The sequence below is a fragment of the Psychromonas sp. SA13A genome (genome assembly GCF_011378715.1).
Classification (GTDB): domain Bacteria; phylum Pseudomonadota; class Gammaproteobacteria; order Enterobacterales; family Psychromonadaceae; genus Psychromonas.
The window spans coordinates 1-95,744 of the sequence record NZ_WTKU01000016.1; the positions used below are offsets into that span (position 1 = coordinate 1).

Below are 95,744 nucleotides of genomic sequence, written 5' to 3' on the forward strand. Positions count from 1 at the left end.
TGCGTGTTGATGACAAATCGGCTAAATCAGTGACTGCTGCTACGATTGCTTTATTGCAACCATACAAAGGTGCGATATTTACGATCACTGCTGATAATGGTAAAGAATTTGCCTATCATGAAGTGATGACCGAATATTTAAATTGTGGTGTTTATTTTGCAGATCCTTATTGTTCGTGGCAAAGAGGTTTGAATGAAAATACGAATGGTTTGTTACGACAATATTGGCCGAAATCAACGGACTTTAAAAAAGTATCGCAATCAGAAGTTGAAGATGTAATCGTTAAATTGAATGATAGGCCAAGAAAGAAACTAAATTACAAAACGCCAGCCAAATTAATGGCTGAACATATGGTAGTTATAGCTGCTTAGTCGTTATGCACTTCAATGTTGAATCCGCCTCTGCTGTTAAATTTGTACTAACTAACTATTTATTTTAATATTTTTTTTCTATAGTTTTTGGGATCTTTCTCTTAAGCCCCAAGTGATTAGTTGTCTCTGTCTCCGTGCGTTTGTTGTTATTCCTTTGATGGTTTGTTCTATTATTTGCATTTGCAGTCAATAAATTAGTATTTTGCTATAAAAAATTTTACAATAAACCTTAAATTGACATTTTTGTTGAGATAATCAGCGCAATGTTTTTATCGTCTTATACTATTTCGCAATTTCACTCTCATTCATCGCTAATAATTAAAGGCGAGCTAGTTTATGCCCAAATAGGCATTTATATCTATTTTAAGGCATTCATTTTTATGAATGTCTTTTTTTGTAGGAATTATTAAAATATGAAAATTGCCATCGCGGGTACGGGTTATGTAGGTCTTTCAAATGCAATGCTTTTAGCACAACACAACGAAGTGATTGCAGTTGATATTGTTGCAGAAAAGATAGCCCTCTTAAACAATAAGCAGTCGCCTATTGCTGATGTTGAGATAGAAGATTTTTTACAAAATAAATCACTTAACTTTACAGCGACACTTGATAAGCAAGCCGCTTATGAACACGCTGAGTTCGTTATCATTGCTACGCCAACCGATTACGATGTTGCAACTAACTATTTTAATACCTCTTCTGTAGAAGCGGTGATTAAAGATGTAATGAGCATTAATCCTAACGCTATCATGATTATTAAGTCGACGGTTCCAGTTGGTTACACGCAAGGAATTAAACAAACAATGGGGTGTGATAATATATTATTCTCTCCTGAGTTTTTACGTGAAGGGCGCGCTTTATACGATAATTTACATCCATCTCGTATCATAGTCGGTGAACAAAGTGAGCGTGCAAAGGTATTTGCAAACTTATTAGTACAAGGTGCGATAAAAGAAAATATCGATGTATTATTTACTGACTCAACCGAAGCGGAAGCGGTAAAACTATTTTCTAATACTTACCTTGCTTTGCGTGTTGCCTACTTTAATGAATTGGATACTTATGCGGAATCGCATGGGTTAAACTCTCGCCAGATTATTGAGGGAGTAAGTTTAGATCCGCGTATTGGTAATCACTATAATAATCCTTCTTTTGGTTATGGTGGATACTGTTTACCAAAAGATACCAAACAACTACGTGCTAACTTTGCCGCTGTACCGAATAACTTGATCGGCGCAATTGTTGATGCCAATACCACCCGTAAAGATTTTGTTGCGGATTCGATTATCGCTAAAAACCCTAAAGTAGTCGGTATTTATAGACTGATCATGAAATCTGGATCTGATAACTTCCGTGCATCTTCAATTCAAGGGATCATGAAACGCATTAAAGCGAAAGGGATTGAGGTGGTCATTTATGAACCAGTTTTTGAGGAAGATGCTTTTTTCAATTCCACGGTCTATAAAGATTTAGCCGAATTTAAAAATATCGCGGATGTAATTGTCTCTAATCGCATGAGTGATGAGTTAGATGATGTGGCCGATAAAGTTTATACGCGAGATTTATTTGGGTCTGATTAAAGGTTGCTGACTTTTTACACCTAATTTATTTGAACCTAACTTATTTAAACCAACTTATTAATAAACCGAATAATGGATTATAACAATGACTAGAAAATATTTTGGCACTGATGGTGTCCGTGGCAAGGTAGGAGAGTATCCAATTACTCCTGATTTTGCGTTAAAACTTGGCTGGGCTGCGGGGAGAGTATTATCTCGCCTTGGTACAAAAAAAGTAATTATTGGTAAAGATACGCGTATTTCTGGCTATATGCTTGAGTCTGCTTTAGAAGCTGGTTTGTCTGCTGCGGGTATTAGTGCGGTATTAACAGGCCCGTTGCCAACACCTGCTGTCGCTTACTTAACTAAAACATTCCGCGCAGAAGCTGGCGTAGTGATCAGTGCATCACATAATCCCTATTATGATAATGGGATCAAATTCTTTTCAGCATCTGGTGAAAAATTGTCAGATGAAGTTGAATTAGCGATTGAAGCTGAACTGGATAAGCCAATGGGCTGTGTCAGTTCTGAATTACTTGGAAAAGCATCAAGAATGGATGGTGCAGCGGATCGTTATATTGAGTTTTGTAAAGGCACATTTCCTTATGCATTATCATTAACTGGCCTTAAATTAGTTGTTGATTGTGCAAATGGGGCTGCTTACCATATAGCACCTTCTGTTTTTGGTGAATTAGGTGCCGAAGTTATTGCTATCGGTAACAAACCTGATGGTTTTAATATCAATGATAAGTGTGGTGCGACATCTCTTGGGCTATTACAAAAAACGGTACTTGAAAACAAGGCTGATTTAGGTATCGCGCTTGATGGTGATAGTGACCGAATCATGATGGTTGATAGCCGAGGTAATATTGCAGATGGTGATCAGTTGCTTTATATCCTAGCAAAGCAGGCACTTATTAATGGCCAACTTAAAGGTGGCGTAGTAGGTACATTGATGTCAAATATGGGGCTTGAAGTGGCGCTTGCTAAACTAGGCATTCCATTTGTACGCGCTGGTGTTGGTGATCGTTACGTGATGGAGCAATTACTAAAACGTGAATGGTGGTTAGGTGGAGAAAACTCTGGGCACGTTATTTGTCGTCATTTAGTGACCACCGGTGATGCTATTGTTGCCGCATTACAAGTATTAGCTGTGATCAAGCAAAGTGAAAAAACACTTGAACAATTACTTGATGATATGACGATGATGCCGCAAATCTTAATTAACGTGCGCTTTGCGGGCGATAATCAACCTTTAGAAAGTGATTTAGTGAAAACGGCTGTTATCGAAGCTGAAAAAGCTTTATTAGTGGGCAGTAGCACACCTAAAGGGCGTATTTTACTGCGTAAATCAGGTACTGAGCCTTTAATTCGTGTAATGGTTGAAGCTGAGTCGCAAACGTTAGCTGAAACATGGGCGAACCATATTGCTGATGCCGTTAAAGCGGTATAAAAAGTGTTATTGATTATTTAATAAATTTTACTCTATTCAACAATGAATTTATTTTGAAGTAATTTAGTTTTAATTAGTTACTTGTCTATAATGAATTTTAGAGATTTAAGTTGTCAGTATTAGGCTCACATTATTTTTCCTTTTTAAGTTGGTTTTTATGATAAATATATCAATTGATTTAGCATTTATATTTGTTTTTTCAATGACAACGCTATTTGCTTTGCGGAAGTTTGCCAAGTATATAAGTTTAGTTGATAAACCGAATGAAAGAAAGTTCCATAAAGGCACTATTCCTCTGGTTGGAGGTTTATCTATTTGCCTCTCCATATTATACTTTTTATACAACAACCCAGAAATGCTTCCTTATTCGCACATCTATGCACTTTGTATGAGTATTTTAGTTACTGTTGGGGTCGCAGACGATCGATGGGATATCAGTTTTAGATTACGTTTAATAGTACAGGCTGGTTTAGCCTTATTGATGATTCACTTTGCTGGGGAGTTGCTTACAAACCTTGGCAATATGTTTGGATTTGGAGAGATATTATTACCAAGTGCAATCGCGCAGATAATTACCATATTCGCTGTGATTGGTGCTATTAATGCTTTTAATATGGTTGATGGAATTGATGGTTTATTAGGTGGGCTTGCATCGGTAACCTTTGCTGCCTTAGGAGTTGTTTTCTATCTGCACGGAGAGGCAAATTTAGCTTATTTATGTGCAGTATTTATTGTTGCAATGTTGCCATATGTTTTATTTAATCTTGGTGCGTTTGGGCGTACTCGTAAAGTGTTTATGGGTGATGCGGGCAGTATGTTAATTGGATTTACTGTTATTTGGTTATTATTATTAGCCTCACAGTCGGCTGCTGGTGATACTTCAGAGCAAACTGCAATGCGCGCAGTAACTGCGTTATGGATTATTGGTTTACCTTTAAATGATATGGCCGCTATTATGATTCGCCGTATACGACGTGGTGATAGCCCGTTTAAACCTGATAGAGAACATTTACATCACATCTGTCAGCGCTTAGGTTTAAATCCAACACAAACTTTACTATCTATCTGTTTTATTGCTAGCTTATTTGCTCTTATTGGCATTTATGGCGAACTAGCAGAAATACCTGCACCAGTCATGTTTTACGGGTTTATTTTAACCTTTATTATTTATACGTTATTACTTTCAAATATTTGGAAGATAACGACTAAAATCCGTAGTCATTCTAAATTTAAACGTATTAAAAAAATTCGTTTCAAAAAGTTAAATAATCTTTTATAACTTATGTTTCTATTTACTTGATTATTATATTACGCGGCTTATTAGCCGCGTTTTTTTTGCCTTAAAAAGGGAGACGCTATTCCCGATCTAGGTTTGCTGCATGAGGGGATACTTTTTAGTTTTGAGTAGGTGATGAAATACATTGATTAACCTAAGAACTCAAAATTCGTTTGGGTAGTGCATAACTTTTAAAAAAATTTACTTTAGCTCTTGAAATCAGTCTAAGTGTCTCCATCTCTTAAATATCTAAGTAAGACCAATAACCACTTGTTTAAGAGAGAAATAGAAATATGGAACATCAACAAAATCATGCGTTCAGTGCTGATACTGGTAAACTTCTTAAATTAATGATCCACTCTTTATATTCAAATAAAGAAATTTTCCTACGTGAACTTGTTTCAAATGCAGCTGATGCCGCGGACAAACTACGTTTCAAAGCATTATCCGATGGTAGCTTGTTTGAAAACGATGCTGATTTACGTGTTCGTTTAAGCTTTGATGAAGAAGCAAAAACCATCACTATTAGCGATAATGGTATTGGTATGACGCGTGATGAAGTCATTGAGCATTTAGGCACCATTGCTAAGTCTGGTACTAGTGACTTTTTTGAGCAATTATCTGGTGACCAAGCTAAAGACTCACAACTAATCGGTCAATTTGGTGTTGGTTTTTATTCTGCATTTATTGTTGCAGATAAAGTAACCGTTAATACACGTAAAGCGGGTGATGATGCTTCTCAAGGTACATGTTGGGAATCTGCTGGTGAAGCTGATTACACGGTTGCTGATATTGAAAAAGCAGATCGTGGTACTGAAATAATTCTACATTTACGTGATGATGAAACTGAATTCTTGAATGACTATAAATTACGTACAGTCGTGTCTAAATATTCAGATCATATCAGTATTCCTGTGCAAATGTTTAAAGATGCAGTGCCTGAATCTGAAGGTCCTGATGGCGAGAAAGTGCCTGCTGTTGAAGCCGCTTGGGAATCAATTAATAAAGCAACGGCTTTATGGAATTGTTCAAAAAGTGATTTAAAAGACGAAGAATACAAAGAGTTCTACAAGCACATCGCTAATGACTTCGAAGATCCACTAACGTGGTCTCATAATAAAGTTGAAGGTGAGCAAGAATATACTAGCTTATTGTACATTCCTAAACGTGCTCCTTATGATTTATGGAACCGTGAAAAAGCGCATGGCTTAAAATTATACGTGCAACGTGTTTTCATTATGGATGATGCTGAGCAGTTCATGCCAACTTACTTACGTTTTGTTAAAGGTGTGTTGGATTCAAATGATTTACCATTAAACGTATCTCGTGAAATTCTACAAGATACACGCGTTACGACTAAGCTACGTAGTGCTTGTACTAAACGTGCACTTTCTATGCTAACTAAGTTTGCTAAGAAAAATGAAACTGAGTACAACGCATTTTGGGCTGAGTTTGGTCAAGTATTAAAAGAAGGTCCTGCTGAAGATCCAAGTAATAAAGAGCAAATTGCTAAGTTATTCCGTTTTGCGTCAACTGAAGCTGATGTAGCTGAGCAAACCGTTTCTTTAGATGCGTATATTGAGCGCATGAACGAAGAGCAAGATAAAATTTACTACATTACTGCTGATAGCTTTAATGCTGCTAAAAATAGTCCTCATCTAGAGATCTTACGTAAGAAAGGTATCGAAGTACTATTACTATCAGACCGTGTTGATGAGTGGTTATTAAGCCATTTACCAGAGTACGATGGTAAAACATTTGTTAGTGTAACTCAGGGCGATTTAGATCTAGGTAAACTTGACTCTGAAGAAGAGAAACAAGAGCAAGAAAAACAAAACACTGAATTTGCTAGCTTCATTGAACGTACTAAAAAAGTACTTGGTGATAAAGTCAAAGATGTGCGCTTAACACAGCGCCTAACTTCTACACCATCTTGTATTGTTGCTGATAACGATGATATGAGTACGCAAATGGCTAAGTTGATGGCGCAAATGGGACAACCCGTTCCAGAAAGCAAGCCAATTTTTGAGCTTAACCCTGAACATGTCATGATCACTAAATTAGCAGATATGACTGATGAGGTATTATTTGCAGAGTGGGCTGAGTTGTTATTACAACAAGCAGTACTTTCTGAAAAGGGGAGTCTAGATGACCCATCAGAATTTGTAGCTCGAATTAATAAACTTTTATTAGGATAATCTTCTCATAAATGTGTCGAAGGCCTGCTTATGCAGGCCTTTTTTGTTGATATTCTTGAGAAAATTGTCACAAACGTGTAAATTTCGGTCTGGAATTTATTAATTACATAGGAAGCTATAAATGCGCATTATCTTATTAGGTGCACCTGGTGCTGGTAAAGGTACACAAGCTCAGTTCATGATGGAAAAATATGGAATCCCACAAATATCTACGGGTGACATGTTACGTGCTGCTGCGAAAGCGGGCACAGAGCTTGGATTAAAAGCAAAAGAATTAATGGATGCAGGTCAATTAGTCTCTGATGAGCTAATTATTGGCTTGGTTAAAGAACGTATTGCACAAGAAGACTGTGCAAAAGGTTTTTTACTAGATGGTTTCCCTCGCACTATTCCGCAAGCTGATGCAATGAAAGAAGCGGGTGTGATCGTTGATTTCGTACTTGAATTTGATGTGCCTGACGAAGAAATTGTTAAGCGTATGGCTGGTCGTCGTGTTCATTCTGGCTCTGGCCGTACTTATCACGTTATTTATAATCCACCAAAAGTGGAAGGTAAAGATGATGTGACAGGTGATGATCTATCTATTCGTCCTGATGATGAAGAAGCGACAGTACGTAAACGTTTAGATATTTACCATACACAAACAGCGCCTCTTATTGCTTACTACAAGCAAGAAGCAGCACAAGGTAACGGTGCTCATCATAAGTTTGATGGTACTAAAGCTGTTGATGTGATCAGCGCAGAACTTGCCGAAATTTTAGGTTAAGCTTTCAAAGCTTAAAATAGATACTAAACTTTGGGGCGTAAGCCCCATTTTTATTTTTGATAAAAATAACGGTGATGAGTCTATTAGAATGTGAGTTAAACGAGTGGAGTAGGTGTATGTTTTGGGTGTTAAAACGTCATAATGTTCAATTAAGGTCTGATTTCAAATCTGAGCTAATTTCTAAACTAAACCATAAACTAAACCATAAATTAGGCCATAAACTAAGCTGCAAGTTAAATTATAAGTTAAGTTTATTACCTTTATTGTGCCTTTTAGCTGCCTGTTCATCAAAACCTGAGCATCAAGATAATACTTCAATTAGTACTAATACCTCTTCAATAACAAACAGTGCCTCTTCTGCTATTACTTCAAGCTCAAATAAAACCTCTTCAGCTAATATGCACACGGGTGATTTATTATATTTATTGTTACTCAATGAGCATGAATATTGGGAAGGCAGCCCCTATCGATACGGCGGTAATAGCCTACATGGCATTGATTGCTCAAGCTTAGTGCAAAAAGTCTTTAAGAATAGCTTTAACATCCAATTACCGCGTACCACTGAGTATCAAGTCAGAAAAGGTTTCTCAATTAAAAAGAACCAATTAAAAGTGGGTGATTTGGTGTTCTTTAAAACTGGCCGTTCTAGTCGGCATGTAGGTATTTATATGGGAGAAGGAGAGTTCTTTCATGTTTCGACTAGTAAAGGTGTGAAAATATCAAAACTTTCAAATCCGTATTGGCGAAAGCATTATTGGCAATCTCGTCGCGTTATTCATTAAAGACGAAGAGATGATTAGGGTAGTTATTGATACAGAAAAATTTAACGGTGGAGTTGTTGTAACCTCTTAAAGTATCAAGCGTCTACGCTCGTTGCTGCAACTTGGTATTGATTCAAACTGGTTTTGCCTTGTCGGTGACCCTACATCCTTTTATCAGAAAAGAAGCTATGCCCAAAAAATCAAAGACACTGATCCGGTTAATTTTCTGCTTCAGTAATAAAAAAGTTAGTTAATCTGGTCGTTTAAAGCTAAATGGGGCAGTAATTGATGCATATTCACCTCCACCAAGCCGTGCTAGTGGTTTCACTTTATCTGCTGAAATATTAATTCGGTCTGGATTTTCAGTATTTAATACCTGGTCATTAATATATAAATACTTAATTTCAACAAAGATCAATGTTTGTGGCAAATCACCTATCTCTTTAATTTCATAAAGTTCACATCCATAAGCAATATGACATTGTTCTAAACGTGGTAGTGGAAAGTCATCAAAGGCTGTTGTTGTTAAGTCTGTGGCAAACAGTTCTGATTCTCCATGTGCTAGTGTTGCCGCGGTTTGCGTGACGATCCCTGCTTGATCATCAGAGGCAATATGGATCACCATTTTTTTGTTTTTTAATACATTGGTTAAAGTGTCTTTATTATCGCCATTAGGTTTTTTACCGAGTGAAATCATCAGTATCGCAGGATCGCTTGATACGGCTGTAAAGTATGAGAAGGGGGCTAAATTATAGACTTTATTTGGGCTGTTATTATCCGATTGAGTTAATACCCAAGCGATTGGACGAGGCACAATAGTTTGCGTCATTAAGTGATAACGTTGTGCAGAAGTGTAATCTGAAAAATTTAGTAACATATTATATATATACCTTCAGTGTGAATGGTGATGACGATAACTAAATGAGTTAATAAATTTAATTATCGTCGTCGACATATATCCGTTAGCAATCAATATGGATTATTTAGTCGTCTATTAAAACTGTTTTACCAAGTGCCGGTGTTTTCCATTGAAGCCCAAGGCTCTGATGCTGCTAACTTTTTGTCTTTCTGTAATAACTCAATAGAAATATTGTCAGGTGATCTTACAAAGGCCATATGACCATCTCTTGGTGGACGGTTAATAATAACGCCTGCTGCTTGTAGCCTTTCACAAAGTGCGTAAATATCATCGACCTCAAACGCTAAGTGACCAAAATTTCTACCTTCGGTGTAACTTTCTGGTTCCCAATTATAGGTGAGCTCAATAAGTGGACTATCTAAGTCTTTTAACTCAGTACCATCTATAATATTTTCGGGAGCAGTCAGATAAATTAATGAAAACTGACCTTTTTCGTAATCATTTTTTTTAACTAGAACCAGCCCAAGAAGATCACAATAAAAGTGCATAGACTTTTCTAAATCTTTGACCCTAACCATGGTATGTAAAAAACGCATATTGTTTCCTTTTTATAAAGTGAGTTGGTATTCCTATATTGGGTTTAAGCCTGATCAAGTTGAATAAGGTTTAAACACACTAAAAAGTAATACTACAAAGCATATCATAGGGGGTGGTTTAGTTTCGATAAACTATTGTAATTCAGTCTGTAAGTATTGTTGAAGAGTTAATGTTACTTGAGTGTGAAGGCTGTTAGAAAAGGGGCTAATCACAGAAGTTGATTGTCATCATCTGATTGAGAGGAGTTTGTTCCGACTCAAATAAGCAGCTTATAAGGGTAAGCTGCTTATCTATCTATTTAATTATATTAAAACTATTCTGCGTACCAATAACCGAGGTTTACTAGTTTGGTAAATAGCGTTAATGCTTCCGGCTCATCTTTAAATAATACTATCAACTCACTGGCTGCTTCATCTTGATCGCATAAATAATGGGCAAGTTCAACAAAACCTGAAACGTCATAAACACCTCCGTTGATAAAGACTTGTTTAGGTGTTTGCTCGAAATACACCGCGCGTAATCCACCTAAGCGTGTAAATATCGCACCGTCTTCTAAAAATTCGATAATATCTTCATTTTCAAGCGGATATTCTGGGATTGCGATATCTAATTCATGTTTTGCTTCACTAATCATGCGTCCAAACCACGGGATTAAATGCTCGGGTGTTTGGCAATTTTCTAACATCACTTGATGTAGTTTTTCTAACTCTGCTTGTTCGATACAACCTGGATTTTCACGTACTTGCATTGGAATATCAGTATAACGTAATGCATTTTCGTAGTTATCAATATTGTAATCAGTAAAGCTACTGAGTAAGTCATTTTGATCTGGTGCACGGAAACCAACACTGTAATTAAGTGAAGGTTCAATAGCATAACCTTCATGTGGGCAGCCACTTGGAATATAAAGAATATCGCCTGGTTCCATTTCAACATCAATAGCCGCTTCAAAAGGGCCGCAATGTTTCAACGCGCCGTGTGCTGCGAACTCAGGTAATGGTTGACGTGCACCAACACGCCAATGACGCTTTCCTTGGCCTTGGATAATAAACACATCGTAGTTGTCGATATGGGGGCCGACGCCACCTTTAGGCGTTGAATAGCTGATCATTAAATCATCGATTCGCCAGTTTGGTAAAAAGCGAAATGGTCGTACTAACTGCTGTGCATCTGGGTGCCAATGATCCACGGCTTGTACTAATAAAGTTGCACCTTCTTCTTCTAAACGTTCAAAGGTTTTAAAAGGTCCGCACTCTGCTTGCCACTGATCGCTTTCAAGATAAACCAAGCGGCTTTCTAAATCTTCTTCCATGGCCAAACCAGCTAATTCATCAGGTGCAATAGGATCTTGAAAATCCACAAAACCTTGTTTGATAAAGGTTGGTTTTTGTTGCCAGTAGTCATCTAAAAACTGGTTAATTTCAAAATTAAGTTCAAACATAGGGTACTGCCTTTGTGGTTCAAATAATCTGAAGTGTAACAGGTCACCTGTATGCACGATAGTGATACAAATTATACTTTGTAAGAGGATTTAAATTAGATTGCTTTAAGGCTAATAGCTTAGTAATGTGATCGGCCGATTTAAGATGGTTCGCCTCTCCTCATAAATCATTAACAGCGTCTTTTTTAGTTAAAGTACATTCTCTTAGTTAAATCTAGCAAGGAAGTAGCATGGATAGCACGGTTAAGTTTGATAAAGTCACTGGATTACTTGCTGGCTTGATGATGGTGATGATTTGGTATGGTTGGATCATTATTTCAAAATGGGGACTTTCCCGTGCATTAACAGTTTGGGATGTGACTGGGGTACGTTTCGTTACTGCTGGCATGATTGTATTGGTTTACGCCTTACTCAGTAAAACATCGATTAAAGCCCTGTTTACAGCACCTATCATCATTTGTAGTTTATGTTGTGGAACGTTTTATGTCTGTGCTAGTTTGATTGGGTTGCTGATGTCTGATGCTGCTAATACCGGGGTAATTATCAATGGCTCGTTACCTATTATGTGCGCGGCGATTGTTTTTGTATGGAAAAAAGTCCGTTTAAATAATGCGCAATATGTTGGCGTTTTTCTTATTTTAGTAGCCAATGTACTTTTATTCACCAGTACCGGAGGTGCAACAATCAGTGCATTGTTATGGCTGTTGATAGCGGCTTTTGCGATTGCCTTTTATTCTGTTTCTATGAGGGTATGGGGCTTGAACTTGAAGACCGTTATGATTTCCGTGCCATTGATTAATGCTTTGTTCTTTACGCCTATTTGGTATTTTTTACCCAGTAATATCAGCAGTGCACCACTTGATGAGATCGTACTTCAAGGTATTTATCAAGGCATAGTGGTGAGTATCATTGCATTATTTTGCATGACTTACTCTATTAATAAATTAGGAGCGGTATCCGCTGCAACGATCATGGCTTTGGTTCCGATTGTGTCAGTTATATTAGCCATGATTTTCTTAGAGCAGGTGATGACATTACAAATGTTTATCTCTATCCTCGTGTGTTCCTTTGGTATTGCTTGTTATAGTGGATTACAGCCATTTTTAATTTGGTTAAAAAGCAATAAAAAAGGCAACCCGAAGGTTGCCTCAAAGCAAAGTAATCGTTAAGTCATTTATCTTTAATGCAAGGTGAGAAGCGTCGTTTATGTTTTAAATGAGCACTTTTCAACAATCAAGTAAGCTTAAATGACAATACGATTTATGCCATTTTATCTACTAATTCAATTGCTTGACCAATGTAAGACGCGGGTGTCATTGCTTTAAGCTCTATTTTCACTGCTTCTGGTAATTCAAGTGTATCGATAAACTCTGACATACCAGGTCCATCCACACGTTTACCGCGCGTTAGCTCTTTTAGTTTCTCGTATGGTTTTTCGATAGCGTAACGACGCATCACAGTTTGGATCGGCTCTGCTAATACTTCCCAGTTTGAATCCAAATCTTTTAGCATGTTTGCTTCGTTTGCTTCAAGCTTACTAATACCTTTTAAGCTTGCTTCATAAGCGATAACAGAATAACCGATAGCAACACCTAAGTTACGTAATACCGTTGAGTCTGTTAGGTCACGCTGCCAGCGAGAAACAGGTAGTTTCGCTGCTAGGTGATCAAAGATCGCATTCGCTAGGCCTAAGTTACCTTCAGAGTTTTCAAAATCAATTGGGTTTACTTTATGCGGCATGGTTGAAGAACCAATTTCGCCTGCAATTGTTTTTTGTTTGAAGTGACCAAGGCAGATATAACCCCATACGTCACGGTCAAAGTCTAAAAGAATTGTATTGAAACGAGCGATTGCGTCAAACAACTCTGCAATGTAATCATGCGGTTCAATTTGTGTTGTGAACGGGTTAAATGTCACCCCCAAGCTAGTCACAAATTCTTCCGCAAAACCCTGCCAGTTAATTTCTGGGTAAGCACTAAGGTGAGCATTGTAGTTACCAACAGCACCGTTTGTTTTACCTAGTTGCTCAGTTGCTTCGATTTGTTTAACTTGACGTTGTAGACGTGCAACAACGTTAGCAAATTCTTTACCTAGTGTAGTCGGTGATGCAGGCTGACCATGTGTACGAGACATCATTGGTATTGCTTTGTATTCAATCGCTTTTGCTTTAATAGCATCAACAATACGATTACAGTAAGGCAGGATAACGTCTGTTTTAGCAGTACCCAGCATTAATGCGTGAGATAGATTGTTAATGTCTTCAGAAGTACAGGCAAAGTGAATAAATTCAGAGACTGCATTTAACTCTGCATTATCTGCTACTTTTTCTTTAAGGAAGTATTCAACTGCCTTTACATCATGATTGGTAGTTGCTTCGATGTCTTTTACACGTTGTGCATCTGCTTCACAGAAGTTTGCAACAATCGCATCAAGGTGAGCATTTGCTTCAGCAGAGAAAGCTGGAACTTCAGCGATACCATCTGTTTGTGCTAGTTTTTGTAACCAACGCACTTCAACTTGTACGCGGAATTTGATTAAACCAAATTCACTAAAGATATCGCGTAAAATTGCAGTTTTGCTACCGTAACGGCCGTCAACTGGTGATACAGCTGTTAGTCCTGAAAGTTCCATTTGTTGCTCCTAATGATATGTAGGTTGTTTAAATAGTTGCTTTGTTCCCCGGTTAGGAAACGTCAATTCGTGTTTTAAGTTCGTAGTAAATTTTGTTTTGTTTGGTGCACTAACGCTTTACGCGATAATAATAATTGACGACGTTTGCCGCCAATTTGACGCCACAATACAGTCGCGCGAACACCGGCTAATAATAAAGCGCGAATTTTATGCTGTGTATGTTCTTGTTGCAAGTAAGCAGGATTACCGTTTACTTGAATTTTAGGACCCAAATTACTTATCAGGTCTTTATAGATAGAATCTAAGTTGCTTAATACGCTGCTGTCATCAATTTCAAAGTGAGCTAATTGGCGATTAACTTGATTAATACGTTCACCGAGCAAGTTTAAAGCTCCTGAATTTGCAGAGAGTTTTCGTTCTAACGCCATTAAGCCTGCTACGTATTTGGTGATTTGCATGTTACGGCTACCATCAGCATTATCGAGTTGTGCAATCACTGTTTTATAACCTAATTTTAGTGCGTCATGCCCACCAAAAATATCTAAAGGTGCTGCGCTATCGGTACGCATAATCGAGCGTAAAGAAGCATTAAATGCGACAGCATCAGGACACATACCTTTGTTCGCTATTTTATCAACTAAGTAGGCAGCTTGGCACATTGCTGCAAAAGCAATGCTTCGAGATTCTAACGTATGGAATGACATAATGAATACACTTCTAATTTGAATAACTGTTGAACAAAATACTATCGACCTTTAGTACGTTATTGTTGAATACTCCGTTGCTTCTCTTTTTAAAAAGTTGCATTACCCGAGAAAATATTAATCGCTTAATGCTTACAACTGAGTTAACGTTACTTCTGTAAATGTTGGTCGATAATCGCACCACCTAAACACACTTCATCAAGATAAAATACGGCTGATTGCCCAGGGGTCACAGCAGCTTGAGGCTGATCGAAAATAACCTCTAGGGTATCATCATCTATCGGATTGACTGTGCATGGAATATCAGTTTGGCGGTAACGCGTTTTTACTGTACATCTGAAACTTTCTTTTTTAGGCGTTCTATCAACCCAATCACATTTTTTAGCAATCAAACCATAGGAAAACAGAGCTGGATGATCAGCACCTTGTGCCACCAATAAGCGATTATTTTCCATATCTTTACCCACTACATACCATGGGTTTTCATTAGAATTTTGTAAACCGCCAATACCAAGACCTTTACGTTGCCCTAAAGTGTGGTACATCAGTCCTTGATGTTGACCAATGACTTCATTATCTGGCGTTACAATATCGCCAGGCTGTGCAGGTAAATAAGTTTGCAAAAAGTCAGTGAATTTACGCTCACCAATAAAACAAATACCAGTACTGTCTTTTTTGTTATGGGTGACTAAATCTTGTTCTTCTGCAATACGACGCACTTCTGGTTTTTCTAATTCACCAACTGGGAATAAGGTTTTTGCGATTTGCTCGCCACCGACTGCGTATAAAAAGTAGCTTTGATCTTTATTATTATCGACACCACGTAGCAGTTGTGCTTGCCCATCTACATCTCGACGTCGACAATAATGGCCTGTAGCAATAAAATCAGCGCCTAAATCTTCAGCTGCAAATTCTAAAAAGGCTTTAAATTTAATTTCTTTATTACACATGATGTCTGGATTTGGGGTACGTCCGGCTTTGTACTCTTCTAAGAAATGCTCAAATACATTATCCCAATATTCAGCTGCAAAGTTGATGGTATGTAACTTAATACCTAACTTATCACAGACAGCTTGTGCATCTTGTAGATCCTGAGCAGCTGAACAATACTCATCGGTATCATCCTCTTCCCAGTTCTTCATGAATAAGCCTTCTACTTGATAGCCTTGCTGCTGTAATAAATAAGCAGATACTGAGGAATCAACACCACCGGAAATACCGACGATCACTTTAGTTTGGCTATTGTCTTTCATAAATTATTCTCCAACGAATTCAGCGCCAGATTTTAGCAGAATTCAGGCGCAATTAAACTAATAATGTGAGCGAGATAACGTAGCTTAATTAAACGCTCGGTATTGTTTGATTTTCAGCTGTTTTATTTGGCTATTAAAAAATAAAGCTGCTTATAAAAAAGGAAATAATAATAGGGTGGTACGATATAAATTTAAGGAAGTGAGTAAGGTTGGTATCGAGTGTTAAATCATTTAACTATTTAATGTTTCTCTCCCTAACTTCAGCACAGAATAATGAATGCGTTGAAGTTAGGTTGTTGAGGTGAAATCATCGTCATTGTCGATAAAGCTTATGCAGCGCGTTTAGATACCTCAAAACGTTCAACTAATTTGTTGAGGCGTAATACGGCATTTTGAACCAATGTGGTTTGATGGATTAATTGTTGTGAGGACGTTTCCATTTCTGTGGTTGTGGTGTGAGCTTGTTGTGCTGTTGCACCATGTCGCTCACTATTACTGGCAATTTGATTCATGGTATTGAACATTGACTCGACTGCGCTTTGTAATTTGAGGCTTCTTTCTCCTGAATCTAAGGCTAAGCTGTTTTGATCAACATTGGTTACCCCTTGCTGCATATACTTAACAGCCATTTCAGATTCGCTACTTAATTTCGACATAATATTGCCGATATGCTTGGCTGCTTCTGATGTTCTAGTGGCAAGGTTACGAACTTCATCGGCAACGACGGAGAAGCCACGGCCATGTTCACCAGCTCTAGCGGCTTCAATGGCTGCATTTAATGCCAACAGGTTGGTTTGTTCGGTTATCCCCGTAATTAAAGTCACTATCGCTTCTATCTCTTTCATCTGACCATTAACGTCATTCACGCTTTTAGCTGAGGCTAATACGATATCTTTAATTTGAGCGGTATTATTCACTGCTTGTGTATATTCCTGTTGCGTTTTACTAACAACATCTAACATCAATTCATTCATTGCTTGTGCGGAAGCGGTGGCACTGGCTATTTCACCTTGCTGCTCGTGCGATAGTTGCAACATAGAGTCAATGGAGCCCGTGGTAGTTTTACTTGCTCCATCGACATTAATACTGTGCCGTAACATCGATTCACTGACAGTATTGACTTCACTAGATGCATGGATCATTTCACCTAACATATTATCTAACCGATCGATAAAACTGTTTATCCAACGGCCCATATCTCCGGATTCATCTGCACTAAACTTAGTGGTGTCAAAGCGTTGATTTAGGTTTGCATCACCTTCTGCAAGCATTTGTAAAACGTCGACCATATGCTTTAAACGCGACGTGATTGGCTTTAAACCAAAACTACAAAAACCAATTACCCCTATTATTAATGCAACTGCAATTAAAACACTATTCTGTAAGGCACTTAAGGACATTACATAGGAGAATGCGACGGCACTAAAAAAGGGTAGGGCAATACTTAATAATAGCTTTTTACCCAAAGTATAAGTGAGTGAACGGTGACGATAAACTTCTTCTAAGTCTGCTTCACACATCATGCCCCATATATCTGGTGATCCGGGTAGTTGGAAGGTCACCCCTTTTCCAATCACTGGAATATGTCGGTAGTCAGAATAACCGGGATAATCAACATACAAATTTTCTCCGTGTTTAATTGTTTCTCTGACTCCTGGGTGTAATTGTTGCGTAGCAGGATCGGTAAAACGTATTTCAAACTCCGTATGCTGTTGTATTTTTACTGTTCCCCATTGTGTGTGCACACCCGATTTAAGGTTTTCACCATGAGAAAAAGCATTGTCTTCAAATCGCGATCGAGAAAGCGCAGTACCGCTGCTAATGGTAGGATCTTGGTTCGATTTAACCATAAAAATATAATTATCACCGGACTCACTGTAAATGTGTCCCGCTTCGCGTTGAATCAGATCCCCCATTACATCATTAGGGACTCGTCCGCACAAACAGCCTATGACTTGATTGTCCTTTATAATAGGTTGGTAAAACATTAATGTAACGGCATCATGAAAGTTAGAACTTGATGGCCCAATTAATTGCGTTTGCGAGTCTAAATAAGGGCCGTGCAAAAAAGGAGCCTGTAACCCTTTTGTAAGTATTGCTTGGTCTATTTTATGTTGTATAGGATTGTGATAACTAGAGGCTACAATTTGTCCATCTTCCATTACGATAAATAATTCTGAAAAATCATTGTTTCTTGTTAATAAGCTTTGTAACGACGTTTCCCATTGTGCTTGAGGTTGGGAGGAGATGTATAAAGCGCCATCATGAAGAAAATTCCATTGTGTACTAACCCATGATGTTAAAATGTGTACTCGCGTTTCAGCAGTGCTAGTAAAGGTTTGTTCGAGTATTTTTTTACGATCTTTATTCAACCAACAAGCTTTTCCTAATGCAAGTTTGCCAGTTGCGCCAAGCCATGGTAACCAATGTTTTTCTTTAGCGGTTAGATCCATTTTATATCCCTTAATACTATTTTATTAACAGGATAAGCAAATTAAATACCAAGTACTCACCATGAGGTATTTAATTTTTTTTGCCATTTAAAACATAGAGTTATATTTTTGCTATTCGAGATCTTTTATGTTGCAGCTATTTTTATTTAGTTTTATTGTATGACTTAATTGATTTTTGCTCTAATTTGGGGCGATTGGCTTATTTTGGTGCACTTAAATGACGGGAGGCAGTTGTCTTATAACCCATCCCTTTTACTTGCCGTTTCTCATTCAGATGTTTTTTTGAGTGTAAAATCATTATGTTGTGTACTGAAATGACTGTTTATAATAACTATTTTTAGATATTGATGAGGCTCGTAAAACAAGACGTTTACTTACCTATTTATTGAAACTTAATAACAGGTTTATCGAAACTTATTGAAAAATAAAAGCTGCAAAATTTGTTATTTAACCTCGATTCAGGCTCTCAATTCTGATTAATGAAAGAGGAATTATATTTAAAATCATAAAATTATATTTTTGGGCTATACAGAGCCGTTAGTTTTACGTAATTCAAGGCGAGTTATTGAGAGATAGTTTAACGAAGAAATCCGCGGAAAGAACGGTGTTCTATCGCTTTGCTTATCCAGGGCTTAGGTTATTAAGAGACTAACTCTGGACCCAAACGAAGACGTGCTTCATCGGCGTCAAAATAGTCTTTGTCAGTTAATAGGTGCGTTAACTGTTGCATTGAAATTTCTTTATTGGCGATTAAATTCAGAATACGTTGTTTACAGTGATTAATAGTTGTGTCTTCATCTAACGCTAAGTATTCACGGCAAAAGTACAGTTGTGGTAAACCTAAAGAGAAAGCCGTTAATTGTGCGAATTGCATGGCATTTAGTGTGAGGGTTATTTTTTCGAATTCTACTTGTGTGCTTTTAATATCATCTGACATTTAATTGTGCTCATTTAAGGAAATCTTTACAAACTCTACATGAAAAACATTAACTTGTCGTTCACAGCGCAGAATTACCCTATCAGGGAAGCACTCATTAGTTAATGTTCTATCCCATACTCACCCCAATAATTTCACTCAGGTCACATTGTTTAATAATTAATACATTCGGTATTGCAATTTAATCATAACTTTATCGACGCTCAGAAAACTGCTCTTAATATCAATGCTTATGTTTTAAAAGTAATTGCGATGATTACTTGAACGTTATCGACTTAAATGAGGATAAATGATGTCTGCTAGCCATTTGCAAAAATTTCAACAGTTGAAAGAGACCTTACTTGCTTGTATAGAACCTGCTCGAATTTATAGTGATCCCGCTCAGCGACTTGCTTATGGAACTGATGCTAGTTTTTACCGTTTAATTCCGAAAATGGTGCTGCGCTTAAATAATGTTAATGAAGTCATTCATACGCTTAAAAGTTGTCAGGCATTGAATATTGCTTGTACTTTTAGAGCGGCAGGGACCAGTTTATCTGGGCAGGCGGTTTCAGATTCGGTCCTTATTACCTTAAGCGACGATTGGCGAGGGCATGAAATAATTGATAATGGCCAGCAAATAAAATTACAGCCCGGTGTAATTGGTGCTGATGCGAATAAATACTTACAACCTTTTGGGCGTAAAATAGGGCCTGATCCTGCTTCTATTAATACCTGTAAAATAGGTGGGATTGCAGCTAATAATGCCAGTGGTATGTGCTGTGGTGTGGCACAAAACTCTTATCGTACAGTGGAAAGCATGAAATTAATTTTTGCTGATGCGGCTCAACTTGATACTGCAGATAACGATAGTGTTATTGCATTTAAAGCACAGCATAAAGCGCTGATTGAAGGAATAGAGCAACTTTCACAGCAAGTTGCCAATGACGCAACCTTAAGCGCACTGATTAAACATAAATATCGCCTTAAAAATACTACTGGATACTCTTTAAATGCACTGGTGGATTATCAAGATCCGATTGAAATCATCAAACATTTAATGATTGGCTCTGAAGGTACACTTGGTTTCATTAGTGAAATTACCTATAACACTGTGATAGAGCATAAACATAAAGCATCTGCATTAATTGTTTTTAATGATATTGAAACAGCCTGTAAAGTGGTTTCAGAACTGGCTCATTTGCCTGTGTCTGCAGTTGAAATGATGGACGGTAGAGCGATGCGCTCAATTGCTAATAAACCGGGCATGCCAGACTTTATTAAAAGCTTAGACCTTGAGGCTGGAACCCTATTAATTGAGTCTAGAGCTAGTGATCTAGAGACCTTAGATCAGCAATGCAACACAGTAATGAAAACAATACACAAATATAGTGTGAGTGAGTCTATTGCTTTCACAAGCGATACAGTGGTGGTAGAAACATTATGGGCTATCCGTAAAGGTTTATTTCCAGCAGTGGGTGCAGTGAGAGAGGTGGGGACTACCGTCATCATTGAAGATGTTGCTTTTCCAGTTGAACATTTAGCGGCTGGCGTACGAGATTTACAACAACTTTTTGACCGATTTAATTACACTGAAGCGATTATTTTTGGTCACGCATTAGATGGTAATTTACATTTTGTGTTTACTCAGGGATTTGAATCTCCTGATGAAGTTAAGCGTTACAGTGACTTCATGGATGAATTGACTCAGCTAGTAGCGGTGAAACATTCGGGCTCTTTAAAAGCGGAACATGGAACGGGAAGAAATATGGCACCCTACGTCGAGCTTGAGTGGGGTAAAGCAGGTTATGCGTTAATGCAGCAGATTAAACGTATATTTGATCCTACTGGATTATTGAATCCGGGCGTGATCATTAATGAAGATAAAAAAGCACATATTCATAATCTGAAACCAATGCCGCAAGCGGATGAGTTAGTTGACCGTTGTATTGAATGTGGCTTTTGTGAGCCAGTTTGTCCATCACGTACCTTGACCTTATCACCTCGTCAAAGGATCGTGCTTTATCGAGAAATTAAACGCAGCGAAAGAGCAGGCGAGACGGCATATTCAAAATCCTTAACTAAAACATTTCAGTATCAGGGAATAGACACCTGTGCAGCGACGGGATTATGTGCTGATCGCTGCCCTGTTGGCATTAATACAGGCGATTTAGTTAAAAAGTTGCGAACAGCCAAATATCAGCAATTCACTCCTATTGCACGTTGGACTGCTAATCATTTTACGACAACCAATAAACTGCTTAATCTAGGGTTAAAAGTGAACCAAATAGCGCAAAAAGCGTTAGGTGCTGAGCGGATCAATAAAGTGAGTAAAGGGGTTGCTCAATTATCCACCCATAAAGCGCAACGATGGTCACCACAAGTCCCAACTGCAAATCGCTACCAGCTTAAAACAACGAATGTTGAAAGCTCACTCAAAAGTGAGTCGACTATTGCACCGGTAAGTGAATCAACAAGTGAGTCGACAAGAAAGGCCTCTTTTAATCCAAACCTAGCTAAGAAAGTGGTTTACCTTGCTTCATGTGCGAGCCGTTCCATGGGCCAGCAAGCAGATAATAAAGATCAGCGTTCATTAACGGAAGTCACCACCTCTTTACTTATTAAAGCTGGTTTTGACATTATCGTTCCTGACGCGATTAATGAATTATGTTGTGGTCAGCCGCACGATAGTAAGGGATTCAAAGAAGTTGCTAAGTTAAAATCTCAACAGTTAGAGGCTGCCTTATGGAAAGCCAGTGAGCAAGGAAAGTGGCCTGTGCTGATCGATACCAGTCCCTGTGCTAAACGCAGTGTTGAACAATTTTCGCAGCAAATGGAAATACTAGAGCCAAGCCAATTTGTGCTTAACTATTTACTAGATTATTTAACTATTTCACCGTTGCAAGAAACGATTATGTTGCATATCACCTGCAGTACTCGACGTCAGGCATTAGATAAACAAATGTTACAACTTGCACAACGTTGTGCAAGCGAGGTGATAGTGCCTGAGCATATTGAATGTTGCGGGTGGGCTGGTGATAAAGGGTTTACCACACCAGAGCTTAATGCGGCGGCATTATTGCCATTGAAGTCACAAGTTCCAGCGCATTGTACGCGTGGTTATAGTAATAGCCGTACCTGTGAGATTGGCTTGTCAAAACACAGTGGCATTGCTTATCAGTCCATTTTGTATTTAGTTGATGAGGTCAGTGCTTAAAGTGGAATTGGATAAAATATTTCCTCTGCATTAACCCCTCTCAAGGGAAAATAGTTGTGCTTACTAGAGTGATACGTAAACAACCATAGGGTGACATAAGATCAGAATACTTATAGTGCAGTGTATCGCTCCTATTATTTATGCAGTTACTGATACCCGCCCCCTTAATAAACCATTATTGTCGTTCCTTAAGGGGGTGGGTAGCGCTTGCTGAATTCGCTGAATTTCTGTTGTAAAAAGTCAATCACCATGCGTAATTGCTTTCTAGGGTAATCAGTTTGTAAGTAGACTAATTGCAAAGGAATATCTTCTGTTAAATAGTCGGTTAACAAAACTTTCAAACGACCTTGTTCGACGTCTTCTGCAATATCGATCCAACTTTTATAAGCAATACCATGCCCTGCAATAGCCCACTCTCTTAATAATGCACCATCATTGGTTGTTTTAATGGGTGAAATTGGCACTTGTATGCGTTGGTTATCTTTATTAAAGGTCCATTGTTGATGATTTTTATTACCTAAATTCCAATTTAATAATTTATGTTGTTGCAGTTCGGCAGGGCTATTAGGTTGACCAAATGCGTTAATATAATCAGGAGAAGCAACCACATAACGTGGTGATGATGTTAAGTAACGACGTTTAAGTGCTGAATCTGCTAAATGTCCATAACGTAATGCCAGTTGAATTTTATGATCCATTAAATCACTCATGTGATCGCTTAAATGTAAGGTTAACGTTAAAGAAGGCGCAGCAGCTAAAAATTCATCCAGCCAAGCACTCACAATATTCCTGCCTAAATCAGAGGGCATACTTAACCCTAAGTCGCCACTTAATTGGTCATTATTATTGTTTAAGGTGTTACTCGCTAACTCTAATATTTTTATTGCTTCACGACTACTTTCAATAAACAATTGACCTTCTTCGGTTAACTGCATATTTCGTGTTGAGCGAACGAATAGTTGGCAGTTCAATCTTTGCTCTAGGCGCTTGAGTGCAGCACTTGCTGCGGCAGGTGTTAGGTTTAGTTCGCGACTGGCTGCGGAAATGTTTTGTAAGTCTGCAATTCGGATTGCTAATTTAAGATCGTTTAAGTGATACATATTCAAAAATAATTATCAAGTTATTCAAATTTATGATGGATTATCAAATAAAAGAATCAAGTGTACAATGTATTTATTCGTAATCGAGCCTATAGGCTCTATCGCTCATATCGACAAGAATAAATAGATCGCTTTAAAGTGTTCGCTACCAACAACAAACAAATGAGAGTCAGACCATGACAACACATGAACAGATTATTACAGATTTAGAAAAACGTTATACGGCAAAAAAATATGATTCAAGCAAAAAAGTTTCACAGCAAGACTTAGATGTTTTATACCAAGCATTACGTCTTTCACCTTCATCAATCAACTCACAACCTTGGAAATTTATTGTGATTGAAAGTGATGCCGCTAAACAAAGAATGTTTGATACTTTTGCTAATAAATTTCAATTTAATCAACCGCATGTTTTTGCTTGTTCACATATTATCTTATTTGCACATAACCCAGCTTACACGCGTGCTGATTATGAAAAAGTAGTCGACCAAGGTATCGTTGATAATCGCACTAAATTAGAAGATAAAGAAAAAGCATTCGGCGGTTACGCTTTTGCTGATATGAATACTGATGAGCAAGGTCGTAATGCAAGCTGGACTAAATCTCAAACTTATATTGCATTAGGTAATGCAATGCATACGTTAGCGCGTTTAAAAGTAGATTCAACTCCGATGGAAGGTGTCGATAGCCAACTAATAGGTGAAATTTTTGCTGATGAGCTAGGTGGATATGAATGTGACGTTGCATTAGCAATTGGTTACCATCATCCATCTGAGGATTATAATGCGAAATTGGCTAAATCAAGACTGACAATGGAAAAAGTATTAACTGTTATTTAATATTGAATTATTTACAGGGTATTATTTTTTCTTTTAAAACAAGCAACTACACAGAAATATTTACAGGGATACTTGTGAGACTGTAATAAAAACGTTGTAGTTGCTTGTTTTTTTTAGTTTAAGGTTTTGGTTTATATTCGATACGATGAATAAATGTTTAAATTTTTGTGCCGATTAAATGATCTAATACAGGCACTAATACTAATGGTTGAGCAGAGCTAATGATTGCAGTTAGCATTTTAACTCGCGCACCTTCATGTTTATCTTCCAACCCTTGTGCTTTCAAATAATGCTCTTCACTTATCCACTGACTGTAAGAAACCCATTGATTATCCTTAGTTTTATGTAAACGAGAGCCTAGAGCACCGTATTTTTCAATATTTCGTTGTACTAACTCTGTCCAACCTTCTTTAAATACTTTTTCATGTGCTGGATTTATTTCCCAACGAAATAATACAGTAACCATAAACTACTACTCCTAATGACTTGTTTTGTTCGTGTTGTCGATAAAGATAATTGTTTCTATTATAGCCATGCCTGAATCTTACTTACTGTGAGTTAATTTGATTTTTGCGATAAATTATTTTTATTTTCATGCTTTTTAAGCATTTAGCGTATTTATTTTCTCTCTTTTTTAGCATATCTCCACATTTTCTTCACAATCTTTGCCTTTTTTTACTTTATGATAGAAGCAATAGTTGAATGCTATTGTCTTTTTCTTGTTACTCGAACCATATCTACTAGAAGATCAAATAATGAATAAATCAAAGAAGGTTTTTATTTTTGCGGGGCTATTATTGAGTGTCGTTAGCAGTTTAGCTTCTGCTCGTGGTCCAGCACCCGCTGTACCTGTTCATAGTGATGTGGTTGCGATGCATGAAGTTGCTCAATCCTTAACCCTGATCGGTAAGTTACAAGCCGAACAATTTGTTAGCATTGCCTCAGAAGTGACAGCCAAAGTCACACGGATAGCGGTAGAAGCAAACCAAACAGTAAAAAAAGGGCAACTACTTATTCAATTAGATGATGCTAAAGCAAAAGCTTTATTGGCTGAAGCTAGGGCTTATTTACGAGATGAACAAAGGAAGCTAAAAGATTTTCAGCGTTTAATAAAAAAGCAGGCCGTCACACAAACAGAATTTGATGGACAAGCCTCGGTAGTTGCAATTGCTAAAGCGCGTTTACTTGCAGCACAAGTTTTTGTTGATAATCACCGTCTTGTTGCCCCTTTCGCTGGCACCATCGGTTTACTGGACTTTAGTGAAGGTAAAACCGTAGCCATAGGTGAAACGTTACTGACCTTAGATGACCTCTCTGAAATGACTTTAGATTTACCTGTCCCTGAGCGTTATTTATCTATGGTCGAAATTGGTATGGATGTTTCAGCTATTAGCCGTGCGTGGTCCGATACTTCGTTTATAGGTAAAGTAGCCGCTGTTGATTCGCGTATCAATCCTGACACCTTGAACCTACGTGTTCGTTTGCTTTTCGATAATAAAAGTCAACAATTAAAGCCCGGTATGATGATGAAGTCTCAGCTGGTGTTTGCCGCTGTTAATGAGCCTATTATTGAAGTGCAATCGCTGGAGTACTCAGGTACTAAACGCTTTGTGTATGTGATTGGTGATGATAATAAAGTACAACGTAGAGAGGTGACCCTCGGTGCGCGTATCGGTGACCAAGCTTTAATTGAATCAGGTTTGGAAATTGGAGAGCGTATTGTCGTGCAAGGTTTGGTGAATATGCGTGATGGTCTAGTCATCAATGATTTAGGTAAAGAAGGTTCAGCAGCAGATGTTAATGCGAAAGCAAATACTGACAAGGACCGTAAATAATGTGGCTATCAGATGTGTCGGTAAAACGGCCGGTAATGGCAATAGTATTAAGCTTATTGCTGTGTGTATTTGGTGCAGTTTCTTTTAGTAAGCTCTCTGTTCGTGAAATGCCGGATATAGAAAGCCCGGTTGTATCGGTCATGACTCGTTATGAAGGAGCAAGTGCAACCATCATGGAGAGTCAGGTTACTGCTGTTATTGAAGATCAAATTACAGGTATTAGCGGTATTGATGACATTGAGTCAGTTACTCGAAATGGTATGTCACGTATCACGGTGACATTTGATTTAGGTTGGGACTTAACCGAAGGCGTTAGCGATATTCGTGATGCAGTAGCTAAAGCAGAACGAAGTTTACCCGATGAAGCCGATGAGCCTATTGTTTCTAAAAATAACGGTTCAGGTGAGCCTTCCCTTTATATTAATCTTAACTCGACAACCATGGATAGGACTCAACTTACCGATTATGCAGATCGTATTTTGGTAGACCGATTTAGTTTGATCAGCGGTGTGAGTTCAGTGGATTTATCGGGTGGCTTATACAAGGTCATGTATGTGAAGTTATATCCAGACATGATGGCTGGCCGATCTGTGACCACAAATGACATTGTTAATGCATTACAAACCGAAAATGTTGAAAATCCTGGAGGTGAAGTACGCAATGACACCACGGTGATGTCAGTTAGAACAGCACGCTTATATGCGGAACCTCAAGATTTTGATTATTTAGTGGTTCGGACTGCCAATGATGGGACTCCTATTTATTTAAAAGATGTCGCAAAAGTCTATGTAGGAGCTGAAAATGAAAACTCTGCCTTCAAAAGTAATGGAGTGGTTAATCTAAGCTTAGGTATTGTTGCCCAATCCGATGCTAACCCATTACAAGTTGCTGCTGCTGTGCGCAAAGAAGTGGATAATATTCAACAGTTTTTACCTGAAAATACGACCTTGTTAGTGGATTATGATTCGACTGTATTTATCGAGCGTTCTATTGAAGAGGTTTATAACACCTTAATGATCACTGGTGGGCTGGTGATCTTGGTCTTGTATATTTTTATTGGTCAAGCAAGGGCCACCATCATTCCTGCCATTACAGTACCTGTATCGTTAATTTCCGCTTTTATTGCAGCCTATTATTTCGGATTCTCCATCAATTTAATTACCTTAATGGCGCTAATTTTATCGATAGGGCTGGTGGTTGATGATGCGATCGTGGTGGTTGAGAATATTTTCCACCACCTTGAAAAAGGGGAAAAACCCTTGATGGCTGCTTATAAGGGCGCCAGAGAAGTTGGTTTTGCTGTTATCGCGACCACTATGGTGTTGGTGATGGTTTTTTTACCTATCTCCTTTATGGACGGCATGGTAGGACTATTATTTACTGAGTTTTCAGTATTACTCGCCATGTCGGTTATTTTCTCATCCTTTATTGCCTTAACATTAACGCCCGTATTAGCGAGTAAAATGTTAAAAGAGCATCAACAACAAAACCGTTTTAACCGTTGGGTGGATAAACAGTTTTCACGCTTAGAAAGTGTTTATCGTGGTGGTTTAGTCTATGCAATGAAATTACGTTTAACGGCCCCCTTAGTTATTTTGGCTTGTATTGCGGGGAGTTACTTTTTAATGCAACAAATTCCTTCACAATTAGCGCCTAAGGAAGATAGAGGGGTGATCTTCGCTTTTGTGAAAGGAGCCGAAGGCACTAGTTTTAACCGTATGTCGGCTAATATGGATTTAGTACAAGCGCGTTTGATGCCTCTATTAGGTCAAGGTGTGATCAAGTCTTTTAGTACTCAAGCGCCCGCATTTGGTGGTAACGCGGGTGACCAAACCGGTTTCGTTATTATGATTTTAGAAGACTGGAATGAGCGAAGTGTATCGGCCAATCAAGCGCTTGGTTTGGTTAATAAAGCATTAAAAAATCTACCTGATATTAAAGTGCGTCCATTATTACCAGGTTTCAGAGGAGGATCTGGTGACCAAGTTGAGTTTGTACTTGGTGGTTCCGATTACCCTGAGCTAGCCAAGTATGCCGAGCTATTAAGGCAACATGCTGAAGCAGATGGCATACTCATTAATGGTGATTTAGATTATTCAGAAAAAACACCGGAATTAGTGGTGACCTTAGACAAACAGAGAGCGGCGGAATTAGGAGTGAGTTTGGATGAACTATCTCAAACCTTAGAAGTGATGCTCGGAGGTCGTAGTGAAACCACTTATATCGATCGCGGTGAAGAGTATGATGTTTATTTACGCGGTGATGAAAACAGCTTCAATAATGTCAGTGATTTAAGTCAGATTTATATGCGCACCAATCGTGGTGAATTGATCACTTTAGATACTATTGCTGATATCGAAGAGGTGGCTTCCGCCAACCGTTTGTCTCATTACAATAAACAAAAATCAATTACCTTAGGCGGAAGTGCCGCAGAAGGGAAATCTTTGGGGCAAGTATTAGATTACCTGGACGCAAAAGCAATAGAGTTACTGCCAAGTGACATTTCAGTCTCGTATAATGGTGAGTCGAAAGAATACAAAGAAAACCGTAGTAGCGTGTTAATTGTATTTGGACTTGCTTTATTAGTGGCCTATTTAGTGCTAGCTGCTCAATTTGAAAGCTTTATCAACCCTTTAGTGGTCATGTTAACCGTACCGATGGGGGTGTTGGGTGGCTTTATTGGTATGGTTGTGATGAGTCAGGGATTAAATATCTACAGTCAAATTGGCATGATCATGTTGATTGGTATGGTAACAAAAAATGGTATTTTGATTGTTGAATTTGCTAATCAATTACGTGATAGAGGCGCTGCGCTAGAAGTTGCGATCATTGATGCCTCTGCACGTCGTTTACGACCTATTTTGATGACTGCGTTCACTACGCTGGCGGGTTCAATTCCACTCATTATATCTTCAGGTGCAGGCTCTGAGAGTCGAATCGCAGTGGGAACGGTGGTGTTTTTTGGAATGGCGTTTGCGACCATGGTGACCTTGTTTGTTATTCCTGCTATGTACCGTTTAATCTCCGGTAATACACATTCACCGGGTTACGTAGAAAAACAACTTAATGAAGAGCTAAGATTGAATGCAATGGAAACAACAAAGAGCAGAAATTAAACGTATTATTTCGATTCTCCATTAAGTTAAATGCTTGATGGGTTGAAAACTTAACGTAATAAAGCAGTGAGAAAATTAGTTTTCTCACTGCTTTCCGATATTCATGACTGTTTAGGGCTTATTCATTCTCTATCTATTATCCACTGTCTGTTTATTTTCAGCGGTCCTTTTCCCTTTTATGTCTCATTACTGAACTGCCGCATAATAAGCTTTCAGCTAAGCTCCATGCCCTGTTTTTTATGATTGCTATGATTAGAGCGGTATCTGTGACCGGTATTGTGCGTGTATCTTAAATTAGAGTTAAATAAACCAGTAAAATTTAGTACAGTCAGCACTTCATTTTATGTTTTACAAATTCAGGAAGTTAGTATGATTAAATTTATTCTTATTGCGTTAATTCTAGTCGTCGCATTTTTTATTTTTCAATCTATGAACGCAGGTAAAAATGCGCCAGAAAATATTGCTAAAGGAGAGGTGTTTTTAACTGAAAATGCAACTAAAGAAGGGGTGATGATGACGGATTCCGGTCTGCAATATGAGATATTAGAAAAAGGCGAAGGGACAGTACACCCAACCGCAAAAAGTAACGTACAAGTTCATTATCATGGCACATTGCTTGACGGTACGGTTTTTGACAGCTCAGTAGACCGTGGTGAGCCTATTTCTTTTGGTTTGCATCAAGTTATTCCAGGTTGGACGGAAGGTGTTCAATTGATGGTGGAAGGGGATAAATTCCGTTTCTTCATTCCGAGTAAACTTGCTTATGGCAATCGAAGTGCAGGTAAAATTACCCCCGGGTCATTATTGATTTTTGATGTTGAGTTATTAAAAATAAACTAATATAGCGATGTATTGAATAAAGCCATTTATTAAATACAACACGTATAAAGTAAAAAGTGTGTTGATTGGCTTATAACGATTTCTAGATAATAACAACCTCTTAATTGTAAGAGGTTGTTATTCATTAGTTAGTGCCGGTTAACAGAAAAGAAATCAGTCTCAGTTAGTAGATAATAACTTATTCGCAAGGCGGCGCTAGGTGAATCACAGCCAATCCACCCTGTGATGTTTCACGGTATTTTTTATTCATATCTTTACCAGTTTGAAACATAGTAGCGATCACTTTATCTAACGAAATGAGTGATTTACTATTACGTTTTAAGGCCATTCTAGAGGCATTAATCGCTTTCATTGCACCCATTGCATTACGCTCTATACAGGGGATTTGTACTAATCCACCGATCGGGTCACAGGTCATACCTAGTGAATGCTCCATTGCTATTTCAGCGGCGATACAAATTTGCTCATTACTACCGCCTCGAATTGCTGTTAAACCTGCTGCTGCCATTGATGATGAAACGCCAATTTCACCTTGGCAACCTACTTCTGCCCCTGAAATAGAAGCATTCATTTTATATAGCATTCCAATCGCTGCTGATACGGCTAAAAAGTCCTTTAATTTCGCTGTATCAATTTCACGTATGTATTTGTTGTAATACATTAAGACTGAAGGGATAACTCCTGCTGCACCATTGGTCGGGGATGTGACCACTTGCCCGCCAGCTGCATTTTCTTCACTAACCGCAAAGGCATACAGGTTAACCCAATCTAAAATACTCATTGGGTCGTTATCAATCCCTTCACTAGATTGTAGTGTTTTTAATAAAGCGGGTGCTCGGCGCACAACCTGTAAACCACCTTCTAGGATGCCTTCTGTTTTCAGGCCTCGCTCCAGACATAGTGAGATCACTTTCCATATCTTCTCAGCCGTTTCATCGAGTTGTTGCTCACTGCAAAAACTAAGCTCATTCTTTAATACCAAGCCACCAATGCTTAATCCATTTCGGTCTGCTTGGTTGAGTAAGCTTTCTGCTGAATTAAAAGGGTAAGGTACGCTATTTTTAGGTGTTTTAACGGGGTTTAATAATTGCTCTTCTGTGCTGATAAACCCGCCACCGGTTGAGTAATAAGTGTGAGAGTCGATTTGTTTATCTTGCTCATAAGCCATCAAACGCATTCCATTTTCATGCAATGGCAAGCTTTCACGTTTAAACTCAATATCAATCTCTGGATTAAATGCAATGCTCTGTGTATTTAAAAACGGCAGCATGTTTGTTTCTGCAATTTCCTTTAATAATTTATTGGCAGTATTGGTTTTTACTGTATCTGGTTTAAAGCCCATTAAACCTAACATGATAGCTCTATCTGTATGGTGCCCCTTGCCCGTTAACGACAAAGATCCATACAGTTCAATTTTAATACTGGTAATACGTTCTATATTTTCTTGGTTAGCAGTGGCAAACAGATAAGCGGCTAGCATAGGGCCACTGGTATGTGAGCTCGACGGCCCAATACCTATTTTATAAATATCAAAAATTGAAAGCATAGTTACTTCCTAATGGTAGAAAAATCTGTAAATGGGAGAGAAGGGGGATTTGCTACCCCTCCATATATTCATTAGTCGCAGTGTAACTGGAACTGCTGAGAAAAGAGTTGTCCGAGTGCATTATTGGGCGCTACGTCATCTGCTAAGGATAAAGTATAAGCACGTTGCGCATCTGAGGCTGTAGGTTCAAGTAATTTATATTTACAGTGTTTACTAATGTCTTCGGTGAGTTGAATATCCTGTGCCTCAAGCCATGACATATCAACAAAATAAGTTGAATCGTAAATAAACAGTTTAAAGTCTTTATTATTAAACGCGATAGGCTCAGATAAGGGAATATCAAAGGTTAGCACTAACTTGTCTTGATATTGTATTAGCTGAGGATAACGTGCTGTCTTAAACTTAATCGGCGTATTACCAACATAGAAATAGGTAAAATAATGTTCGTTATACATGTTATTGGTTACGCTGGTAGCTAATAACTGTAACGTATTATCGATATGTTCAGGGCTAATCTCTTCACCCTGTAACATATAATCTGATGTTTCTGCATCAAAGGTCCAAGTCATGTGTAAGGTGGTAATATGTGTTTTGTCACTTCCAATCGCTGTGTTTGTATCTACCCATGCGTGCGGGTGTGCAGACAAACTAGAAGAGAATGAGAAGCAAGCTAATAGTAACCATTTAATGGGTAGTAAATGTTTTAAGGTGTTTATTGTTCGGTTCATCTTGCTCTCATTCGACTTATCATTTATGCCTGCTTTAACCATATTTTCTATAAAGCATAGTAACGGGTATCAGTTTTCTTCAGTGTACTTTTGATAAAGCGCAATTGAAACTGTCATCAACTCATCAACTCATCAACTCATCAACACATTAACAATTAGTAAACTTGTTTATTGTTTATTGTTTATTGTTTATTTTTAAGGTTAAGTTCATGTTCAAATTCATCAGGGAAGAAAATTAACCCTTTTAGATCTTTGTCTGGGAAAACAACAATCGATAGTTCATCATCTTCTAAGCCTGGTGTCCAACGTTCACGCCACTTATTCAAGCTAATCGCTTCAGCCTTACAATGAGACCATTCTTCTGTCGCCCAGTCCTCAGCAAACTCCTTATTTGGCCATACCGGAACACAGTCTTCATCTTCTGTGTTGAGCATAACGCAACCATGTTCATCTATTAATAACCAAATTTGTTGTTGCTTGTTTACTTCTTTACATAAATATTGAAAGCGTTGTTGCTGGTCGAGTTTTAATATTTCAGTAATACGTGATGGAGGTAAATCACTCATGTGTTGTCCTATCTATTGCTTATTTAATTAACGATTAGCTTAAAGTAAATATTCTGATTTACTAGGGGAGTTTTACTATTACTTGAATTCAATAATAGAAAAAGATATTTGAGTGAGTATGTTTAGCTTTAACGCTGACGGTATTACTTACTGAATTAGTTTTAGGATTGATTATAAAATTACTGGTATCAATTCGATAGAATATTGGGCTCTAAAAAAGAGTGGAATGTTTTACTTTAAATGTAAATTTTTTATAAAATTTATTGACTTAATCTAATTATATTTACATAAAATGCTAATATAATACTTATTGTTGCAAGTATGTAAATTGTGCGTTACAACATTTAAAAAAGTGAATTGTAAGGTTTTAATACAAAGTATTAATCATATGTGATAAAAATTCATATTATTACTACTTTATCACTTTAATATTTATCATAATAAATGTTGAGTTCGTATATTATTAGTTTTTAGATTGAAATAGTTATCTGCTTTTTCTTTGTATAGTATTACAAATGATAATTGTTACCCATCTTTAAAGTTGATGTTTTTATCACCTTTAATAACCTCACCTAAGGTGATTATGTTTTATAGTATAAAAGCCAAAATGATTACTCTGTTTTCATTAGTGATGATTTGTTTCACTGCGTTATTGTTAGTGACTATTTTTATCAATCAACGAGAAAATGTGCTGAATTTAGAATTAAAAAAATCCAGTGAAATTTCAAATATGCACGCCAATATATTGAGCCAAGAATTTGCTCAATATATTGCGATGTTAAAAATGCAAAGTGACGACTCGCAACTTAAAAAAAATGACCCAGATAAAATCAAGAAAATACTGCAACGTCTGATGAAAGTAGGTAATCGTAACTTTGTTAATGCTATTTACGTGGATCAAAATTTAAACTTAGTTGATGCTTCAGGCAATAAAAATAAAGTGACAAACCCTTTGTTTTTGAAAGGTGAAGAGTGGAAAAATAAACCCTATAACATCACAGTGCCAGTGAACACGTTATTTGAAAAAAAACCAGTGATAATCGTTGCCGTACCAGTGTTAAATGACCAGGATAAATGGCAAGGAACACTCGCCGTGGCTGTGCCACTAAAAACCATTATTGATAAATTATCATCAATCAAATTAGCAAATGGTAGTTATGCGTGGTTAGCAGATTCTAATGATTTGGTGGTTGCTCATCCCGCTCCTAGTGTAGTAATGAACGCTCGTCTTTCAACCGATGATAGCGTTGATTTTCCAGGGTTTTATAAAATAACAAGGCAAACCAAATTACAAAATAATGGTTATGGGCGTTATTACGACACACAATTACAAGAGTCTAAAATAGTTACTTTTTCTAAGATTCAGAATTTACCCGGGTGGAATTTGTTTGTAACCACTCAAGAAGTTGAAATTTTTCGAGGTATATACAGCATTGTATACAGTGCATTAACTATTTCAATTATCCTAATGATTGTTTTTTTGTTTATCATAAGCCAATTATCAAATAAGGTTACAGGCCCTATAGTGAGGCTAACTAAAGATGTAAAAGCGTCGGTAACCGCTAAAAGTAATTTTATACGTATTATTCATTCTAAAGATGAAATTGGCGCACTTTCTAAAGCGTTTCATCGCAGCCTTCAAAAAATTCATCATCATACCACTCAGCTGGAAGAGATTGTTAGAGAACGAACTAAAGAGATTTCATCTAAAAATAGCTTGCTCAATGAACAGAATGATAAACTTGAAGTGCAAGTTTCTAAAGACTCATTGACTAATTTATATAATCGTCGTGCTTTTAATGCGTTAGTTGAAAAAGAGCTCTCGCGCGCTAAAAGACATCATGTAAGTATCGCATTAGCGGTCCTCGATCTTGACCACTTTAAAAATGTTAACGACAAATATGGACATGACACCGGAGACAAGGTCCTGTGTCGCTTTGCGAATGAATTGACTACAAGTATGCGTAAAGAGGATATTATCTGTCGATGGGGCGGCGAAGAGTTTGTAGTGTTATTATCTGCCTCTACTTCAGATAAGGTCTATGAGCATATGGAAGAGATGCGTGAAAGGGTCGCTACGATGGATTTTAGTCCTGCTCCTCAAGTTACTTTCAGTGCTGGCATGTCAACCTATAGGGAAGGTGAAAGCTTTACAGAGTGGTTTAAACGCGCAGATAATGCGCTTTATAAAGCCAAAGACAATGGAAGAAATCAAATTGTAAAAGTTTAGCTTTTAACTCCCATTAATTACAGTGATAGCAACAGTGATAGAAGAAGTGTGCTACTGGTTATATTGTGGGAGATAAGTTGGTTTTCCTTAATGCTAACATCATTCAATATCAGTCCTTTTTAACCCCTTAGTGCTTCTGAAAATATTATCTTCGTGGCATATCGAATAGTTCTAACTTAAATACTTTGAAGCATGAATTTTAAGTGTTCTAACATTTTCTATAAGTAGATAAGTAGATAAGTAGATAAGTAGATAAGTAGATAAGTAAACTTTACAACTACCGAGAATTATTTTCTTGTTTGAAATCTTCAAGTATTTCCCTTTATCATTATTTCATTCTAAAAAATAATTTAAATTATTTAAAATCAATGCTTTATGCTTGTGTTTTGTTTGGCTTAAATAATGGCGTGATGTTTGCTCAATAATTATTGAACAAGCTCAGTATTTGAATGAAATTTATCTAACCAATATTTGAATACTTACGCATTTTATTGGATTAAATAATTTTAAGGATTAAATCATGGATATTATTCGTATTATTTTCGCTATTTTACTACCGCCAGTAGGTGTATTTTTACAAGTCGGATTTTCATGGACTCTTGTCCTTAACATATTACTGACAATACTTGGCTACATTCCCGGTATTGTCCATGCTATATGGGTTATCGCGAAAAAATAGCCTAATTAAACAATATAAATAGAACAATATAAATAGAACAATATAAATAGATAAAGCAGTAGGCCGTTAGATATGAATGGTAACAAGTAAAAATGTACTTTTATCTAATGCCAGTCAGTTAATCATTGACTGGCATTTTTTTGCTGCTTTTATTTACATACCTTTTATGGTGCGTTTCCCAAGCGAAAATCAATCGTTGTTGGAAGCTAATTTCATTTTTTCGAGCTTTTTAAGCGAATAATTTGATCTCGAGCGATCACCTTGCGAGTGACCTCAAACTACTTTCTTTTTTCAGAGGCGCTGTTAATGACGCTCGATCCATTGCTTTGTTATTAATTCAATAACCGAAGTGAATAAAACCCTTTATAAAGTAGCGTAAGAGGATTGTTTGGTGTTGTGTCGATTAAATCAGCAAGTGAACCCATTCCATTCGTTGCCACTTTATCAAATGACGAGCTTGAGTTCTTATGCTGCAGATATTTTCATAGTGACTAACTCCTTCAGAGTGAATATCAAAGAGTTAATCTATACCTGAAGTGATTTTTGTTACTGGACCGTTGAGACAGGCACAAAAAAGCCGTAAAAGAAATTAATCTATTACGGCTTTTAAAATGTGGTGGCCCTTCCCCGACTCGAACGGGGGACCTGACGATTATGAGTCGTATGCTCTAACCAACTGAGCTAAAGGGCCTAAATTTGTGGGCTGATTATATAAGCTAGATTTTTACGTGTCTAGTCTATTACGTTTGATTGCTTATTTTATCAGCGTTAAAGGTCAGATTTATATAAGAAAACAGAACTATCTGACCTTTACCTAGTATTTACTCGTCTAAGAAGCTACGAAGTTGTTCACTTCGGCTAGGGTGACGAAGCTTACGAAGTGCTTTAGCTTCAATCTGACGAATACGTTCACGTGTTACATCAAACTGTTTACCTACTTCTTCTAACGTGTGGTCTGTATTCATATCAATACCAAAACGCATACGCAGTACTTTAGCTTCACGAGCGGTTAACCCTTCTAATACATCGTTAGTTGCATTTTTAAGGCTTTCGCTAGTTGCGCTATCAACAGGTAGTGCAATCGTTGTATCTTCAATGAAGTCACCTAGGTGTGAATCTTCATCATCACCAATTGGGGTTTCCATTGAGATTGGCTCTTTAGCAATTTTTAATACCTTACGAATTTTATCTTCAGGCATCATCATGCGTTCAGCTAGCTCTTCTGGCTGTGGTTCACGGCCCATCTCTTGTAACATTTGACGCGAAATACGGTTAAGTTTGTTAATCGTTTCAATCATGTGTACAGGAATACGGATCGTACGTGCTTGGTCAGCAATAGAACGAGTGATTGCTTGGCGGATCCACCATGTAGCATAAGTTGAGAACTTGTAACCACGACGGTATTCAAATTTATCAACGGCTTTCATTAGACCGATATTACCTTCTTGGATTAAATCTAAGAACTGTAAACCACGGTTGGTGTATTTTTTAGCAATCGAGATAACTAGACGTAAGTTAGCTTCGACCATTTCTTTCTTAGCACGACGCGCTTTAGTTTCACCAATGCTCATTGCACGAGAAATTTCTTTCAAGTTAGCGATTGTTAGTGCACTTTCTACTTCGATTGCTAGCATTTTACGGATGCAACGCTCTAAATCTTCTACCGACTCTTTAATACCTTGAACATAAGGTTGATTGCCAGCGAGTACTTTCTCTAACCACGCACTGTTAGTTTCATTACCTTTGAAGATTTTAATGAATTCAGCTTTTGGCATTTTGCACTGTTCAACACAGATTTTTAATATTAAACGTTCTTGAACACGTGCAGCACTCATGTTGCCACGTATCAGTTTTACCATACGGTCAAACTGTTTTGGAATGAGTTTAAATTGTTGGAAATATTCAGCTTGTTCTTCAATCGCACTTAAGGTGTCCGCATGTTTACGGCCATTCTTTGTAATTGATTTTTCAACGATGTTGTTTAAACGACGTAGTTCAGTGAATTTTTCTGCCGCTTCTTCTGGGCAAGGGCCTTTAGGACCTTCTTCCTCTTCTTCGTCATCTTCTTTGTCATCAGCATCGTCATCTAATTCAGCTTCCGATAATTCAGAGCCGATATTAGTTGCACTAACCGCTTGTGTCATATCATCATTTGGATCAATAAAACCACTGATTAAATCAGTTAGTTTCATTTCTTCTGCTTCATAGCTATCGTAGTTATCTAATAGGTTACGAATGGTTGCTGGATATTCAGAAACAGAGTTCTGTACTTCTTTAATGCCTTCTTCGATACGTTTAGCGATAACAATCTCGCCTTCACGTGTCAGTAGTTCTACTGTACCCATTTCGCGCATGTACATACGAACAGGGTCGGTAGTACGGCCAATTTCTGACTCAACCGTTGCTAATACTTGTGCTGCGGCTTCTACCGCATCTTCATCCGGTTCATCGTTATCAGTGCCAGAAAGAATAAGATCATCAGCATCAGGAGCAGTTTCAACAACTCGGATACCCATGTCGTTGATCATCTGAATGATATCTTCAATTTGCTCTGACTCAACGATATCTTGCGGAAGGTGATCATTCACTTCTGCGAAGGTTAAGAAACCATTCTCTTTACCTTTAATGATCAGCTCTTTAAGCTGTGATTGAGGTGTTTGCGCCATAGGTACCATCCAAAATTAGTCGTGAAATGTGGTGTAAATGGGAAAAAATATAAGCGCTCGAGTATACGCTTAAAATGAATTTTATGCCAATCCCATTAATGTTGTTTTTGTTCTTTTAGAAGTTGAGCCAGCTGGACTGTTTCTTCTGTTGTTAAAACCTCACCTTGCCTTGATTTTTGTTTTAAAAACTCAATTCGTTGGGTCAGGTGTAATGATAAAAAATTATCTAATATGTCGAAAAATACTTGTTCGTATTTATCTTCTTGTACTTGATTATTCCAAGTTGCTAAAGCAATTAGTTGCTTTTCTTGTGGCTGTTCGCGCCAATGTTCTAATAGTAGACCAGTAGAGAGATGGGGTGTGTCCCTACAAATTTCAAGTAGTGAATTTAAAAGAGTTAAGCCGGGTATTTGCATTTCTTTAAATTCAGGTATTTCATCTAACTGATAGGCCATTTGCGGGTTCTGTAGTAGTAATGAAATAGCTAAACGCATTGGCGTTATTTTTTTTGATGTTGGTCTTTTTTCAAGCTTTGTTGGCGCGGGTAAAAGCTTTTTTAAGCCTTCTTTTTCAATGCCTAATAAGCTAATTAAACGCGTTTCCATCATCTGTCTAAATACAGAGTCAGGCAGTTTTGTTAATAATGGAATCGCTAGTTGTGCTAATTTAGATTTACTATCGGCACTACGCATATCAACTTGTGTTAGTAGATGTTGGTATAAAAAATCTGATAATGGCATTGCTTGGTCAACCAGCTTTTCAAAAAATGCTTTGCCTTCTTTTTGTACTAGGCTATCTGGATCTTCACCGTCAGGCAAGAACATAAAGCGTAATGTTCGACCATCTTGAATAGAGGGTAGAGCATTTTCAAGAGCACGCCATGCAGCGGTTCGTCCCGCGCTATCACCATCAAAACAACAAATAACTTCGCTAGTTTGTCTAAACAATAATTGAATATGATCTGGTGTGGTCGCCGTCCCTAAAGAAGCAACTGCATAGTGAATATCAAATTGTCCTAGCGCAACAACATCCATATAACCTTCAACGACTAAAATGCGTTTTACGTCTTTTTCATGTTGTTTAACTTGATACAAACCATAAAGTTCTTTACCTTTATGGAAAATAGGGGTTTCCGGCGAATTTAAATATTTTGGTGTTGTATCATCAAAAACACGCCCACCAAAGCCGATTACTCGGCCACGCCTATCTACAATAGGGAACATTAAGCGATCGCGGAAACGGTCGTAGCTACCACCGCTATCTTTACTGATCAGCATGCCTGCATCAATTAACTGTTGCTCTAATTGCTTGTTAATAGCGAATTTTTTACGTACTTCATCCCAACCATCGGGGGCATAACCGATTTGAAAATGTTTAGTTGTTTCACCCGACAAGCCTCTACTTTTTAAGTAGTTAATGACTTTTTCACTGTGTTTATGTGTACGTAATTGTTGTTGATAAAAGCGGGTTATGTCAGCCATCAGTTGATAAAGATCTTTTCTATCGACATAAGTGGTTGCTGGTTGAGTGTGCCCTGATTCTTCACGGGGTACTTCAATGGACAATTGCTCTGCGAGTACTTCTACTGCATCGACAAATTCAATTCCGTCATAATCCATAAGGAAGGAAACGACATTACCGCTAACCCCACAATTAAAACAATGGTAAAACTGTTGATCTGGACTTACAGAAAAAGTTGAGTCGTTATTACCATTATGAAAGGGGCAGCGTGCGCGGTAGCTTTTACCTTTTTTCTTCAATTTAAGACGGCTATCAATTACATCAACGATATCGGTGCGAGAAATCAGATCGTCAATGAAATTTTTGGGAATGCGGCCGGCCATTGTGAGTCCTATTGATAAAAGAGGCTAGTATACTCGTTGTGGTTAAAAGTACACAATAGTTGTTAATACTCATTACAATTAATAGATGAATAAATAATAGGGGGAATTAATATTTAATACAGGTTAAAACAAAAAAACCTCAGACTTAAATATTAAGCTGAGGTTTTTTTAATCAAAAAAGATGAATAGGGTTTATTTCAAGTGTGCTCTTACAAGACCACTGACTGAACCCATATCCGCTCTTCCTTGTATCTCTTTTTGGAGTATCCCCATCACTTTACCCATATCTTGCATGCCTTGTGCATCAACTGCTGCAATAGCTTGCTTAATATGTGCTTCAACTTCTTCCGAAGTGAGTGCTTGAGGTAAAAACTCTTCTAAAATAACAAGTTCCATTTTCTCAATATCAACAAGATCAGTACGGTCAGCTTTTTCAAACTGCGAGATTGAGTCTTTACGCTGTTTTACTGATTTAACAACCACCGCAGTTACAGCGTCGTTATCCAATTCAACTTTGTCATCGAGTTCAATCTGTTTCACAGCAGCAATTAATGAGCGGATAGTCTTTAAACGGACCTTATCCTTAGCGCGCATTGCAAGCTTTTGTTCTTCTTGTAATCTTGTTTTTATAGACATCGGAAACCTTTATCTATTCTAGTATAGACGAACGCGACGAGCGTTATCACGAGAAAGTTTTTTCAAGTGACGTTTAACAGCTGCTGCTTTAGCACGTTTGCGAACTGTAGTAGGTTTTTCAAAGAATTCACGCTTACGTGTTTCTGCTAAGATACCTGCTTTTTCACAAGAACGTTTAAAACGACGTAGTGCTACGTCAAATGGTTCGTTTTCACGAAGTTTAATTACTGGCATATGCCTATTACCTTTATGGTTACGGTCGTAAATTGACCAGTGCATTTAAATTGGTGCGAGATTTTAATCCTATTTGGGGGATAATGTAAAGAAATTCCGCACTAATTTTAATTAATAAAGTATAAAGATCCCAAAGATCCTCAGATCTGCATTTTATAATCAAGATCGACAAAAAAAGCAATCTTAAATGTACTTTTCCGTTAGAATGCGTCTAATTTTTTATTATATCCTCTATTTTATTTAATTAGCTTAATTAATGAGCTAATTGTTTTAGCTATAAGGTTGTTTATTATGCGCATTTTAGGCATTGAAACGTCATGTGATGAAACAGGTATTGCTGTTTATGACGATCAACAAGGTTTGTTATCTCACCAATTATATAGTCAGGTGAAATTACACGCTGATTATGGTGGTGTTGTTCCTGAGTTAGCGTCACGCGACCATGTTCGTAAAACAATTCCACTGATCAAAGATGCTTTGAAACTCGCTAATTGTACAAAAGATGATATTGATGCCATTGCTTATACCGCGGGGCCTGGATTAGTAGGCGCATTATTAGTCGGATCTTGTATTGGCCGCAGCTTAGCCTACGCATGGGGGAAACCTGCGATAGCAGTGCATCACATGGAAGGTCACTTACTCGCGCCTATGTTAGAAGAACATAAACCAGATTTTCCCTTTGTCGCATTACTCGTATCAGGTGGCCATACCTTATTAGTGCAAGTGGATGCGATTGGTGAATACACCTTATTAGGTGAAAGTATTGATGATGCTGCGGGTGAAGCATTTGATAAAACCGCTAAATTGTTAGGGTTGGATTATCCTGGTGGACCTCGTTTAGCTAAAATGGCCGAACAAGGCGTAGCGGGGCGGTTTAAGTTTCCTCGTCCTATGACTGATAGACCAGGGTTAGATTTTAGCTTTAGTGGTTTAAAAACTTCTGCTGCGGTGACGATTGCACGAGAAGGCAAAGATGATCAGACTCAAGCTGATATTGCCTATGCTTTCCAAGAAGCTGTAATTGATACCATTGCGATTAAATGTAAACGTGCGTTAAAGCAAACGGGTTTAAAGCGTTTAGTGGTTGCAGGTGGAGTAAGCGCGAATACTGAATTAAGAGCGCAACTAGAAGTCACAATGAAAAAGTTAGGTGGTGAAGTGTTTTACCCTCGCAGTGAATTTTGTACTGATAATGGTGCGATGATTGCTTATGCAGGTATGCAGCGTTTAAAAGCAGGGCATACTCAAGGTTTGGAAATAAAAGCAAAACCACGCTGGCCGTTACAAGATTTGCAGAGTGTTAATGTTTAATCTAGCTCAATTAATCGTCAATTTTTAATTATATTTTATTTAATTTTTATAAAGAGAGTAGTTATGAAGTCTCAAAACAATAATGCCACCTTTAATGAAGGGAAATTTAATGTACCAGTTTATCAACAAGTGCCTCAAAATGATGAGATTGATTTACTTGAATTAGTTAAAGTAATTTGGGCTTATAAATGGGTAACTGTATTAATGTGTACAGTAGCGATAGTTGGTTCTGTTATCTACGCTTTAACTGCACAGCAGTGGTGGGTTGCTCAGGGTAAAATTATTGAACCTCAATTAAATAATGTTGGTGTTTTATATGCCCATTCTGAAAAAGTAAAAACACTGATAAAATTTGCCAGTGAAGGAAATGATAAGAACGATAAGAATGATAAAACGAGTTATATTTCTCCTTTAGAAGATTTATTTATTCCTGAAACTTTATTTCTTAATTTTATTAATGAATTCAACTCATCAATTAATAAAAAACAATTTTTAGAAACTAACGAAGTATTTTTAACATTCTTAAAAAAAAATGAAATTCAAATTCCAACTAATGCCAAAACACTTGAAAATAGATTAATTAATCAAGCATATAAAGGAACGTTAAAAGTTTGGCGAGATGGTATCAGTGCCTCTCTAGACAACAAAACTCAAGAAGCCACTTTATCTTTTCGTACTGATGGACAAGACAGCTCTGCTGAATTATTAAATCAATACATCAACTTTGTTGGTAATAAAGTAAAAGTTAGTCAGTTGGCTAAGTTATCTTTATTTATTGGTTCATCGATCAATGAATTGGAAGTTAGTGTAAATATGGCAGAGTGGAATGCAAAACAAGACCTTGATCTTTTGTCTAAAAAGGTTGAATACGCTTATCAAATTGCTTCAACATCGGATTTAACTAATTATACAGCTAGCATATCAAGTGAAAATAGTTTATTTGAAGTTAATTTAGGAGCGAAAGCATTAAAAGCAAAACTAGAAGTACTTAAGTCACTAAAAGATCTAAATATGTTAAATCCTAATATTGCTAAAATGAAAAGGACTTTAATAGAGTTGCATTCATTAGATAATGTTGATGAAGATGACTTTGCACCTTATCGTTACCTGGAAAGTGTGGAAGCGCCACTTGCTCGAGCTAAACCTAAGCGAGCATTAATTGTTGTATTAGCAACTTTATTAGCGGGTATGTTATCTATCGCTATTGCCTTGCTACACCACTCTTTAACTAAAAAAGAAGATTAAAATCTGAGGGATCCCCACAAAAATCACAAGCTACCTAACCGTATTACTAGGTTGGGTAGCTCATGTAGAACCCAAATAATAAACTCATCATCTACAGTATAACGCTCATCGTTAACAACCTCTCGACCGAGATAAATGTGCGATAAAACACGCCTACTTTTCTCAGTGTTAGCTTGCAATGAATGATGTAAGTTTAATTGCTCTGCTGCAAATCCAATACACCATAAAATATATAAAACGAGTGCCCCAATGAGAAGTAGTATATCAAATCGCTCAGGGCTACGAGAGTTAGCGAACTCAAGACTCATGCCTAGTTTAGCATTCTTTGTATCTCTGAATGCTTCTTCGATTTGCATTCTAGTCGCGTATAATTTCATGACCTTCTTTGGGTTTTTATCCCATCTTTTGGGAAGGCAAATAATCAACAACCAAGGCTCTTTTGCTTTCTTTTCCTGGTATTTGTCGGTACTGCATTGAGATTTTCCTCCTCGTAATTTTTTCTTTATTCGTCCTTTTTTTCTTCCTTTATAGAGCGTTCCAATACAGGGGTGCTGAGTTGTTTTACTAAAATAAATATCGCCTAAATTGACAGCTTTGCTGTTCGCTGATACAAACCACTCTCTACTTTGTTGCCAATTTTTACCATCCTTTGATAATTGAACGTTTCCTCTGACCCTGCATACCCAATACCATCCCATATTTTCAATCGCTTTAAACCAAGGCGTTTTAAAAATAGCATCAGCTAAAATAATTGGCCGGCAACCTTCTGGTAGACAATATTTAATATTATCTAATAATGCTTGATGGGCTGCGGGTGTATTAAGTTCACTTTCTTCATAGGTTTTTTCATAGATGGTTAAAGCACGTCCTCCATCGGAACACTGACACGTAACAATTGAAAAATACTACTTCCATTTATCGGAGACCAATCAACAATCAACAATGGATGACGCTCCTTAACAACGAGGGAGTTCGCCATATATCTATAAAAATCAATGCGTTCAGCGTGAAGGTTAATATTTACACACAATCTATCTGCACGTTTAATATCATGCTTTTGCTCTGTATTTGAAAGCGATTTTAATCCTCTTCCAAGGTAAGTAACGGTGAGCCTTTGGTCTTTTAGGCCAGAATGAACAAAAGTAAATAAGGTATTTAACCTAGTTTTATGCATTTCAGGGTGGGCAAGTGATAGGCGGATTCAACATTGAAGTGCATAACGACTAAGCGTCTCTTGGTAACCCTTTTTTTACCGCATTAATTAAACGTTTATTTAAACGGTCAATATTGATTGGCATGTTTTGCTGTTGCTCGGTTAATGCCCATTGAATATGTTCATTAACTATCTCATCATCACTTAATTCAAGTTTATTTTGTAAAGCGGTAATAGTCTCGATACTGCTTGGCGCATTACCTAAAGCAACTGCGATATTTCTTAACCAGCGCTGGTGTCCAATTCTTCGAATTGGCGACCCTTCCGTGTTTTTTAAGAAAGTAGTCTCGGACCAATTAAATAAGGTTATTAGTGATTGGTTTTGTAAAAAGTCTTTTGCTTGATAATCCGATTCTTGGGTTGTTTCTGCAAAGCGATTCCAAGGACAAATCAACTGACAGTCATCACAGCCGTAAATACGATTCCCGATCGCTTTACGAAACTCTACTGGGATTACACCATATAATTCAATGGTTAGATAAGAGATACAACGTCTGCCATCAACGACGTAAGGGGCTACAATTGCTTGAGTCGGGCAGATTGTCATGCAGGCGACACATTGCCCGCATTCTGCTGTTTGTGCTTGGTCCGTAGGTAAAGGTAAATCAATTAATAGCTCGCCAATAAAAAACCATGAACCTGCATCTTTATCAAGTAATAGTGAGTGCTTACCTGTCCAGCCTAGCCCCGCTTTTTCTGCCAATGGCCTTTCTAATATCGGTGCGCTATCAACAAAAGGGCGAAAGCCTAAGCCGCTAAATTCACTTTGTATTTTATCGCCGAGTTGTTTTAATTTTTTACGTAGCACCTTATGGTAATCTCTGCCTAGAGCGTAACGGCTGATATAAGCGAGATCTTTATTCTCTAAGTTTGAGGCAAATTGGGCTTCTTCTGGCAAGTAATCCATGCGTACTGAAATAACGCGTAAAGTGCCTGGCAATAATTGATCGGGACGGGCACGCATCATGCCATGTTTGGCCATGTAATCCATTTCGCCGTGGTATTGGTTATCTAACCAAGTTTGTAAATTAGCTTCTTGATCTTTTAAGTCAATATCACTAATGCCTACTTTTTGAAAACCCAAATCCTTCCCCCATGATTTAATTTTTTTAGTAAGCGCCCTAAGTTCTGTTTCAGAAAGTTTGGGGTTTTTAGTCGCGGAAACGTCATCTGAAGGAGTCGATGAAATAGCATTTGAGAGTGGCTGCGATGAAGAAGCGCTTGGTTGAGTATTTTTCATGGTTAGCTTTAATCAAAAGGTGAAAAGGATGGGCTAAAATCTTTGTATAAAGGTGAGTTTAACACATTCTGGTAAGTATTTTGATAGCGCACTTAGGTTACTTTGAAATCGTCTAATTATTATTTTATAGTCTTGTTTTATAATGTCTTTATCTGAATAAGCAAGATTGCATTAATATTAATGATGTGGCGCTTAATTGTGTCTATCAGTTTTTATGTATGGGTCCTGCCCTGTTATCGAGTTTAAATGCCTTATTCTGATTATTGTTAAAGCTCTTAGCAATATCGTTAAAGAATATGCAATTAAGGCGGATGCGGTGAAGAAAATGTAGTTAAAAATAGACATGTTAGTTAGCTTTGTTTAGCACCAAGTGAACTTAAATAGTCTATGATAATAATGTTTTTTAGCTTGTGGTGGCTAGAGGTGGTATGCGGGATATGCTTTCTGGTACTATTGGAAACGGTAGCTTTATGCCATTTATTTATTAAGTGACTCTTTTTAGAGAGATCGTTAATAATGAGAACTATCAACTATATTGGAAGTCAGTAAAAAGAAATGTCTACTTTATTAAAAGAAAAACTACAGGATGCAGAGCAAACGGTTTTGTTTGGTAAGCGTTTAAGTAAAGCCTGTGAACTCGCTACCTGTATTTATTTACATGGAGATTTAGGCGCTGGCAAAACAACATTAACGCGTGGTTTTATTCAAGGCCTAGGTCATCAAGGTAATGTTAAAAGCCCTACCTATACTTTAGTTGAGCCTTATGAGTTGGCAGATTGGCAAGTTTATCATTTTGACTTGTATCGTTTATCGGACCCTGAAGAGTTAGAGTTTATGGGGATTCGAGATTATTTTGGTGATTCAAGTCATTGTCTAGTTGAATGGCCTGAGCGTGGCATTGGTTTTTTGCCGCCTCCAGATTTAGATTTAACATTGACCTATATTGATGATCAACGTGAAGTCACTTTACAAGCGAATACTGAAATTGGATTAAGAGTATTGAAAAATTTATGATAGTGCAGGAAAAAAAGCCCGGTTCAGTTAAGACTTTCTCGTCTTCAATCAGATTAACACGGTTAACATCAGTGTTATGTTTTTTGTGCTTTGTATTTATATTACAAAGCATTAGTTTTAATGCCTTCGCTGCTCAAAAAAATGAGCTCAAAGGGGTACGAACTTGGCCATCTCCTGATAATACGCGTATTGTATTAGATCTTGCTCAAAAACCCGACTATGAAACTCATTATCTGACGCACCCAGACCGTCTAGTGGTGGACTTAAAAACTACTAATAACAAAGCGAACTTAAAAAAGATTAGCAATAAAGGTGTTTTGATCAAGAATATTCGTGAAAGTGCGAGTGGTGAAAGTGGTACATTCCGTCTAGTTGTTGATTTAAAAAAAGCCAGTAAAGCGAAAATTTTTAGTTTACGACCAGCAAAACCCTATGGCCATCGTTTAGTCATCGACCTGCCCACTCTTGTTACTAAGGTACCCAAAAGTATTGCTGCAGTGCCAAATGGTCGCGATATTATTATTGCTGTTGATGCAGGGCATGGTGGTGATGACCCTGGTGCATTGGGTAAATATACCTACGAAAAGAAAGTCACTCTACAAATTGCTAAACGTTTAAAAACCAAAATTGATGCACAAAAAGGGATGCAGTCTTTTTTAATTAGGACGGGTGATTATTTTGTTAATTTGAATAAAAGGTCTGAAATTGCACGCAAAGGAAAAGCCGACTTCCTCGTTTCTATTCATGCCGATGGTTTTACTTCAAGCCAACCTAGAGGGGCATCCGTATGGGTATTATCAAACCGCAGAGCAACCACTGAGTTAGGCCGTTGGATGGAAAAACACGAAGCACATTCTGAATTGTTAGGTGGTGCTGGTGATATTATTCAAGACTCCGATAGTGTGCCATTTTTGAATAAAATGTTATTGGATATGTCGATGGGTAATACCATGGGCGTCGGTTATACGATTGGTGACTTAGTGACGACGGAGCTTTCTAAAGTCACTCAAATGCATAAGAAAAAACCAGTACATGCAAGTTTAGCCGTGCTTAAATCGCCAGACATTCCTTCTATTTTAGTAGAAGCCGGTTTTATTACTAACCGCACTGAAGAACGTTTATTAAACCAAGCTGAGTTTCAAAATAAAATTGCGAGTGCGGTTTATAAAGGAATTTATAAGCATTTTAATGATAAACCACCCCAAGGTAGCCTATTCGCTCAGAAAAAACGCGCGATTAAACATACCGTAAGAAGCGGAGAGTCTTTATCTGTTTTAGCAAGACGCTATAGCGTAACGAGTAATGAACTTAAATCGTTTAATCATTTAAAATCTAATTCATTACGAATTGGCCAAGTGTTAAGTATTCCACCTAATTATCAAGTTGCTGCAAATGAACCAACGAGTCAACAGAATGCAGCGCCGGTCAGAAGAAAAGCACAAACTCATGTTGTAAAACGTGGTGAATCATTATCTGTGATTGCAGCCAAATACCAACAAAGCACAAAAACACTAGCCGAATACAATCAATTGCGTTCGACAACCTTAGCGATTGGGCAAAAGATTAACATTCCCGGAGATGTTCAAACTAGTGTTGCATCAACCACCGTAGTGAATGCGTCTAAACCTATGACTCAACGAGTGCTACAAAAAGAGCAACTTCATCAAGTTAAACGGGGCGAGTCTTTGTCTGTGATTGCTAGTCAATATGATAAAAGCATTGCTCAGTTAATGTCTTATAACAAGTTACAACGTTCATCTTTACAAGTAGGACAAAAAATTAAGATACCCGGTGTCTATATTGAAGTCGCAGCGACTGCAACACCTAGTGTACAAGCACCCATTGTTAATACTCCCGAGATACATAAAGTACAGCGTGGTGAGTCGTTGTCTGTGATTGCTAACCAGTACAATAAAAGTATTGCTGAAATTAAAGATTATAACGACTTAAAAACGACCACCTTGTTTGTTGGCCAGCAGCTAAAACTTTCTAAACAACAGAAACCTGTATTAGCTGTCGCTGAACGAAAACAGTCACAACAAAAAAATAAAGTTATAAAAGCGCAAACACACAAAGTGAAACGTGGTGAGTCTTTATCTGCAATCGCACAAAAATATGCATCCACAACGGCGCAACTAAAACAATATAACAACCTTAAAAGTACGTCTTTATTGATTGGTCAAAAAATAAAAATTCCTGGTAATCAACAACAAATTACTCAACGACCGGATCTTATTTACCGTGTTAAAAGTGGTGACTCGCTATCGGTGATTGCAAGTCAATATGATATGAGCACAAAAGCATTAAAAGATTATAATCAATTAAGATCTAGTAGTTTACGTGTGGGACAAAAAATTAAGGTACCCGGAACGATGACGACGGCTGCTGTTAAAAAAGTTGTAGTGCCTACTCAGCATAAGGTCAGTAGTGGTGAATCATTGTCTGTGATTGCTGAAAAATATGATCGTACTTCAAAGCAATTTGAAGTCTATAACAATTTAAGTTCTTCACGTTTATTAGTCGGGCAGGTGTTAAAAATTCCAGGTGCGAATTATGTTGCTCCATCTGTACCTGAATCGCATAAGGTGAAAAGTGGTGAATCGCTGTCTGTCATCGCTTATCAATATGGAACAACGTCAGAGCAACTGAAACTGCATAATAAGTTACGCTCAAGTACCTTATTTGTTGGTCAAGTATTAAAAATTCCGACACAAAAAGTACAACAAACAGAGCACAAAGTGCGAAGTGGAGAATCTTTATCGGTTATTGCTCAACGCTATGGCACCACGACGACTGCCATTAAATCAACCAATAATCTACGTTCGAATTCACTGGCCGTTGGGCAAGTGCTTACTATCCCTATCAGCTAGTACTGCGAGTGTAAAAGCATGTCTATTCAAATATTACCGGCACGTTTAGCTAACCAAATAGCAGCTGGAGAAGTGGTCGAGCGACCAGCTTCAGTGGTTAAAGAGTTAGTCGAAAATAGTTTAGATGCCGGAGCAACGCGGATTGAAATCGAGATTGAGCAAGGCGGTGCTAAATGTATTCGTATTAAAGATAATGGTAATGGGGTTAGTAAAGACCAACTTACTCTTGCTTTGAGTCGACATGCAACCAGTAAAATAAGCCACCTTGACGACCTAGAAGCGATTGTTAGTTTAGGTTTTAGAGGAGAGGCGTTAGCCAGTGTCAGTTCAGTGGCTCGTTTAACGTTTACTTCAAAACCCGCGGATCAAGATCAAGCTTGGCAAGCCATTGCGGAAGGTCGAGATATGCAAGTAAATGTGCAGCCTGCGGCTCATCCTCAAGGTACTACTGTCGAAGTATTAGATCTGTTTTTTAACACTCCTGCTCGTCGCCGCTTCTTAAAAACTGAAAAGACAGAATTTCAACATATTGATGAATTAATAAAACGTATTGCGCTTAGTCGTTTTGATATTGCAATTAGTTTGAAACACAACAATAAAATGGTACGACAATATCGTGCCGCTCCGCAACAAAGTCAGCAAGAAAAACGCATTGCAGCTGTTTGTAGTGAACAATTTATTCAACATGCTGTTTTTTTTGAACATGCAGATCAAGCATTAAAAATTTCAGGTTGGGTATCGGATCGTTTATCGCCAAGACCTTTAGCCGACGTGCAATATTGTTATATTAATGGGCGCATGATCCGCGACAAATTAGTTAACCATGCAATCAAACAAGTTTATGCTCACTTCTTACCGCCGGGTATGTTTCCTGGGTATATTATTTATATTAAATGTGATGCAAAAGAGGTCGATGTTAATGTCCATCCTGCTAAGCATGAGGTCAGGTTCCATCAAGCGCGTTGGGTGCATGATTTTATTAGTAGTACGCTGAATAGCACACTAAATGATAGCTCGTTATTAAGCCATCAGAATGACTTAACTACATCAGCTGCCGGACATGACTATCAAGTACCTACTAGTATCAGTGATACTCAACCCACAGGTGCAACCAGTAACGCTGCTAGTGTAAGTAATAGCGGTAATAGTCATAACAATTATCACAATCAAAATAACCCTCATTATTTAGATACGGGTACGAATAACCGTGTTGGGCAGGGCAACCAAGGGGCATCAACTGGAGCTGCCAATCCTCATTACTCACCTGCAGTGCAGAGGCCTGGACTCGATCACCAACAAGTAGAGGCCTACTGTGATTTTGTTGCTGAAGCTTACCAACAAAATATCGTTTCTCCTGCAACGCATAACTCGTCGTTGAATAAAAACGTAGATGTAAAAGTCGCCAATGTAGTGTCCTCGATCGGTGCAGATTATTTATTGTTACAACCGTTACAACCCGAGTTGATGGCCTTATCTAACAATGGTTTGCTATTAATGTCATTAAAGCAGGCCAATGAGATCGTAGTTAGCGAGCATTTAGTGACTGCTTGGCAAAATGGTGAAGTTATCTCTCAACCTTTATTATTGCCAGTGCGATTTAAATTAGATGAAACAATGCAACAAGTGGCACAACAAGCTGAAACCTTATTAAATCGACTTGGTTTTAGTTATAAATTTCAATCTCAATTTTTGATTGTTAGTCAGGTGCCAGCGCCTTTCAGGCATTCACCTATTGCGGTTATTCTGCCTGCTTTATTTGATTTATTAAAACAAAGCCATACAGCAGCGATAGATGACAATGATCAACAACAAGTTGAATTAATTTGCCAACAATTAGGGGCATTATTAGTAGCCAATGAAATGGCAATCACTCCTTCATTAACGCAAATAGAAACATTGCTAACGTCGTTAATGCCATTATCCGCAACACATTTACAACGCTGTTTCAAACAACCCGATTTGTCGTTGTTATTACAAGGTATTCAGTAGCATGTCCGATACAAGCATTTCTCCTTTTCCGCTCGCTATTTTTTTAATGGGGCCAACTGCATCTGGCAAAACTGATTTAGCTATTAAGCTCGCACAACAATGCCAATGTGAAATTATCAGTGTAGATTCTGCACTAATTTACAAAGGGATGGATATTGGGACAGCAAAACCAAGTGCCCAGGAGCAGGCGCTCGCACCGCACCTATTAGTTGATATCATTGACCCTAAAGACAGTTATTCCGCCGGTAATTTTCGTGATGACGCGTTACGTTTGATGGGAGAGATTGTCGCGCGTGGTAATACGCCTTTATTAGTCGGTGGAACCATGCTTTATTATAAAGCCTTAGTTGAAGGATTATCTCCTTTGCCTAGTGCAGATATTGAAATTCGAGCGGGTATAGAGCAGCAAGTCAAAGAAACAAGCTGGCAAGCATTACATGATGAATTGCGTACCATCGACCCGGTATCAGCTGAAAGGATCCACGTTAATGACCCACAGCGTTTAGCGAGGGCTATTGAAGTTTATCGTATTAGTGGCAAGAGTATGACTGAGCTGACGGCCATTAAAAGTGATCCTATCCCCTTTAATATTAAACAGTTTGCAATTGCACCTCTAGACAAGTCAGTACTACATCAGCGAATTGAAAAGCGTTTTGATTTAATGCTCGCAGCGGGCTTTGAACAAGAAGTACAAAGCTTATATCAGCGTGGAGATTTGCATTTAGATTTACCTTCAATGCGTTGCGTTGGTTATCGTCAAATGTGGGAGTATATTGAAGGTAAAATGGATTATGAAGAGATGCGTTTTCGTGGAGTAGTAGCGACGCGACAATTAGCGAAAAGACAAATGACTTGGTTGCGAGGTTGGAAGCAAGATATTACTTGGTTAGAAAGTGCTGATGAGAATAACTTTGAAAAAATAAAGTCGGTTTTATTAAAACTTAGATTCAAATAAGAAAAGCATGATTAAAACGTTAGTTATTGAAATAACAAAGAGATAGAAAGAGGTACGGATCAAAATTTTAGGTTTTCAGTCGGTTTTTTTTGATCCCTTCGTTATACTGCAGTTCAGTGATAATAAAAAGAATAATAAGGACTATACATGGCAAAAGGACAATCTCTTCAAGACCCATTCTTGAACACTCTGCGTAAAGAGCGTATTCCGGTCGCTATTTATTTAGTCAACGGCATTAAATTACAAGGTCAAATAGAGTCTTTTGATCAATTTGTTATTCTATTAAAGAACACAGTGAGTCAAATGGTTTATAAGCATGCAATTTCAACTGTCGTTCCTTCTCGCGCCGTTCCTACCATTGCGCACGAAGAATAATTTATCAATTTTGGTAACATTTATGATAATGGCTTGCCTGCAGGCAGGCCATTTTTTTATCTAATCATTTTATAGCTGTGGTAGGATGAAGATCTATTTATAATTCTTACTTAATCTATTGGAGAGTTAATTGTTTGAACGTTACGAAGCCGGTGAACAGGCTGTTTTAGTCCATGTTTCTTTTTCAGATGAAAATAATAAAGAAGATCTTGATGAGTTAAAACTGCTCGTCAGTTCTGCCGGAGTTAATTCAGTTGCAACCGTAACTGGCCCACGTAAGTCACCCCATGCACGTTTTTTTGTTGGTACAGGTAAAGCACAAGAAATAGCTGATACTGTACGCACAATGGAAGCTGATATTGTTATCTTCAATCATGCTTTAACACCAGCACAATTACGTAATATGGAAAAGATTTGCGAATGTTTAGTGCTCGATAGAACGGCACTTATTCTTGATATTTTTGCACAACGAGCAAGAACCTATGAAGGTAAGTTACAGGTTGAGCTTGCACAGCTACATTATATGTCGAGTCGCCTGATTCGAGGTTGGTCGCACCTTGATAAACAAAAAGGTGGTGTCGGAATGCGCGGTCCAGGTGAAACACAGCTGGAAAGTGATAGACGTTTATTAAGCGCGCGTATTACCACTATCAAGTCACGTTTAGAAAAAGTATCTAAACAACGCGAGCAGGGACGTCGTTCTCGCTTACGCAATGAAGTGCCAACGGTTTCATTAGTGGGTTATACCAATGCGGGTAAATCTACATTATTTAATCAAATTACCGCTGCAAAAGTGTATGCCGCTGACCAACTTTTTGCTACCTTAGACCCGACATTGAGAAAGATCTCTGTTGATGATGTAGGGACTTGTATTTTAGCGGATACGGTAGGGTTTATTCGTCACTTACCGCATGATTTAGTTGCTGCTTTTAAAGCCACTTTGCAAGAAACTCGTGAAGCGACGTTACTATTACATGTTGTGGATTGCTCAGATGAAAACTATTTAGCGAATATTGATGCCGTTGAACATGTTTTAAATGAAATTGATGCCGGTGAAGTACCGTACTTAATGGTGATGAATAAAATCGATGCATTAGAGCAAGCCGAACCAAGAATTGATTACGACGAAACAGGTCAACCTATTCGAGTTTGGTTATCAGCTCAAAAAGATATTGGCGTTGATCTGTTATTCGATGCATTATCAATGTTGTTATCTGGAAAAATTCGTTCTTTACAGTTATCTATACCGCCTGCACAGGGGAAATTACGCGCTCTATTTTATCAATTAGAGTGTATTGAAAATGAAGAATATGCAGAAAATGGAAATAGTGTTATTAATATCCGTCTTAATAATACCGACTGGCAACGTTTGATCAAACAGGAAGGTAGTTATATCGAAGAGTTTGTAGTGGATAGCAATTACCAAACTGTTGCAGAATTAGATAAGGAAGAGTGGACCTAATATGTCATAAACTCTTTATTATTAGCGTGAACATTGTTACATTGCAGTAACAGTTTGAGTGTTTGGTAAATTCTTTTAAATGATTCATAGTTAAACAGATTTTATTAATTCAATTTATGAGTAAATCAGGAGCTAACATGGCTTGGAATGAACCGGGAAAAGATGATAAAAAAGATCAGGACCCGTGGAACAAAAACGGCAAAAAAAATGAACAAGGTCCTCCCGACCTAGATGTTGTTTTTCAAAAGATATCTGGTGTTTTAGGCGGTTTGTTTGGTAATAAATCAACACAAGGTCCTAGTGGCAGTGGTAATGGCGGAAAATTTATCGCTATTGCTATCTTAAGCATTATCGCTATTGTTTGGTTTGCAAGCGGTTGGTATACGGTTAAGGAATCTGATCGAGGTGTCGTGTTACGTTTTGGTGCTTACCACTCTCAAGTTGATCCTGGTTTACATTGGAATCCAAAATTTGTTGATCAAATTATTCCGATTAACGTTGAGGCTTTCCGTACCATGCCTACAACAGGTTTCATGTTAACTGAAGATGAAAACATCGTACAAGTTTCAATGGAAATTCAGTACCGAATTGTTGCACCTGAAAAGTATCTGTTTAGTGTGACTAATGCTGATAATAGTTTATTACAAGCGTTAGATAGCTCTTTACGTTTCGTTATTGGTCATTCAACCATGGATGATGCATTAACAACGGGTCGTGAAGTGGTTCGTCAAGAAACATGGGAAATGTTGGATAAAATCATCGCTCCTTATGATCTAGGTATCCAAATTGTTGATGTTAACTTACAACAAACGCGTCCACCTGAACAAGTTAAAGATGCCTTTGATGATGCAATTGCAGCACAAGAAGATGAAGAGCGTTTTGTCCGTGAAGCCGAAGCTTATGAGCGTGAGAAAGAACCGATTGCACGTGGTCAAGTGAAACGTATCGAACAACAAGCTCGTTCATATGAAGAAGGTATTATATTACAAGCGCAAGGTGCGGTAGCAAAATTCAATCAATTATTACCAGAATATCAAGCTAACCCTGATGTTACTCGTCAGCGTTTATACATTGAAACGATGGAAAGAGTTCTTAGTAATAGCTCTAAAGTCTTAATTGATAACCAAGCTGGCGGCAATTTAACTTTCTTACCTCTTGATAAGTTAATGAGTAATCCTGACAACGGCTCATCTCGTTTACCGGTTGAAACCGAAATTGAAACTCGTTCTCGTGCCGATGAACAAGCAGATCTCGATGAACGCGCAACAAGTAGCGAACGTGCTACGCGTGGCACTCGAACTACTGGGAGAGACTAATCATGAAAAAATTCTTAATACTGCCAGCCATTCTATTTTTGGTTTTTGTAAGCAGTGCATTTGTTGTGACTGAAGGTCAAAACGGTATTGTTTTACAATTTAGTAAAGTGAAGCGTGATAGTGAAGATAAACCGGTTGTATATGGCCCTGGTTTACATTTTAAAGTCCCGTTTATTGATGCTGTTCGTGTGATGGATACGCGTATTCAAACACTTGATGACCAACCTGACCGTTTTGTAACCTCAGAGAAGAAAGATTTAATTATCGATTCTTATGTGAAGTGGCAAATAGACGATTTGGCTGTTTATTACCTAGCAACAGGAGGTAATAAATTACAAGCTGAAGCGTTACTAAAACGTAAAATTAATAATGGTCTACGTAACGAGATTGGTTCACATACGATTAAAGATATTGTATCTGGTAAACGTGGTGAAGTGATGGAAACAGCACTGAAACGTATGGCGCGTTCATCTGAGTTAGGTATTAAAGTTGTTGATGTTCGCATCAAGAAAATTAACTTACCTGATGGTGTAAGTAACAGTATTTACAAACGTATGCGTGCTGAGCGACAAGCTGTTGCAAGAGAGCATCGTTCAGAAGGTCAAGAGAAGTCTGAAGTGATCCGCGCAAACATCGACCGTAAAGTATCAATTATGTTGGCTCAAGCGAATAAAGAGTCTGCGGAGATACGTGGTCGAGGTGATGCTCATTCATCAAAGATTTACTCTGAAGCTTTCTCTCAAGATCCTGAGTTTTATGCCTTTATGCGTAGTATGCAAGCTTACCAAAAAAGCTTTGCAGACAAACAAGACGTGATGGTTTTAAGCCCTGATTCAGATTTCTTTAAATACATGGGCTCTCAAAAATAAATTTTGATGTGATTCATTTATTAAGAGATATTTGATTTAATAAACTTATTGAGATAGTAATAACTCATTGTAAAAAGGCCGATTTATCGGCCTTTTTTTATTTTTAAATATATAAATGCGTATTAACTAACAAAGATATTGATTCAACTGTTTAAACTTTGCTAAAATCCCCGTTCAATTCGCTAGAGATATGTGATTCTGATGGGAAAAAATGTAGTAATTCTTGGCACTCAATGGGGTGATGAAGGTAAAGGTAAAGTAGTAGATCTACTTACAGACAAAGCGCAATGGGTTGTTCGCTATCAAGGTGGGCACAATGCGGGTCATACACTAGTAATCGATGGAGAGAAAACAGTACTTCATCTGATTCCATCAGGCATTTTGCGTGAAAACGTAAAATGTGTCATCGGTAATGGTGTGGTATTAGCACCAGATGCATTGTTCAAAGAAATGAACATGCTTATCGAAAGAGGCATTCCTGCTAAAGAACGTCTTTCAATCAGTGAAGGCTGTCCTTTAATCCTTCCTTACCATGTAGCATTAGATGTAGCACGTGAAAAAGCGCGCGGCAATAAAGCAATTGGTACAACTGGTCGTGGTATCGGTCCTGCTTATGAAGATAAAGTTGCTCGTCGTGGTTTACGCGTCGATGACTTATTCGACATGGAAAAATTCGCTGTTAAATTAAAAGAAGTTGTTGAATATCATAACTTCCAATTAGTTAACTACTACAAAGTAGAAGCAGTGAGCTATGAAGATGTATTAGCACAAATGACTGAAATAGCACCGCTATTAATTAGTATGGTTATTGATGTGACAGACGAACTAGATAAAGCTCGCTTACGTGGTGAGAATATCTTATTTGAAGGTGCTCAAGGTACATTACTTGATATTGACCATGGTACTTACCCGTACGTAACTTCTTCAAACACGACTGCAGGTGGTGTTGCTACTGGTAGTGGTTTTGGCCCAACACATCTTGATTATGTGTTAGGTATTGTTAAGGCTTATACCACTCGTGTTGGTTCTGGCCCTTTCCCTACAGAGCTTTACGATGGGATTGACAAGTTAGATCCTGCTGGTCACCACATGGGTACAATTGGCCATGAGTTTGGTGCAACGACAGGGCGTTTACGTCGTACAGGATGGTTTGACGCCGTTGCTATTAAACGTGCTGTGCAATTAAACAGTATTACTGGTTTTTGTTTAACTAAACTAGATGTTCTAGATGGCTTAGAAGAAATTAAAATTTGTACTGGTTACACTATGCCTAGTGGTAAAGTAGTTGATGTACCGCCTATGTGTGCAGACGGTTATGAGCAAGCAGTACCTATTTATGAAACAATGCCTGGTTGGTCTGAAGTTTCATTCGGTGTGACAACTTATGATGCATTACCAGCGAATGCTAAAGCTTACATCAAGCGCTTAGAAGAAATTACTGGCGTGCCAATGGATCTTATTTCTACTGGTCCAGATCGTAACGAAACAATTATTCAAGTTAATCCATTTAACTAATTGATTTAGTCAATACAATATTTGTTTTAAAAAGCCCTCTATATTGTAAAATATAGAGGGCTTTTTTGTATTAAGGGAAATAGCAGTCATGGTTAAAAAGTTAACTATCATGGATATTGCTAAACTAGCGGGTGTTGGAAAATCAACGGTATCACGTGTTTTAACAAACGATCCTAAAGTAAAAGTAAGTACACGTGAAAAAGTACAGCGTGTTATTCAAGAGTCTGGGTTTATTCCTTCTAAATCCGCACAAATGATGGGAGGAGGCACTAGTAAGGTGATTGGGATCATTGTCTCTCGATTATCATCTGTCTCTGAAAATCAGGTAGTAAGTGGGTTATTAGACATTATTTATGCGAATGGGTACGACGCTTTAATCATGGAAGGGCAATTCAGTGCAAGTAAAACAGATGAGCACTTACTTGTTCTTCAGAAACGCCATGTTGACGGGATTATTTTATTTGGCTTTAGTGATTATGATTTAACAGCATTAGAGTTATTAGGTCAGAAAGCGATTGTCATTGCTGTTAATAGTGATGTTATTTCATCGGTTGGTTACGATAATGATGGCATGATCCAGCAAGCAATGATTCACCTTCAGCAATTAGGAAAGCAACACATTAGCTATCTTGGAGTGAACCCTGAAGATAAAACAACAGGTTTAATGCGACTTAATGCTTACTTGGATTATTGCCAAGCGCATCAGTTAGTTAGTCGTTATGAGACCGGTGAGCTGAGCCATCATAGTGCTTATGATTTGACTGATGCAGTGTTAACTGCTGAAACCCAAGCCATTGTATGCGCTAGTGATACCTTAGCGATTGGTGTTGCAAAACGATTACAAGAACTTCAGCGTTATGACGTGATTGTTTCCGGAATAGGTGCATCAGATATGTTACCGTTTATTTTCGAGAATACATTCAGCATTGACCCAGGTTATTTTCAAGCAGGAAAAAGTGCAGCTGAATTATTATTCAAACAGTTATCTGGGGAACAGAAGGTAACGCACCTTGTTCAAGCTGCGACAATACATATGGGCCTAAAGGCTGAATAATTAACGCTCATAAATAGTATAAACTGATATCACTCGCACATATTGGGAGTGTTCCCATTTATTTCGTGATCATAACCACATTCTAAGTTGGCTCTTATTTTATTTACCTTCTTCATTGGTTATCATTTGACCAGTTAATGGGAGCGCTCCCATTTTGCATGGTTAATTACTAAAATGGACATCATTATGAGTAAAATTAAAGAACAAGATATCGCCTCCTTGATTGAGTATATAGGTGGAAAAGAAAATATCGCTAGTGTTAGTCACTGTCTTACAAGGCTTCGTTTTGTTTTAAATAACAATGATGCTGCGGATATTAAAAAAATTGAAAGCTTAAAAATGGTAAAAGGTTGTTTTACTAATGCAGGGCAATTTCAGGTTGTGATCGGGACAGAAGTTGATGATGTTTATAAAGTTTTAAATAAACTCATTGGCCACAGTGGTGATACTAAAGAGCAGAGCAAAGTCGCTGCTCGTCAAAATATGAGCCTGTTAGAGCGAAGTATCTCGCATATGGCTGAGATTTTTGTTCCTTTATTACCCGCTATTATTACCGGTGGTTTAATTTTAGGTTTCAGGAATATCATCGGTGATATTCGTATGTTTGATGGGAAAACCTTAGTAGAAATAAGCACTTTCTGGGCTGCAGTACATTCTTTTTTATGGATAATAGGCGAAGCTATTTTCCACTTTCTACCGGTTGCTGTGTGTTGGGCAACGGTTAAAAAGCTAGGTGGAACACCGGTTTTAGGAATCGTTTTAGGTATTACACTGGTCTCTCCGCAATTAATGAATGCTTACAATATTGGGGCTCAAGTCCCAGATGTATGGGACTTTGGTTTCTTTGTAATAGAAAAAGTGGGTTATCAAGCGCAAGTCATACCCGCTATATTTGCAGGGATGGCATTAGCTTATATTGAAGTTAACCTTAAACGTATTATTCCAGCGTATTTATATCTTGTGGTGGTGCCTTTTATCTCTTTGTTGGTCGCGGTTATTCTTGCGCATTCAATCATAGGCCCTATCGGCCGTGAAATTGGTAATTATGTTGGTTATGCAGCCAAAATAGCGATGACTGGCGACTTTGCGGTAATAGGTTCAATGATTTTTGCTTTCTTCTATGCGCCTTTAGTGATCACTGGTATCCATCACACCACTAATGCGGTGGACTTGCAGTTAATGCAAGACATGGGTGGTACGCCAATTTGGCCGCTTATTGCACTATCTAACATTGCTCAAGCTTCAGCCGTTGTTGGCATTATTTGGGTGAGTAAAAAGGCTAATGAACGTGAGATTTCAGTACCTGCTGCTATTTCTGCTTTTCTTGGAGTAACTGAGCCTGCGATGTACGGGATTAATATTAAATATAAATTCCCAATGTTGAGCGCGATGATCGGTGCTGCGGTTGCTGCTGGAATATGTGGTAGTGCGGGTGTGATGGCTAACGGTATCGGTGTGGGCGGTTTACCGGGCATTTTGTCTATACAACCACAGTTCTGGATGGTGTTCTTTGTCGCTATGTTAGCGGCCATTATTGTGCCAATTATATTAACCATCGTGCTTTATAAAAGAGCTGAGAAAAACCATAAGCTTGAAGGGCAAGAAGAAGCGGCGGCGGTGTCTTAATAGTTCCTCTTTAGGTTGATTTGATCTTCAACTTTAGCTTTTTTCTTTAAATAATTAGCAATTTCAAATAATAGTGGATGATTTTTTCATTCACTTAACGAGTACTCTATGAAAAATTTACACAACGAGTGGTGGCGTAAAGCGACTATTTATCAAATCTATCCTAAAAGTTTTTGCGATAGTGGCGGCAAAGGAACAGGCGATATTCAAGGTATCATTAGTAAATTAGATTATTTACAGACTTTAGGCGTTGATGCTATTTGGTTAACACCTATTTATTGTTCTCCAATGATTGATAATGGGTACGATATTTCCGATTATTACAATATTAATCCTGATTTTGGTGATATGGCAGATTTTGATATGCTGCTGTCTACTGCTCACCAAAAAGGGATACGTATTATTCTTGATATAGTGGTCAATCATACCTCTACTGAGCATCAATGGTTTCAGTCTGCACTCGCAGATAAAAACAGTCCTTACCGTGATTACTATATTTGGCAAGATCCAAAAATGGGTGCCGAGCCTAATAATTGGCAATCTAAGTTTGGCGGTAATGCGTGGAAGTTTGATCAAAAAAGTGGTCAATATTATTTGCATCTATTTGCTGAACAGCAAGCAGACTTGAATTGGGAAAATCCAAAAGTACGTGCAGAAGTTGAGAATATTATTAGCTTTTGGGCTGAAAAAGGTGTCGATGGATTTCGTTTAGATGTGATTAATTTAATTTCTAAGCAACCCTCTTTTCCCGAGGATGAAAGCGATGGCAGAAAATTTTATACCGATGGGCCGCGTGCGCATGAATATCTGCAGCGATTAAGTGAGTCTGTCTTTAATAAGTATGGTTCGGTTACCGTGGGAGAAATGTCTTCAACTAGCCTTGCGCATTGCCAACAATATTCTGCAACCGATGCAACTGAACTGTCCATGGTATTTAACTTTCATCATCTTAAAACAGATTATAAGGATGGTGATAAGTGGACCAATGCACCGTTAGACTTGTTGCAATTAAAACAAATATTTAATTACTGGCAACAGGGAATGCATAATAAGGGGTGGTCTGCTCTTTTTTGGTGTAATCACGATCAGCCGCGTATTGTTAGTCGATTTGGTGATGATAAACAATATCGTGTGCAATCGGCTAAAATGCTCGCCAGTGCCTTACATATGCTGCAGGGAACACCTTATATCTACCAAGGTGAAGAGATTGCGATGACCAACCCTGGGTATCAATCAATTAGCCAGTATCGTGACCTTGAGAGCATTAATATGCATCGAATCATGCTTGAACAGGGGAAAACTGAACAACAAGTGATGGCTATTTTAGCTAATAAATCACGTGACAACTCACGCACACCTATGCAATGGAATAAAAAAGAGCAAGCTGGATTTAGTGATGTGCAGCCGTGGTTAGAAGTGGCGAGTAATTATCTTGAAATTAATGTTGAAGCTGCTCTGTTAGATCAAAATTCGGTCTTTTATCATTACCAAAAATTATTGATATTACGTAAACAGTTAGATGTTATTTGTTGGGGGGATTATCAGGATCTTTGTCCGGAGCATGAACTGCTATTCTGTTATCAGCGCACAACCCCTGAACAAAAACTATTATGCATTAATAATTTCTCCTCAGAGCAAGTGTCTTATGCTTTGCCCGATTCACTTTGTTTGGAAAATACAAAGGTTATTATTGCTAACTATAGCGAATCCGAACAAGTGGACAGTAATGGACGAGTAATAAATAGTTTGTTAAGTAAAGATATCACGTTACGTCCTTTCGAAAGTTTAGTGTTGTTGGAGGAAGTATAAGAGAAGTTTAGATCAAGTTTATAAGAGGTTGCTACGGGAGATGTCTCTCGTAGCAATTTTTTTACTGCGGTTGGGGTGATAATTACAGTACTTATCTTATTATTGCATTGTGGATGAAGTTAACTTAAATATTATCTACACACTATTTATGTTAATCAGTATCAACTAACTCGGTTTGCCGCGATATGAGCAAGGCTGATCAATGCTTGTTTGTATTCGCTTTCAGGTAAGATAGTAATCGCATTAATGGCTTTATCCGCTTCTTGCATGGCACGTTTTTTGGTATATTCAAGTGCCTTTGTTTCATTCAGCGCTTGCATGATTAAATCAAAGTGTTGCATACCATTGGCTTTTTCAATTGCTTCTCTAATCAAAGCACTTTGAGCCCCTGTACCGTGTTGCATTGCGTACAGTAGTGGTAGAGTTGGTTTGCCTTCTGCTAGGTCATCACCTGTATTTTTACCCATCTCCTGCGCATCAGACGCATAATCCATGACATCATCAGTTAATTGGAAAGCTGTGCCTAAGTAAGTCCCGTAATTAAGTAACGCATCTTCTATCGCTTGAGGTTGTTGGCCTAATACGGCAACTAATTGCGTAGCCGCTTCGAATAGTTTTGCAGTTTTAAAGTAGATCACATCCATGTAGGTTTTTTCAGTGGTATCGGGATTATTGCAATTCATTAATTGCAATACTTCTCCTTCAGCAATGACATTGGTCGCGCTGGCTAAAACATTCATGACTTTAAAATTCTCAAGCTCTGTCATCATTTCAAAAGAACGGCTATATAGAAAGTCCCCGACGAGTACGCTTGCTGCATTACCAAATAAAGCGTTGGCTGTTTTCTCGCCGCGGCGAAGGTCTGACTCATCAACAACATCATCGTGTAATAACGTCGCAGTATGGATGAATTCAATAATAGCCGCTAACTTTGTAATGTTAGGAGAATAGACATTAATCGCTTGTGCCGCTAATACAGTAATAAGTGGGCGAATACGTTTACCACCACTATTAATGATATAGAAGCCGAGTTGATTAATTAACGCAACATCAGAGCTTAACTGTTCAGTAATCAATTGATTCACCTGAGTCATACTTGTTGAAGAAAGCTGCTGAATTTGTTTAATATCCATGCGTAAAAAGTCCCATTGGATGTCTTGAAAATAGTGCGTGTATTATTGCCGTTTATTGAACATATCTCAACACCCGATGGCGATTAACAAAGGCTTAAGCGTAATTTATTAGTGTTCGACATGCTTAACGACTATTTAATTGATTTTTAATGTTTTATTTTGCTGATTTTTGATGGTTTTTTGGGCTTTTTTTGAGCGTGTAAATTTAGCAATAAACTAATTGTAATTTTTTAGCCAAAACTGATTGCCAAAGGGCGAATGTCTCTGTAGAATCCGCGTCCATTGTGATTAATTAGTGCGCTCTCGATGTTATGTTTGAAATAAAACAACACGAGATGCCTGAACGGAGTAAGAAACATGTACGCTGTTATCCAGAGTGGTGGCAAGCAACACCGTGTTGCTGTTGAACAAACTCTTCGTTTGGAAAAACTTGATGTTGAAGCTGGTGCAACTGTAGAATTTGATAAAGTTCTATTAGTAGCAAGTGCTGAAGACGTTAAAGTTGGTGTTCCATACGTTGAAGGAAGTAAAGTTACTGCAGAAGTAGTAGCTCACGGTCGTGGTAAAAAAGTTAAAATCGTTAAATTCCGCCGTCGTAAACATTCGCGTAAACAAGCTGGCCATCGTCAGTGGTTTACTGAAATTAAAATTACTGCGATTAACGCTTAATTAGGAGTTATTAAAAATGGCACATAAAAAAGCTGGTGGTAGTACTAATAACGGTCGCGACTCAGAAAGTAAACGTCTAGGCGTTAAACGTTTTGGTGGCGAATCTGTTTTAGCTGGTAACATTTTAGTTCGTCAACGTGGTACTAAATTCCACGCTGGTCTAAATGTTGGCCTAGGTAAAGACCACACACTATTCGCTAAAGCGACTGGTACTGTTAAATTCGAAAAGAAAGGCATGCCTTTACGTTCATTCGTGAGCATTGTTGCTGAATAGTTTTTTCGAAGCAAATTTTAAAAAGCCTCGCAAATGCGAGGTTTTTTTTTGTCTATCTATTTCTATTGAAAATAAAAAATGTGATCTATGATCAATAGAAATGGGTATAATCATCGTTACTTAAGTAGCGAATATGTTTTTTGGAGGTTGTAATGAAGTTTGTTGATGAAGCAAGAATAAAAGTTGATGCTGGAGACGGTGGCAACGGTGTAGTCGGCTTTCGTACTGAAAAATATATTCCTCGTGGCGGCCCTAATGGCGGCGACGGTGGTGACGGTGGTGATGTTTACCTTGAAGCTGATGAAAACCTAAATACTTTAATTGATTTCCGTTTTGTTCGTTTTTATAACGCAGAACGTGGTGAAAATGGTCAAGTTTCTGACTGTACGGGTTCTCGTGGTAAAGATAAAATCATCAAAGTACCGGTCGGTACTCGTTGTCGTGATGATGATACTGGTGAGATTGTTGGTGACTTAACTAAAAATGGTCAAAAGCTAATGGTCGCTAAAGGCGGTTTCCATGGCTTAGGTAATGCTCGTTTTAAAACGTCGACTAACCGTGCGCCTCGTCAAAAGACAGAAGGGACAGCTGGTGAAGTACGTAACTTATTATTAGAGTTATTATTACTTGCCGATGTAGGCATGCTAGGTCTACCTAATGCCGGTAAATCGACATTTATTCGAAGTGTTTCTGCTGCAAAACCTAAAGTAGCTGATTATCCATTTACTACGTTAATACCTAACCTAGGTGTGGTGAGTATGGGACATGGTAATAGTTTTGTTATTGCTGATATTCCTGGATTAATTGAAGGTGCTTCTGACGGTGCAGGTTTAGGTACACGTTTCTTACGTCATCTAGAGCGCTGTCGTGTGTTGTTACACATGATTGACTTGTTACCGGCTGATGCAAGTGATCCGGCTGAGAATGCCTTAGTTATCTTAGAAGAGCTAAAAAAACACAGCCCTAAACTAGCAGAAAAGCCACGTTGGTTAATCTTTAATAAAACTGATTTGTTATTAGAAGATGAAGCCGAAGAAGTGATGCAACGTGTTAAAGACGCGTTACAGTGGGATGGACCTGTTTATAAAGTAGCTGCTATCTCTAAGACAGGTACTCATGACGTGTGTAAAGAGTTGGTTGCTTACCTTGAAGAGTTACCTACAGAATTCACACCAGAAGAAGAGCGTCAGCAAGTTGAATTCCAATGGGATGATTACCATAAAGCGGCCATTGACGCTGTTGAAGGTGCTGTGCATATTGACGACGATGATGATGACGAGTGGGATGATCATCCAAACATCGTGTATGTCAACGAATAATAATTAATCACATAATTAACTGATTAATTGAATGAATGACCAATAGTCTGCTATTAAAGCTAGGTTATTGGTCATTTTTGTTTTTGTAACAATAAACCTACCTTATTTACCTTATCCATAACATTACCTTCGGTTTTCATTTATAGCTTTGATCGCATTCATTTTTGTTGAGTATCTATTTGAAAAAAGTCATTCGGCTGTTGTTTCTAATATAGTTATCAGTATTAATGAAGTAAGTGTTTACTGGATTATTAAATGACATTTTAGGAGTTATCATGTCACTACAAGAACAACCAATGATAGGCTCGTTAAAATCAGAAACTAGCTTTATTGAACAAAGTATTAACTGGTTTAGCGAGCACCATCAATTGTTTATAAGTTATATTTCTAATATTGTCATCGCAATATTAATTATTATTGTGGGGGTGAAAATAGCGCGAGGGTTGTCAGTTTTTTTAGCAAAAAGGTTAAAAAGCAAAGCAATAGACATGACCATCGTAGATTTTCTGTCCGCAATTACCTATTACGCATTAATTATTCTTACATGGATTGCTGCCTTAGGACATTTAGGTGTTCAAACTGCATCTTTGGTCGCGATCATTGGTGCCGCTAGTTTAGCAATCGGCTTAGCACTTAAAGGTTCATTATCTAATTTTGCTGCTGGGGTGCTGTTAGTGGTGCTTAGGCCTTTCACTGCAGGAAATTTTATTGAAGCTGCTGGTACTGCAGGTACAGTTGAATCTATTCAGCTTTTTAATTGTGTATTAAGAACTGGGGATAATAAACTTATTTTTGTACCAAACTCAGCTATTTTGAAAGGTAATATCGTCAATGTTTCGCGCAAACCTGAACGTCGTATTGATTTAATCATACGTGTTAGTTATCAGGCCGATTTGAAACAGGTGAAACAGTTACTGGAAACAACAGTACTAGCAAATGAGAAGGTATTAAAAGAGCCTGGCTTACAAGTTGCGGTCTCTGACCTTGCCAGTTCAAGTGTTAACTTAGTGGTGCGTCCTTGGGTGAAATCTGCTGACTATTGGTCTGTTCGTTTTGCTTTAACTGAAAGCATTAAAAATGCATTATATAGTGCCGAAATTGATATTCCTTATGCGCAGCTATATTTACATAAAAAGTAATCTGAACTGTTCTTGAGACAAGCAGACTAATATGCTCATCGCTCGTAGATGTTATCCTATTGAGGTATTAATATCTGGCTATTTAATATCTGGTTAATTAATATCTAGACAGAATTGAGTCTCAAGGTGAGTTTTCTTTTGTTAACTGTGCATTGCAACGCATCAAGGGTCGTATCAGGGCTTATTTTTTATCCCCTTATCACCACCATTTATAATAATGTTTTTTCTTTTAAGGAGTCATATGATTGAACAGGCTGAAGTCTATGTAAGTACTTGGTTACTTTCATTAAATATTGGTAACTGGGTTGCTAACTTTGCTTTTATGTTATGTCTTACAATGATATTGCAACTAATTTGGCGTTACTTTGCAAAAAGAACTGAAAATGTAATTTCTAAAACTTCAAATAATTGGGACGATATTGTTTTTTATGGGGTGAATAAACCCATTAATTGGGTGATTTTGTTAATGGGCACCTCTATGTCATTAAGGGTCGTTGCCGAAAGTGAAGAATTGGTTATCTCTGACTACCTACCTGTGGTGCAAAAGGTGGCAATTCTCTTTATAGTGGGGTGGATATTCTGGCGCTTAGTCTATAAAGCAGAACATACCTACGTTGCTGATGATGCAAAAGATACAACCACAGTGACTGCATTGGCTAAATTAGCAAAACTTTCCATTATTACTATTATCACATTATCTATTATTCAAACCTTAGGGGTGAGTATTTCTGGTGTGCTCGCATTTGGTGGAATGGGTGGACTAATAGTTGGTATGGCAGCCAAAGATTTATTATCAAACCTATTTGGTGCGACCATGGTTTATATGGATAAACCCTTTAAAGTTGGTGATTGGATACGTAGCCCAGATAAATCTATTGAAGGGACAGTAGAGGAAATCGGTTGGCGTGTAACGCGTATTCGCACTTTTGATAAACGTCCTATTTATGTGCCAAATAGTCTATTCACTACGATCGTTGTAGAGAACCCATCACGTATGACTAATCGACGCATTAAAGAGAACTTTGGCCTACGTTATAAAGATATTAAACAAATCGAAGATATCATTAAATCGGTTAGAGAAATGTTGGAAAATCATCCTGATATAGATCAATCTCAAACATTGATTGTTAACTTTGATTTATTTAATAACTCGTCTCTAGACTTCTTTATCTATACGTTTACTAAAACAACGAATTGGGTTTTATTCCATGAGGTTAAGCAGGATGTATTATTAAAGGTTGCAGATATTGTGATACAGCATGATGCTGAGTTTGCTTTCCCTACTCGTCAACTACATCTTAATAAAGACGATCATAAAATGCTTTTTAATGATAACCATAGGCACGAAAGTAGTCAGTACGATAAATATGAGAAGCCTGAAACGGCGAAATAAGGCTGTTAATTAATAGTTTTGCTTGATAGCCAATAGAGGAGCTTAGACTTCTCGCTTTTGCTATAAATCTAGCGATAGTGAGTGGTTTACCGATACGCTAACACTATGTGGTAAAGCTAAACTATGTTAATAGGGCAAAGGTGTAATAAAGAAAAATGACCGTTTAGATTTAAACGGTCATTTTCTTAACTTACGAGGCTGTAACAAAAACGCTGCAAGCTGCCTTTATCAATGAAATACTATGCACTCTATGCACTCTATGCACTCTATGCACTCTATGCACTCTATGCACTCTATGCACTCTATTCACTCTATTCACACTATACTCACAAATAACAGATGTGATTGTTTATCTATTATGTTGATCTTATTTTAAATAGGCCTGCGCTTCTTTTTCAACGTTATCAAGTTCGTCTAGTAGCTCTAATAATTCAGGTTCTAAATGATGTGCTTTAACCCCTTGCTTAAGCTCTTTTTCGATTAACCCTGCAATATTCTTTAATTTGGGTACGCCACTATAGCTACAACCGCCATGAAATTTATGAATGATGGTAACAAACTGCTCATGGTCGCCTTCTTCTTCAATAATTAGGTTTGCGGCGTTTCTGATGTCTGCAAACTCATTCAATAACATACTTAACATCTCTTTGGCTAAATCAGTTTTTCCTGCTGATTGCTGTAATGCAAGTGTCCAATCAAATGATTTTTTTTCTATAATAGGCAATGTTGGAGGAGGTGTTGGTGATGTTTCTTGATCCGATAAAGGATCAATAACTTTAGCATTCGGCGCCCACTTATTAATAATTACCTGTAAAGCCAATTCATCAATTGGTTTAGCTAAACAATCATCCATACCTTTTTGTAGCAGCTGTTCTTTTTCACCTGGTAAAACATGTGCTGTGACGGCAATAATCGGACTTTCTTGATTTAAAGAGTTCTTTTTGATTTCTGCACAGGCACTAACACCATCTAAAACTGGCATCTGGATATCCATGAAGATAATGTCAAAAGGTATTTTCTGTGCTTGTTCTACGGCTTCTCGTCCATTATGACAGGTAGTGACTCGATTAACGCGATCGCTTAGCATCGCTGAAATGAGTTTTAAATTGGCTCGGTTGTCATCAACGGCCATCACGTTGATGTCTTTACGCTGCAATGGCGCTGAAACTTGCAATGTGGTGGGCGTCGTTTCATTAGACACTAAAGCATTGGCAAAGTTTTTATGATTAATCGGTTTACTTAAGCAATGGGTGATACCGGTATTCATTAATTGTTCATATACACTGGGATCACTGGAATTGAGTAACACTATAATATTGTCAGTATATTGCTTCGCTTGTTCTATATGATTTAATAATGGACGTATATCTTGGTTATTGCTGTGCCCGATGACAACGCTGTCATAGCATTTATTGAGTGCTTTTTTCCATTGCAGATCGGTCTCAGTAAGGGTGGCGTTTGTTTTCCATTGCGTTAGTAACTGTGTACAAGCCCTTGCCGCATATTCATTCGATTCATAGGCTAATACACTGCGGTTTGATAATCTAGTCAATGGTAAAGATTCCAATGAGGCTCTTGTATTCTTTTCTATTTCAATAACAAACCAGAAAACTGACCCTTGATCAGGTGCGGACGTAAGATCGATATGGCCTTTCATTTGGCGAACTAGCTTTTGTGTGATCACTAATCCTAAACCGGTACCACCATATTGACGAGTGATACTACTATCTGCCTGTCCAAAGGCTTTAAAGAGTTGTACTTGTTGCTCCTTAGAAATACCGATCCCCGTATCAGAGATAACAAATTTTAGCTTGATGTTGTTCTCTTTACTGCAGTCTTCCTCAATACGTTGAATATTAACGTCAATATTACCTTGTTCAGTAAACTTGACGGCATTACCTATTAAATTGGTTAACACTTGTTGTAAACGCATTGCGTCGCCAATTAACTCTTGCGGTACATTGCTATCAATATACATACTTAGTTCAATATTTTTTTCATGTGCACTTTGTGCCAAGAGATGCATCGTTTCGTTAATGCAATCACGAATATCAAAGGGAATGTTTTCGAGGTCTAACTTGCCTGCTTCTAGTTTAGAAAAGTCTAAAATGTCATTAATGATATTAAGTAAATTACCTGCGGAGCGTTCAATCGTTTGTAAGTAATCAACTTGGTTATTAGTAAGTTGTGTTTTCAGTAATTGCCTTGCAAATCCAATCACTCCATTAAGTGGAGTACGTAATTCATGGCTCATATTGGCCAAGAATTCAGATTTTACTGACGCTGCTTGCTGCGCTTCTTTACGGGTAATATCTAGTTCAATATTTTGTACTTCCATTTGATCTAGCGTTTCTCGCAACTCACTGGTGGCTAAATCAATACTTTCTTGCATCTCTTCGTGATGTTTAGACATGGCCACGGCCATTTCATTGATACCGTGTTGCAATAGACTAATTTCACCAGTGTACTCACCTTCTACACGTGAGTTTAAACGCCCAAGACTGATTTTTTCAACGACGGAGGCCATTTCTGAAATAGGGGCGGTAATGCGCTTTGCTTGTCTGAAGGCTAAATAAACACTGCCTAATATGCCCATTAATACTACCAGCAAGGAGATTGCAGCATCGCGGTATAGTAATAATTCAACTTGGTCTCGATTTATCTCTAATGCCACATACCCGACCACTTTGCGGGGTTGATCAAAGGTTAATTGGTACTCTAAAAAGTTGGTTTCATCAATAATGGGACTATGAATAATAATATTGTTACCGATAGTGCTGATCTGCGGTAAATCTGGAATAGGTTCATCGACGGCTAACCTCAATTGTTTATAATCTCGGTGATAATTACTGATCACAAACAATTCATTGTCAGCGGTAAATATCGCAATGCTCTTGATCATGGGGCTATTTTTACGGTGTGTTGCACCAATTAAACGGCGTAAAATAGTTCTTGTTTCATCTTGCATTCCATATTCACTGGCAATCGATAATGCATCTGCAATATTAAGAGCGCGATTAATTAAGAACTCATCGGCTTGTTGAAAGCGATGAAATGAAAAGTAACCGGCTAATAACCCTCCAATCAATACAGTAGGAAGGATGGTATAAGCAATAACTTGTGCGCGTAGGCCGTATTTAGTCATAGGATAAAGTCTAATTTCAATGGAGTAATGAATGCTTGCATGTTTTATGTGACAATAGTGTACCGATAAACGTAATCGCTATCATGGCATAGCTTACTTCACCTGTGAAATATTTATGGCCCAGTTCTTCAAAGCATCGCGCACAAACAAGCAAAATAACAAAGTAATTAAACATTGTCAGATTGATAAACTCGATCATCAAGGTCGAGGCATGTTATTTCATCAAAACAAACCTCTGTTTGTAGCAGGTGGATTGATCGGGGAAGTATTAGATGTTTCCATTGAGGAAGATAAAAAGCGTTATAAAAAAGCGACTATTCTCAACATACATAAAGCCAGTGAACTGCGTATAAACCCGCATTGTGAACACTATCAAGAATGTGGCGGTTGTCACTTACAACATATTGAGCAAAATGCTCAGATAGAGATAAAACAGCAAGGTGTATTAAGCTTATTTGAACGTTTTGCTAAATATAAACCAGAACAATTAGAAGAAACTTTGCAATCGGATGCCTGGGCCTATCGCCGTTGTGCGCGTTTTGGTGTGCTCTTTGATAAAAAAACTAAAAAAGTACAAATGGGGTTTCGTCGTTCGAAAAGTAGTGAACTGATTAATCAACAAATTTGTCCGGTATTAAAACCTGCATTGTCGCAATTAATTTTACCCATTAAAGCCCTGTTAAATCAATTACAAGGTAAAGCGGCGCTTGGTCATGTTGAGTTAGTAGAAGCAGAAAATACGGTGGCGGTTTTATTGCGCCATCTTAAACCGCTTTCTGAACAAGATGTACAATTGATTATCGCTTTCTCTGAACAACATCAATTACAGTTTTATGCTCAAAGCAGCCCAACTAAAATCACATGCTTAACGACTGAGCAACAATTATGTTACTCATTACCAGAGCAAGATTGCCAGTTTGGATTTAACGTTGATGATTTTCTGCAAGTAAATGCCGTGGTTAACGAAAAAATGGTCAAGCAAGCAATGAATTGGCTTGCATTAAAAGAAACTGATCAGGTATTGGATTTATTTTGTGGGTTGGGTAACTTCACGCTACCTATTGCAAAAATTGCTAAACAAGTGGTTGGAGTGGAAGGTATTCAAAAAATGGTTGACCGTGCCACCGATAACGCCAAACATTGCCAAATAAATAATGCGCAATTTTATCAAGCTGACTTAAGTGACCTGAACGCGTTAAATGCACAATGGTCAAAGCAAGATTATAACAAAGTATTGTTAGATCCTGCGCGAGCAGGTGCTGCGGAATGCATGGAGTTTGTCGCCAATAAAAAACCTACGCATATTGTCTATGTTTCCTGTGATCCGGTGACTTTAGCGAGGGATAGCCAGTTGCTTTTAGATCAGGGCTATAAACTCGATAAATTAGGCTTAATCGATATGTTCCCACAAACTGCACATGTCGAATCGATGGCATTATTTATCAAAAATAAGTAATATTTACAGGGTAATAAAGTTTTGAATCAAATGAGAGCAGAAGATTCAGTCTCTTTATCATTGAGTATGTTTTAGTATTATTAGATTCTACTGAGGCCGCATTAAAATTAGTATTTAAAGTCTCAGTTTTCAAGGAACATGTTAACAGTGTTTTAGCTATTCATTGGTTGCTTGTAATCGAAAGATACAGTTGATTTTTTGGAGTATTAGATGGTTTCAGTTCGTGATACACACTTTTACCAAAGTGCATTAAATGACCCTGAGAAATGGGTGACAACCTTTGGTTTAAGTAAACAAGATCAAAATAATTTATTTGATAATTATAATAAAGTCAGTGAATTATGTGACTCTGAACAGCAAATCGTTGCTTTGCAGCTTGGCTGTGAAATGGTTGAAATATTGGTCACTCTAAACATGGACATGGATACTTTAAATGCAGCATTAATCTTTCCTCTACTAGCTCAAGATGTTTTAAGCACTGAAAAAGTGGATGAATTGTGGCCAAAGCGCATTGCTAAATTAGCAAAGGGTGCGATGGAAATGGAAGGTATCCGCGCTTTACAAGATAGAGGTGGCAAAAAAAGTGCTGAGTCTCAAGTTGATAACTTGCGTCATATGTTATTAGCGATGGTAGAAGATGTTCGTGCAGTAGTGATTAAACTTGCTGAACGTATTTGTTATTTGCGCCAGGTTAAAATTGCTGATGAAGAAACAAAAGTACAACTTGCTCACGAAATATCAACTATTTACGCTCCTTTAGCAAATCGTTTAGGAATAGGGCAGTTGAAATGGGAACTTGAAGATCTCTCTTTCCGTTACCTACAAGCTGAAACCTATAAAAATATTGCTAAACAGCTTGATGAAAAACGTATCGACCGTGAAAACTATATTCAAGATTTTGTTGAAACCGTTAAATCTTCATTACAAGAGATGAACATAACGGGGACAGCTTATGGGCGACCTAAGCATATCTACAGTATTTACCGAAAAATGCAGAAAAAAGACCTTAAGTTTGATGAATTATATGATGTCAGGGCTGTACGAGTTGTGGTCGATAAACTGCAGGATTGTTATGCCGCATTAGGCGCTATTCATACTAAATGGCGACATATTCCCCGTGAATTTGACGATTATATTGCTAACCCTAAGCCTAATGGTTACCAATCTATCCATACGGTTGTTTTAGGCAATAGCGGTAAGCCTGTTGAGGTACAAATACGTACCCAACAAATGCATGAAGACTCTGAAATGGGGGTTGCCGCGCATTGGAAATACAAAGAAGGCAGTGCTGGTGGAAAATCAGCAAGTAATTACGAAGAAAAAATAGCCTGGTTGCGTAAACTCTTAGCATGGCAAGAGGATATGAGTGACGGTGATGATTTAGTTGAGGAAATTCGAAGTCAGGTCTTTGATGACCGTGTGTACGTATTTACACCAAAAGGTGAAGTGATTGATATGCCTGCGGGCTCGACGCCACTCGATTTCGCTTATTATATTCACAGTCAAATTGGACATCGTTGTATCGGTGCGAAAATTGCCAATCATATTGTGCCATTTACTTACCAATTAAAAACCGGTGACCAAGTTGAAATTCTTACCCAAAAAGAAGCCAACCCAAGTAGAGATTGGTTAAATCCACAGCTTGGTTATATTAACGCACCACGTGCTCGCCATAAAGTAGCGACTTGGTTTAGAAAGCAGGATCGAGATAAAAATATCATTGCAGGACGTGAGTTGTTAGAAGTTGAATTGGTTAAGATCAATTTAAAGCTGGCCGATATCACACCTGCGATCTCACGCTTTAACGTGGGTACAGCTGATGATATTTATGCGGGTATTGGTAATGGTGATTTACGTATTAATCAATTGGTACATTTTTTAGATGGCTTTTATCATCAAAAAACCCTAGAGCAACAAGATGCTGCCGCGTTATTAGAGTTACAAAACCGCAAGACACAAGTTGCCCCTAAAAATACCGGCAAAGATATCATTATTGATGGTGTGGGTAACTTAATGCATAACATTGCAAGGTGTTGCCAACCTGTACCTGGCGAGGAAATTGTCGGTTATATAACGCAAGGGCGTGGTATTTCTATTCACAAAAGTAACTGTGAGCAATTAGCTGACCTAGAAGAAGCGCATCCAGAGCGTATTATTAGTGCCAATTGGGGCGATTCACAGTCATCAGGCTATACGCTAACGCTGCGCTTAATTGCAGACGATAGAAACGGGTTGTTAAAAGATATCACCACGGTACTATCCAATGAAAAGGTAAATTTATTGGGTGTACACAGCCAAACTAACACTAAAACATTAACCGCTATTATTGACCTGTCTTTAGAGGTGCAAAATAATAAAGAGATTAATAAATTATTAGTGAAGTTAAAGCAGCTTAAAGATGTATCAGACGCCCATCGTTTATAATGTAAATGGTTAACATGGGAAGTCTGGTGTTTACTGTTACCTCATGATCTTCAGGAAAGGCCATCATGAGGTAATAAGCTTAAAGTGACGCTTAAAATTGCTGAAGAAAGAGCCCTCTTAAGCACTAAACTAACTCGACGAGCGCAGACGAGATAAATGCAGCTACTAGTTAAATGATCAATGCAGATCAGAATTATTGAAAGTAATCTCTATAACATCGTGTATTAATGTGCCAATGAGGAGGCTTCACATTACCAATACAATAATGGTAGCTCTTGATATAAATAGACACTTGGCTTAAATAAAATCAATCGGATCAACATCAATTGACCAACGTACCTTTCGCCCCTCGGGTATTTTTTCAAAATGGGCTAATGCAATATTTAATGTTTTAGTCACCAAAACTCTTTGTTCACTTTGTATCAGTAATTGAAAACGATACTTTCCTGCTCGCCTTTCCATTGACGCAGCTATCGGACCTAATATCAACAAACGGTCACTGACCTTATTATTCAGTGCAATCTGATTCAATGTTTGTTTACAGAGCGTTAAAAAGTTCTCTGCCTGTGTTGCATTTAATGATTCAGCTCTAATCAACGCTTGATATGAAAATGGCGGTAACTGTGCCATTTTTCGTTCTTGTAAAGCGCTGCGAGAAAAGTGACCATAACCATTATTCACTAACTCCTGTAATAGGTTATGTTCAGGGTGAAAAGTCTGTAATACGACTTGCCCTTTTTTCTCTGCCCGGCCTGCTCGACCTGCTACTTGCGTAAATAACTGGCCAAGCCTTTCACTCGCTCTAAAATCATTACTAAACAGAGCTCCATCGACATCTACCAATGCCACTAACGTAACATCTGGAAAATGATGTCCTTTGGCCAGCATTTGAGTACCCAGTAATATTTTATATTTCCCACTGTTAATATCGTTGAGATATTCGTTAAAGCTATCTTTTTTACGCGTATTATCGCGATCAATTCTTACTGTTTTATGATCTGGAAATAACTGCGTTAATGTTTCTTCCAGTTGCTCTGTCCCTACACCGGTAGAGTGCAAATTGGTAGAGCCACAATCATGGCATTGTTCGGGTACTGGATGTGTCGCCATACAGTGATGACAATGTAGATAGTTTGCACTTTTATGATAAGTGTAAAAAGCATCACAACGCTCACATTTTGCCAACCACCCACATTCATGACACATTAAAACAGGAGCGTAACCACGACGATTTAAAAATAAAATAACCTGATTGTTTTTATCAAGATGTTGCTGCATCAGATCGATTAATTGTGGTGATAACCCTGATTTAAGCGGTAAACCGGTCAGATTAATTAAATCATTTCTAGGTGGAGTTGCATTGCCTGCGCGATGTGTCAAAAACAGATGGTGGTAACGCCCTGATAACGCATTATTAAGTGATTCAAAAGCAGGAGTCGCCGACCCGAGTATAATAGGAATATTTTCTTGAGAGGCGCGTTTTATCGCAAAATCTCGAGCGTGATAACGAAAGCTATCTTGTTGTTTAAAAGAGGCATCATGTTCTTCATCTAAAATAATTAACCCAAGGTTTTTAAAATCACTAAAAATGGCACTTCGAGTCCCAATCACAATCGCAGCACTACCTTGCTTAGCGTGCAGCCAAGTTTCTAGTTGCTGCTGTTCGTTTAATGCGGAATGTTTCAAATAGATGGGGACATTAAAGCGCGCTTTGAAGCGTTTAATAGTCTGTGGTGTTAAGCCAATTTCTGGCACAATAATTAATGCTTGTTGACCTTTTTCTAAGACCGCTTTCAATATATTAAGGTAAACTTCTGTTTTGCCACTGCCAGTGATCCCTTCTAACAAATAGCATTTAAATTTGTTTAATTGTTGCGTCACACTGGTGATCGCAATCGCTTGTTCAGTGCTTAACTGAGGTTTTTGCTGTAGCTCTCGTAATGATTCTGCCCACTCAATATTGCTGGCAGGGATTTCTTCATATCGTGTGACCAGTTGCTTTTCTTGTAGGCTATTTAATGTCGCTCGGCTGACATTGTTCTCTTTTAATTGGTCATAACTGAGTGCTGATACTTGTAATAGTTGTGCGGCTTGATATTGCTTTTTTGCTCTTGTTAGCTGGCTAATATCACTATTACCTTGTTTCAATTTCCAATATTCTTGCGCTTTAAAGGTGGCGGGTTTTCCTTTGCGTAATAAAGTAGGGATTGCTTGTTGGAATACATCGCCAAAAGGGTGCTGATAATAGACTGCTGCCCAATTTAATAACTTATATAAGCTATCACTTAATAGTGCTTGTTGATCCAATAACTGTGAGATGGATTTTAATTTTTCGATAGCAAAGTCAGATTGCGCAGGTGTCGCAGTGATCACGCCCACTTGTTTCCGATGACCACCACCGAAAGGTACTATCACACGACTGCCAATTAATGAGGTGAGGTCCTCTGGGTAGAGGTAGGCTGGAAGTAAGTAATCAAATTGCTTATGTAAAGGAATTGCCAGTGCCACTCTGCAAATTATTAATTGAGTCATAGAAGATCTGTTTTAAGTGAATACATAATTAGGATTAAACATTGTAACCTGTTTACGAGAAGGGTTCTGTTTAAGTATTCTAAATTAATCAATTTATACTTATCTACATTTTATTTTTATACCTATAATCTATGCTTCTCGTTTATACCTACCATGTACTCTCCTAAGGGCTTGATGGTTTTGTATCTGCATGATAATAATAAGAAAATAATGAATGTCATTAAGCTTTTTTAATGCTGGGAATAAAGTTGTTATTTTTGGTTATTTTAAGTTGTACTTTTATTATCCATTACTATACAATCCGCAACCTGAAATTTAATGAAAATACGTGTGGTACTTTGTTGAGTGAAATAATTCATTCAAGCTGAGCAGCGACACGGCCTAAATAGAGGTTTTCCCAATGAGAAAAGAAATTCACCCAGAATACAAATTAGTTACTGCTACTTGTTCATGTGGTAACGTTATTAAAGTTGGTTCTACGCTTGGTAAAGAAGAGTTAACTTTAGATATTTGTTCAGCTTGTCACCCATTCTACACTGGTACTCAACGCGTTGTTGATACTGGCGGTCGTATTGACAAGTTCAAAAAACGTTTCGGTGCTTTATCTTCTAAATAAGATAACTACCACGTTTTTAAAAAGCACCTTAGGGTGCTTTTTTTGTATCTGTAAACCTGAAATTTACTTTTTTTCTAAAAATTGCCTTCCAATACAACCTTACCCTGTTTGAGCTGCTACAATACTGCTAATTAGCTCTGTGATTTTGGTTAAAATTTGACTATCATCACACTTTTATTTTTATGCTTATCTTTTATAAGCAATTTAGCCTATTCGAATGGAATTTATAGATGTCAGATTTTCGCCAGCAAGCCCTTGATTACCACGCTTTTCCTAAACCAGGAAAAATTAGCGTAGAGCTTACAACTTCAGCTGAAACAGCTGAAGATTTATCATTAGCATATAGTCCAGGTGTTGCCGAGCCGGTGAGAGAGATTGCGGCTAACCCTGATGATGTTTATAAATATACAGCTAAAGGTAATTTAGTTGCTGTGATCACTAATGGTACTGCTATTTTAGGTCTAGGTAATTTAGGCCCGTTAGCTTCAAAGCCTGTAATGGAAGGTAAAGCATTACTCTTTAAACGCTTTGCGAACCTTGATGCGGTTGATATTGAAGTAAAGCATCGCACACCAGAAGAGTTTATTAATACTGTCGCTAATATCGCAGATACCTTTGGTGGTATTAACCTTGAAGATATTAAAGCACCTGAGTGTTTTGAAATTGAAAAAGAGCTAAAGCAACGCTGTAATATTCCTGTTTTCCACGATGACCAGCACGGTACTGCAATTGTAACTGCAGCTGCAATGATCAATGCGTTAGACATTCAAGGTAAAAAAATTGAAGAGTCGAAAATTGTCTGTATGGGCGCTGGCGCAGCAGCCATTGCTTGTATGGAATTATTGATTAAATGTGGCGCATTGCGTGAAAAGATTTACATGTTGGATCGTAAAGGGGTTATCCATACTCGTCGTGACGATATCAATGAATATAAACAACGTTTTGCCAATAATACTGACCAACGCACTTTGCAAGATGTTATTTGTGGTGCAGACGTATTTGTGGGCGTATCTGGCCCGAATGTATTAGGTGCTGACGATGTTAAACTAATGGCTCCGAATCCAGTTATTTTTGCTTGCTCAAATCCAGATCCTGAGATTAACCCTGATTTAGCACACTCAGTACGTGATGATTTAATCATGGCGACAGGACGCAGTGATTATCCTAACCAAGTTAATAATGTACTTTGTTTTCCATTCATCTTCCGTGGTGCTTTAGATGTTCGTGCAACGGATATCAATGATGAAATGAAAGTCGCTGCTGTTAATGCAATTCGTGCGATTGCAAAACTGCCAGTACCAGAGTCTGTACTTAAAGCAAGTGGTTATGAATCACTCGATTTTGGTAAAAATTATATTATTCCTAAACCTATGGATCCTCGTCTATTGAAAAGTGTTGCTGGTGCTGTTGCACGTGCTGCTATCGCAACGGGTGTCGCACAAATCGAACTTCCTGAAGATTATATGCTTTAAGCTTGACTTCACAACTTGACATAACGATTCCTATTTTGTTGTTTTTTTACACCCAATAGAAGAGAATAGTTATATATTCAAGCTAATATCTAGCTCAAGCTTCACAATATGCAACTTATTCGCAAATGATTTATATTGATTAGAGTTCAATAGTGGAATCAAATGCTAATAAGTTGTAAATTACGACATTTATTTTTTCCATCACTTTCTTGTAAGGGTAATTATATGACAGGAAAACCTTCATCTTCTCAGTTTGAAGTGAATAATATTGCAGATCCGCTATTTATTCATGCTGAGCAAATCGCAAAAGACTTTTCTCTATTTCCAGATAATTCATTACCGTCAAATACAGATGGTGTAGAAGGTCTTATTGATAAGCAGCGTATTAAATCAAATCTGGCTACTATCAAAAAATTGGATGTTGATGCTTATATTGCACGTACGGTAACACCGGCTGAGAGTAATAAGCGACCTGGTTCAAAAACTATTATTGAAGGGTTTAACGGTAAAATCATTACCGAACAACTAAACGGAGCCTTTTATTCTGCAGAAATGGAATTGGACTTTGGCGGTTACAGCCGTCGTATTGGTTTAATTGCACAGGAGCGTAGTTCAAATAATGGTGCTTGGATGCCTGAACACCATCTAGCAGCAAGTAAAGCGATCCGTAAGTTTGCAGATATGTCATTACCGATTGTGTACTTAATCGACACGCCGGGAGCTGACGCTGGAGAAGCGGCGAATAGTCAAAACCAAGCGCACAGTATTTCACAAATGATCACTGAAAGTGCCAATGTTGATGTTCCTACTATCGGTATAGTGGTGGGTGTCGGTTATTCTGGTGGCGCTATTCCATTAGCAACGGCTAATATATTGTTATCGGTACGTGATGGTATTTTTAATACTATTCAACCTAAAGGTTTACAAAGTATTGCGCGTAAATACAACTTGTCTTGGCAGGAATGTGCTCAGTCTGTTGGTGTATCACCAGAAGAGCTTTATGAAATGGGCTGTATCGACGGTATTGTTGATTACTCGCCTGTTGACCAAGATGAGCGTCAACACAACCTTCAGAAAGCGATTATTTCTGGTATTTTATCGATTGAGTCAAAATCAGTTGAATTTGTACGTAAGCATCCTGATATTTTAGAACATTATAACCGTAGTCTTTCGCGTTACCTTGAACCTTCAAGCAAGCTACTGGCGATAGAAAATGCAACGGATGCTCAGCTATTAGCTAAAAACCCAACGTCACATAACAATGCATTTGGTACTACTTACCGCTACATGCGTTACTTGACGTTACGCTCTCGTATTAAAGCGATTCAAAAGAACGAATATGGCCGTTTATCTAAATTAACGGTACCAGAAGGTGATTTGAAAGCGCGTATTGAAGCAGATCGTAAGCAAGTATTCTTAAACTGGTTAGAAAACCCAGATAAGTTAATTTACGATGATAGACTGAATAAAAATTGGAAAACATTCCTACAAAAACGTGAAGATAAAGGTGTTGAGCGTAACGTAATTACTAAACTTATCTTAGGTGAGCCAAAAGCAAACTATGATAACGCACGTAGTACATTAATGATCAACCTAACTTGGTCATTGTATAACCGTTGGAAAACCAGTGCTGAAAATAACTTTCATTCTCTAATTAAACATTTAGAAGATGAAAAAACGATGCCAATGACGGATTCATTTCCTGAATTAGCAGAGCTTGATATCATTGATGTTGTTTCACACACTGAAACGCGTGAATGCTTCATTATACATTGTCGTCATATGCTGGTGTTTAACGCACTTTATGACAATACAATGGGCAACTTAGCCTCTATTGCTAAAGAAGCAATGGCGACAAAAGAACTTTCTCGTCAATCGGTTTCATCATTAGTGCGTAGTTCATTAAAGACTGCACTAAACAAAGTCAGTGATGATGATTACGAGCAATTAAAAGTTACTTTTAATGCATGGTTACAATACTTCACTGAGCAGTCTGAGCGTGGTGAAATTCTTGCTAAAGTGGAAGAATGGAAGAGTATTGGTGCTCCACAAATGAACTCTAGTTTATTTGTTATTTTGACCTACTTGTTCGAAAAACTTTTACCTGAATACTACAACAGTCGTGATGACGAAAGCTCTTACAATGGTGCAATTAACCCTGTAAGAATAGGACGTCGTAAAGATTTCTGGAACCGTTTAACAATGGGTTATCAAGATCTATTGATTCAAGCTGTATTACGTTCAGAAAAAAACAAAAAGAATAATTCTCATGAAGCGATTATTCAGAAATTCTTTACTAACTTCAAAGAGTCTCGTGCTGACTTAATGACAGCAAACCTATTAGAGTTCCCTGGTTTCCGTCTATCTGTAGAAGATGCGTTAGATAGAAACATCAAACCATGTGGATTGATCACGGGTACGGGTGAGTTTAAATTAGAAAGTGGCGAAACACAGCGTGTTGGTGTTGCTGTTTCTAATCTATCTTTCCAAGCGGGTGCTTTTGATATGGCCAGTGCAGAGAAGTTCTGTGCACTATTGGTTAAATGTGCAAAACAACATTTACCTGTTGTGGCTTTCATTAGTTCTGGTGGTATGCAAACTAAAGAAGGTGCTGCAGCACTATTCTCAATGTCAGTAGTTAATGACCGTATTACGCGTTTTATTCGTGATAATGACTTACCTATTGTTATGTTTGGTTACGGGGATTGTACTGGTGGAGCACAAGCAAGTTTTGTAACTCACCCAATGGCACAAACTTATTACCTTTCTGGTACTAATATGCCATTTGCTGGTCAAATGGTTGTACCTGCGTATTTGCCATCAACGTCTACATTATCTAACTACTTATCACGTGTACCTGGTGCTATGGATGGTTTAGTTATCAACCCATTCTCTGATGACTTGAATGACAAGTTACGTGATATTGATGAAAACATGCCAATGCCTGTTATCACTGTTGAAGAAACAATTAACCGTGCATTGTCTGGCTTTATACCTGTCTGTGATATCGAAGAAGAGAAATTCTCTAAATCTGATCCTCGTCAGTTAATGCATCCCGTTAAAAAAGTATTAATACATGCGCGTGGTTGTACTGCTGTTAAATTGATTCGTATTGCCAAAGCTAACAATATTAATGTTGTTTTAGTGGCTTCTGACCCTGATATGACTTCTGTTCCTGCAGATATGCTAGGTGAAGGCGATAAACTAGTTTGTTTAGGTGGTAATACTTCAGATGAAAGTTACTTAAATGCAAGTTCTGTAATAAAAGTAGCTGAATACGAACAAGTTGACGCATTACATCCAGGCATTGGTTTCTTATCTGAAAGCCCACATTTTGCAGACTTATGTATTAGCCATGACATCAACTTTGTTGGTCCAAGCATGAACAGCATGCTAACGATGGGTAATAAATCAAACGCAATTAAAACAGCACAAGCTAATGGTGTACCTGTAGTACCTGGTTCTCACGGTATTTTGACAGGGGCAGAACAAGCTTTAGATATTGCTAATAATATGGGTTACCCAGTTTTATTGAAAGCAGTAAACGGTGGTGGTGGTAAAGGTATTTTGGTTATTGAAAAAGCTGAAGATATGTTTGCTGGCTTTAACCAAGTATCTGCTGAAGCTCGAAGTGCATTTGGTAATGGTGACTTATACCTAGAGAAATACATAACTTCTTTACGTCATATTGAAGTGCAATTATTACGTGATAAATTTGGCAATACTAAAGTATTAGGTATTCGTGATTGTTCAGTGCAACGTAATAACCAAAAAGTAGTTGAAGAGTCTGCTTCAACTATGTTGCCTGAAAAATTAGAAAAAGAAGCGCTTAAGCATACTGCTGCTCTTGCTGATGCAGTAGATTACATGGGCGCAGGTACGGTTGAGTTTATTTACGATTTAGATGCAAATGACATCTACTTTATGGAAATGAACACACGTTTACAGGTAGAGCATCCAGTAACTGAAGCAACATCATGTATTGATATTGTAAAAGCACAGTACGATATTGCTTCTGGTTGTGACATTTCTGAGCTGACGCCACAGAAAAAAGGTTATGCAATTGAAGTGCGCGTAACGGCTGAGAAAGCTGGCTTAGATTCTGATGGCATCATGCAGCTATTGCCTTACCCTGGTAAAGTTTCTGAATGTATCATTCCTGAGCAAGACGATGTTGAAGTGATGTCTATGATTGCTACGGGGAAAGAAGTTTCTCCATACTACGATAGTTTAGTGGCACAATTTATTTGTCATGGTGAAGATCGTAACGATACTATTGCTAAGTTACTTGAGTTCTTAGATAAAGTAAGTATTAAAGGTATCGCGACTAATATTCCATTATTGAAACGCATCCTAAAAGATGACACTTTCATAAATGGTGAATACGATACCACTTACTTACCTAAATTCATGGCTAAACTTGACCAACAAGTGATGATCGATGAAATGGAAGCGTCAGCTGCCTCTGGTCTTGAAGGTGTTGCTGAGTCTATCCAAGTTGATGGCAGTAATGAGCTGAAAGTAATTGCACAAAGTGCTGGTATTTTCTACCGAGCGTCTTCACCAGCTGAGCCTGATTTTGTATTAGAAGGTGACATTGTTAATGTTGAACAAACATTAGGTTTAATGGAAGCAATGAAAATGTTCTCACCTCTAACGCTAGCAAGCTTTAATCGTAAAGATGCAGTGCTTTATGATGCAAAAACTAAGTTCCGTGTAGAGCGCATTATCAATGCAAATGGGCAACAAGTATCAAGCGGTGATTTGTTATATATAATTACCCCGCTTTAAAGTTACTTTGTTACAAAAAACCAGTCGTTTGACTGGTTTTTTTTTGCCTTAATAATCTGTATTTAATCAAAATAGTGTAATAAAAACAGCAAGTAATATAGTTTTAAGTGGATAGTTATTCACTTATAGACTACTTTAATTTATCAGGCTGATTTAGTATTTAAGTAAAATAATACATTCAGTGATCATATATTTTGATTTGGAAATTATATTGACGTTCTTTAAAGCTACCTTTGAAAAAATCATGTTTGTGGGCATTTTCTTATGCTCATGTGTTTATGCTGATAATGCGCTTTCTAGTGAAGTTTTAGTATTGCATTCAGGTTATCAAGGTAATGAACAAACCCGTGAAATTCAAAAGGGCATTGAAGATAAATTTAAAGATAGCAATATTTCTTTGTATGTATCATACCTTGATAGCAACCAAGTGATGGGAGAGCAAGCCCTGATACAGCAAGTCGATTTTTTATCTAGAAAGTTTGATACCAGAAATTTTGATGCGATTATCGTTAGTGGTGAAAATGCATTAAAGCTAGTACAACAATACGGGGAAAGGTTATTTGTTAACACGCCCATTGTTTTTACTGGTATTAAAAATAGCGATACTTCACTACCCGCTTTTACACACAAAATCTCTGCGATTGTAGAATCAGAAAATATTTTTGAAACAATGCGCCTATCTACACAATTATTTCCGCTAACAACGGATATCTACCTTATTACTGGCCGTACGCTTGCTCGTCAAATCTCTGAACAAGATATTCAACAATTATCACTACGGTTAGAACCCACCCTAAACATTCTTAATAACGAGAGTGAAACATCTTTATTAAATAAAATTAATAATATCGCTAGCGACTCTGTGATTATATTTGATGACTTTTCTCGTGATAAAGACGGCTTCTTTATTAATCGCACTGAAGTTTTAAAAGCAATAACAGCTACGGCAAGAGTGCCATTATTTGTTATTAACCAACATGATTTGATGGAAGGAGTCATTGGTGGTGTAGTGACAAGTGGCTTTGCACAAGGTCAAGCCGCTGCTGATAAAGTATTGCAAATAAAACTCGGTGCTAAGATAGAACATTTACCCGTCCAAGTTATTTTGAGTAATAAGTATATTATTCAATATCCAGAGCTATTACGTTGGGGATTACAGGAAAGTGATGTCCCGATTGGCTATCGTATTATTAATAAAAAAGAGAATAAATATAAAGCAGATTTTAGTTTGTTAACCCTATCATTTATTATCCTTAGCTTTCTTTGTCTATTTTTTTGGGGATGGCGTAAATATTTAAAGTTAGTACAGAATACTGCTTTAGTTGAAACTAAACACGATCGCGTCATCAATATTTTTAATATCTCCTACGATTTTATTTTTATGCTTGATTTGGTTGGTGAAATTAAAATGGTCAATCAAACTGCTTTAGACTTTGTACAAATGCAAGAAGGGGAAGTGACGGGAAGCTTCTTATGGGACACTCTTTGGTGGCAAAATGATGCTGAGAGTAAGAAAAAATTAAAGTCTGCCATGGGGCAAGCAAGGGTTGGTAAAACAGCGCGTTTTGAATGTGGATTAATTGATAAAAATAAATTAAAGCATGCTTTCGATGTGTTTATTCAACCGGTAAAAAATGAAGTATTACATGGCAACGAAACAACCTCAATTATTGTAGAAGCTAGGGACATTAGTGGTATTAAAGCGGTTGAAGAGGAAGTTGAAAAAGCGAACAAGCGTTCTAACTTATTATTAGATGAAAGTCCTTCGATGTTGTTAATGCTCAATGCCCAAGGGTTAATTTTATCCTGTAATAAATTTGGCTGTAATTTGTTAGGTTATTATGACGGTGAATTAATTGGCCGTAACCTTGTCACCCTGTATTCAGAATTAGTAAACCTCACCGATTTAAAAAATTACCTAGCAGAATGTGAAGAACAAGAAGGCATGTTGTTATCTCGTGAAGTATCTTATTCGACAAAGAATGGCCGTAAAATTTGGATCAATGAACGTGTACGAAAAATCGATGGTCATGATCAATACTTTTTAGTGTGTGAAAATATCACTGAGCGCTATGAACTGTCTAAAGAGTTAAATTATCGTGCATCACATGACTATTTAACTGGATTGAAAAATAGATTGTTTTTTGAAAGTCAATTAGACAAAAACTTAGATAAAATAGACACGCATAAATCACCTTGTTGTTTGATGTATTTGGATATGGATAAATTCAAAATTATCAACGATACCTGCGGGCATCACGCCGGCGATGAAGTATTAAGACAAATTGCGACTATTCTCAATGAAAGTGTTCCTGCTAACGCAATGGTTGCTCGATTAGGTGGTGACGAGTTTGCTATTATTTTTCCTCAAACCGAACTTGACGTTGCTAATAAATCGGCAGAAAAGATAATCTCAGCAATCGGCAAACATTATTTTTTATGGGAAGGTAATCATTTCTCATTAGGAGTTAGTATTGGGCTTGCTGAGTTTATAGAACTTGGTCGTGGTGGTGTACATGCATTAAGTTGTGTTGATAGCGCATGTTATACCGCAAAACAATCTGGACGAAATAGGATCCATATCTACGAAGAAGATAAACAAGAAGAACTTCGTCGTGAAGAGGTCGTGTGGGTTAATAAAGTACAAGATGCGTTACGAGATGAGTCTCGATTTTGTCTTTACGCTCAGTTGATCAAGCCTGTGAGTGGCAGCGACGATTACCTACATTATGAAATATTAACTCGGATGATAGACGAAAATGGTGAACTTGCTCCGCCTGCAAAATTTATCCCGATAGCTGAGAGTTACAATCTAGCTGATAAAATCGATATGATTATTATCACTAAAACCATTAACTGGTTAAAAAATCATCCTGAGCATGTATTTAAATTAAATATGTGTTCTATTAATTTATCTGGTCAGTCACTCGGTGATCCAAAGTTTATTGAAGATCTTGTAACGCTATTAAGTCATTCATCACTACCGTTGGAAAAACTTTGTTTTGAAATCACAGAAACCGTGGCAATAGGCAACTTTAGTAATGCAGCTAAATTAATTAATTCATTAAAAAAATTAGGTTGTAAGTTAGCATTAGATGACTTTGGTACTGGCTTATCGTCATTTGGTTATCTTAAACGGTTGAATGTTGATTACCTGAAAATAGATGGGGTGTTTGTTAAAGACATGGCAAATGATGAACAGGATTTTGGTATTGTTAAAACGATCCATGAATTGAGTCATTTGTTTGGTAAAAAAACCATCGCTGAATATGTAGAGAGTGAAGATATTATCGAAAAATTAAATGAAATTGGTGTCGATTTTGCGCAGGGCTACCACTTAGGCAAACCTGTGCCTATTGATATGATGGCGTTATTATCAGAGTCATTGTATGAGGATGATTTTTAATGGATATCACATTAGTCTGTAACGAGAATATTCTTGCACCTAAAGCAAAAAAATTACGTGAAAAGTGGGGCTTTGTAGCGCTTAAAAGTGAATCATTTCAATTACGCTTATTGCCTGAGTATTTAGCACTTGAGCAATTAGATGACAAACAACAAGGGTTAGTCTTTGTTGACTTTGCTTCTGGCGCTGTTGCGCACCGTAGAAAGTTTGGCGGCGGTAAAGGACAATCAATTGCAAAAGCGATAGGCATGAAAGCAGGTGTTACATTACATGTTATTGACGCGACAGCAGGTCTAGGTAGAGATGCCTTTGTATTGGCATCTTTGGGCTGTAAAGTCGATATGGTAGAGCGTTCGCCAGTTGCGGCTGCTTTATTGGAAGACGGTTTGGAGCGCGCTTATTTAGATGCTGAAATTGGCGAGTGGATGCAACAACGTATGCGCTTAACCCATGCCAGCGGATACGAGTATTTACAACAACATAAAGCAGATGTTGTGTACTTAGATCCTATGTTCCCTCATAAAAAGAAATCTGCACTCGTCAAAAAAGAGATGCGCGTTTTCCAGGGTGTAGTCGGTGCTGATTTAGATGCCGATGATTTATTAGATGTCGCCTTAGCCGCTGCTAAATATAGAGTAGTGGTGAAGCGTCCTGACTATGCACCGTTTTTGAATGACAAAAAACCAAGTATGAGCATTAAGACAAAAAAAAATAGATTCGATGTCTATGTCAAACAAGCCATTGGTCGCTAGTACAGGTTCATAGGTTGGATTTTAAGAAATATTTGTCGCTACAACCATACTTTGGCATAAAACAACCATAACTGTTGTAGTCAATTAAATTTGGCTACATGGTTTAGGCATTTAACTCACTATTGGGGCGTTATTGACTTCGCTTCTTGGCTCCGTTTAGGATACATGCCGACTTAGTAAATTTTAGACTGTTTCTTTATAAAGCTATTCGATTTTGGCTAAGTCTGACACCGTACATCTACTTTCAATATTCTCTTATCTTCTGAATCACTGGTGCTGGAAAATCATCTTGGTAATTGTTATCTGAACCAGTTCAAATAATCGCCCATACAGTACAACTTTATCATTGTTTTACATTGAGCCTTTCCGATGTTGAAGAATTACTTGCTGTTAGAGGGATTGAGCTATCTATTAAGAAAAGTCGGAGAGAGTCATTAACTTTGACTCATATTCAAAAATTAAACTTATTTATAGTGATACCTTTAAAACAACGATGATGTTTCATTGCCTTTTGGTATTTTGCAGAGATAAATTGTTACCACATCTTACGTACTCTTTCTTTTTCCCTTTCAATATTGCGTCCTTGCAATTCACTCCATAGTTTGATGCCAGTGTATTGTTCAACTTTACTAGTTGGTACTCTGAAAGTGTCTGTTGGTTGATCTGTTGATACGTTTGGTATTATGAACGACCACATATTTAAACTGCCTCGATTGGTTTCAACTAATACTGATTTAAAATAAGCATTGGGGATAGGAATCGATACATTATTGTCGTCATTGGTCCCGATACTTTGAACGGGTTGGTCGAAATAGAAAATGGGTCCACAAATGACATAGGTTTCAAAAATTCTTGCTTTTTCATTAAGCCTTCGCACATCTGACTCTAAGTTTTTCCAAATCCCTCTATTGAATTGTTGTGCCTGTGGAGACATATTTGATAACAGGAAAGTCTCACTGTTTTGGAGCTCATCGACCTTTTGATTCATACTTGCAACGAGATGTCCTCGGTCATAACCAGACCCTCGATAGTCAATGAGATCGGTTCGGAATAACGTTGGAATTCGAAAATCAGGACGAAAATTGTCGACACGTGTGATACTTGGGTTATTAGGGCTGATGATTTCAAGGGCCCATTTTGCTTGTCTAAAATAATATGAATATCCAATGATGTAATGTCGATTTACTAATATTTGATCTGCAGCTGGCATGCCATATCTAGATTGAGGAATAGAGTTTGGAATATTCATAATAACTTCCTTTATGTCGATCGCATCAACTCATTTAAAGCTTAAATTGGTACGCATTAGGTTGTTTTATTTAATATTATAGGGGAATGCAACATTAAAGAGTATACGTTAATATACTCGTTAAATTTCCAGTTTATGCTTTCTATCTGGTGTAAATTTTTCTTACTTCTCACTATTTAAAGGAAAAACCTTTGATTAAGTGGTTTGATTGCACAGTATTGTTGTTACAGTAACTCCAAACACTGCACAAAAAAGCTATTAGATTATTTTAATTACCCTGAACTAAGATTATTTAGTTTGTGGTGGGTAATCGCTGAGCATTAGGGTAATTTCTTTAACAATAAAATCATTTCGTTGCTGTGCTGACATTGTCTCAGTCAATTTATTTTGAGAAATAGACTGCCATATTATCGATTTGCTAGCAGGGTTTATAAACTCAAGTACTAGTTTATTATAGTGGTTTTCATTGTAACTAGAGGGGGTACTCATACCAATGCCCGCTCGACCGAGGCCAATCCCAAAACCGAAAGTACCACCATTAGATTCGATCTCTGTAGTCATTTCTAGCCGATAGTTTATTTGTAAGTCAGCACTTTGTGTTTCTGTCTGGCTAAGCCCTTTTACTTTCAGTTGGGCTGCGGTTTCATTTTCTATTCGTTTGCTATCAATGCTTGATACACTCTTCTCAGGTGAAGTAACAAAAGTAAATGTTTTATATTGAGAGAAGTCATGGCTTAGAGCATAGTCAGACACTGGAGTCGCCGTACAGGCAAATAGAAAGGAACATAATAAAAGTGGGGTAATAAAACGCAGCATATAAAACTCCTATTAAAAAATGTAATTAATAATAAACCATAATAGTGTTGTTAAGTGTTGTAATGCTATTAATTTGTGAAATGGATTATCAGTCTACTCAATTTCATTACCTGAGCCAATGTTGTTAATTGTAGTGAAAAATATATTTGAGACGTTTTTTGCTGATAATGTAGGTTATAACATATCTTGGATTAAGATCATAAGGAACACCTCATTAACAACCTACTACTATAGTACTAGAGGGTTCCATGAGTGCTGCTTTGCATATGGGCAGTGTCTAATTACGGATATTTTTAATCATGGGAACGGTGTATAATTACTCCATGATATTTTTATTTTGTAGGTTTCTATCTAAATATAAGCTAATAGCGATGATGATTTTATCATCCTTTAGCCTTAATATTTTTGCAGGTGAAGTCTCTATTACTCAAAGTAATACATTAATTAACAACCAAGTGTTTGAACAAAAACAAATAAGAGCATTAGAATATAAACAACGAGAAGAGCAACGGGTATTAGATAATTTTCAGTGGATATACTCTCTTCCAAGCGTTTGTCTTTTGTATCAAAAACAATATTTAATTTATCGGTGTGGCAAAATACTGTTTTATAGAGGGTATGAGTTTAATGGCTTTATTAAATATAGGCTGCTAACTAAAAACGAAACCTTGAAATTAAAGCCATACTAAATCAAGATAACAATTTATGCTTAAAATTATCAGTAGAATCAGGTATTCTGCTGATAATTGAAATGACCAACCCCAATTAACTTATTTAATAACATAGTGGATATACCGATGATTGTATTAGGACACCAAAACCCAGATTGTGATAGCTTATGTAGTGCTATCGGCCTTGCAAGTTTATTTAATAAAATGGGCAAATCAGCAACCCCGGCTTTACAAGGTGAGCCCAATCCTGAAGCATTATTCTTATTACAGCAATCAGGTTTACCACAACCTGAAATACGTACTGAAGTAGCGGGCGAAGAGATCTTTATAGTTGATTATTCAGATTGGGGCCAAGGTACTGCTGATATGAAAAAAGCAACGATCTTAGGGATTGTTGATCATCATAAATTAGGCGACATTACCACATCGACACCTTTAGAATGTTGGATTTGGCCTGTCGGTTGTAGTGCTACAATTGTTTACAATATGTATAAATTTAATAACCAAGTACCTGATGCACCAGTTGCCAAAATGATGATGGGCGCAATTATTTCTGATACGGTAAACTTTCAAGGTCCTACTTGTACTGATATGGATGTTGTTGCTGCTAAAGAACTCGCTGAAATTGCTGGTGTAAGTGATATTCAAGCATTTGCTGAAGCACAATTCGAAGCTAAATCAGATATTACTGCTGAGTCTGCTGCTGATCTTATTCTTCGTGACCAAAAGGTATTTGAAATGGCCGGTGAGAAGTTAGCCATTGGTCAATTAGAGTTAACTTCATTAGAAACAGCATTTTCTAAAAAAGGTGAAATGTTGATAGAAATGGGGCAATTACAAGCAGATAAAGGTTATCATTCTACGATTGTGTTACTAACTGATATCAATAAGCTAGATACAACTGCTTTAATCATCTCTAAAGATGCAGAAAAAGTAGCAAAAGCTTTAAACAGCACAGTGGTCGATCATATGTTTGAATTACCAGGTGTTGTTAGTCGTAAAAAACAAATTATTCCTTTCTTACAAGCTGCATTTGAAGGTTAAGTATATAGCTTAAACTTTATTAAAAAGAATGCTGAAAGGCGAGTCTCATAATGAGTCTCGCCTTTTTTATTGCCAATTTTTAATTTTCTTACAATCACTTAAGTTTAATATTTGATAACATCCCTTATATTATTCCTATTTCTAATATTGAGGTTACATGCATATTCATATTCTTGGTATTTGCGGCACATTTATGGGCGGTGTTGCGATCCTTGCTAAATCCTTAGGTTATAAAGTCACTGGTTCAGATAAAAATGTTTATCCACCAATGAGCACGCAGTTAGGAGAGCAAGGGATTGAACTTATTCAAGGCTTTGACCCAAGCCAATTAGACTGTAAACCTGATCTTGTGGTGATTGGTAATGCAATGAGCCGTGGAAACCCTTGCGTAGAAGCGGTATTAGATAAACAAATACCTTATATTTCAGGCCCGCAATGGTTGTTAGAACATGTTTTGAAAGACCGTTGGGTATTAGCAGTTGCAGGCACGCATGGAAAAACATCAACCTCTAGTATGCTCGCTTGGATTTTAGAGTTTGCCAATATGCAACCGGGTTTTCTAATTGGTGGTGTGCCAGAGAATTTTGGTTTATCTGCTCGTCTAGGTGAAACACCATTTTTTGTTATTGAAGCTGATGAATATGATAGTGCATTTTTTGATAAACGTTCTAAGTTTGTGCATTACCATCCAAGAACATTAGTTTTAAATAATCTTGAATTTGACCACGCCGATATATTTGATGATTTGAATGCAATCAAAAAACAATTCCATCACCTAATGAGAACAGTGCCTAGTAGTGGGCGTGTATTTATTCCCAATAAAGATGAAGCGTTAATGTCTGTTAAACATATGGGATGTTGGAGTGAGGTAGAATATTTAGGTGAAAATTGGTCTGCGCAAAAGGTCAAAGAAGACGGTACTCAGTTTGAAGTAAACCTAAACGGAGATAAACAAGGTCAAGTGAATTGGAATTTAATGGGTGACCATAATGTTGATAACGCATTAGCTGCGATTGCTGCTGCTAGACATGTTGGCGTGACGCCTGAGATCTCTATTCAAGCATTGGCCGAATTTAAAAGTATTAAACGTCGCATGGAAATTAAAGGCAAAATTAACAATATTACAGTATATGACGATTTCGCCCATCATCCTACCGCAGTAAAAACAACCTTAGCAGGTCTTCGTGCGAAAGTGGGCAACGAAAGAATTATTGCAGTGTTAGAGCCACGTTCAAATACGATGAAATTAGGTATACATAAAGAAGCATTAGTTAACTCATTAGCTTTAGCGGATAGTGTTTATTGTTTTGAAGATAAAAGTATTCAGTGGTCTATGAAAGAGTTGTTTGCAGAACAAGGTAAAGCAGTAAATATTGAAACTGATATAGATAACTTAGTGGATCAATTAGTTAAGCACGCTAAACCTAGCGATCATATATTGATCATGAGTAATGGTGGATTTGCGAATATTCACCAAAAATTATTAGACAAATTATAGGATGAACATATAGATGACTATGCAATATAACGATACCGTTACTTTAGGTGTAACGGGGGCTTCTGGCAGTGGTTATTTTTTACGTTTATTACAGTCAATGGTAAATGCAAACGTGAAAGTATATTTAATTTTATCTGAAGCGGCACAAATAGTATTAAAAACCGAAGTCGATGAAGACTGGCCGGTCGATATTGTAGCGTTGAATGAATTTTTGATCACTCGCTTTAATAGTAAACAAGGACAAATTACGGCATTAACGTCAAAAGACTGGTTTTCTCCTGTCGCATCAGGATCGTCAGCGCCTAAAAAAATGGTTGTTTGCCCTTGTAGTTGCGGAACACTTGCTTCAATTTCACAAGGTTTATCAAATAACTTAATAGAACGTGCAGCCGATGTTGTATTTAAAGAGAGAGGGCAGTTAATTGTAATGCCAAGAGAAACGCCTTTTTCCACCTTACATTTGAAAAATATGCTCACTCTTTCTGAACTAGGAGCCACTGTTATGCCTTTAGCTCCTGGTTTTTATCATCAACCAACAACTATTGAAGAGTTACAAGATTTCATGGTGGCGAGAGTAATGGACCATTTAAAAATTGATCACCAAGCAAGTAAGCGCTGGTGTGAGTAAATAATAAGCAAAAAGGCATGCGTTTGTTTGTTATTTAAACAAATTTTTTTAAATACTAAAAATAATGATTTATTTGCAATAAAACGCTTGCTTACCTTTTCAAGATCCCTATAATGCGCATCCACAGACACGGGACGGAA

The 95,744-nt window shown here is 37.6% G+C and carries 67 protein-coding genes, 1 tRNA gene and 4 pseudogenes; 47 read left to right on the forward strand and 25 right to left on the reverse strand.

What is annotated here, in order from left to right; genetic code table 11:
* From GQR44_RS13640 to GQR44_RS19630, 7 genes are all read left to right on the forward strand, one after another.
* The coding region (locus GQR44_RS13640) for an IS30 family transposase (protein ID WP_166372315.1) at positions 1 to 371 on the forward strand (371 nt) is incomplete at its 5' end.
* 413 nt (positions 372 to 784) lie between these two features.
* The gene (locus tag GQR44_RS13645; protein ID WP_166372316.1) at positions 785 to 1,951 is read left to right on the forward strand and encodes a nucleotide sugar dehydrogenase; all 1,167 of its coding nucleotides are present in this window, start codon (positions 785 to 787) and stop codon (positions 1,949 to 1,951) included.
* Positions 1,952 to 2,036: 85 nt separating this feature from the next.
* A complete protein-coding gene (gene glmM / locus GQR44_RS13650; protein ID WP_205963080.1) occupies positions 2,037 to 3,383 on the forward strand; it encodes a phosphoglucosamine mutase in 1,347 nt (448 codons plus the stop codon).
* Positions 3,384 to 3,540: 157 nt separating this feature from the next.
* Positions 3,541 to 4,662: a UDP-N-acetylglucosamine--undecaprenyl-phosphate N-acetylglucosaminephosphotransferase gene (wecA, locus tag GQR44_RS13655; protein ID WP_166372317.1), complete on the forward strand. Its 1,122-nt coding sequence runs from the start codon at positions 3,541 to 3,543 to the stop codon at positions 4,660 to 4,662.
* A gap of 290 nt (positions 4,663 to 4,952) precedes the next feature.
* Positions 4,953 to 6,857 carry a molecular chaperone HtpG gene (gene htpG, locus GQR44_RS13660; RefSeq protein WP_166372318.1) on the forward strand — a complete coding sequence of 635 codons (1,905 nt, stop codon included), beginning with the start codon at positions 4,953 to 4,955 and terminating at the stop codon, positions 6,855 to 6,857.
* A gap of 121 nt (positions 6,858 to 6,978) precedes the next feature.
* Entirely contained in the window at positions 6,979 to 7,623 is a 645-nt protein-coding gene (adk, locus tag GQR44_RS13665) for an adenylate kinase (RefSeq protein ID WP_166372319.1), read from the forward strand.
* Positions 7,624 to 7,739: 116 nt separating this feature from the next.
* Complete coding sequence (locus tag GQR44_RS19630) at positions 7,740 to 8,405, forward strand: NlpC/P60 family protein (protein ID WP_205963081.1); 666 nt, start codon at positions 7,740 to 7,742, stop codon at positions 8,403 to 8,405.
* Between the two features lie 229 nt (positions 8,406 to 8,634).
* On the opposite strand, the gene GQR44_RS13675 is transcribed toward GQR44_RS19630, so the two are convergent.
* From GQR44_RS13675 to GQR44_RS13685, 3 genes are all read right to left on the reverse strand, one after another.
* Positions 8,635 to 9,261, reverse strand: coding sequence for a flavin reductase family protein (locus GQR44_RS13675; RefSeq protein ID WP_166372320.1), 627 nt, complete (start codon positions 9,259 to 9,261; stop codon positions 8,635 to 8,637).
* A 128-nt stretch (positions 9,262 to 9,389) separates the two neighbouring features.
* Positions 9,390 to 9,839: a lactoylglutathione lyase gene (gene gloA / locus GQR44_RS13680; protein ID WP_166372321.1), complete on the reverse strand. Its 450-nt coding sequence runs from the start codon at positions 9,837 to 9,839 to the stop codon at positions 9,390 to 9,392.
* A gap of 314 nt (positions 9,840 to 10,153) precedes the next feature.
* Positions 10,154 to 11,281 (reverse strand): cupin domain-containing protein, encoded by a 1,128-nt coding sequence (locus GQR44_RS13685; RefSeq protein ID WP_166372322.1) that lies wholly within the window; start codon positions 11,279 to 11,281, stop codon positions 10,154 to 10,156.
* Positions 11,282 to 11,511: 230 nt separating this feature from the next.
* On the opposite strand from GQR44_RS13685, the gene GQR44_RS13690 reads away from it, so the two are divergent.
* The gene (locus GQR44_RS13690; protein WP_166372323.1) at positions 11,512 to 12,450 is read left to right on the forward strand and encodes a DMT family transporter; all 939 of its coding nucleotides are present in this window, start codon (positions 11,512 to 11,514) and stop codon (positions 12,448 to 12,450) included.
* Between the two features lie 91 nt (positions 12,451 to 12,541).
* Here GQR44_RS13690 and purB read toward each other — a convergent pair whose 3' ends face one another.
* The 5 genes from purB to GQR44_RS13715 all read right to left on the reverse strand — a co-directional run bounded on the left by purB (position 12,542) and on the right by GQR44_RS13715 (position 19,259).
* Positions 12,542 to 13,912, reverse strand: coding sequence for an adenylosuccinate lyase (gene purB / locus GQR44_RS13695; protein ID WP_166372324.1), 1,371 nt, complete (start codon positions 13,910 to 13,912; stop codon positions 12,542 to 12,544).
* 74 nt (positions 13,913 to 13,986) lie between these two features.
* Positions 13,987 to 14,616 carry a high frequency lysogenization protein HflD gene (gene hflD, locus GQR44_RS13700; protein ID WP_166372325.1) on the reverse strand — a complete coding sequence of 210 codons (630 nt, stop codon included), beginning with the start codon at positions 14,614 to 14,616 and terminating at the stop codon, positions 13,987 to 13,989.
* 149 nt (positions 14,617 to 14,765) lie between these two features.
* Positions 14,766 to 15,869 (reverse strand): tRNA 2-thiouridine(34) synthase MnmA, encoded by a 1,104-nt coding sequence (gene mnmA, locus GQR44_RS13705; protein WP_166372326.1) that lies wholly within the window; start codon positions 15,867 to 15,869, stop codon positions 14,766 to 14,768.
* Between the two features lie 329 nt (positions 15,870 to 16,198).
* Positions 16,199 to 18,322 carry a methyl-accepting chemotaxis protein gene (locus GQR44_RS13710; RefSeq protein WP_166372327.1) on the reverse strand — a complete coding sequence of 708 codons (2,124 nt, stop codon included), beginning with the start codon at positions 18,320 to 18,322 and terminating at the stop codon, positions 16,199 to 16,201.
* A gap of 640 nt (positions 18,323 to 18,962) precedes the next feature.
* Positions 18,963 to 19,259, reverse strand: coding sequence for a hypothetical protein (locus GQR44_RS13715; RefSeq protein ID WP_166372328.1), 297 nt, complete (start codon positions 19,257 to 19,259; stop codon positions 18,963 to 18,965).
* Between the two features lie 292 nt (positions 19,260 to 19,551).
* Between GQR44_RS13715 and GQR44_RS13720 the strand changes: the two genes are divergently transcribed.
* Positions 19,552 to 22,455 (forward strand): FAD-binding and (Fe-S)-binding domain-containing protein, encoded by a 2,904-nt coding sequence (locus GQR44_RS13720; protein WP_166372329.1) that lies wholly within the window; start codon positions 19,552 to 19,554, stop codon positions 22,453 to 22,455.
* 188 nt (positions 22,456 to 22,643) lie between these two features.
* Here the strand turns inward: GQR44_RS13720 and GQR44_RS13725 are convergent, their stop codons facing one another.
* Positions 22,644 to 23,555, reverse strand: a complete 912-nt coding sequence (locus GQR44_RS13725) for a LysR family transcriptional regulator (RefSeq protein WP_166372374.1) — start codon at positions 23,553 to 23,555, stop codon at positions 22,644 to 22,646.
* A gap of 176 nt (positions 23,556 to 23,731) precedes the next feature.
* Between GQR44_RS13725 and GQR44_RS13730 the strand changes: the two genes are divergently transcribed.
* Positions 23,732 to 24,394, forward strand: coding sequence for a nitroreductase family protein (locus tag GQR44_RS13730; RefSeq protein WP_166372330.1), 663 nt, complete (start codon positions 23,732 to 23,734; stop codon positions 24,392 to 24,394).
* Positions 24,395 to 24,551: 157 nt separating this feature from the next.
* Here the strand turns inward: GQR44_RS13730 and GQR44_RS13735 are convergent, their stop codons facing one another.
* Positions 24,552 to 24,860 (reverse strand): antibiotic biosynthesis monooxygenase, encoded by a 309-nt coding sequence (locus GQR44_RS13735; protein ID WP_166372331.1) that lies wholly within the window; start codon positions 24,858 to 24,860, stop codon positions 24,552 to 24,554.
* A gap of 289 nt (positions 24,861 to 25,149) precedes the next feature.
* Between GQR44_RS13735 and GQR44_RS13740 the strand changes: the two genes are divergently transcribed.
* The 3 genes from GQR44_RS13740 to GQR44_RS13750 all read left to right on the forward strand — a co-directional run bounded on the left by GQR44_RS13740 (position 25,150) and on the right by GQR44_RS13750 (position 30,185).
* Positions 25,150 to 26,229, forward strand: coding sequence for an efflux RND transporter periplasmic adaptor subunit (locus GQR44_RS13740; RefSeq protein WP_166372332.1), 1,080 nt, complete (start codon positions 25,150 to 25,152; stop codon positions 26,227 to 26,229).
* Complete coding sequence (locus tag GQR44_RS13745; protein ID WP_166372333.1) at positions 26,229 to 29,345, forward strand: multidrug efflux RND transporter permease subunit; 3,117 nt, start codon at positions 26,229 to 26,231, stop codon at positions 29,343 to 29,345. Before GQR44_RS13740 ends, GQR44_RS13745 begins: the two co-directional genes overlap by 1 nt.
* A gap of 369 nt (positions 29,346 to 29,714) precedes the next feature.
* Positions 29,715 to 30,185, forward strand: a complete 471-nt coding sequence (locus tag GQR44_RS13750) for an FKBP-type peptidyl-prolyl cis-trans isomerase (protein ID WP_166372334.1) — start codon at positions 29,715 to 29,717, stop codon at positions 30,183 to 30,185.
* 178 nt (positions 30,186 to 30,363) lie between these two features.
* Here the strand turns inward: GQR44_RS13750 and GQR44_RS13755 are convergent, their stop codons facing one another.
* From GQR44_RS13755 to GQR44_RS13765, 3 genes are all read right to left on the reverse strand, one after another.
* Positions 30,364 to 31,731: an L-serine ammonia-lyase gene (locus tag GQR44_RS13755; protein WP_166372335.1), complete on the reverse strand. Its 1,368-nt coding sequence runs from the start codon at positions 31,729 to 31,731 to the stop codon at positions 30,364 to 30,366.
* 71 nt (positions 31,732 to 31,802) lie between these two features.
* Positions 31,803 to 32,459, reverse strand: coding sequence for a DUF1007 family protein (locus GQR44_RS13760; RefSeq protein ID WP_166372336.1), 657 nt, complete (start codon positions 32,457 to 32,459; stop codon positions 31,803 to 31,805).
* A gap of 182 nt (positions 32,460 to 32,641) precedes the next feature.
* Positions 32,642 to 33,025 carry a DUF2750 domain-containing protein gene (locus tag GQR44_RS13765; protein ID WP_166372337.1) on the reverse strand — a complete coding sequence of 128 codons (384 nt, stop codon included), beginning with the start codon at positions 33,023 to 33,025 and terminating at the stop codon, positions 32,642 to 32,644.
* Between the two features lie 583 nt (positions 33,026 to 33,608).
* Here GQR44_RS13765 and GQR44_RS13770 point away from each other — a divergent pair.
* Entirely contained in the window at positions 33,609 to 35,255 is a 1,647-nt protein-coding gene (locus tag GQR44_RS13770; RefSeq protein WP_166372338.1) for a sensor domain-containing diguanylate cyclase, read from the forward strand.
* Between the two features lie 520 nt (positions 35,256 to 35,775).
* A complete protein-coding gene (locus tag GQR44_RS13775; RefSeq protein ID WP_166372339.1) occupies positions 35,776 to 35,934 on the forward strand; it encodes a YqaE/Pmp3 family membrane protein in 159 nt (52 codons plus the stop codon).
* Between the two features lie 614 nt (positions 35,935 to 36,548).
* On the opposite strand, the gene GQR44_RS13780 is transcribed toward GQR44_RS13775, so the two are convergent.
* The 5 genes from GQR44_RS13780 to rpsU form a co-directional block, all read right to left on the reverse strand.
* Positions 36,549 to 36,625 (reverse strand) — tRNA-Ile (locus GQR44_RS13780).
* Between the two features lie 130 nt (positions 36,626 to 36,755).
* Positions 36,756 to 38,600, reverse strand: coding sequence for an RNA polymerase sigma factor RpoD (gene rpoD, locus GQR44_RS13785; RefSeq protein WP_205963082.1), 1,845 nt, complete (start codon positions 38,598 to 38,600; stop codon positions 36,756 to 36,758).
* Between the two features lie 95 nt (positions 38,601 to 38,695).
* Positions 38,696 to 40,444: a DNA primase gene (dnaG, locus tag GQR44_RS13790; RefSeq protein ID WP_166372341.1), complete on the reverse strand. Its 1,749-nt coding sequence runs from the start codon at positions 40,442 to 40,444 to the stop codon at positions 38,696 to 38,698.
* A 192-nt stretch (positions 40,445 to 40,636) separates the two neighbouring features.
* Positions 40,637 to 41,080, reverse strand: a complete 444-nt coding sequence (locus tag GQR44_RS13795) for a GatB/YqeY domain-containing protein (RefSeq protein WP_028868999.1) — start codon at positions 41,078 to 41,080, stop codon at positions 40,637 to 40,639.
* Between the two features lie 18 nt (positions 41,081 to 41,098).
* Positions 41,099 to 41,314 carry a 30S ribosomal protein S21 gene (rpsU, locus tag GQR44_RS13800; protein WP_025563760.1) on the reverse strand — a complete coding sequence of 72 codons (216 nt, stop codon included), beginning with the start codon at positions 41,312 to 41,314 and terminating at the stop codon, positions 41,099 to 41,101.
* A 291-nt stretch (positions 41,315 to 41,605) separates the two neighbouring features.
* On the opposite strand from rpsU, the gene tsaD reads away from it, so the two are divergent.
* Both tsaD and GQR44_RS13810 read left to right on the forward strand, forming a co-directional pair.
* Positions 41,606 to 42,625: a tRNA (adenosine(37)-N6)-threonylcarbamoyltransferase complex transferase subunit TsaD gene (tsaD, locus tag GQR44_RS13805; RefSeq protein ID WP_166372342.1), complete on the forward strand. Its 1,020-nt coding sequence runs from the start codon at positions 41,606 to 41,608 to the stop codon at positions 42,623 to 42,625.
* A gap of 63 nt (positions 42,626 to 42,688) precedes the next feature.
* Positions 42,689 to 43,870 (forward strand): Wzz/FepE/Etk N-terminal domain-containing protein, encoded by a 1,182-nt coding sequence (locus GQR44_RS13810; RefSeq protein ID WP_166372343.1) that lies wholly within the window; start codon positions 42,689 to 42,691, stop codon positions 43,868 to 43,870.
* 23 nt (positions 43,871 to 43,893) lie between these two features.
* On the opposite strand, the pseudogene GQR44_RS13815 reads toward GQR44_RS13810, so the two are convergent.
* Together GQR44_RS13815 and queG are read right to left on the reverse strand one after the other, a co-directional pair.
* A pseudogene (locus tag GQR44_RS13815) lies at positions 43,894 to 45,044 on the reverse strand (IS4 family transposase).
* 49 nt (positions 45,045 to 45,093) lie between these two features.
* The gene (queG, locus tag GQR44_RS13820) at positions 45,094 to 46,323 is read right to left on the reverse strand and encodes a tRNA epoxyqueuosine(34) reductase QueG (RefSeq protein ID WP_166372344.1); all 1,230 of its coding nucleotides are present in this window, start codon (positions 46,321 to 46,323) and stop codon (positions 45,094 to 45,096) included.
* Between the two features lie 555 nt (positions 46,324 to 46,878).
* On the opposite strand from queG, the gene tsaE reads away from it, so the two are divergent.
* The 14 genes and pseudogenes from tsaE to treC all read left to right on the forward strand — a co-directional run bounded on the left by tsaE (position 46,879) and on the right by treC (position 63,177).
* Positions 46,879 to 47,337 (forward strand): tRNA (adenosine(37)-N6)-threonylcarbamoyltransferase complex ATPase subunit type 1 TsaE, encoded by a 459-nt coding sequence (tsaE, locus tag GQR44_RS13825; RefSeq protein WP_166372345.1) that lies wholly within the window; start codon positions 46,879 to 46,881, stop codon positions 47,335 to 47,337.
* Positions 47,334 to 49,868, forward strand: a pseudogene (locus GQR44_RS19845) (LysM peptidoglycan-binding domain-containing protein); the annotation flags it as partial. The gene tsaE and the pseudogene GQR44_RS19845, both read left to right, overlap by 4 nt.
* A 48-nt stretch (positions 49,869 to 49,916) precedes the next feature.
* A pseudogene (locus GQR44_RS19850) lies at positions 49,917 to 50,045 on the forward strand (LysM peptidoglycan-binding domain-containing protein); the annotation flags it as partial.
* A gap of 24 nt (positions 50,046 to 50,069) precedes the next feature.
* Positions 50,070 to 50,207, forward strand: a pseudogene (locus tag GQR44_RS19855) (LysM peptidoglycan-binding domain-containing protein); the annotation flags it as partial.
* 18 nt (positions 50,208 to 50,225) lie between these two features.
* Positions 50,226 to 52,196, forward strand: coding sequence for a DNA mismatch repair endonuclease MutL (gene mutL, locus GQR44_RS13835; RefSeq protein ID WP_166372347.1), 1,971 nt, complete (start codon positions 50,226 to 50,228; stop codon positions 52,194 to 52,196).
* A 1-nt stretch (position 52,197) separates the two neighbouring features.
* Entirely contained in the window at positions 52,198 to 53,151 is a 954-nt protein-coding gene (gene miaA, locus GQR44_RS13840; RefSeq protein WP_166372348.1) for a tRNA (adenosine(37)-N6)-dimethylallyltransferase MiaA, read from the forward strand.
* A 147-nt stretch (positions 53,152 to 53,298) separates the two neighbouring features.
* Positions 53,299 to 53,526 (forward strand): RNA chaperone Hfq, encoded by a 228-nt coding sequence (gene hfq, locus GQR44_RS13845; protein ID WP_025565420.1) that lies wholly within the window; start codon positions 53,299 to 53,301, stop codon positions 53,524 to 53,526.
* Positions 53,527 to 53,656: 130 nt separating this feature from the next.
* Entirely contained in the window at positions 53,657 to 54,988 is a 1,332-nt protein-coding gene (hflX, locus tag GQR44_RS13850; protein ID WP_166372349.1) for a ribosome rescue GTPase HflX, read from the forward strand.
* A 137-nt stretch (positions 54,989 to 55,125) separates the two neighbouring features.
* On the forward strand, positions 55,126 to 56,304 hold the full coding sequence (gene hflK / locus GQR44_RS13855; RefSeq protein WP_166372350.1) for an FtsH protease activity modulator HflK: 1,179 nt from the start codon (positions 55,126 to 55,128) through the stop codon (positions 56,302 to 56,304).
* Between the two features lie 2 nt (positions 56,305 to 56,306).
* Positions 56,307 to 57,173 (forward strand): protease modulator HflC, encoded by an 867-nt coding sequence (gene hflC / locus GQR44_RS13860; protein WP_166372351.1) that lies wholly within the window; start codon positions 56,307 to 56,309, stop codon positions 57,171 to 57,173.
* A gap of 201 nt (positions 57,174 to 57,374) precedes the next feature.
* Positions 57,375 to 58,688: an adenylosuccinate synthase gene (locus tag GQR44_RS13865; RefSeq protein ID WP_166372352.1), complete on the forward strand. Its 1,314-nt coding sequence runs from the start codon at positions 57,375 to 57,377 to the stop codon at positions 58,686 to 58,688.
* Between the two features lie 88 nt (positions 58,689 to 58,776).
* Positions 58,777 to 59,742 carry a trehalose operon repressor TreR gene (treR, locus tag GQR44_RS13870; protein ID WP_166372353.1) on the forward strand — a complete coding sequence of 322 codons (966 nt, stop codon included), beginning with the start codon at positions 58,777 to 58,779 and terminating at the stop codon, positions 59,740 to 59,742.
* A gap of 186 nt (positions 59,743 to 59,928) precedes the next feature.
* A complete protein-coding gene (gene treB, locus GQR44_RS13875) occupies positions 59,929 to 61,368 on the forward strand; it encodes a PTS trehalose transporter subunit IIBC (protein ID WP_166372354.1) in 1,440 nt (479 codons plus the stop codon).
* 108 nt (positions 61,369 to 61,476) lie between these two features.
* On the forward strand, positions 61,477 to 63,177 hold the full coding sequence (treC, locus tag GQR44_RS13880) for an alpha,alpha-phosphotrehalase (RefSeq protein WP_166372355.1): 1,701 nt from the start codon (positions 61,477 to 61,479) through the stop codon (positions 63,175 to 63,177).
* A 161-nt stretch (positions 63,178 to 63,338) separates the two neighbouring features.
* Here the strand turns inward: treC and ispB are convergent, their stop codons facing one another.
* The gene (ispB, locus tag GQR44_RS13885; RefSeq protein ID WP_166372356.1) at positions 63,339 to 64,310 is read right to left on the reverse strand and encodes an octaprenyl diphosphate synthase; all 972 of its coding nucleotides are present in this window, start codon (positions 64,308 to 64,310) and stop codon (positions 63,339 to 63,341) included.
* Positions 64,311 to 64,667: 357 nt separating this feature from the next.
* On the opposite strand from ispB, the gene rplU reads away from it, so the two are divergent.
* From rplU to GQR44_RS13910, 5 genes are all read left to right on the forward strand, one after another.
* Positions 64,668 to 64,979: a 50S ribosomal protein L21 gene (gene rplU / locus GQR44_RS13890; RefSeq protein ID WP_025563511.1), complete on the forward strand. Its 312-nt coding sequence runs from the start codon at positions 64,668 to 64,670 to the stop codon at positions 64,977 to 64,979.
* A 16-nt stretch (positions 64,980 to 64,995) separates the two neighbouring features.
* Positions 64,996 to 65,253, forward strand: coding sequence for a 50S ribosomal protein L27 (rpmA, locus tag GQR44_RS13895; protein WP_025563510.1), 258 nt, complete (start codon positions 64,996 to 64,998; stop codon positions 65,251 to 65,253).
* A gap of 152 nt (positions 65,254 to 65,405) precedes the next feature.
* Positions 65,406 to 66,572, forward strand: a complete 1,167-nt coding sequence (cgtA, locus tag GQR44_RS13900) for an Obg family GTPase CgtA (protein ID WP_166372357.1) — start codon at positions 65,406 to 65,408, stop codon at positions 66,570 to 66,572.
* 275 nt (positions 66,573 to 66,847) lie between these two features.
* A complete protein-coding gene (locus GQR44_RS13905) occupies positions 66,848 to 67,711 on the forward strand; it encodes a mechanosensitive ion channel domain-containing protein (protein ID WP_240923663.1) in 864 nt (287 codons plus the stop codon).
* A gap of 241 nt (positions 67,712 to 67,952) precedes the next feature.
* A complete protein-coding gene (locus tag GQR44_RS13910; protein WP_166372358.1) occupies positions 67,953 to 69,104 on the forward strand; it encodes a mechanosensitive ion channel family protein in 1,152 nt (383 codons plus the stop codon).
* 367 nt (positions 69,105 to 69,471) lie between these two features.
* On the opposite strand, the gene barA is transcribed toward GQR44_RS13910, so the two are convergent.
* Positions 69,472 to 72,249: a two-component sensor histidine kinase BarA gene (barA, locus tag GQR44_RS13915; RefSeq protein WP_166372359.1), complete on the reverse strand. Its 2,778-nt coding sequence runs from the start codon at positions 72,247 to 72,249 to the stop codon at positions 69,472 to 69,474.
* A gap of 115 nt (positions 72,250 to 72,364) precedes the next feature.
* On the opposite strand from barA, the gene rlmD reads away from it, so the two are divergent.
* Together rlmD and relA are read left to right on the forward strand one after the other, a co-directional pair.
* Complete coding sequence (gene rlmD, locus GQR44_RS13920; protein ID WP_166372360.1) at positions 72,365 to 73,705, forward strand: 23S rRNA (uracil(1939)-C(5))-methyltransferase RlmD; 1,341 nt, start codon at positions 72,365 to 72,367, stop codon at positions 73,703 to 73,705.
* 210 nt (positions 73,706 to 73,915) lie between these two features.
* Positions 73,916 to 76,129, forward strand: coding sequence for a GTP diphosphokinase (gene relA / locus GQR44_RS13925; RefSeq protein ID WP_166372361.1), 2,214 nt, complete (start codon positions 73,916 to 73,918; stop codon positions 76,127 to 76,129).
* A 297-nt stretch (positions 76,130 to 76,426) separates the two neighbouring features.
* Here relA and priA read toward each other — a convergent pair whose 3' ends face one another.
* A complete protein-coding gene (priA, locus tag GQR44_RS13930) occupies positions 76,427 to 78,661 on the reverse strand; it encodes a primosomal protein N' (protein WP_166372362.1) in 2,235 nt (744 codons plus the stop codon).
* A gap of 400 nt (positions 78,662 to 79,061) precedes the next feature.
* Here priA and rpmE point away from each other — a divergent pair, with 400 nt between their 5' ends.
* The 5 genes from rpmE to GQR44_RS13955 all read left to right on the forward strand — a co-directional run bounded on the left by rpmE (position 79,062) and on the right by GQR44_RS13955 (position 89,698).
* Positions 79,062 to 79,277 carry a 50S ribosomal protein L31 gene (gene rpmE, locus GQR44_RS13935; RefSeq protein ID WP_025563502.1) on the forward strand — a complete coding sequence of 72 codons (216 nt, stop codon included), beginning with the start codon at positions 79,062 to 79,064 and terminating at the stop codon, positions 79,275 to 79,277.
* 230 nt (positions 79,278 to 79,507) lie between these two features.
* Entirely contained in the window at positions 79,508 to 80,749 is a 1,242-nt protein-coding gene (locus tag GQR44_RS13940) for a malic enzyme-like NAD(P)-binding protein (protein ID WP_166372363.1), read from the forward strand.
* Positions 80,750 to 80,974: 225 nt separating this feature from the next.
* A complete protein-coding gene (locus tag GQR44_RS13945) occupies positions 80,975 to 85,540 on the forward strand; it encodes a biotin carboxylase N-terminal domain-containing protein (RefSeq protein ID WP_166372364.1) in 4,566 nt (1,521 codons plus the stop codon).
* A 211-nt stretch (positions 85,541 to 85,751) separates the two neighbouring features.
* Positions 85,752 to 88,946 carry an ABC transporter substrate binding protein gene (locus tag GQR44_RS13950; protein WP_166372365.1) on the forward strand — a complete coding sequence of 1,065 codons (3,195 nt, stop codon included), beginning with the start codon at positions 85,752 to 85,754 and terminating at the stop codon, positions 88,944 to 88,946.
* Positions 88,946 to 89,698 (forward strand): class I SAM-dependent methyltransferase, encoded by a 753-nt coding sequence (locus GQR44_RS13955; RefSeq protein WP_166372366.1) that lies wholly within the window; start codon positions 88,946 to 88,948, stop codon positions 89,696 to 89,698. The genes GQR44_RS13950 and GQR44_RS13955 overlap by 1 nt, the downstream gene beginning before the upstream one ends.
* 535 nt (positions 89,699 to 90,233) lie before the next feature.
* Here the strand turns inward: GQR44_RS13955 and GQR44_RS13960 are convergent.
* Positions 90,234 to 90,947, reverse strand: coding sequence for a DNA/RNA non-specific endonuclease (locus tag GQR44_RS13960; protein ID WP_346774360.1), 714 nt, complete (start codon positions 90,945 to 90,947; stop codon positions 90,234 to 90,236).
* Between the two features lie 288 nt (positions 90,948 to 91,235).
* Positions 91,236 to 91,763 carry a DUF4136 domain-containing protein gene (locus tag GQR44_RS13965; RefSeq protein WP_166372368.1) on the reverse strand — a complete coding sequence of 176 codons (528 nt, stop codon included), beginning with the start codon at positions 91,761 to 91,763 and terminating at the stop codon, positions 91,236 to 91,238.
* 371 nt (positions 91,764 to 92,134) lie between these two features.
* On the opposite strand from GQR44_RS13965, the gene GQR44_RS13970 reads away from it, so the two are divergent.
* The 4 genes from GQR44_RS13970 to GQR44_RS13985 all read left to right on the forward strand — a co-directional run bounded on the left by GQR44_RS13970 (position 92,135) and on the right by GQR44_RS13985 (position 95,604).
* A complete protein-coding gene (locus tag GQR44_RS13970) occupies positions 92,135 to 92,452 on the forward strand; it encodes a hypothetical protein (RefSeq protein WP_166372369.1) in 318 nt (105 codons plus the stop codon).
* Positions 92,453 to 92,560: 108 nt separating this feature from the next.
* Positions 92,561 to 93,478, forward strand: coding sequence for a manganese-dependent inorganic pyrophosphatase (locus GQR44_RS13975; protein WP_166372370.1), 918 nt, complete (start codon positions 92,561 to 92,563; stop codon positions 93,476 to 93,478).
* A 157-nt stretch (positions 93,479 to 93,635) separates the two neighbouring features.
* The gene (gene mpl, locus GQR44_RS13980; protein WP_166372371.1) at positions 93,636 to 94,976 is read left to right on the forward strand and encodes a UDP-N-acetylmuramate:L-alanyl-gamma-D-glutamyl-meso-diaminopimelate ligase; all 1,341 of its coding nucleotides are present in this window, start codon (positions 93,636 to 93,638) and stop codon (positions 94,974 to 94,976) included.
* A 13-nt stretch (positions 94,977 to 94,989) separates the two neighbouring features.
* Positions 94,990 to 95,604, forward strand: coding sequence for a flavin prenyltransferase UbiX (locus GQR44_RS13985; RefSeq protein ID WP_277344386.1), 615 nt, complete (start codon positions 94,990 to 94,992; stop codon positions 95,602 to 95,604).
* Positions 95,605 to 95,744 lie beyond the last annotated feature (140 nt).

Excerpts from the sequence above, each read along its gene's own strand:
- GQR44_RS13645 (WP_166372316.1), top strand. The coding sequence starts at position 785 with ATGAAAATTGCCATCGCGGGTACGGGTTATGTAGGTCTTTCAAATGCA.
- glmM (WP_205963080.1), top strand. The coding sequence starts at position 2,037 with ATGACTAGAAAATATTTTGGCACTGATGGTGTCCGTGGCAAGGTAGGA.
- wecA (WP_166372317.1), top strand. The coding sequence starts at position 3,541 with ATGATAAATATATCAATTGATTTAGCATTTATATTTGTTTTTTCAATG.
- htpG (WP_166372318.1), top strand. The coding sequence starts at position 4,953 with ATGGAACATCAACAAAATCATGCGTTCAGTGCTGATACTGGTAAACTT.
- adk (WP_166372319.1), top strand. The coding sequence starts at position 6,979 with ATGCGCATTATCTTATTAGGTGCACCTGGTGCTGGTAAAGGTACACAA.
- GQR44_RS19630 (WP_205963081.1), top strand. The coding sequence starts at position 7,740 with ATGTTTTGGGTGTTAAAACGTCATAATGTTCAATTAAGGTCTGATTTC.
- GQR44_RS13675 (WP_166372320.1), bottom strand. The coding sequence starts at position 9,261 with ATGTTACTAAATTTTTCAGATTACACTTCTGCACAACGTTATCACTTA.
- gloA (WP_166372321.1), bottom strand. The coding sequence starts at position 9,839 with ATGCGTTTTTTACATACCATGGTTAGGGTCAAAGATTTAGAAAAGTCT.
- GQR44_RS13685 (WP_166372322.1), bottom strand. The coding sequence starts at position 11,281 with ATGTTTGAACTTAATTTTGAAATTAACCAGTTTTTAGATGACTACTGG.
- GQR44_RS13690 (WP_166372323.1), top strand. The coding sequence starts at position 11,512 with ATGGATAGCACGGTTAAGTTTGATAAAGTCACTGGATTACTTGCTGGC.
- purB (WP_166372324.1), bottom strand. The coding sequence starts at position 13,912 with ATGGAACTTTCAGGACTAACAGCTGTATCACCAGTTGACGGCCGTTAC.
- hflD (WP_166372325.1), bottom strand. The coding sequence starts at position 14,616 with ATGTCATTCCATACGTTAGAATCTCGAAGCATTGCTTTTGCAGCAATG.
- mnmA (WP_166372326.1), bottom strand. The coding sequence starts at position 15,869 with ATGAAAGACAATAGCCAAACTAAAGTGATCGTCGGTATTTCCGGTGGT.
- GQR44_RS13710 (WP_166372327.1), bottom strand. The coding sequence starts at position 18,322 with ATGGATCTAACCGCTAAAGAAAAACATTGGTTACCATGGCTTGGCGCA.
- GQR44_RS13715 (WP_166372328.1), bottom strand. The coding sequence starts at position 19,259 with ATGTCAGATGATATTAAAAGCACACAAGTAGAATTCGAAAAAATAACC.
- GQR44_RS13720 (WP_166372329.1), top strand. The coding sequence starts at position 19,552 with ATGTCTGCTAGCCATTTGCAAAAATTTCAACAGTTGAAAGAGACCTTA.
- GQR44_RS13725 (WP_166372374.1), bottom strand. The coding sequence starts at position 23,555 with ATGTATCACTTAAACGATCTTAAATTAGCAATCCGAATTGCAGACTTA.
- GQR44_RS13730 (WP_166372330.1), top strand. The coding sequence starts at position 23,732 with ATGACAACACATGAACAGATTATTACAGATTTAGAAAAACGTTATACG.
- GQR44_RS13735 (WP_166372331.1), bottom strand. The coding sequence starts at position 24,860 with ATGGTTACTGTATTATTTCGTTGGGAAATAAATCCAGCACATGAAAAA.
- GQR44_RS13740 (WP_166372332.1), top strand. The coding sequence starts at position 25,150 with ATGAATAAATCAAAGAAGGTTTTTATTTTTGCGGGGCTATTATTGAGT.
- GQR44_RS13745 (WP_166372333.1), top strand. The coding sequence starts at position 26,229 with ATGTGGCTATCAGATGTGTCGGTAAAACGGCCGGTAATGGCAATAGTA.
- GQR44_RS13750 (WP_166372334.1), top strand. The coding sequence starts at position 29,715 with ATGATTAAATTTATTCTTATTGCGTTAATTCTAGTCGTCGCATTTTTT.
- GQR44_RS13755 (WP_166372335.1), bottom strand. The coding sequence starts at position 31,731 with ATGCTTTCAATTTTTGATATTTATAAAATAGGTATTGGGCCGTCGAGC.
- GQR44_RS13760 (WP_166372336.1), bottom strand. The coding sequence starts at position 32,459 with ATGAACCGAACAATAAACACCTTAAAACATTTACTACCCATTAAATGG.
- GQR44_RS13765 (WP_166372337.1), bottom strand. The coding sequence starts at position 33,025 with ATGAGTGATTTACCTCCATCACGTATTACTGAAATATTAAAACTCGAC.
- GQR44_RS13770 (WP_166372338.1), top strand. The coding sequence starts at position 33,609 with ATGTTTTATAGTATAAAAGCCAAAATGATTACTCTGTTTTCATTAGTG.
- GQR44_RS13775 (WP_166372339.1), top strand. The coding sequence starts at position 35,776 with ATGGATATTATTCGTATTATTTTCGCTATTTTACTACCGCCAGTAGGT.
- rpoD (WP_205963082.1), bottom strand. The coding sequence starts at position 38,600 with ATGGCGCAAACACCTCAATCACAGCTTAAAGAGCTGATCATTAAAGGT.
- dnaG (WP_166372341.1), bottom strand. The coding sequence starts at position 40,444 with ATGGCCGGCCGCATTCCCAAAAATTTCATTGACGATCTGATTTCTCGC.
- GQR44_RS13795 (WP_028868999.1), bottom strand. The coding sequence starts at position 41,080 with ATGTCTATAAAAACAAGATTACAAGAAGAACAAAAGCTTGCAATGCGC.
- rpsU (WP_025563760.1), bottom strand. The coding sequence starts at position 41,314 with ATGCCAGTAATTAAACTTCGTGAAAACGAACCATTTGACGTAGCACTA.
- tsaD (WP_166372342.1), top strand. The coding sequence starts at position 41,606 with ATGCGCATTTTAGGCATTGAAACGTCATGTGATGAAACAGGTATTGCT.
- GQR44_RS13810 (WP_166372343.1), top strand. The coding sequence starts at position 42,689 with ATGAAGTCTCAAAACAATAATGCCACCTTTAATGAAGGGAAATTTAAT.
- queG (WP_166372344.1), bottom strand. The coding sequence starts at position 46,323 with ATGAAAAATACTCAACCAAGCGCTTCTTCATCGCAGCCACTCTCAAAT.
- tsaE (WP_166372345.1), top strand. The coding sequence starts at position 46,879 with ATGTCTACTTTATTAAAAGAAAAACTACAGGATGCAGAGCAAACGGTT.
- mutL (WP_166372347.1), top strand. The coding sequence starts at position 50,226 with ATGTCTATTCAAATATTACCGGCACGTTTAGCTAACCAAATAGCAGCT.
- miaA (WP_166372348.1), top strand. The coding sequence starts at position 52,198 with ATGTCCGATACAAGCATTTCTCCTTTTCCGCTCGCTATTTTTTTAATG.
- hfq (WP_025565420.1), top strand. The coding sequence starts at position 53,299 with ATGGCAAAAGGACAATCTCTTCAAGACCCATTCTTGAACACTCTGCGT.
- hflK (WP_166372350.1), top strand. The coding sequence starts at position 55,126 with ATGGCTTGGAATGAACCGGGAAAAGATGATAAAAAAGATCAGGACCCG.
- hflC (WP_166372351.1), top strand. The coding sequence starts at position 56,307 with ATGAAAAAATTCTTAATACTGCCAGCCATTCTATTTTTGGTTTTTGTA.
- GQR44_RS13865 (WP_166372352.1), top strand. The coding sequence starts at position 57,375 with ATGGGAAAAAATGTAGTAATTCTTGGCACTCAATGGGGTGATGAAGGT.
- treR (WP_166372353.1), top strand. The coding sequence starts at position 58,777 with ATGGTTAAAAAGTTAACTATCATGGATATTGCTAAACTAGCGGGTGTT.
- treB (WP_166372354.1), top strand. The coding sequence starts at position 59,929 with ATGAGTAAAATTAAAGAACAAGATATCGCCTCCTTGATTGAGTATATA.
- treC (WP_166372355.1), top strand. The coding sequence starts at position 61,477 with ATGAAAAATTTACACAACGAGTGGTGGCGTAAAGCGACTATTTATCAA.
- ispB (WP_166372356.1), bottom strand. The coding sequence starts at position 64,310 with ATGGATATTAAACAAATTCAGCAGCTTTCTTCAACAAGTATGACTCAG.
- rplU (WP_025563511.1), top strand. The coding sequence starts at position 64,668 with ATGTACGCTGTTATCCAGAGTGGTGGCAAGCAACACCGTGTTGCTGTT.
- rpmA (WP_025563510.1), top strand. The coding sequence starts at position 64,996 with ATGGCACATAAAAAAGCTGGTGGTAGTACTAATAACGGTCGCGACTCA.
- cgtA (WP_166372357.1), top strand. The coding sequence starts at position 65,406 with ATGAAGTTTGTTGATGAAGCAAGAATAAAAGTTGATGCTGGAGACGGT.
- GQR44_RS13905 (WP_240923663.1), top strand. The coding sequence starts at position 66,848 with ATGTCACTACAAGAACAACCAATGATAGGCTCGTTAAAATCAGAAACT.
- GQR44_RS13910 (WP_166372358.1), top strand. The coding sequence starts at position 67,953 with ATGATTGAACAGGCTGAAGTCTATGTAAGTACTTGGTTACTTTCATTA.
- barA (WP_166372359.1), bottom strand. The coding sequence starts at position 72,249 with ATGACTAAATACGGCCTACGCGCACAAGTTATTGCTTATACCATCCTT.
- rlmD (WP_166372360.1), top strand. The coding sequence starts at position 72,365 with ATGGCCCAGTTCTTCAAAGCATCGCGCACAAACAAGCAAAATAACAAA.
- relA (WP_166372361.1), top strand. The coding sequence starts at position 73,916 with ATGGTTTCAGTTCGTGATACACACTTTTACCAAAGTGCATTAAATGAC.
- priA (WP_166372362.1), bottom strand. The coding sequence starts at position 78,661 with ATGACTCAATTAATAATTTGCAGAGTGGCACTGGCAATTCCTTTACAT.
- rpmE (WP_025563502.1), top strand. The coding sequence starts at position 79,062 with ATGAGAAAAGAAATTCACCCAGAATACAAATTAGTTACTGCTACTTGT.
- GQR44_RS13940 (WP_166372363.1), top strand. The coding sequence starts at position 79,508 with ATGTCAGATTTTCGCCAGCAAGCCCTTGATTACCACGCTTTTCCTAAA.
- GQR44_RS13945 (WP_166372364.1), top strand. The coding sequence starts at position 80,975 with ATGACAGGAAAACCTTCATCTTCTCAGTTTGAAGTGAATAATATTGCA.
- GQR44_RS13955 (WP_166372366.1), top strand. The coding sequence starts at position 88,946 with ATGGATATCACATTAGTCTGTAACGAGAATATTCTTGCACCTAAAGCA.
- GQR44_RS13960 (WP_346774360.1), bottom strand. The coding sequence starts at position 90,947 with ATGAATATTCCAAACTCTATTCCTCAATCTAGATATGGCATGCCAGCT.
- GQR44_RS13965 (WP_166372368.1), bottom strand. The coding sequence starts at position 91,763 with ATGCTGCGTTTTATTACCCCACTTTTATTATGTTCCTTTCTATTTGCC.
- GQR44_RS13970 (WP_166372369.1), top strand. The coding sequence starts at position 92,135 with ATGATGATTTTATCATCCTTTAGCCTTAATATTTTTGCAGGTGAAGTC.
- GQR44_RS13975 (WP_166372370.1), top strand. The coding sequence starts at position 92,561 with ATGATTGTATTAGGACACCAAAACCCAGATTGTGATAGCTTATGTAGT.
- mpl (WP_166372371.1), top strand. The coding sequence starts at position 93,636 with ATGCATATTCATATTCTTGGTATTTGCGGCACATTTATGGGCGGTGTT.
- GQR44_RS13985 (WP_277344386.1), top strand. The coding sequence starts at position 94,990 with ATGACTATGCAATATAACGATACCGTTACTTTAGGTGTAACGGGGGCT.